This window comes from Pseudomonas sp. USHLN015 (genome assembly GCF_037153275.1).
Lineage (GTDB): Bacteria > Pseudomonadota > Gammaproteobacteria > Pseudomonadales > Pseudomonadaceae > Metapseudomonas > Metapseudomonas tohonis.
This window is the reverse complement of sequence record NZ_JBBCKP010000002.1, coordinates 437,490-548,593: the sequence shown is the minus strand read 5'-3', so window position 1 is coordinate 548,593 and position 111,104 is coordinate 437,490. Positions and strand designations below refer to the sequence as shown.

Below are 111,104 nucleotides of genomic sequence, written 5' to 3'. Positions count from 1 at the left end.
CGAGTACTGGCTGAGCCTGGAGTCGTCCCACGGTGAGCAGCAGGCCCTGGTCGAGGCCGTCGTGGTTCCCGAGACCTGGTTCTTCCGCTACCCCGAGTCTTTCGTGGCCCTGGCCCGGCTGGCCTTCGAGCGCCTGCCGCGCCTCGCCTCCGGGCGCCCGCTGCGGGTGCTGAGCCTGCCCTGCTCCAGTGGCGAGGAGCCGTACTCCATCGTCATGGCACTGCTCGATGCGGGCTTTGCCCCGGCACTGTTCCAGGTGGATGCGCTGGACGTCAGCGAGAAGGTGCTGGAGCGCGCGCGCCAGGCCGTCTACGGGCGCAACTCGTTCCGTGGCGAGGAGCTGGGCTTCCGCGATCGCCACTTCCTGCCCGTCGAGGAGGGCCACGTCCTCACCGAGCAGGTCCGGCGCAAGGTGAACTTCCGCCATGGCAATTTGCTGGGGCCGGGCCTGTTGGCGGGCGAGGCGCCCTATGACTTCGTGTTCTGCCGCAACCTGCTGATCTACTTCGACCGGCCCACCCAGAGCCAGGTGCTGGCGGTGCTCAAGCGTCTGATGTGTCCCGACGGAGCGCTGTTCGTCGGCCCCGCCGAAGCCAGCCTGCTGAGCCAGGACGGCATGCGTGCTTTGGATTTGCCACAGTCCTTCGTGTTCCTGCCGGGCGTGGCCAGGGCGCCGCGCGCCGTCGCGCCGAGTCCACGGGTCGCTTCCGCTCCGGCGCCTGCCCCAGCCCCCCGAAGGGCTGCCCCGCCAGCGGTCCGCCCGACGCCCGTTGCCCCGCGCCCGGCACCGGTCGCACGCGGCCAGGAGGCCGCTGGCGAGCTGTTGGAGATCGCCCGGCTGGCCAACGCCGGTAGCAGCGTCGAGGCCCGCGCCGCCTGCGAGCGCCACCTGGCTGCTCATGGTCCGTCGGCGGCGGTGTTCTACTGGCTTGGCCTGCTCTGCGATGTGGCCGGCCAGCAGCGCGAGGCGCAGGACTACTACCGCAAGACCCTCTACCTGGAGCCCGGTCATGCCGAGGCCCTGGCCCACTTGGCGGCGCTGCTCGCCGCGCGCGGCGACCTGGCGGGTGCCCGGCGGTTGCAAGAGCGTGCCAGCCGTGGAGTGAACGACCATGATCGATAGCCGCGTCGTAAGCCTGGACGAAAGCGCGCAGGCACCCATCGACGACTGCTGGAACCGTATCGGCGTGCACGGCGACAAGAGCTGCGAACGCCTGCAGGACCATATCCACTGCCGCAACTGCGAGGTGCATGCGGCGGCGGCCACCCGGCTGCTGGACCGCTATGCGCTGCATCGCGAGATGGAGGAGGAGCAGGCGCCCGTTGAAGAAGATCTCGGCGAGACCCGCTCGACTCTGGTCTTCCGCCTTGGCGATGCCTGGCTGGGGCTCGCCACGCGACAGCTGGTCGAAGTGGCGCCGCAGTCGCTGATCCACTCCCTGCCGCACCAGCGCTCCCTGGGCCTGCTTGGCGTGACCAACGTGCGCGGCGCCCTGGTGGCCTGCCTGTCGCTGGTGGAAGTGCTCGGCCTGGAGCCGGGGGGTGGCGTTGCACCGGAGCGCCGCGTGGTGCCGCGCATGCTGATCGTCGCCAGCGCGGATGGCCCCGTGGTGGCGCCGGTGGATGAGGTCGACGGGATCCATGCCATTCCCCTGCGCGCCGTGTTGGAGGGTGGCCGCGGCGCTGCCCAGGTAGCCCGGCCCTTCGCCGCCGGCGTGGTGCAGTGGCGAGGGCGCAGTATCACCCTGCTGGACGACGCAATGTTGCAGCAGGCCATCGCCAGGAGCCTCGGATGACACCGGACCAGATGCGCGACGCGTCGCTGCTGGAGCTGTTCAAGCTGGAGGCCGAGGCACAGACCCAGGTACTCAGCAGCGGGCTGATGGTGCTGGAGCGCAACCCGCGTCAGGCCGACCAGCTCGAAGCCTGCATGCGCGCCGCCCACTCGCTCAAGGGGGCTGCGCGTATCGTCGGCATCGAGGCTGGTGTGCGCATCGCCCACGTGATGGAGGACTGCCTGGTGGGCGCTCAGGAGGGCCGCCTGCAGCTGCAATCCGAGCATGTCGACGCGTTGCTGCAGGGGTCCGACCTGCTGCTGCGCCTGGGGTCCGCGGCTGGCGTCGATTGGGCTGGCAAGGACGGTCGTGCGGATATAGATGCCCTGGTGGAGCGCCTGCAGGGCCTCGCCAGCGGGCAGCGCATGGCCCCCCGCGAGCCGGTGGCCCGTCACGAGCCCGCTGCCGAACCCGCTGGGCCGCCCGCCGTGGTTCCGCCCGAGGAGGAGCCCGTGGCATCCGCTCCATCGGCTGGAGAGAGCCGCGACCGGGTGCTGCGGGTGAGCGCCGAGCGCCTCGATCACCTGCTGGACATCTCCAGCAAGTCATTGGTGGAGTTCCAGCGCATCAAGCCCCTGGGCGATGCGTTGCAACGCCTCAAGCGCCTGCAGGCCAATGCGGCGCGGACTCTCGACGGGGTACGCGAGGCGGTGCAGGACGATGCCATGGACGCTCCCTCCCGCGCCATGCTCGCCGAGGCCCGGCAGTTGCTCGGTGAGTGCCAGCAGATGCTCGCCCGGCACATGGCCGACCTCGATGAATTCGGCTGGCAGGGCGGCCAGCGCGCGCAGTTGATGTACGACGCCGCGCTGGCCTCGCGCATGCGCCCGTTCGCCGACGTGCTGACCGGCCAGGCGCGCATGCTGCGTGATCTCGGCCGTTCCCTCGGCAAGCAGGTGCGCCTGGATATCGAAGGCGAGAACACCCAGGTCGACCGCGACGTGCTGGAGAAGCTCGAAGCGCCGCTCACCCACCTGCTGCGCAATGCCGTGGACCATGGCATCGAAAGCCCCGCGCAGCGGATCGGCCGCGGCAAGCCCGAGGAAGGGTGCATCCTCCTGAGCGCGCGCCATCACGCCGGCATGCTGGTGCTGGAACTGCGCGACGATGGCGCTGGCGTCGACCTGGAGCGTCTGCGCGCGGCAGTCATCGAACGGGGTTTCGCCAACGCCGATACCGGCGCACTGCTCAGCGAGGAGGAACTGCTGGCGTTCCTCTTCCTGCCCGGCTTCAGCATGCGTGATCAGGTCACCGAGGTGTCCGGTCGCGGCGTCGGGCTGGATGCCGTGCAGCACATGGTTCGCCAACTGCGCGGTGGCGTGCGCATGGAGCAACGCCAGGGCGAAGGCACCCGTTTTCACCTGGAGGTGCCGCTGACCCTGTCGGTGGTGCGCAGTCTGGTGGTGGATATCGGCGGCGAGGCCTACGCCTTCCCTCTGGCACACATCGAACGCATGACCCGCGTGCCCGCCGAGGCGCTGGTGCAGCTCGAAGGCCGTCAACATTTCTGGCATGAGGAGCGGCATGTCGGCCTGGTAGCCGCCAGTCAGGTGTTGCAGCGTCCGGAGGGCACTGCCGGCGAGGACGGACTGGCGGTGGTGCTGGTGCGGGAGCGTGAGGCGCTCTACGGCATCGTCGTCGATCGCTTCATCGGCGAGCGCACCCTTGTGGTGATGCCGCTGGACCCGCGCCTGGGCAAGGTCCGGGACGTCTCCGCCGGTGCGCTGCTGGACGATGGCACGCCGGTGCTGATCCTCGATGTCGAGGACATGCTCAAGTCGGTCGGCAAGCTGCTTGGCAGCGGTCGCCTGGAGCGCGTCGGCGGCTCGACCCGGCAGGGCGCCGGCCATCGCCGCAAGCGTGTGCTGGTGGTGGATGACTCGCTCACCGTGCGCGAGCTCGAGCGCAAGCTGCTGCTCGGTCGCGGCTACGAGGTGGCGGTGGCGGTGGATGGCATGGACGGCTGGAACGCGTTGCGCGCGGAAGCCTTCGACCTGCTGATCACCGACATCGACATGCCGCGCATGGACGGGATCGAACTGGTGACCCTGGTGCGTCGTGACAGTCGGCTGCAATCGCTGCCGGTGATGGTGGTGTCCTACAAGGACCGTGAAGAAGACCGCCGCCGTGGCCTGGATGCCGGTGCCGACTATTATCTGGCCAAGGCCAGTTTCCATGACGAAGCGTTGCTGGACGCGGTGGTCGTGCTGATCGGAGAGGCACAGGGATGAGGATAGGAATCGCCAACGACATGCCCCTGGCCGTCGAGGCGCTGCGCCGTGCGCTGGCCCGGGAACCTGCTCACCAGATCGTCTGGATCGCGGGCAACGGCGTCGAGGCGGTGCGCTACTGCCAGGAGGACACCCCGGACCTGGTGCTGATGGATCTGCTGATGCCCGAGATGGACGGCACCGAGGCGACCCGGCGGATCATGGCTCAGTCGCCTTGCGCGATCCTCATCGTCACGGTCGACAAGGAGCAGAACATCCACCGTGTTTTCGAGGCGATGGGGCAGGGGGCGCTGGACGCCGTGGACACGCCCGCACTGGGTGGCGACCACGAGCGCGATGCCTCGGCACTGCTGCGCAAGATCCAGAACATAGGCTGGTTGATCGGGCAGCGCGTGGGGAACCGCAAGGTCCGCGAGCCTCCGTGTCGGCAGTTGGTGGCCATCGGTGCCTCGGCCGGCGGGCCCGCGTCCCTGGCGCAGTTGCTCAAGCAACTGCCCGCCGACTTCGCGCCGGCGGTGATGCTGGTGCAGCACGTCGACGAGACCTTCGCCGCCGGCATGGCCGAGTGGCTGGGCAGCGAGTCCAGCCTGCCCGTACGCCTGGCTCGCGAGGGCGAACAGCCGCAACCCGGCCACGTGATGCTGGCGGGCACCAATAACCACATGCGCCTGCTGCGCAATGGTGAGCTGGCCTATACCGAGGAGCCTCGCAGCCACGTCTACCGGCCTTCCATCGACGTGTTCTTCGACAGCCTGGTGGCGCATTGGCGGGGCGACGCGGTGGGCGTGTTGCTCACCGGCATGGGCCGTGATGGTGCGCAGGGGCTCAAGGCCATGCGTGATCGGGGCTTTCTCACCATTGCCCAGGACCAGGCGAGCAGCGCCGTATACGGCATGCCCAAGGCGGCGGCAGCGCTGGATGCCGCCGTGGAAATCCTGCCCTTGCAGCGGATCGCACCGAGGCTCGTGGAAGCGTTCTCGCGATGACGGCTGCCCGGGGCGCTACCCGGGGTGACATATTTTTTGACGGCGGCCTACCCGTGACACGCATTATCATGGGCCGCGCACTTCGATGTAGTGTGCGTGTCGCGCAAGGCCAGTGGGCCCGGAGAACGTTATGCATTACCCCTATCGCAATCAGGCCGAAATGCACTCGATTACCGAAAACAAGGTGATGGTGCTGCTGGTCGATGATCAGGCGATGATCGGCGAGGCGTTGCGCCGCGCCCTGGCCGATGAGGCCGGAATCGACTTCCATTTCTGTGCGGACCCGCAGACGGCCGTCGAGGTGGCCCGCCAGATACGGCCGACGGTGATCCTCCAGGACCTGGTGATGCCCGGCGTCGACGGCATCAGTCTGCTGGCCGACTATCGAGCCGCCGCCGAACTGCGCGATGTACCGATCATCGTGCTGTCCACTCGCGATGATGCGGCGGTCAAGAGCACCGCATTCGCCGCCGGTGCCAACGACTACCTGGTCAAGCTGCCCGACTCCATCGAGCTGGTGGCGCGTATCCGCTATCACTCGCGTTCCTATCTCGCCCTGCAACAGCGCGACGAGGCCTACCGTGCCCTGCGCGAGAGCCAGCAGCAGTTGCTGGAGGCCAACCTGGTGCTGCAGCGGCTGATGAACTCCGACGGCCTCACCGGCCTGTCCAACCGCCGTCACTTCGACGAGTACCTCGAAATGGAATGGCGCCGTGCCTTCCGCGAGCAGACCTCGTTGTCCCTGCTGATGATCGATGTGGACTATTTCAAGGGCTACAACGATCACTTCGGCCATGTCGCCGGGGATGACGCCCTGCGCCGCGTGGCCGAGACCCTGCGCGAGTCCTGCACGCGCTCCTCCGACATGGCCGCGCGTTATGGCGGCGAGGAGTTCGCCATGGTCCTGCCGGGCACTTCCAGCGGTGGCGCACGCCTGCTGGCTGAAAAGGTACGGCGTGCGGTGGAGGCACTCGGCATCCCTCATGACCTGCCCCAGGACGGGGCTTCGCTGAGCGTCAGCATCGGCGTTTCAACCCTCACGCCCAAGGCGGGCCAGGTTTCGCTGATGCTGGTCGACCGTGCCGACCAGGGGTTGTACTTGGCCAAGAACAACGGCCGCAACCAGGTGGGGCTGGCTGCCGATGCGCCCGGCGCATGAGTATTCCTGAGCGCGGCCGGGCAGTCGCGCTTCGCTTGTTGTAGAGGCCACGTCAGACGCCACGCGCCGCTCCGGCAGGAACGAGTTCATTCGCGAACGGCCTTCCCTCTATCCCCTTGTCTCTCAGGCCGGACGCTCGGGCTGAGCGCCTAAGGTTTCGTCCCTCGTGCCAAGCGCGCGATAAAGCGCCTGGCCGCCCAGCTCCAGGGCATCGCCCAGCAGGGCGATGCGTCTGCGCAGGCTGTGCGCGGCTTGCATGGGGCGTCTGCGGGGCGGGGCGACGACTGTCGGTCGCAAGGGTCGCCTCGCTCAGCAGCGGTGACGTATTTCCACACAATCTCCACGGGCGCTGCAAACTGCGTCCACACGGGGGCGGGAGCATGGCTGCACGAACCTTTTCCCGGAGTGCGCCGCATGTATCGCCTGCCCCTGCTTTCCCTCTCGCCCGGCCGTTGGCTGCTGGCGCTGTTCCTCACCCTGGCCGGCGTGTCGCCGTGCCTGGCCGAGGAGGCCTCGGAGCGTGGCGAAAGCCCCTATTTCGCCGTGGACAACGCCGAGCCGGGCGTCGACGGCCTGCCGCTTAAATCCACCCGCGTGGAGGTGCAGGTGCTGGGCGTGATCGCCAACGTCAAGGTCATCCAGCAGTACCGCAACGAGGGCTCGCGAGCCCTGGAGGCGCGCTATGTGTTCCCCGGCTCCACCCGTGCGGCGGTGCACGGCATGACCGTGCGCCTGGGCGACCGTGAGCTGCAGGCGCAGATCCGCGAGAAGCAGAGCGCCCAGCGCGAGTACCAGGAGGCGAAGAGCGCAGGCAAGACCGCCGCGCTGCTGGAGCAGGAGCGCGCCAATGTGTTCCAGATGAGTGTGGCCAATATCCTCCCGGGCGACGTGGTGGACGTGGAGCTGCGCTACACCGAGCTGCTGCTGCCCACCGACGGCACCTACCACTTCGTGTTCCCCACCGTGGTCGGGCCGCGCTACAACGGCGCGCCGGGGCAGGAGAGCCACAAGGCCGAGGCGTGGAGCTCCACGCCGCACCTGGCCGAGGGCGACCCTGGTCGTAGCACCTTCTCGATGCAGGTCGACCTGCAGTCGCCCACCGCCATCGGCGAGGTCGCCTCGCGCACCCATCGCATCCTCCGGCAGACGGTCGCGCCGCGGCACACCCGGGTGACCCTGGAGGACGGGCAGGAGCCGGGCAACAACCGTGACTTCATCCTCGACTACCGCCTGGGCAGCGAGGTGTTCGAGAGCGGCGTGCTGCTCGCCCGTGGCGCCGAGGAGAACTTCTTCCTGGCCATGGTGGCGCCGCCGGCCGCGGTCAAGCCCGGCAGCATCGTGCCGCGCGAGTACATCTTCGTGGTGGATATCTCCGGCTCCATGCACGGCTTCCCGCTGGATACCACCAAGGTCCTGCTGCGCCGCCTGATCGGCGGCCTGCGGCCGATGGACAGCTTCAACGTGCTGCTGTTCTCCGGCAGCAGCAGCCTGCTGGCGCCGCAATCGCAGCCGGCGACCCGGGCCAACATCGAGCAGGCGCTGGCGATGCTCGACACCCAGATGGGCAGCGGCGGCACCGAGCTGCTGCCGGCCTTGCGCCAGGCGCTGGCGATGCCGGCGGATGCCGAGCGGTCGCGTAGCTTCGTGGTGGTCACCGACGGCTACGTGGAGGTGGAGACCGAGGCCTTCGAGCAGGTGCGCAAGAACCTCAGCAAGGCCAACCTGTTCGCCTTCGGCATCGGCAGTTCGGTCAACCGCGAGCTGATCGAGGCTCTGGCGCGGGCCGGGCAGGGCGAGCCCTTCGTGGTGCTCGACGACAGCTCGGCGCAGGCCGAGGCCGACCGCCTGCGGCGGATGATCGACTCGCCCGTGCTGGTGCACCCGAAGCTGTCGTTCAGCGGCCTGGAAACCTACGACGTCGAACCGGTGGCGCTCCCGGACCTGTTCGCCCAGCGTCCGCTGGTGATGTTCGGCAAGTGGCGCGGCGAGCCCCGTGGCGTGCTGCAGGCCGAAGGCATCGCTGCCAGCGGCCCGTGGCGCACCGAGGTGCCGATCGAGGCGGACAAGGTGATCGAGGGCGACCAGGCGCTGACCCATCTCTGGGCACGGCACCGCATCGCCTCGCTGGTGGACCAGGAAAGCCTGGACGGCGGCTTCGGCTACAGCCAGCAGATCCTCGACCTCGGCCTGAAGTACAGCCTGCTGACCCCCTACACCTCGTTCATCGCGGTGGACCAGGTGGTGCGCAACCCCGACCCCGCCGGCAGCACCACGGTCAAGCAGCCGCTGCCGTTGCCCCAGGGGGTGAGCGCCCAGGCCATCGGCACCGCCAGCCCGGCCCCCGCCACCGCCGGTCTGCAGGTATCGAGCACACCGGAGCCGGGCACCTGGGCGATGCTGGCACTGGCCCTGCTGGGCATGGGCTGGGCGACGCGCCGCCAGGTGCGGGGGTGAAGGCCCGCGCGCTGCCGGGCTGGGCCTGGCTGCTGCCACCGGTGCTGGCGCTGTGGCCGGTGTGGCTGTGGAGCCTGCGGCGCATGGGCGATGGCTCGGACGACCCCTACGGGGTGGTTGCGCTGATCGCCCTGCTGCTGGGGCTGGGGCGTGAGCGCCGGGCCTTCCTGGCGGTGCCCCGGCGCGGGTGGTTGCTGGTGTCGCTGGGGCTGGCGGGGCTGGCGCTCCTCGGCAGCGCGCTGATTCCGGCGCTGGGGCGTGGCGTGCTCGCGGTGCTGGCGGTGATCGCCACCACCCTGGCGTTGCGCCGCCCGGGCCAGCCTGTGCTGGCATGGCTGGGGCTGGGCTTGCTGGCGCTGCCGATCCTCTCGTCGCTGCAGTTCTTCGCCGGCTATCCGCTGCGCCTGGTCACCGCCGAAGCCAGCCTCTGGCTGCTGCGCGGGCTGGGGCTGGAGGTGCTGCGCGAGGGCACGGCGCTGGAAGTGGGCGGGCAACTGGTGATGGTGGATGCGCCCTGCTCGGGCGTGCACATGGCCTGGGTGGCCTACTTCACGGCCTTCGCCACCGCCGCCTGGCTGCGCCTCGGCGACGGGCAACTCTTGCGACGCCTGCCGTGGATCGGGCTGCTGGTGCTGGGAGGCAACAGCCTGCGCAACACCCTGCTGGTGCTGCAGGAGACCGGTCAGGCGCTCTGGCCCGGCTGGATGCACGAGGCCACCGGGCTCGTGGTGTTCGTCGGCGTCTGCGCGCTGGTGCTGCGTACCGTGGCGGCGGGGCAGGGCGCAGGCGTGCCGCTGCCGGTGGCGAGCGTGGCCACGGCGTCGCCCTGGCGGGGCGGCGCCCTGGTGGCCGGGGCGTTCCTGTTGCTGGGGCTGGCGTCGTTGCCGGGGCGGGCTGTGGTGGAGGCATCCCCCGCGTCGGCCTTCGTCGAATGGCCGCAGCGCTTCGACGGCGAACGGCTGCGGCCCCTGGCGCTGTCGAAGGTCGAGCAACGCTTCGCCGAGCAGTTCCCCGGCGCCATCGCCCGCTTCAGCACGGGCTCGCGGGTGGTCACCCTGCGCCATGTCACGGCGCCCACGCGCAAGCTGCACCCCGCTGCCGACTGCTACCAGGGCCTGGGTTACGTGATACGCGCCATCGCCTTGCGCCAGCGACCCGGCAACGGCGGGCTGCAGCGCTGTTTCGTCGCCGAGGGGCGGGGTCCTGCGCAGCAGGTCTGCGAGTACATCGAAGACGCCGCCGGGCAGAGCTTCAGCGACAATTCCGCCTGGTACTGGGCGGCGCTCAGCGGCCGCTCCACCGGCCCCTGGCGGGCGGTGACGGTGGCCGAGGCGCTCTAGCGCGGACAGTGGTCGGGCGGGCTGCCCGGCCGGTTTCGAGTCGGGTATACTCGCCGGCTTTTCCGAAAGTTTGCCTGAGAGCGCTTCCAGCCATGGAAATCAACCCGATCCTGAACAGCATCAAGGACCTCTCCGACCGCACCCAGACCATTCGGGGGTATCTTTGACTACGATCACAAGCATGATCGTCTCGTCGAAGTAAACCGCGAACTCGAAGACCCCAACGTCTGGAACAACCCGGAGTACGCCCAGAATCTCGGCCGCGAGCGCTCGCAACTGGCGCAGATCGTCGAGACCCTGGATGAGCTGACCGGCGGCCTGGCCGACTCCCGCGACCTGCTCGACATGGCGGTCGAGGAGAACGACGAAGGCGCCGTGAACGACGTCGCCGCCGAAGTCGAACGCCTGCGCGAGATCCTCGAGAAGCTCGAGTTCCGCCGCATGTTCAGCGGCGAGATGGACCCCAACAACGCCTACCTCGACATCCAGGCCGGTTCCGGCGGCACCGAGGCCCAGGACTGGGCCAACATGCTGCTGCGCATGTACCTGCGCTGGGCCGACAAGAACGGCTTCGCCGCCGAGATCGTTGAGCTGTCCGAGGGCGAAGTCGCCGGCATCAAGGGCGCCACCGTGCACATCAAGGGCGAGTACGCCTTCGGTTGGCTGCGTACCGAGATCGGCGTGCACCGCCTGGTGCGCAAGAGCCCGTTCGACTCCGGCAACCGTCGCCACACCTCGTTCACCGCAGTGTTCGTCTCCCCCGAGATCGACGACAACATCGAGATCGAGATCAACCCGGCCGACCTGCGGATCGACACCTACCGCTCCTCCGGCGCCGGCGGCCAGCACGTGAACACCACCGACTCGGCGGTACGTATCACCCACGTACCGACCAACACCGTGGTCGCGTGCCAGAACGAACGCTCCCAGCACGCCAACAAGGACACCGCCATGAAGATGCTGCGGGCCCGGTTGTACGAGCAGGAGATGCAGAAGCGCACCGCCGCCTCCCAGGCGCTGGAAGACACCAAGTCCGATATCGGCTGGGGCCACCAGATCCGTTCCTACGTGCTCGACCAGTCGCGCATCAAGGACCTGCGGACCGGCGTCGAGCGCAGCGACTGCGACAAGGTGCTGGACGGCGATCTGAACGAGTACCTCGAAGCGAGCCTCAAGCAGGGTCTCTGAGACGGCCGGGCCTGGTCGGACTGCGTTGATAGCACCTGACCTGCGCCCGCCCTCCCTTCACAGCCCTTGCCAAGCGATAACTTTTCACCAGGCGCCAAAACGCCGAAGCAGGAACCACCAAGACCATGAGCGACCAACAACCCGACCAGCACGAACTGCAACAGGAAGAGAACAAGCTGATCGCCCAGCGCAAGGAAAAGCTTGCCGCCGTGCGCGAGGCCAAGGCCATCGCCTTCCCCAACGACTTCCGCCGCGACGCCTACTTCGCGGACCTGCAGAAACAGTACGCGGACAAGACCAAGGAAGAGCTGGAAGCCGCAGCCATCCCGGTCAAGGTCGCCGGTCGCATCATGCTCAACCGCGGTTCCTTCATCGTCCTGCAGGACAGCACCAGCCGCCTGCAGGTCTACGTGAACCGCAAGACCCTGCCGGAAGAGACCCTGGCCGAGATCAAGACCTGGGACCTGGGCGACATCATCGGCGCCGAGGGCACCGTGGCCCGTTCCGGCAAGGGCGACCTGTACGTCGACATGACCAGCGTGCGCCTGCTGACCAAGTCCCTGCGCCCGCTGCCGGACAAGCACCACGGCCTGACCGACACCGAGCAGCGCTACCGCCAGCGCTACGTCGACCTGATCGTCAACGAGGAAACCCGCCACACCTTCCGCGTGCGCTCCCAGGTCATCGCCCACATCCGCCGCTTCCTGTCCGAGCGCGGTTTCCTCGAAGTGGAAACCCCGATGCTGCAGACCATCCCCGGCGGCGCGGCGGCCAAGCCCTTCGAAACCCACCACAACGCCCTGGACATGGCCATGTTCCTGCGCATCGCGCCGGAGCTGTACCTCAAGCGCCTGGTGGTCGGTGGCTTCGAGAAGGTCTTCGAGATCAACCGCAACTTCCGTAACGAAGGCGTCTCGACCCGGCACAACCCCGAGTTCACCATGCTCGAGTTCTACCAGGCCTACGCCGACTACGAAGACAACATGGACCTGACCGAGGAGCTGTTCCGCGAGCTGGCCCAGGCCGTGCTCGGCAGCACCGACGTGCCCTACGGCGACAAGGTCTTCCACTTCGGCGAGCCCTTCGCCCGCCTGTCCGTGTTCGACGCCATCCTCAAGTACAACCCGGAGATCACCGCGGCCGACCTCAACGACGTCGAGAAGGCCCGCGCCATCGCCAAGGCCGCCGGCGCCAAGGTCCTCGGCCACGAAGGCCTGGGCAAGCTGCAGGTGATGATTTTCGAGGAGCTGGTGGAGAGCAAGCTGGAGCAGCCGCACTTCATCACCCAGTACCCCTTCGAGGTGTCCCCGCTGGCCCGCCGCAACGACCAGGACCCGAGCGTCACCGACCGCTTCGAGCTGTTCATCGGTGGCCGCGAGATCGCCAACGCCTACTCCGAGCTCAACGACGCCGAAGACCAGGCCGAGCGCTTCATGCTGCAGGTCAAGGAGAAGGACGCCGGTGACGACGAGGCGATGCACTACGACGCCGACTTCGTCAACGCGCTGGAGTACGGCATGCCGCCCACTGCGGGCGAGGGCATCGGTATCGATCGCCTGGTGATGTTGCTGACCAATTCGCCGTCTATTCGTGACGTCATCCTGTTCCCGCATATGCGGCCCCAGGCCTGACGTGTGAGAAAAGCCGCCTTCGGGCGGTTTTTTCTTGGCCGGCGATGAGTTGAATAGCCGGATAAATGGTCAAAACTGTCTTGCATCCCAGCCGAACCCGGAGGTCCATGAATCTTGCCCAAGTCGTCCCGTAGCGACAGCGCCGCCCAGGCGGCCAGCGCCCTCGCCGAAAGTGTCCAGTACCAGGGTCGCAAGGCCAGCCGGCAGGGCAGCGAGCAACGCCGCCAGGCGATCCTCGATGCCGCCATGCGCATCATCGTGCGCGACGGCGTGCGCGCGGTGCGGCACCGCGCGGTGGCGGCGGAGGCGGAAGTGCCGCTCTCGGCCACCACCTACTATTTCAAGGACATCAACGACCTGATCACCGACACCTTCGCCCAGTTCGTCGAACGCAGCGCCGAAGCCATGGCCGCGTTCTGGGGCAGCGTCGAGGGTGACCTGCAGGGCATGGCGGCGGCACTGAGCCGCGACGGCGCCTCGCGGCGGCAGATGACCGACGAGATCGTCGAGATGGCGATCCAGTACGTGCGCCGCCAGCTGATCGAGAACCGCGTGCAGCTGCTGGCCGAGCAGGCGTTCCGCCAGGAGGCGCTGATCAACCAGGGCCTGCGGCCGCTGGCCGACGCCCATCGCGGAATCCTCTCCCAGGGCGCCGAGCACTTCTTCCAGGTGCTGGGTTCGGATGAGCCGGCGGAGGACGCCAAGGTGTTGACGGCCATCATTCTGCGGATGGAATATCAGGGCCTGCTCGATGGGGTGGACAACCTCGATATCGACGAGATGCGAGCCGTGCTCAAGCGCTACCTCTATCTGGTGATGGGGCTCTAGGACACGGTACGAGACCCCGCATTCAGGCCACCTGTCTTGCGGGGTTTTTCATGGTCACAAGGAGAGCGAAATGAAACCCTGGCGCGCATTGGTCGCCCTGTCCTTCCTGCTATTGAGCGGGTGCCTGGTCACCTTGCGGGACCCGATCCCGGCCCACGAGCCGGCACCGATCCCGCTTTTGGGCGACTGGACGCGCAAGGACGAATGGGGCGAACGCCTCTACCTGGAGATCAGCCGCGCCGGTTCCAACCTCTACAAGGCCCGCACCTACGAGGGCAGCAAGGACAACCTCGACAGCCTCCAGGAATACGGCTTCACCGTCGCCCACCACGGCCGCCGCTGGTACCTCTCCGCCGGGCTGCCAAAGAAGTGGGGCGCCAACTTCGCCGTCGCCGGCTTCGAGCTGACCACCGACAACGAACTGGTGGTCTACAACCTCGATGTCGAACGCCTGCAGCAGGAGCTGGAGCACGGCACCTTCGAAGGCGCCAGCGTGGAGATGCCCGACGGTGACGGCGTGTTGCTGACCACGCCCTGGGAGAAGATCCAGGCCTGGCTGGACGACCCGGCCAACTCCGACGTCTTCGTCGAGGTGGCGCGTTACCAGCGTTCCACCGAGGAGTGAGCATGAGCCGGCGCAAACTGCCCGACGACTACCAGAACATCGTCCGCACCCTGTCCGATCGCATCGTCCACGCGCAGACGCCGATCCGCGTGCTGGATGCCATCAAGTGGGACGACAGCGTTCGCCAGGGCTTTCTCAAGCACAAGGGCAAGGCCATGCCCGAGGTGGACCGCGCCTACTACGAGAGCCGGCCGCTGGCCTTCGACTCCTCGGCGAAGAAGCTGGAATTCCAGAACATCGAGCGCGACATCACCCGCCAACTGGGGCAGTTCAACCCGGTGGGGCAGATCATGCGGCGCATGTGCAAGGAATACCGCATGGTGATCCGCATGCTCGAAGCACGCGGCACCGCCGATTTCGGGTTGATCTCCCAGGAACTCTACGGCGCCGCCACCGACGCCTTCCATGCCGGTGACCCGACCCTTTCCGACCTGGGGCTGATGCTCTCGGACTACCTGAACAAGATCGACGACCGGGGCGACCTCAAGGACGAGCCGAAGACGCTCACGGCCAAGGACGCCGTGGCCATGCTGCAGAGCCGCCTGAGCGCGGTGTTCGGCGAGGGCGACGACACCATCCGCGTGTTCGAGTCCGACGGCATCGTCGCCGACGCCGCCGCAGGTGCCGACTACATCAAGGTGCGCGCCGACGCCATGTTCAACGAGCGCGACGTGCGCGCCCTGGAAGTGCACGAGGGCCTGGTGCACGTCGGCACCACGCTCAACGGGCAGAACCAGCCGATCTGTACCTTCCTGGCCAAGGGCCCGCCGTCCTCCACCGTGACCCAGGAAGGCCTGGCCATCCTCATGGAGGTGATCGCCTTCGCCTCCTACCCCACGCGCCTGCGCAAGCTCACCAACCGCACCCGCGCCATCCACATGGCGGAGGAGGGGGCCGACTTCCTCGAGGTCTACCACTTCTACCGCGAGCAGGGCTACGGCATGGCCGAGAGCTACGGCAGCGCCAGCCGGGTGTTCCGCGGCTCCTCGCCGGACGGCCTGCCCTTCACCAAGGACCTGTCCTACCTGAAGGGCTTCATCATGATCTACAACTACATCCAGCTCGCCGTGCGCAAGGGCAAGCTGGAGCAGATCCCGCTGCTGTTCTGCGGCAAGACCACCCTGGAAGACATGCGCACCCTGCGCCAACTGGTGGACGAAGGCCTGGTGGCACCGCCCAAGTACCTGCCGCCGCAGTTCCGCGACCTCAACGCGCTGTCGGCCTGGATGTGCTTCTCCAACTTCCTCAACCACCTGAGCCTGGACCGCATCGAGGCGGATTACGCGAATATTCTCTAGAGCGGCAAGCTGCAAGCGACAAGCCGCAAGGGGCGAATCCCTGGTGCTCTTGCCGCTTGAAGCTTGCAGCTTGCAGCCAACCGAAGGTTCCCACATGCCCAGCCATCAACTCGACTACGAAATCCTCGGCGCTTCGGCGCAGACCGTGGAGATCATCCTCGACCCGCAGGAAACGGTGATCGCCGAAGCCGGGGCGATGAACTACATGACCGAAGGCATCCGCTTCGAGGCGCGCATGGGCGACGGCTCTTCCAGCGGCGTGCTGGGCAAGCTGTGGGGAGCGGGCAAGCGCCTGCTCACCGGCGAGTCGCTGTTCATGACCCATTTCACCAACGAAGGACGCGGCCAGCAGCGGGTCGGTTTCGCCGCGCCCTACCCGGGCACGGTGGTGCCCATCGACCTCGCCCAGGTCGGCGGGCGCCTGGTGTGCCAGAAGGACGCCTTCCTCTGCGCCGCCCACGGCACCCAGATCGGCATCGCCTTCAACAAGCGCATCGGTGCCGGGTTCTTCGGGGGCGAGGGCTTCATCCTGCAGAAGCTCGAAGGCGATGGGCTGGCCTTCGTGCATGCCGGCGGCACGGTGATCCGCAAGGAGCTGAACAACGAGACCCTGCGCCTGGACACCGGCTGCCTGGTGGCCTTCACCAGCGGCATCGACTACGACATCGGCCTGGCCGGCGGGCTGAAGAGCATGCTCTTCGGCGGCGAGGGCATCCTCCTGGCGACCCTCAAGGGCACCGGCACGGTGTGGATCCAGAGCCTGCCGTTCTCGCGCCTGGCCGAGCGCATCTACGAAGCCACCTTCAAGGCGCGCGAGGAAACCCGCGCCGGCGGCAAGTGATCCGTCCCGGCGTCCTGCTGCTGCTCCTGTTGCTGCAGGGCTGCAGCGGGTTGCTGTTCTACCCCGAGCGCCAGCTGCCCTTCACCCCGGAGCGCGCCGGCCTGGCCTACCGCGACGTCCAACTGCTCACCGCCGATGGCGTGCGGCTGCACGGCTGGTGGCTGCCGGCGGCGCCGGGCAAGGCGGTCAAGGGCACGGTGCTGCACCTGCACGGCAACGGCGGCAACCTCGCCTCGCACCTGGGTGGCAGCTGGTGGTTGCCCGAGCAGGGCTACCAGGTGCTGCTACTGGACTACCGGGGCTACGGCCGCTCCGAGGGCAGCGCCTCGCTGCCGGCGGTCTACCAGGACATCGACGCCGCCTTCGCCTGGCTCGACCAGGCCCCCGAGGTGAGCGGCAAGCCCCTGGTGCTGCTCGGCCAGAGCCTCGGTGGCGCCCTGGCGGTGCATTACCTGGGCGAACACCCCGAGCGCCGCGCCCAGCTGCGCGCCCTGGTGCTCGACGGCGTGCCGGCCAGTTACCGTGACGTGGCTCAATTCACCCTGGGCAATGGCTGGTTAACCTGGCCGCTCCAGGTGCCGCTGTCCTGGCTGGTGCCTGATGGCGACAGCGCGATCGGCGCGATTTCCACGCTGCAAGGCTTGCCGATGCTGATCTACCACAGCATCGACGACCCGGTGGTGCCTCTTTCCAACGGCGTGCGCTTGTATCAAGCTGCGCCGCCGCCGCGGGTGTTCCAGCCGACTCGCGGTGGCCATGTGCAGACCTTCGCCGACCCCACCTGGCGGGAGGTGATGCTGCGCTACCTCGAAGACCCGAAAGGTTTCGTCGGGCTGCGACGGCTGGCTGAAGTCCCGAATACAGAGAGTCCCCAATGAGCGAACGCAACCCCATCCCGCTGATCCTCACCGGCGTCGGCACCATCATCGGCACCGTGATGGTCCTCTGGTACTACGGCTACCTGCACTTCGCCAAACCGGAAGATGCGCTGCTGCTGTCCGACTTCACCATGCTCAAGACCATCCCGGGCGAGGACTACAAGATTTCCCTGACCCCGGCCACCCAGGTCGCCCAGTGCATCGATGGCGTCCTGGTGCTGTTCGACACCGAGCAGAAGGGCCTGACCGGCGTGCTGGTGAACAACAAGAAGCAGGCCGTGCGCTGCATGGGCCAGGAGACCCCGCAAGAGGTCAAGTGAGGACGCGATGAAGATCGAGGTCTGGCAGGGCGACATCACCCGCCTGGACGTGGACGCCATCGTCAACGCGGCCAATTCCTCCCTGCTCGGCGGCGGTGGCGTCGATGGCGCGATCCACCGCGCGGCGGGGCCGGAACTCGTCGCCCACTGCCGCATCGTCGGCGGCTGCCCCACGGGCGAGGCGCGCATCACCCCGGGCTTCCGCCTGCCGGCGCGCTTCGTGATCCACACGGTCGGGCCGGTCTGGCGCGGGGGCGACAATGGCGAGCCCGAGCTGCTCGCCGGCTGCTACCGCAACAGCCTGGCCCTGGCCGAGGCCGAAGGTCTGGCCAGCATCGCCTTCCCGGCCATCAGCTGCGGCATCTACGGCTATCCACTGCACGCCGCCGCGCAGGTCGCCATCGCCGAGCTGCGCCGCCCGCGCCCGGCCGGCAGCACCCTGCAGCGGGCGGTGCTGGTGGCCTTCTCCGAGGACATGGCGCGCCTCTACCGCGAAGCCCTGGCCTGACCCTGGCTCCGCCTCGGGCTACGCAACTGGCATGACCCCGTGCCGATCCTGACGCCGCTTGGTGGAGGTAAAAAGCGACCTCCACCCTACGCAGTGGTCATGTCCGTGCGGTGGGTCCGGCTGCTTTTGCAGGGGCGACTTTAGTCGCCAAGCGGCACGCAGCGCCGCCATTCGCTCAGCGCGCCCCGCGCAACAACCGCAACCCGTTGAACACCACCAGCAGGCTCGCGCCCATGTCGGCGAACACGGCCATCCACAGGGTGCCCATGCCGGCCAGGGTGAGGGCGAGGAACAGGGCCTTGATGCCCAGCGCGAGGACGATGTTCTGCACCAGCACCGCGTGGGTACGGCGCGAGAGGCGGATGAACAGCGGCAGCTTGCGCAGGTCGTCGTCCATCAGCGCCACGCCGGCGGTCTCGATGGCGGTGTCGGTGCCGGCGGCGCCCATGGCGAAGCCGATGTCGGCGCGGGCCAGGGCGGGCGCGTCGTTGATGCCGTCGCCGACCATGCCGATGCGCTGGCCGCCCTGCTGGCGCCGTTCCACTTCGCGCAGCTTGTCCTCGGGCAACAGGTTGCCCAGGGCTTCATCTATGCCCACCTGGGCGGCGATGGCGGCGGCGGTGTGCGGGTTGTCGCCGGTCAGCATCAGGGTGCGTACGCCCAGTTCGTGCAGCTCGGTCACCGCTTCGCGGCTGGTCTCGCGCACGCCGTCGGCCACCGCGAACAGCGCCAGCGGGCCTTCGGCGTCGAGCAGGACGATGGCGGTCTTGCCTTCGCGCTCGAGGATATCCAGGCGCATTTCCAAGGTCGTCGAGCACAGGCCCAGTTCTTCCACCAGGCGGTGGTTGCCGAGGTGGTAGGGCTGGCCATCGATCACGCCCCGGACCCCGCGCCCCGGCAGTGCGGCCAGCTCGTCGACGCCATACAGGGCGATGCCGTCGGTTTCCGCCGCGCGGGCCAGGGCCTGCGACACCGGGTGGTCCGAGCGGGCGGCGAGGCTGGCGGCGAGACGGCGCGGGTCGCGGCCGGCGCCCTCGCGCAGGGGCAGGTAGTCGGTCTGCTGCGGGCGGCCTTCGGTGAGGGTGCCGGTCTTGTCGAGGGCGACCCAGGCCAGTTGGCGGCCCATTTCCAGGAACACGCCGCCCTTGACCAGCACGCCACGGCGCGCGGCGGCGGCCAGGCCGCTGACCAGGGTCACCGGGGTGGAGATCACCAGGGCGCAGGGGCAGGCGATCACCAGCAGCACCAGGGCGCGGTACACCCAGTCGAGCCAGGCGCCCTGCATCAGCAGCGGCGGCAGCACGGCGGTGAGCAACGCCAGGGCGAACACCGTGGGGGTGTAGATGCGCGAGAAGCTGTCGACGAAGCGCTGGGTCGGCGCGCGGGTGCCCTGGGCCTCTTCCACCGCATGGATGATGCGCGCCAGGGTGCTGTCGTTGGCGGCACGGGTGACGCGGTATTCCAGCTCGCCTTCACCATTGATGGTGCCGGCGAACAGCGGGTCGCCCGGCTCCTTGTCTACCGGCAGGCTCTCGCCGGTGATGGGCGCCTGGTTGACGCCGGAGCGGCCGGCCAGCAACTCGCCGTCCAGGGCGATGCGTTCGCCGGGGCGCACCCGCACCCGGGCGTCGGGGCCTACGTCGCTGGCCGGGATTTCCCGCCACTGGCCGTCCACCAGCACGGTGGCCTGCTGCGGGGCGAGGTCGAGCAGGCCACGGATGGCGTTGCGCGCGCGGTCCAGCGACTTGGCCTCGATCAGCTCGGCGAGGGCGAACAGCACGCTGACCATGGCCGCTTCCGGCCACTGGCCGATCAGCATGGCGCCGGTCACGGCGATGCTCATCAGTGCGTTGATGTTGAGGTTGAGGTTCTTCAGGGCGATCCAGCCCTTGCGGTAGGTGGGCAGGCCGGCGGTGACGATGGCCAGCAGCGCCAGGCCGGCTTCCAGCCAGGCGGGCCCGAAGCCGAACCATTCGCAGGCCTCGGCGGCCAGTGCGGCGACGCCGGCCAGGGCCAGCGGCCACCAGGGTTTGTCGGCGGCCCTGGCAGGCGGTGCGGCGGTGTCCAGCGGTTCGGCCTGCATGCCCAGTTGGGCCACCAGTTTCTGCAACGGCGCCAGCTCGGCGAAGCGGTGCTGCACCTTCAGCACGCGTTGTATCAGGTTGAATTCCAGCGCCTCGATGGCCGCGACCTTGCCGAGTGCGTCGCGCAGCAGGCGCTCCTCGGTGGGGCAGTCCATGGCCTCGATGCGCAGGCTGCTCCAGCGCAGCTCGCCGAGCGGCGAATCGGTCGCGACCTTCACCTCGGCAGGCTGCGCGCGAGCATGGCCATGATCGTGATCGTGATCGTGATCGTGATCGTGATCGTGCCCGTGGCCATGTTCGTGCCGCGCCGGGCTGCCGGCCAGGCTCGAATGGTCGTGGTTGCAGCAGTTGTCCTTGCTCATCGCGGGACTCCATTGACGGGAATGGTGCTCATTGCACACCCTGTAGCAACTACAGAGTCAAGCAGGGGAATGGAACGATGAAGATCGGCGAGCTGGCGGGACTGACCGACTGCCCGGTGGAAACCATCCGCTACTACGAGCGCGAAGGCCTGTTGCCCGAGCCTGCCCGCAGCGAGGGCAACTACCGCCAGTACACCCAGGCGCATGTCGAGCGCCTAGCCTTCATCCGCCATTGCCGTTCGCTGGACATGACCCAGCAGGAGATCCGCGAACTGCTGCGCCTGCGCGACAGCCCCGAGGCGGACTGCACCGCCGCCAACCGGCTGATCGACGAGCATATCCACCATGTGGAGGTGCGCATCGCCGAGCTGCGTTCGCTGCAGGAGCAACTGCGCCAGCTGCGTGCCCATTGCCAGACCGCCGGCAGCAGCGAGTCCTGCGGCATCCTCCGCGAACTGGAGCAGCCGGCGCCGCCGAGCGTGATTTCCGATTCCTGCGCCGAGGCGGGGCACCTGCATGTGCCGGGGGTGCACAAGCGGCATTGAGAGCGCGGCGTTTCCTCTGCAACGGTGTGCCGCACACGATTGCGCCTGGTGGATGAAAAGAGCGTCATCCACCCTTCACAGCGGTCATGTCCATGCGATGGCTCGGCAGGCTCTTTGTAGGGGCGACTTCAGTCGCCAAGCGGTGCGCAGCACCGCCATCCTCGGGCTACCGGACTTCGAACACGAAGGGGTTCTGTGGATCGGGGAACTGCAGGCGATGGTGTTCCGCGGGTGTCTTGCTGCCGGGTTGCAGGTAGTCCACCCGCAGGCCAATCGGCTCGTTATCGACGGTTTCTTCGAGGTAGACGTTGTCCGGGTAGAGGAAGCCGCCCTGGGGGGCTTCGCGCACTGCCGCACAGGATGCGAACAGTGGTGGCAGGTCGTAGAGCGCCTGATCGTGCACCAGCAGGACCTGGGTGTAGCGGTCGGCGCGGCCGTTGCCCTTGGCGGGCAGCTCCAGGCAATAGGCTTCACCTCTACGCCAGGCCGTGATGCCGTAGAGCCCCTCCGGGTCCATCGACGCCCCGACTCGCCATTGCGCCGGGGCGAGCTCGACGGCTTCGCCCAGTAGCCAGTGGCGTTCGCCGATGTCCAGGCGCTGGCCGTCGAAGGCGATCTCGGGCATGCCGGCCGGAGCCGCGTCCGGCAGCTCGCCCGGTATGCTCCATAGCTCGGAGTCGTAGCGCTTCACCGCTGCCGCCATGGCGTTGACCCACAGGCACTGCTGCGCCTCGGTGCAGGCCAGGTGAAGCGGGCTGCCGGGGCCTTCGAAGGTGTTGTCGCCGAGGGAGCGGTAGAAGGCTTCATAGCCGTCGAAGCGTGGCGCCTGTGCCTGCGCGGCGAAGGGCAGGGCGGCGCACAGGGCGAGTGCCAGGAAGTGGCGTGGAGGTGGGGTGGGCGACATGGTCGCTGATCTCCGGAAGGCGATGGGCATGCATCCTAGCGAGGCGGCCGGTTTTGCGGGAGCGGTGATCGGCGTGGCGCCAAGTCGCGCACAAAAAAGCCCGCCTGGCGGCGGGCTTTTCCGTTGGCGACGGATCAGAGCGCGGCGCGCGGGGCGACCGGGCCGGGACCGTTGGCGATGGTCACTTCCACGCGGCGGTTCAGCGAGCGGGACGAGGCGGTGTCATTGCTGGCCACCGGGTAGTCCTTGCCGAAACCGTGGGTGGTGACCCGCGTCGGGTTGACGCCCATGGCCACCAGGGCGCGACGTACCGAGTCGGCGCGGGCCTGGGACAGGCGCAGGTTGTGGTCGACGGTGCCGGTGTTGTCGGTGAAGCCTTCCACCACCACCTGGCGATCCGGGTTCTGCAACAGGAAGTTGCCCAGTTGCTGGACGTTGTTCATGCCGTTGGGGGTCAGCTCGGCACGGTCCACTTCGAACAGCACGTCGCCCAGGGTCACCACCTGGCCACGGTCGGTCTGCTTGGCCTTGAGCTGGTTGACCAGCACGTCCACCTGCTGGTTGCGGGCATCCAGCTGGGCTTGGGTGCGCTGGGCCGGCGCGTTGGCCAGGGCCTCTTCGGCGGCCTTCTGCTTGATGGTCTGGCGGGCCAGTTCGACGCGCTGGTTGGTGAGGTAGGCGAGCTGGTCGACCTGCACCTGGTCCTGCTTGTCGGCATAGGCCTGCTCGGCACGGCTCAGCATGTCGCCGGCTTCCTTGGTTTCCAGCGCGGCCAGGGTGCTGGCTTGCGGCTCGGCCTGCAGCTCGGAATAGTTGGTGCGGGCCTGGTCAAGGTTGGGGTTGGGCTTGGAGGCGCAGGCCACCAGCGCCAGGCTGAGTACGGAGAGGGCGGAAACTGTGATCAGCTTGTTCATGACGGATCATCCTTATCGATGCGGAAAGAGGGCGGCGCGGATCACTGCAGAATGATCGGCTGGCGCGAGCCTTCCTCGCGAATCTGCTGGACGCCCTTCTGGGCGTCGTCCAGGGTTTTCTGGGCCTTGGTGGCCAGGGCCTTGCGCTCGGCGACACGGGCGTCCCACTCGGCCTGCTCGGCGATGCGGCGGGCTTCGTCGTAACGCTCTTCACGCAGCAGGTTTTCGGCCTGGGCCAGTTTGTCCTGGGCGGTCTTCATCTCGACCGGCGCGTATTGCGGGGCACCCGCGCTGACGGCGCTCTTGACCACGGTGTTGGTCACGGCGAACTGCTCGGTGGGCGGATTGCCGGCGCAACCGGCGAGCAGCACGGTGCCACCTGCTACCAGGGCGGTCATGACTGTTCTGCGAATCGTTACAGCAGGGCTTGTCTTCATGATGTTCAGCTCCATTGGAAATACCACGCCATTTCGTTTCTCATGGCAACTTGCCTACCAGGTGCATGCTTTTGACCGCTAAATCGACGATTTTCCGCCAAAAATTCGCCGATCAATGGTTGATGCGCTGGCTTGTCTTTTGTGACAGGGCGCTTTTCGAAAATGTTCAATAAAATTTACGGAGAATGGTTGGAAGCCCCGCAGCGCAAGGCCTGCGGCCGAGAGATAGAGGCGCTGGCACGGTGTTCGAGCCGTGCGAGCCTGTGCGGGAGGATGGCGAGGAAGTTGAAGCGGCCCCCGTTGCGGGGGCCGGGTTCGGGAACGTCAGTGCTCGATGCTGCCCTGCTGCTGTTCGAGCAGGCGCAGGTGCTTGCGTGAAAGGGCGAGGAAGCGTGGCGTGGGGCCGATGTCCTCGAAGAGCGGGTCGCCCTGCTCGTCGGTCGCCACCACCTGGCTGCCCTTGACGTAGGGCAGGCTGGCCTCGAGTTCTTCGAGGGCGCAGCCGAGCAGTTCGCCCAGGAGCTCCTCGATACTGCGCTTGGGGTACATCTCGTTGAGGGCGGCGAGTCGCGCCGCGGATTCCACGTCCAGGTGGATGTTGTAGCGGCTGCGGGTCAGGCGACCCTTGGCGTTGCTTTCCCAATGGCGGATCAGTTCGCGGATCTTCATGGTCACCTCGTGCCGGGCCCGCTCGTGGCGGGCATCTGCTGGAGGTCGGCGGCGTAGACCGTCGGCCGGCGGGCACTTCTGGTGCCCGCCTGCTTTGAGCCTAGCTCGCCGGGGGCCATGCAGCGGCATGGCGTCGCACCCTTGTAAGTCGATGGCGCCCTCGGCACTCTGGACGCTCGACATCTCTCTGGGGAGCCTGTCATGGCGGAAATCGACGCACGCCTGCGCGAAGACGTTCACCTGCTCGGCGAATTGCTGGGCAACACCATCCGCGCCCAGCAGGGCGAGGCCTTCCTGGACAAGATCGAGCGCATCCGCAAGGGCGCCAAGGCGGCCCGCAAGGGCTCACGGCAGGGCGAGCAGCAGCTCAACGAGGCGCTCGACGGGCTCACGGCCGACGAACTGCTGCCGGTGGCCCGTGCCTTCAACCAGTTCCTCAACCTGGCCAACATCGCCGAGCAGTACCACCGTATCCGCCGGCGTGGGCCGCAGGAACCCGAACTCTTCGAGAACCGCGTGCTGCCCGAGCTGTTGCAGCGCCTGGGCGCCGCCGGCCATTCGCCGGAGCAGCTGGCGCGGCAGGTGGCGCGGCTGGACATCGAGCTGGTGCTGACCGCGCATCCGACCGAGGTGGCGCGGCGCACGCTGATCCAGAAATACGACGCCATGGCCGCGCAGCTGGCGGCCCAGGACCACGGCGACCTCAGCGAGGGCGAGCGGGCGCGGGTGCATACCGCGCTGGAGCGGCTGATCGCCGAGGCCTGGTTCACCGACGAGATCCGCCGCAGCCGGCCGACGCCAGTGGACGAAGCCAAGTGGGGCTTCGCGGTGATCGAGCATTCCCTCTGGCAGGCGCTGCCGGAATTCCTCCGCCAGACCGACCGCGCGCTGTTCGCCGCCACCGGCCTGCACCTGCCGCTCTCCGCCGCACCGGTGCGCTTCGCCTCGTGGATGGGCGGCGATCGCGACGGCAACCCCAACGTCACCGCGGCGGTGAGCCGCGAGGTGCTGCTGCTGGCGCGCTGGATGGCCGCCGATCTCTACCTGCGCGATGTCGACCACCTGGCCGCCGAGCTTTCCATGCACCAGGCCAGTGATGAGTTGCGCGTGCGGGTGGGCGTGCATCCAGAGCCCTATCGCGCCCTGCTCAAGCAGCTGCGCGAGCGCCTGCGGGCGACCCGGGCCTGGGCCCAGGCGGCGTTGCAGGGCGAGGTGGCGCCCGGCCCCGAGGTGCTGCAGGACAACCAGCAACTGCTCGAACCCCTGGAGCTCTGCTACCACTCGTTGCACGCCTGTGGCATGGGCGTGATCGCCGACGGTGCCTTGCTCGACTGCTTGCGCCGGGCGGCGTGCTTCGGGCTGTTCCTGGTCCGCCTCGACGTGCGCCAGGACTCCGCGCGCCACCGTGCGGCCCTGGCGGAGATCACCGACTACCTCGGCCTGGGCGACTACGCGGCCTGGGACGAAGACGCGCGCCTGGCCTTCCTCCAGCGCGAGCTGGACAACCGCCGGCCGCTGCTGCCGCCGCACTTCCGGCCGTCCGCCGACACCGCCGAAGTGCTCGCCACCTGCCGCGTGGTGGCCGCGGCGCCGGCGGCGTCCCTGGGCTCCTACGTCATCTCCATGGCTGGTGCGCCGTCCGATGTGCTGGCCGTGCAACTGCTGCTGAAGGAGGCCGGGCTGCAACGGCCGATCCGCGTGGTGCCGCTGTTCGAGACCCTCGCGGACCTCGACAACGCCGCACCGGCCATCGAGCGGCTGCTCGGGCTGCCCGGCTACCGCTCACGCCTGCATGGCCCGCAGGAGGTGATGATCGGCTATTCCGACTCGGCCAAGGACGCCGGCACCACGGCCGCCGCCTGGGCCCAGTACCGCGCGCAGGAGGCGCTGGTGGAAACCTGCCGCCGGCACCAGGTCGAGTTGCTGCTGTTCCATGGCCGAGGCGGCACCGTCGGGCGTGGCGGCGGCCCGGCCCACGCGGCGATCCTGTCGCAACCGCCGGGCTCGGTGGCGGGGCGTTTCCGCACCACCGAGCAGGGCGAGATGATCCGCTTCAAGTTCGGCCTGCCGGACATCGCCGTGCAGAACCTCAACCTCTACCTGGCCGCCGTGCTGGAGGCGACCCTGCTGCCGCCGCCGCAACCCGAGCCCGCGTGGCGCGCGGCGATGGACCGCCTGGCCGGCGAAGGCGTGGCCGGCTACCGCGCGGTGGTGCGCGAGCATCCGCAATTCGTCGAGTACTTCCGCCAGGCCACGCCCGAGCAGGAGTTGGGGCGCCTGCCCCTGGGCAGCCGCCCGGCCAGGCGCCGCGCCGGCGGCGTGGAGAGCCTGCGGGCGATCCCCTGGATCTTCGCCTGGACCCAGACCCGGCTGATGCTGCCGGCCTGGCTGGGCTGGGAGCGTGCGTTGCGCAACGCGGTGGAGCGGGGCGAGATGGCGCTGCTGCAGGAGATGCGCGAGCACTGGCCGTTCTTCGCCACCCGCATCGACATGCTGGAAATGGTCCTGGCCAAGGCCGATGCCACCATCGCCGAACGCTATGACATGCGGCTGGTGGAAGAGCGGCTGTTGCCGCTGGGTGCGCATCTACGCGACCTATTGTCGCAGGCCTGTACGACCGTACTAGGCCTGACCGGTCAGTCCGAGCTGCTGGCGTCCAGTCCGGAGACCCGTGAGGCCATCAGTGTGCGCAACACCTACCTCGACCCGTTGCACCTGCTCCAGACGGAGCTTCTGGCCCGTTCGAGGCGCGCGGAAAACGCTGCCGAAGGCCCCCTGGAACAGGCGTTGCTGGTGAGTGTGGCGGGCATCGCGGCGGGGCTCAGGAACACCGGCTGAAGGGGCTTCTTATCCGACTTTCGGTGGCTTGTGCGGCATAGGGGTGCTGTGTATCTTGATCAACCTTTTGGCCGCTCAACGACGCCGAAACCCGATACTGAGATTGGCCCCAAGAGGCGAATCCGAGACTTCAAAACAATCTTGAGGAGCACATCGATGCGCGTGATTCTGCTGGGGGCGCCCGGTGCCGGAAAAGGTACCCAGGCTGGTTTCATCACCAAGAAATTCGCTATTCCGCAAATCTCCACCGGCGACATGCTGCGCGCAGCGGTCAAGGCGGGCACCGAGCTCGGCCTGAAGGCCAAGAGCGTGATGGATGCCGGCGGCCTGGTTTCCGATGACCTGATCATCAACCTGGTCAAGGAGCGCATCGCCCAACCCGACTGCGCCAACGGCTTCCTCTTCGACGGCTTCCCGCGCACCATCCCCCAGGCCGAAGCCCTGAAGGACGCCGGCGTCGCCATCGACCACGTGGTCGAGATCGCCGTGGACGACGAAGAGATCGTCGGCCGCATCGCCGGTCGCCGTGTGCACCCGGCCTCGGGTCGCGTCTACCACACCGAGCATAACCCGCCCAAGGTCGCCGGCAAGGACGACGAAACCGGCGAGGACCTGATCCAGCGCGACGACGACAAGGAAGAGACCGTGCGTCATCGCCTGTCCGTCTACCACTCGCAGACCAAGCCGCTGGTGGACTTCTACCAGAAGCTGTCGGCCGCCCAGGGCACCCCGAAGTACAGCGCCATCGCTGGCGTGGGCAGCGTGGAAGAGATCACCGCCAAGGTGTTCGCCGCGCTTTCCTGATCGAACGACGATCGATTCGACCAACGGCCCGCTTGCGGGCCGTTGGCGTTTATAATGCGCGCCTTTTTCGACCCACCTGGATGCACCGATGACCACCTTGCTGGCCCTGGATACCGCCACCGAAGCCTGTTCCGTCGCCCTGTTGCATGACGGCCGCGTGCTCAGTCACTACGAGGTGATCCCGCGCCAGCATGCCCAGCGCCTGCTGCCGATGATCCAGGACCTGCTGGCCGAGGCCGGTGTCGGCCTGTCCGCCCTCGATGCCATCGCCTTCGGCCGTGGCCCTGGTGCCTTCACCGGCGTGCGTATCGCCGTCGGCGTGGTCCAGGGCCTGGCCTTCGCCCTCGATCGCCCGGTGCTGCCGGTTTCCAACCTCGCCGTGCTGGCCCAGCGTGCCCATCGCGAGCAGGGCGTCGACCAGGTGGCCGCCGCCATCGACGCGCGCATGGATGAGGTCTACTGGGGCTGCTACCGCCTGGACGCCGGCGAGATGCGCCTGGCCGGCAGCGAGGCGGTGCTGCCGCCCGAGCGCGCGGCGCTGCCCCGCGACGCCCAGGGCGAGTGGTTCGGTGCCGGCACCGGCTGGGGCACCTTCGCCGCCCGCCTCCCGGTGGCGGTCAGCGGCCAGGCGCCCGACCTGCTGCCCCACGCCCAGGACCTGCTGGCCCTGGCCGCCTTCGCCTGGGCCCGCGGCGAAGCGGTGGTGGCCGACGAAGCGCAGCCGGTTTACCTGCGCGACAACGTCGCCACGCCCAAGGCGCCCCGCTGAGCGGGCTGACCACCGGCAGTGCCGGGCGTCAGGGACGATTGAAAATCCCTGGATGTCCGGCTAGATTCCACCCCATTCGCCGATCCCTTTTCCTGCCTGACTTCCCTTGATGCGCATCGACGGCTTCACCTCATCCATCTCGCTGGATCGCAGCCCCCGCCAGGGCAGCGCGAACACGGCTTTCCGCGAGGTGCAGCGTGAGGTCGAGAGCCGACGCGACGTGCCGGCCACCCCGGCCAGCACCCAGGGCTTCGAGCAGACCGCCCAGCCGCGCAAGGTCGAGGCCAGCAACGCCAGCAGCAACAGCCTGCCGGCCCGCCCCCAGGACATCGCGCAGCAGCGCAACCTGAGCAACCGTGCCTACCAGGCCATCGCCAGCTACGCCTCCACCGCCAGCTTCGCGTCGGAGACCGACGCGCCGGAAGTGCTCGGGCTCGATCTCTACGCCTGATGCTGCCGTACTTCCTCGGCTGCCCGTCCTGGAACGAGCCCGCCTGGCGCGGCAGCTTCTATCCCGCCGACGTGCGCCCCGCCGATACCCTCGAACACTACGCCCGCGTGTTCAATGCGGTGGAAGGCAACACCACCTTCTACGCCAGGCCCTCCGTTGCCACGCTGCAGCTGTGGGCCGAACGCATGCCCGGGCATTTCCGCTTCTGCGCCAAGCTCCCGCGTGACATCAGCCACGAGGGCGACCTGCGCGACCGCATCGGCGCCACCGGTGAGTTCCTGCGCCTGCTCGAGCCCCTGGGTACGCGCGTGGCACCGCTCTGGCTGCAACTGCCGGCGAGCTTCGGGCCGCAGCGCCTGGGCGAGCTGGCGGACTGGCTGGACACCTTTTCCCACCGCGCCATCGCCGTGGAGGTGCGCAACGCCGCATTCTTCGCCCGGGGCGAGGAGGAGAAGGCCCTCAACCGCCTGCTCCACGCGCGTGGGGTGGAACGCATCTGCCTGGACTCGCGGGCCCTGTTCGCCTGCGAATCCGACGACCCGGCGGTGCTCCACGCACAATCGAAGAAGCCCCGCGTGCCGGTGCGCCCGACCGCTTTCAGCGCGTCCCCCCAGGTGCGCTTCATCGGTGGTCCGGACCTCGACGCCAACCAGCGCTACCTCGACCCCTGGCTGGACAAGGTGGCCGACTGGATAGGCGAGGGCCTGGTGCCCCATGTCTTCCTGCACACCCCCGACAACCACCTCGCCGCCGCCCAGGCGCAGCGCTTCCATGCCGGGCTGATGAGCCGCCTGCCGGGCCTGCCGGCCTTGGCCGAGAGCGCCTTCGAGGCGGAATCGACGCAACTCGACCTGCTCTGACGCTGTCACTTTCCCCAAGGCGCGGGTTAAGGTCGGGCCTTTGCAACGAGGGAGTGATGCCATGCCGAACCAGGCCCAACGTGCCGAAACCTTCCGCGCCCTGCACCAGGGCGATGGACTTCTCGTATTGCCGAACCCCTGGGATGCCGGGTCGGCGAAAATGCTCGCCGCCCTGGGCTGCCGAGCCCTGGCCACCACCAGTGCCGGGCTGGCCTTCTCCCTGGGCCGGCGTGACGCCGAAGGCGCGGTGAGCCGCGACGAGGCGCTGGCCAACGCCCGCGCCATCGTCGAAGCCACGTCGCTGCCGGTGGCCGCGGACCTGGAGAACGGCTACGGCGACAGCCCCGAGGCCTGCGCCGAGACCCTCCGCCTCGCCGCCGAGGTCGGCCTGGTAGGCGGCTCGATCGAAGACGCCAGCGGCCGCGCCGATGCGCCCATCTACCCCTTCGAACTGGCCGTCGAGCGCGTGCGCGCCTCGGTGGAGGCGGCGCGCCGCCTGCCGTTCCCCTTCACCTTCGCCGCCCGTGCGGAGAACTTCCTCCACGGGCGCCCCGACCTGGACGACACCATCCGCCGCCTGGTGGCCTATGCCGAGGCCGGTGCCGATGTGCTCTACGCGCCGGGGCTGACCACCCGCGAGCAGATCGTCGAAGTGGTGCGCGCGGTGGCGCCCAAGCCGGTCAACCTGCTGGTGGGGTCGCCCGCCTTGAAGGTGGGCCTGGCGGAGCTGGCCGAGCTCGGCGTCAAGCGCGTCAGCCTGGGCTCCAACCTGGCGCGGGTCGCCTACGGCGCATTCTTCCGCGCGGCTGAGGACCTGCTCTGCGGTGATCTCACGGCCACCCAGCGGGCCATGCCCTTCGACCGCATCAACGACCTGTTCAGGGGCTGAACGGGTGCGCGTGCGCCGGCTGGTCCCCTGGCTGGTCCTGCTGCTGGTGCTCGGTGCACCGCTGGCGGTGTACCAGAAGTGGGTGACGCCGCCGCCGCGCTGGGACCCCTGGGCGCCGCTGGATGTGCGCGAGGCGCCCAACCTGCTGACGCCCTTCAAGCTGATGCGCCTGCAGGCCGACCCGGCGCTGTGCCACCAGGCATTGCAGACCTCCAGCCTGAAGTACGCGGCGCTGCCGGACAGCTCGCCGGCAGCCGGTTGCCCCATCGAGAACAGCGTGCGCCTCAGCGGCTCGGACCTGGCCTTCAGCAGCAGCTTCATCGCCACCTGCGAGGTGGCCGTGGCCTTCGCCCTGTTCGAACGCCACGGGCTGCAACCCGTCGCCCGCGAGCTCTACGGCCAGCCGGTGGCGCGCATCGATCACCTGGGCAGCTTCGCCTGCCGCAACATCGGCGGCACCCAGCGTCGCAGCCAGCACGCCTCGGCCAATGCCCTGGATATCGCCGGTTTCCGCCTGGCCGATGGCCGTCGCATCAGCGTGGCCCGCGACTGGACCGGCGACGACACCGAGGCGCGCTTTCTGCGCCGGGTGCGCGATGCCGCCTGCGAGCACTTCAACACCACCCTGGGGCCGGACTACAACGCTGCGCACCGGGATCACTTCCATGTCGACATGGGCCTGCTGCGCATGTGCCGCTGAGTGCCGTGCACGGGCGCCTGGCGCTGCGCTCTGGCAAAATGCCGCCCATCTTGGAACAACGGATTCGATCGATGAGCGATGAGCGGGAACAGGCCCGGGTACGTGTCGACGCGTTGGCGCCGCAGCACCAGGCGCGCGCGGCCGAGTGGGCGGCGCGGCTCGGGTTGCCCCAGGACGGCGAGGCGGATTTCGCCCTGCAGCTGGGTGACGAGGGCCTGCAGCTGGTGGACCTGTCGCCCCAGGCGCCGGGCCCGGTGCGGGTCGACTTCGTCGAAGGCGCGGCGGCCCATCGTCGCCAGTTCGGCGGTGGCGCCGGGCAGATGATCGCCAAGGCGGTGGGCGTGCAGCCGGGCATCCGCCCGCAGGTGCTGGATGCCACCGCCGGGCTCGGCCGTGACGCCTTCGTGCTCGCCAGCCTGGGCTGCGAGATGGACCTGATCGAGCGCCAGCCGCTGGTCGCGGCGCTGCTGGAAGATGGCCTGGCCCGCGCCTGCGACGATGCCGAGGTGGCGCTCATCGCCGCCCGCATGCGCCTGCACACCGGCAACGCCATCGAACTGATGCAGGGCTGGCAGGGCGAGGCCCCCCAGGTGATCTACCTCGACCCGATGTTCCCGCACCGCGACAAGAGTGCGCTGGTGAAGAAGGAAATGCGCCTGTTCCGCCCGCTGGTGGGCGACGACCTGGACGCCCCGGCGCTGCTCGCCGCCGCCCTGGCACTGGCGACCCACCGGGTGGTGGTGAAGCGCCCGCGCAAGGCGCCGATCATCGAGGGGACCAAGCCCAGCTACGCACTGGAGGGCAAGTCCAGCCGCTACGACATCTATCCGAAGAAGGCCCTGAGCAAGGGCTGATCGCAAGGGAAGGGACTCCATGGACGACGCCATCCGCTGCCCCATCCGCCGCACCCTGGCGCAACTGCCCTGGGTCGGTGATGACCGCGCCGGCGCCCGCCACTGGCTGGCGATGCAACGCGACCCGCTGGCCTGGCTGCAGAACGTGCACGCCGAGCAGCCGGACATGGCGGTCACGCGCATGGGGCTGAGCCGGCTCTGGTGCCTGTTCCACCCCCGGGCGGTGCAGGAGCTGATGGTCGATCACCGCGAGCACCTGAAACGCTGGGAGCCCAGCCTGTGCATGATGCGCCAGTGGAACGGGCGCAGTTTCATGATGCGCGAGGGCGAGCCGGCCCGTGAACGGCGCAAGGAGGTGCGGCCGCATATCGCCGCGCCCGCGCCGGGCGAGATCCTGCGCCTGGCGGAGCGCTGGGGCGAAGGCATCGAGGATGGCGCCGAGCGTGATCTCGACCTGGAAATGGCCGCCTACAGCGTCACCCTCACCGGGCGTGCGCTCTTCGATATCGACCTGGAGAACGACGCCTTCCGCGTGGCCCGCGCGGTGCGCCTGCTGTCGCGGGTGGCGCTGCTGGAAACCAGCACCGGCATCCCCCTGGGGCACTGGTTTCCCAGCAAGCTGTGCCCGCGCAAGCGCTGGGCGCTGGCGCAGCTGCAGGAGGTGGTGGGGCGGTGCGCCGAGCAGTCGACGCGCCCCCTGGCGATGCAGCGCGACGAGCTGGCCACCTTGCTGATGGCGGGGCACCAGTCCACCGGCGCCACCCTGACCTGGGCACAGCTGTTGCTGGCGCAGAACCCGGCGGTGCGCGAGGCGCTGCGGGGCGAACTCAGGGGCCTGGACTGGAACCAGGTGCAGGGCATGGCCGACCTGCGCCAATGCCCGCTGCTGCGGGCGGTGATCCAGGAGAGCCTGCGCATCTACCCGCCAGCCTACGGGCTGGTGCCCCGGCAACTCACGGCGGATGTGGAGGTGTTCGGCCAGGCGCTGAAGAAGGGCGACATCGTCATGCTGTCGAGCTGGATCACCCATCGCGACCCGCGCTGGTTCGAGGCGCCGCTGGAATTCCGCCCGCAGCGCTTCATCGAGCCTTCGACCTGGCCGAAGGGCGCCTACTTCCCCTTCGGGCTGGGGGACCGCGCCTGCCCGGGCACGGCGATGGCGATGATGGACCTGGCGGTGTCGCTGGCCTGGTGGGTCGAGCACTGGGACGTCGAGCCGCTCGGCCCGGTGGAGCCGCAGGGCTGGTTCTCCCTGCGGCCCAGGCGTGCACGGGTCAGGTTCGTGCGGCGGGGGTGATCTCCGTGCCGTAGGCGCGGAGGAACAGCTCCACCACTTCCTGCACGTGCTGCTCGGCCTCTTCACCCTCCAGCGGCGCGCCGCAGCCGATCAGCAGGCGGAAGTTCTGCCCGCCCTTGATCAGGCAGAAGAAGTGCTCGGCGGCGTTGATCGGCTTGTCGATGCGCAGCTTGCCGGTCTTGTCCGCCTGGATCAGCAAGCGTTCCATCTCGTTGAGGATCTGCTGCGGGCCGGCATCGAAGAACAGTTTCGAGAGCTTCGGGTCCTGGTTGCCCAGGGTCACCATCAGGCGGTGCAGCTCGATGGATTCGCTGCTGTTGATCAGCGCCTGGAAACCCATGCCGATGTTGCGTAGCACAGTCTCGATGGTCCCACCCAGGGGCAGTTCGAACAGCAGCTCCGGCAGCTGCTCCATGCACTTGGCCTTCACCGCCGCGGAGAACAGCGTCTCCTTGTCGGTGAAATGGCTGTACACGGTGAGCTTGGAGACCCCGGCCTCGGCGGCGATGGCGTCCATGCTGCTGCCGTCGTAGCCCTTGCTGAGGAACAGCGACTTGGCCGCCTCGAGGATCGCCGCGCGCTTGGCGGGGTCCTTCGGGCGACCGGGGCCGCTGGCTTGTAAAGATTTGTCTGACATTCGCGTTTAAATACTGGACTGGTGAGTTTGCTATTTTTACTATACCCGGCAGTATAAATATTCCAACAGCACTTCGCGAAAGGTCATACACCATGTTCCGCCATGTCCTGCCCCTCGCTCTGCCTCTGACACTCTCTTTGCTCGTCGGTGCCTGCGGCAATGACGAGACCGTCCAGCAATCGATACGCCCGGCCATGGTGGTGCAACCGCAGCCCGCCGGCGACGCGATGGTGACCTACCCGGGCGAAGTGCGCGCCAGGCTGGAGCCGGAACTGGCCTTCCGCATCGGCGGCAAGATCACCCGCCGCCTGGTGGAGGTGGGCGACCGGGTCAAGGCCGAGCAGCCCCTGGCCGAGCTCGACCCTCAGGACGTGCGCCTGCAACTGGAAGCCTCCCGCGCCCAGGTCGCCGCCGCCGAGGCCAACCTCAAGCTGGTGCGTGCCGAGCGCGACCGCTACAAGACGCTGCTGGACCGCAAGCTGATCAGCCAGTCGCAGTTCGACAACGTCGAGAACCAGTACCGCTCAGGCGAAGCGCGGGTGAAACAGATCCAGGCCGAATACAACGTCGCCAGCAACCAGGCGGGCTACGCCGTGTTGCGTGCTTCGCAGAACGGCGTGATCGCCACCCGTCGCGCCGAGGTGGGCCAGGTGGTGGCGGCCGGTCAGACCGTCTTCACCCTGGCCGCCGACGGCGAGCGCGAAGTGCTGATCAGCCTGCCGGAGCATGCCATCGACCGCATCAAGGTCGGCCAGCAGGTCGCCGTCGAACTCTGGTCGCAACCCGACAAGCGCTTCCCCGGGCGCATCCGCGAACTGTCGCCGGCTGCCGACCAGCAGTCGCGCACCTTCGCCGCGCGCATCGCCTTCACCGCCGGCGAGGTGCCCGCCGAACTGGGCCAGAGCGCCCGCGTGTACATCCAGGCCAACGGCGAGGTGCCGCTCTCGGTGCCGCTCTCGGCGCTCACCGCCGAGGCCGGTGCGCCCTACGTCTGGGTGGTGAACCCGGACAGCTCGAAGATCGAACGCCGCCCCGTGCGCGTCGGCCCCTACGGCGAGGACCGGGTGCCGGTGCTCGAAGGCCTGAAGCCCGAGGACTGGGTCGTCGCCGCTGGTGTCCAGGTGCTGCGCGAAGGCCAGGAAGTCCGCCCCGTGGACCGCGCCAACCGCGCGGTGAAGCTGATCGCCAAGGAGTAGGGCCGAGTGAACTTCAACCTTTCCGCCTGGGCGCTGAAGAACCGTCAGATCGTCCTCTACGTCATGCTGTTGCTGGGCATAGTCGGCGCCATCTCCTACACCAAGCTGGGTCAGAGCGAAGACCCGCCCTTCACCTTCAAGGCCATGGTGATCCGCACCAACTGGCCCGGCGCCAGTGCCGAGGAGGTCTCCCGCCAGGTCACCGAGCGCATCGAAAAGAAGCTCATGGAGACCGGCGAGTACGACAAGATCATCTCCTTCTCCCGTCCGGGCGAATCCCAGGTGACGTTCCTCGCCCGTGACTCCATGCACTCGGCACAGATCCCCGAGCTCTGGTACCAGGTGCGCAAGAAGGTCAGCGACATCCGCCACACCTTGCCCCAGGGTATCCAGGGGCCGTTCTTCAACGACGAGTTCGGCACCACCTTCGGCAACATCTATGCGCTGACCGGCGAGGGCTTCGACTACGCCGTGCTCAAGGACTACGCCGACCGCATCCAGCTGCAGCTGCAGCGGGTCAAGGACGTGGGCAAGGTCGAGCTGCTCGGGCTGCAGGACGAGAAGATCTGGATCGAACTCTCCAATACCAAGGCCGCCACCCTCGGCCTGCCGCTGGCCGCCGTGCAGCAGGCGCTGGAGGAGCAGAACGCGGTGGCCGCCGCCGGCTTCTTCGAGACGGCCAGCGACCGCGTGCAGCTTCGCGTCAGCGGGCGCTTCGATTCGGTGAAGGAGATCCGCGACTTCCCCATCCGCGTGGGTGACCGCACTTTCCGTATCGGCGACGTCGCCGACGTGCATCGCGGCTTCAACGACCCGCCGGCGCCGCGCATGCGCTTCATGGGCGAGAACGCCATCGGCCTCGCGGTCTCGATGAAGGCGGGTGGCGACATCCTGATCCTCGGCCAGGCCCTGGAGGGCGAGTTCGCCCGCCTGCAGGAAACCCTCCCGGCCGGCATGCAGCTGCGCAAGGTCTCCGACCAGCCGGCGGCGGTTAAGACCGGCGTGGGCGAGTTCGTCCGCGTGCTCACCGAGGCGCTGATCATCGTGCTGCTGGTGAGCTTCTTCTCCCTGGGCCTGCGCACCGGCCTGGTGGTGGCGTTGTCGATCCCGCTGGTGCTGGCGATGACCTTCGCCGCCATGTACTACCTGGGCATCGGCCTGCACAAGATTTCCCTCGGCGCGCTGGTGCTGGCGCTGGGCCTCTTGGTGGACGACGCGATCATCGCGGTGGAGATGATGGCCATCAAGATGGAGCAGGGCTATGACCGGCTCAAGGCGGCCAGCTACGCCTGGACCAGCACGGCCTTCCCCATGCTCACCGGCACCCTGATCACCGCTGCCGGCTTCCTGCCCATCGCCACCGCGCAATCGGGCACCGGCGAGTACACCCGTTCGATCTTCCAGGTGGTGACCATCGCCCTGCTGGTGTCCTGGGTCGCCGCCGTGGTGTTCGTGCCCTACCTGGGTGACCGGCTGCTGCCCGACCTGGCCAAGCGCCACGCCGAGAAACACGGCGGCAGCGGTGCCCACGATCCCTACGCGACGCCGTTCTACCAGCGCGTACGCCGCGTGGTCGAGTGGTGCGTGCGCCGGCGCAAGACGGTGATCGTCCTCACCCTGGTGGCCTTCGTGGCCTCCATCGCCCTGTTCCGTTTCGTGCCCCAGCAGTTCTTCCCGGCCTCCGGGCGCCTGGAGCTGATGGTCGACCTCAAGCTGGGCGAGGGCTCTTCGCTGAGCAACACCGAGGCCGAGGTGACGCGCCTGGAGAAGCTGATCAAGGAGCACCCGGGTGTGGACAACTACGTGGCCTATGTGGGCACCGGTTCGCCGCGCTTCTACCTGCCGCTGGACCAGCAACTGCCGGCGGCGAGCTTCGCCCAGTTCGTGGTGCTGGCCAAGACCATCGAGGACCGCGAGGCCCTGCGCAGCTGGCTGATCCAGACCCTCAACGACGAGTTCCCCAGCCTGCGCACCCGCGTCTCGCGCCTGGAGAACGGCCCGCCGGTGGGGTACCCGGTGCAGTTCCGCGTTTCCGGCGAGCACATCGACGAGGTCCGCGCCTACGCGCGCAAGGTGGCCGACAAGGTGCGCGAGAACCCCCACGTGGTGAACGTGCACCTGGACTGGGAGGAGCCGAGCAAGGTGGTGCGCCTGAACATCGACCAGGACCGCGCCCGTGCCCTGGGCGTGAGCACCGCCGACCTGTCGCGCTTCCTGCAGAGCTCCCTCACCGGCTCCACGGTCAGCCAGTTCCGCGAGGACAACGAGCTGATCGACATCCTCCTGCGCGGCACCCCGCGCGAGCGCCAGGAGCTGGCCCTGCTGCCGAGCCTGGCGGTGCCCACCGACAGCGGCAAGAGCGTGCCCCTGTCGCAGATCGCCACCCTGGAATACGGCTTCGAGGAAGGCATCATCTGGCACCGCAACCGCCTGCCGACGGTGACCGTGCGCGCCGACATCTACGACAAGTCGCTGCCGGCCAGCCTGGTGACGCAGATCCTGCCGACCCTGGAGCCGATCCGCGCCGAACTGCCCGATGGCTACCTGCTGGACGTGGGCGGCACGGTGGAGGACTCGGCCCGTGGCCAGAAATCGGTGAATGCCGGTGTGCCGCTGTTCATCGTCGTGGTGCTGACGCTGCTGATGCTGCAGCTCAAGAGCTTCTCGCGCTCGGCGATGGTCTTCCTCACCGCGCCCCTGGGGCTGATCGGGGTGACCCTGTTCCTCCTGGTGTTCCGCCAGCCGTTCGGCTTCGTCGCCATGCTCGGCACCATCGCCCTGGCGGGGATGATCATGCGCAACTCGGTGATCCTGGTGGACCAGATCGAGCAGGATATCGCCGCCGGCCTGGACAAGTGGCACGCGATCATCGAAGCCACGGTGCGCCGCTTCCGGCCCATCGTGCTCACCGCCCTGGCGGCGGTACTGGCGATGATCCCGCTGTCGCGCAGCGTGTTCTTCGGCCCGATGGCGGTGGCCATCATGGGCGGCCTGATCGTCGCCACCGCGCTGACCCTGCTGTTCCTGCCGGCGCTCTACGCGGCCTGGTTCCGGGTCAAGGAAGTGCCCAGGGCCTGACGGAAAGGCCATCCGCCTGGGCTCGCTGCGCTCTACCCATCCTACGGTTCCGACGGGCCGTGGGTTGGGCTGAAGTACGAAGCCCAACGTTGCGATGCCAGCCCCGGCACCGCTCGTTGGGCTTCAATCCATCCGTTCATGTCGCCGTCATCCCCGCGAAGGCGGGGACCCACTGGACAGCGCCCCGTAGGGGCTCTCCTCATACATGCCATCCAGCAGCGATGCGAAGTTGCGCTCCACCACCGGGCGCTTGAGCTTCTGCGTGGGCGTCAGTTCGTCCTGTTCCTGGCTGAGCAGGCGCGGCAGCAGCGCCCAGGCCTTGATCCGCTCCACCTGCGACAGCTCGGCGTTGATCGTATCGACGTGCCCCTGCAGCTCCGCCAGCAGCGCCGGTGCCTGCAGCCAGGCCTCGGCGTCGCCCGCCAGTCCCTGGCGTTTCGCCCAGAGGGCCAGGCTTTGCGGCTCCAGGGCGAGGAGGGCGCTGAGGTGCTTGCGGCGGTCGCCGTGCACCAGGGCCTGCTCCACCAGGGGATGCTGCCTGAGGCGCGCCTCGATGGGCGTCGGCGCGATGTTCTTGCCGCCGGCGGTGATGATCAGCTCCTTCTTGCGCCCGGTCAGCCAGAGGTGGCCGGCGGCGTCCAGCCGGCCCAGGTCGCCGGTGCGTAGCCAGCCGTCGAGGGTGAAGGCCTCGGCGGTCTTCTCCGGTTGCTGGAAATAGCCCTGGAACACCTGCGGCCCACGCACCAGCACCTCGCCGTCATCGGCGATGCGCACCTCGACGCCTGGCAGGGGGCGGCCCACCGAGCCGGCCTTGGCCAACCCGGCTTCGTTGCTGGTGAGGAAGGCGGTGGACTCGGACATGCCCCAGCCTTCGCAGAGCGGCACGCCGAGGGCGGTGAAGAAGGCCACCAGTTCGGCATCGAGTGGGGCGCCACCGCTGACCAGGGCGCGGATGCGCGCGCCGAACAGGCGCTGGCGCAGGCCATCCAGTACCAGGCGCCGGGCCAGCAGCAGGCGCAGGCCACCGCGCTGGCGGGCACCGGTGCGCAACGCCCAGTCGAGTAAGCGGCGTTTGCCGGGCGAGAGGGCTTCACGCTGGGCCATGACCGCCCCGTGCAGCTTCTCGAAGAGCCGAGGCACGCTGCCGAAGAAGTCCGGCTGTACCTCGGCGATGGCCCGGGGCACGTCGTTGATGTCCGGCACGTAGGCGGCCTGGGCGCCGCACCAGAGGCGCTGGTACTGGCCGATCACCCGTTCGCCGACATGGGCCATGGGCAGGAAGGCGAGCCCGGTGTAGCGCTGCGGTGGCAACTGGTAGGCGGCGATGGCGGCGAGGAGGTTGCCGTGGCCGAGCATGGCCGCCTTGGGCTCGCCCGTGGTACCGGAGGTGAACACCAGGTTGGCCAGGGACGTGCGGTCCAGTGCCTGCCAGCGTCGACGAATCTGATCGGCCGGTACGTCGTCGCCTGCGGCGATGAAGGCGTCCAGGCCCGCGGGCCCATCGCCGTCGATGGCGACGACGCGCAGGCCCGGCAAGGCCAGGCCCTGTGCCTGTGCCGGTCGCTCGACGAACAGCAGCCGGCAGCTGGCACGCTGCAACTGCTGGGTCGCCTGGGCCGGGGTGAGGCTCGGGTAGAGGCCGACGCTGGTGGCGCCGGCCATGAGTACGGCGAAATCCAGCAGGCTCCACTCCAGGCGGGTGCGGCTCCAGATCGCCACGCGGTCACCAGGGTCGACACCGGCGGCGACCAGGGCCCTGGCCAGGGCCTCGCTGCGGTGGGCCACTTCGCCCCAGTCGAGGCTGCGCCAGGCATCGGCGTGGCGAACCTGGGCGGCGGGCCAGTCTGGCGTGCGCTCGGCGCGCCAGGCGAGGAGGGCGGGGATGCTGGGAAGATCGGCCGGCGGTTGTTGCGTCGTCATCGAACACCTCCTGTACTCGTGGGACGGCGGGGGGCTCAGGGAATGGGCTGGCCCGAGTCGCGCTCCTTCACCGCCTGGGCGAACCCGACTTCCTCGCAACGCGCCTTGAAGCGCACGCCCTCCGGGCTGTGGCGGGTGATGCCGTCGAAGAGTGTGGCGAACATCTGCGTGGTTTCCAGGCCCATGTTGTGGAAGGCCTGGTTGATCATCAGCTTCTGCATCATCAGCTGGTTGCGGGGGATGCCCTGCATGCGCGCGGTCAGTGCTTGCACTGCCGCGTCCAGTTCGGGCAGCGGCACGCTCTGGTAGACCAGGCCCAGGCGCTGGGCTTCGCGGCCGTCGATGAGGTCGCCTGTCAGCAGCATGCGCTTGGCCTTCTCCGGGCCCAGTCGGTAGACCCACATCGCCGTGGTCGGGCAGCCCCAGACCCGCGCCGGCGGGTAGCCGATCACCGCCTCGTCGGCCATCAGGATCAGGTCGCAGCACAGGGCGATGTCGCTGCCGCCAGCCACCGCCGGGCCTTGCACCTTGGCGATCACCGGCTTGTAGCTGCGGAACAGGCTCATGAAGTGCTCGGTGTTCTTCTTCATCAGCGCGTAGTCGACCATCGGGTCCCAGGGCATTTCCTGGCTGCCGTAGATGCCGCGCGGGTTCTCGGCGAAGAACTTCAGGTCGTAGCCGCTGCAGAAGCCCCGCCCGGCCCCGGTGAGGACGATGACGTGCACGGCGTCGTCGGCGTTGGCGCGCAGCACGGCGGCTTCCAGGTCGGCGGGCAGGCGGTCGTCGATGGCGTTGAGACGCTCCGGCCTGTTCAGGGTGAGGGTGGCGATGCGGCCGTCGACCGCGTAGTGGACGGTGGAGTCGGTCATGGGAATGCTCCGTTGGTTTTTATTGGATCGGGGCTTGGCGTGTCGGGAGAAATAAGTAAACTGAATTCACTTTTTCTGTCCAGCGCTTTATCGAGAACCCCATGACCGATCTTTCCCCCAAGGCCCAGAGAACCCGCACCAGCCTGCTGGACGCCGCCCGTGACGAGTTGCTCGAACTCGGTGGCGGCCTTGAGGTGGGGCGCGTGGCGGAGCGGGCCGGCGTCTCGGTCGGCCTGATCTACCGTTACTTCGCCTCCCGCGCCGGGCTGCTGGCGGCGGTGGCGGAGGACTTCCACGACCGCTACCAGGCCGAGGTGATGGCGGCCGATCCGCTGCCGGGCGCCGAGGACTGGTGCAGCCGCGAGGAGCAACGGGTGCGCCGCGCGGTGCAGTTCTTCTATGCCGAGCCCCTGGCACCGCTGCTTTTGGTGAGCCTGGCGCGGGAGCCGGAGGTGGCCGCGCTGGAGGCCCGGCGCATCACCGAGAACGTTCGCCAGGGTGCCGACAACATCCGTCGTGGCCAGGCCGCCGGGCAGCTGAATGCGGGCCTCGACCCGGAGCTGGTCTCGGCGATGATCCTCGGCGGCATGCACCAGGCGTTGCTGGAGGCGCTTGGCCGCTCGCCGCGTCCGCCGGCGGAGCAGCTGTCACGGCAGCTCTGGCATTTCATCCGTGGCGCCCTGGCGCCACTCCAGCCGACATGACGACAAGAAGAAGAGGCAGGCATGCAGCACGCGACCCAGGTTGAATTGCTGAGGAAGGCATTGGCGCTGGCCGAACAGGGCGTTTCCGATTGCCTGGAGATGCCCTCGTCCCTGGCGGTGGACAGCTACCTCGACGAGGCGCGCCATCGGCGTGAGCGGGACGAGGTTTTGCGCCGTGAGCCACTGCTGGTGGCGCGCTCCAGCGAGGTGGCGGCGGGGCGCTTCATCACCCGCGACCTGTTGGCGCCGCTGCTGCTGGTGCGTGACGAGGCCGGGCGGCTGCGCGGCTTTCTCAACGTCTGCAAGCACCGTGGCACGCAACTGGTGGCCGAGCCCGATGGGGCCAACCGGGTCTTCGTCTGCCCCTACCACGCCTGGGCCTACAACCCGGACGGGCAGTTGCGCGGCATCCCCCACGGCTACGGGTTCGAGGGCGTCGAGCGCGGCTGCCTGAACCTCACCGAGGTGCCGGTGGCCGAGTGTTTCGGTGCCATCTGGGCGCGGCACTCGCCGGGCCCGGCATTGGACATGCCGGCGTTCTTCGGCCCCGAGCTGATGGCCGATTTCGTAAGCTTCGGCCTGGACGACCACGTGGTCTTCGACCCGCGCGACATCCGCCGGCCGGTGAACTGGAAGCTGACCATCGACACCTTCCTGGAGAACTACCATGTGGCCAAGGCGCACCAGGCCACGATCGACCACCTGTTCTGGCCAAACCTGGGGCTGTTCGAGCGTTTCGGCCGGCACATCCGCAACTACTACGTGAAGCGCAACCTGCGCGAGGTGCAGGCGCGGCCCGAATCCGAGTGGGACCTGCGCCGCCACGGCAACCTGCTGTATTTCCTCTGGCCCAACACCCTGGTGTTGGTGGAGCCGGACCACATCGACTTCTCCAGCGTGTTCCCCGATGGCCCGCTGGCGACACGGGTGCTTGGCCACACGCTGCTGGCCGAGGAACCGGTGACGGAGAAGGCCCAGCGCTATTTCGAGAAGAACAACGAGATCCTCTATGCGGCCCTGGAGGAAGACTTCGCCATGGCCGCGCGGGTGCAGGAAGGCATCCGCGCCGGCGCCAGCGACCGCCTCTGGCATGGGCGCTACGAACAGGCGTTGCGCTGGTTCCACCAGGGCCTGGACGAGGCGCTGGGGGATGTGCGGGTGGCCGTGGTGGGGCGGGTTTGATCGCGTGCGCGGTGGAGTCCAGGCATGAACCTGTGCCGCGTTCGACTCCGCCTGGTGGAGGTAAAGAGCGACCTCCACCCTGCACAGCGGTGATGAGCCTGCCTTTGTGGGAGCGAATTCATTCGCGATCAGGCCACTAGGCAGTCTCGGATGTTTGTCCGTTGGGCCTCGCTGCGCTCGGCGCCAACCTACGGATGCATGAAAAAGCCCGGCGCATGGCCGGGCTTTTTCGTTTCGGGCCGAGGCTCAGAGCACGCCGAAGACCTTCTTCGCCAGGCCGGTGGCTGCGGCAGCGGGGTTCTTGCGGATGCTGGCCTCCTGCTCGGCGATCATCTTGAACAGGCCGTCGAGGGCTTCCTCGGTCACGTAGCTCTCGATGTTGGCGCTCTTGGCGTCGACCACGCCGAAGCTCGCGGCCTGGCCGGCGAAGCTGTTGTACTGCTTGGCCAGGCCGACCTGGTCGGTCGCCTTCTTGACGATGGGCAGGAACCTGGCGCGCAGTTGTTCGCGGCTGGTCTTGTTCAGGTACTGGGTCGCGGAATCCTCGGGGCCGGAGAGGATGCCCTTGGCGTCCTGCACGGTCATCTTCTTCACCGCGTCCACCAGCAGCGCCTGGGCTTCCGGCACCGCCGCTTCGGCGGCCTTGTTCATGCTGGCTTCCAGTTGGTCGACCTGGGCACCCATGCCCATCATCTTCATGGTCTTGGCGGCCTTGCCGAGCTTGCCCGGCAGCTCGATGCGCACCTCGGGGTTCTCGCTGAAGCCGCCCGGCTTGCCGAGCTGCTGCACGGCGACCTTGGCGCCCTGGGTGAGGGCGTCCTTGAGGCCGCCACTGGCGTCCTGCTGGCTGAGGTCGCTGAGGGAGAGGGCGAAGGCGCTGGCGGAGAGGGCGAGGCCGGCGACCAGGGTGGTGAGTCGGAACATGGCGGCATCCTTGTGGCGGGAAAGCGGTTGTCAGGGAACGGCGTCGACCTTGATGCGCAGGGGCTGCGGGTCGCTGCCGTCGAGTTTAACCGAGTGGCGCCCGGTGCTGATGAACAGCAGCTTGCCGTCGCGCTCGATGCGGGCGCTCACCGCGTAGCTGTGGCCGGGCTGCAGGTTGGCCGGGTCGTAGCTGAGCTGGAAGGGCAGGGGCGCCTGCCCCTCGACGCGGCCCTGCTGGTAGGCCAGTTCACGGGCGGGGGCGTCGGCCAGCGAGACATCCTGCAGCGAGACACGCAAGGTGGCGTCCGGCGGCAGGGCGCTGCGTTGCAGGTAGTAGACCTCGCCGTTCAGGTGCTCCTGGGACGGTGGCTGGACGGTGGTGCAGGCGACGAGCAAGGCGCTGGCGAGCAGCAGGCTGGGCGATTTCATGGGGCCTCGTGGTCCGTTGGCGGCGATAGACACACTATAGAAGCGAGGGCGCGGGGGTACAGCACCCGTGCGCCCGGTTCGGATCATCCACCGTCGGTGTAGGCCTTCGAGACCGGCGCTCGCTCCTGCAGCGCGCGGCTGAGTTCCCGGAGGCGCCGCTGGGCGCTGACCAGTTGCTCCAGTCGCTGCGCCATGCTCCGGCCACGCTGGCGCTGCGCCGCCTCGCGCTCGGCCAGGCTGGATTCCCGGCGCTCCAGTTCCGCTTCGCGCCTGGCCAGTTCGCGGGCCTGTTGCTGGAGCCGCTCCATGCGCTGGACGAGCTCGCTTTCCAGGCGCTGCAGGTGCGCCGCGCGGCCGCTTGCCGCGGGCGGCGCGGCCTTGCCTGGCGCCGCGGCGATGTTCCAGGTGCCGTGCTCCTGCTCGCGATGGGCCTTGCCGGTGACTGCCATGAGCCGCTCCAGCGCGTCGCGGTCGAGCAGCACCGTGCGGTGCTCCTCCACGCGGCTCGGTTCCAGGGGCTGGATCAGCGGCAGCGCCTTGAGGTTCAGCAGGTGGAATTCCAGCGCGTGCTGGCGCGGGCTCATGAGGAGCGCTCCCGGGTCAGCGCCTTGAGCACCCGTTTCACCTGGCTCCAGTGGTGGTCCTCGATGGCGTTCAGGCTGTAGCCCTCGGGGTGGAGGGTGAGTTCGGCGATGTAGGCCTTGCAGCGGCGGCCGGGCTGGGGTTCATCGAGGGTATAGAGAAGGAAGTCGCGCTCCAGGGCGGCGATCCCGAAACAGCATAGGATGGCGGCGTTGAGCGCCTGGCCGTCGGCGTTCTGGATGGGGATTGATCTGAGCAGCATGGTCGGCATCGTCCTCGTGGAAGGAGTCCTGCTGGGCGCAGGCCGGCCATGGTACTGAGCGGGCACGAGGAGGCCGTTCGGCACGCTCCCCAGCGGCGTGTAGGCGAGTTCCCTAAATGTTCGGAGGAGGAGGGGGTCGGCCCCGGGCGGGGCCGGCCAGGGGATCAACCCGCGTCGACCGGCGCTTCGGTCTCGGCTTCGCCCTGGCGTTCCAGCGCGACCTGGCGGATCGACAGGCGGATCTCCGCCGGCAGCACGCGCTTGGCGGCGCCCTCGGCAAGATCCCCCAGGGCGGGGTGGTAGCTGAGCTTGCCGGCTTCGTCCTGGCGCAGTACGCGCTGGTCGAGCAGGGTCTGGATGAAGTGGCGGAACAGGCTCTTGTCGAAGAACTCCGGGGCGTTGAGGCCGTGGAGGATGGACAGGCGCTGGGCCATCACGGTGCACAGGTCCTCGAGCTCTTCGGCCGTCAGTTGGTTCTGCCCGGCGTTGAGCAGCAGGGCGATGGCCATGTAGAAGCGCTGCAGGGTCTGGGCGATGGCACGCGAGAGCAGGGTCAGCAGCACGAACTGGCGCGAGCTGGGTGCGGGACGCACGTAGGTGTCGTTCTCGAACTTCAGCAACCCCTGGTCGACGAAGGCGGCCAGCCACTGGTCGACCACGGTGTCCAGCTCGTCCAGGTTCCAGCGGATGAACAGCTCGGCCTGCAGGTAGGGGTAAAGGGCGCGGGTGTAGCGCAGGATCTGCTCGCGGCTGCTGCGTCCGCTGCTCTGGAAGAAGCTCGCGAGCAGCGCCGGCAGGGCGAAGATGTGCAGCACGTTGTTGCGGTAGTAGGTCATCAGGACGGCGTTCTGCTCGTCCAGGTAGAGGATCTTGCCCAGGGCGTCCTTCTGCTCGGCGAGCAGGTTCATGCTCTGCACGTACTGGATCAGCGCCTGGCCATCGCCTTCCGGCAGGGTGGCGTGGGGCGAGTAGGGCACTGCGCGCAGCAGGGCCAGGTAGAGGTCGAGCACGCGGGTGAGGGCACGTTCGTCCAGCGCCAGGCGGCTGGTGGAAAGCAGCGCCAGGGCGACCAGGTTGACCGGGTTGATCGCCGCCGCGTCGTTGAGGTGGCGGGCGACGCGGGTGGCCAGGCGGTTGGTGGTCTCGTTGAGCCATTGCGGCCGGAACTGCGGGCCCAGCTCCTGCTCACGCCAGTTGGGCTGCTCCTGGTCGAGGAACTCGGCCAGTTTGATGGGCTCGCCGAAGTTCACCGCAACGCTGCCGAAGCGCAGCTTCAGGGCGCCGATGACTTTGAAGATGTCGAAGATCGATTCCTTCTTCTTGCTCGCGCCACGCAGCTCGCCCAGGTAGGTGCGGCCTTCCAGCACGCGTTCGTAGCCGATGTAGACCGGGACGAATACCACGGGCAGGCGTGAGGAGCGCAAGAAGCTGCGCAGGGTGATGGCCAGCATGCCGGTCTTGGGGTGGAGCATGCGTCCGGTGCGCGAACGCCCGCCCTCGACGAAGTACTCCACCGGGAAGCCACGGCTGAACAGGGTGTGCAGGTATTCGTTGAACACCGCGGTGTAGAGCGGGTTGCCCTTGAAGGTGCGGCGCATGAAGAAGGCGCCGCCCCGGCGCAGCAGGCCGCCGATCACCGGCATGTTGAGATTGATGCCGGCGGCGATGTGCGGCGGGGTCAGGCCGTTGCGGAACAGCAGGTAGGAGAGCAGCAGGTAGTCGATGTGGCTGCGGTGGCAGGGCACGTAGATGACCTCGTGGCCCTGGGCGATGTCCTGCACGCCTTCGATGTGGTTGACCTTGATGCCCTCGTAGAGCTTGTTCCAGAACCAGGACAGCACCACTTCGAGGAAGCGGATGGCGGTATAGGCGAAGTCCGAGGCGATCTCGTTGCCGTACTTCAGCGCCTGGGCCTCGGCCTTGGCCGGGCTGATCTTCTCGCGCTCGGCTTCCTCGGCGATGGCCTGGCGCACCAGGTCCGAGTGCACCAGCCCCTTCACCAGGTTGCGGCGATGGGAGAGGTCCGGGCCGATTACCGCGGTCTTCTGGTTGCGGAAGTGCACCCGCAGGATGCGTTGCACCATGCGCTGGGTGCGTTCCGGGCCCTTGTCCTGGGCGATCAGCTCGCGCAGGTGGATCGGGGCGGAGAACTGCACGCGGGTCTTGCGCCCGAGGATGAGGATGCTGACCAGTTTGCGCAGGCGTCCGGTGACGGCCCAGCTGTCGGCGAACAGCAGCTTCCAGGGGCTGGTTTCGCGGTCCGGGGACTGGCCCCAGAACACGGTGACCGGAATGATCTGCGCGTCATCCACGGCGTGCTGCTGGATGGCGTCGAGCACCCGCACCAGGGTGGGCGAGGTGCCGCGCTTGTCCTGGCCGCCGAACCAGCCGGGCTCGGGGGTCAGGTAGAAGAAGGCCGCGGGTTCCAGGGTGTCCCCCACCGCCACCGGCAGCACCGGGCGGGGCAGTCCGGCCTTGGTGCATTCCCGGTCCACCACCGCCAGGTCGCTGGCCGAGGGTTGCTGGAGCACATAGAGCACCGGCTTGCTGCGGTCGAGCTTGAGGGTGAAGGCGGACTGGTTGATGGTCTCCGAGCGCACCCACAGGTAGAGGAGGCGGCGCAGGGTACCGAAGGCCAGGCGGCGGAAGGGCGAGCGGGTCATACGAAGTCTGTAGTCGAACGAGCGAATGCTCGGGGCGGCTAGTTTGCCGTATTCGCCACCGGGTCGCAAAAAGCCTCTGACTGTCCGAAATCGAGGGGCTGATCGCGAAACTTGCGGAATCTTCTGCTGTCTTGCATTGCCGCTGGGGGACTCCTTATATTCCGCCGGCGTTTGCAAGGCCCCCGCGGCCCGCATGGCCGGGGGCTTTTCCCTTTGGGGTAGAGGCCATGATCGAAATAAAACAACTGACCAAGCGTTTCGCACAGCACACCGTCGTCGACGGCCTGTCCTTCGGCGTCGAGCCGGGGGAAGTGCTCGGCTTCCTCGGCCCGAACGGCGCCGGCAAGTCCACCACCATGAAGATGCTCACCGGGTTCCTCGCGCCGACCTCCGGCACCGCGACCGTCCTCGGCTTCGACGTCCAGACCCAGACCCTCAAGGCCCAGCGGCAGATCGGCTACCTGCCCGAGGGTGCGCCCTGCTATGGCGACATGACGGTGCGCGGCTTCCTCGAATTCATCGCCGAGGTGCGCGGCTTCCGCGGTGCCGAGAAGCGGGAGCGGGTGTCCCGCGCCGCCGGCCTGGTGGAGCTGGACAAGGTCCTGGGGCAGTCCATCGAGACTCTGTCCAAGGGCTTCAAGCGCCGCGTGGGGCTGGCCCAGGCCATCCTCCACGATCCGCGCGTGCTGATCCTCGACGAGCCCACCGATGGCCTCGATCCCAACCAGAAGCACCAGGTGCGGCAACTGATCCAGAGCCTGGCGCAGGACAAGATCGTGATCATTTCCACCCACATCCTCGAAGAGGTGGCGGCGGTGTGCACCCGCGCGGTGGTGATCGCCGCCGGCAAGCTGGTGGCCGATGGCACGCCGTATGAGCTGGAGAGCCGTTCGCGCTACCACCAGGCGGTGACCCTGGTGGCCGACGAGCCCCTGGATGCGCTGGCCCTGGCGGTACTGCCGGGCGTCGCCGGTGTCGAGGAGAACCCCCTGGGCGGCGGCCTGACGGTGCTGGCCAAGCCCGGCGAGGTGATCTTCCCGCAGGTCAACCAACTGATCCACCAGCGTGGCTGGAAGGTCAAGGAGCTGGATGTCGAGCGGGGCCGCCTGGATGAAGTGTTCCGCAGCCTGACCCGGGGAGAAGCGGCATGAAGCAGTTGCCGGTCATATTCAAGCGCGAGCTGGCGAGCTACTTCGCCACGCCGCTGGCCTATGTGTTCATCGTGATCTTCCTGGTGCTGTCCGGGGTCTTCACCTTCTACCTGGGCGGTTTCTTCGAGAGCGGCCAGGCGAGCCTGGCGCCCTTCTTCAACTTCCACCCCTGGCTCTACCTGTTCCTGGTGCCGGCCATCGCCATGCGCCTGTGGGCGGAGGAGCGCAAGTCCGGCTCCATTGAGCTGCTGATGACCCTGCCGATCACCCGCTTCGAGGCGGTCACCGGCAAGTTCCTCGCTGCCTGGGTCTTTGCCGGCCTGGCGCTGCTGCTGACCTTCCCCATGGTGCTCACCGTCAACTACCTGGGCGAGCCGGACAACGGCGCCATCGTCACCGGCTACATCGGCAGCTGGCTGCTGGCGGGGGCGTACCTGGCCATCGGCTCGTGCATGTCGGCCCTGGCCAAGAACCAGGTGATCGCCTTCATCCTCGCCGTGGTCATGTGTTTCCTGTTCATCGTCAGCGGCTTCCCGCTGGTGCTCGACGCCTTCAGCGCCTGGGCCCCGCAATGGCTGCTGGACGCGGTCGCCTCGCTGAGCTTCCTGACCCGCTTCGAGGCCATCAGCAAGGGCGTGATCGATGCGCGCGACCTGCTGTATTTCGTCACCCTGATCGCCGCGTGGCTGGCCGCCACCGCCGTGGTGGTCGATCTGAAGAAGGCCGACTGACATGAAGAAACTGATGTATTCCAGCGCCGGCCTGCTGCTCATCGCCCTGGCCTTCCTGGCGTTCAACATGGTTTCCGGGCTGGCGCTGACCAACGCCCGGCTCGACCTCACCGAGCAGAAGCTCTACACCATCTCCGACGGCACCCGGCAGATCCTCGGGGAGCTGGACGAGCCCATCAACCTGTACTTCTTCTACTCCGACAAGTCCGCCAAGGACCTGGTCGTGCTGCGCAACTACGCCAAGCGCGTGGAGGAGATGCTCAAGGCCTACGCCCAGGCGGCGGACGGCAAGATCAAGCTGCACATCGTGGATCCCGAGCCCTTCTCCGAGGACGAGGACAAGGCAGCCGAATTCGGCCTGCAGGCGATCCCGCTGCAGCAGGGCGGCGACTCGATCTACTTCGGCCTGGCCGGCACCAACGCGGTCGATGACCGGCAGATCATCCCGTTCTTCCCGCTCGACCAGGAGGAGTTCCTCGAATACGAGATCAGCCGCCTGGTGCAGAGCCTGGCCAAGCCGCAGCGGCCCGTGGTCGGGGTCATGTCGGGGCTGCCCATCAACGGTGGCTTCGACATGCAGACCCGCCAGCCAAGCCAGCCCTGGATGGTGATGGAGGAGATCCGCCAGCTGTTCCAGATCGAGAGCGTCAAGCCCAGCGTCGACCAGATTCCCGACAAGGTCTCGGTGCTGTTGCTGGTGCACCCGAAGAACCTGCCGCAGCAGACCCGGTACGCCATCGACCAGTTCGTCCTGCGCGGCGGCAAGCTGCTGGTCTTCGTCGACCCCTACAGCGAAGCCGACCACGGCATGCAGATGCCCGGCGAAATGGGGGGCGAGGACAAGGCCTCCGACCTTCCCGAGCTGTTCAAGGCCTGGGGCCTGGAGATGGTGCCCGGCAAGGTGGTGGGTGATGGTGCCTACGCCATGTCGGTGAGCATGGGCGAGGGCCAGCGTCCGGCGCGTCACGTCGGTTGGCTGAGCCTGCCGAAGAAAGCCCTGGACGCCAGCGACATCGCCACCGCGAACCTGGAGACGGTCACCGTCGCCACGGCCGGCATCCTGCGCCCGCTGGAGGGGGCGAAGACCCACTTCGCGCCGCTGATCCAGAGCTCGGAGTACGCCATGCCCTTCGACGCCGAGCGTTTCGCCATGCTGCGCAACCCCGACGTGCTGATGCGCGAGCTCAAGCCCAGTGGTGATCGCTACGCCATCGCCGCGCGGATCGGCGGGCCGGCGCAAAGCGCTTTCCCCGATGGCATCGAGGGTCGCAAGGACGGGCTCAAGTCGGCGGACAACATCAACGTCATCGTGGTCGCCGACACCGACATGCTCAGCGACCGCATGTGGGTGCAGGTGCAGGACTTCTTCGGCCAGCGCGTGCCGCAACCCTGGGCCGACAACTCCGGCTTCGCCATCAACGCCCTGGACAACCTCGCCGGTTCAGAGGCGCTGATCAGCGTGCGCTCCCGTGGCCGCTTCACCCGGCCCTTCACCGTGGTCGAGTCGCTGCAGCGCGAGGCGGAAACACGCTTCCGCGAGCAGGAGCAGGTGCTGCAGCAGCGCCTGGCCGACACCGAGGAGAAGCTGGCCAGCCTGCAGAAGAACCAGGACCCGACCAAGGCCCTGGAGCTGACCCCCGAACAGCAGGCCACCCTGCAGCAGTTCATGCAGGAGAAGGTGCGTATCCGCAAGGAGCTGCGCGAGGTCAACTACCAGCTCAACGCCGATATCGAGAAGCTCGGCCGTACCCTCAAGTTCATCAACATCGCCCTGGTGCCGCTGGTACTGACCTTGGGCGTACTGCTGCTGTGGTTCTGGCGTCGTCGCCGGGCCTGAGGAGAGAAGCCTGATGGGACGCAAGGCCCTGTTGTTCCTGGCCCTCGTGGCCATTGCCCTGGTGCTGGCCTATGTCGGCCTGCACCGGACCCCCGAGCCGCTGGCGGCCAAGGGGCCGTCGCCGCTGCTGCCGGCACTGCAGGGCCGGCTCGCCGAGGTGGAGCGCATCGAGGTGCAGCGCCCCGGCCAGCCGGTGCTGCGTCTGGCACGCCAGGACGGCGTCTGGACGTTGCCCGACAAGGCTGGCTACCCGGCGGCCGCCAAGCCAGTCGCCGACCTGCTGAGGGCGCTGGGCGAGGCCCGTGAGGTGGAGGCGCGCACCGCCAGGGGCGAGCTGCACGGCCAGCTCGGTCTGGCGGACAAGGGCGAGGGCCAGGGCATCCGCGTGACGCTCCAGGGCGAACGCCTGCCCGAGCAGGCGTTGCTGGTGGGCAAGCCCGGCCAGCAGGGCAAGGGGCAGCTGGTACGCCTGGCCGGCCAGGCACAGAGCTGGCTGGTCGACCGGCGCATCGTGATGCCGGAGACCGAGCTCGGCTGGCTGGAACGGCGTATCACCCGCATCCCGTTCGACAGCGTGCGCCAGGTGGAGGTGACCCTCCGCCAGGGCAAGGCGCTGACGGTCTATCGCGACGCCGAGGGCGAGCCGAACCTCAAGGTCCGCCAATTGCCGGCCGGTCGCAAGCTGGCCTACGAGGCAGCGGCCAACGGCATGGCGACGCTGTTCGCCAGCCTGGAGTTCGCCGATGCCGCACCGCTGGATCAGGTGCAGTTCAAGGACAGGCCGCTGCTGCAGTTCAGCCTGCAGAACTTCGCCGGTGGCCAGCTCGAGGGCGTGGTCCAGGCGCAGGGCGAGCAGTACTGGATGCAGTTGAAACGCAAGGAAAAGTTCGACGGCGAACAAGTAGCGGGGCGTCTCGACTGGGCTTATCGCATCGAGGCGTTCCAATACCAGGCGTTGGCGAAGACGCTCGAAGACCTCATTTCAGCGAAGTGACGAAGGCAACTACCGGGGCGGGCGACAGGCGTTTGCAAGTTGCTTTTCGTCGGCTCCGGGAGTGCCCCATTATGTGACCCGAAAGACCCATAAAAGGGCGTGGAAGCCCTGCCAGCCGGCCCTTTCACGGTGCCGGAAAAAAGTGCTTTTCTGTAGCATTTCCTGTCGTATACTCCGGTCGCGGTGGTTAAAAGAACGCCATTCGTAATACCCGCCCACGCCTCTCTGGACTGCGGTCGGATATAAGAAGAAGAACGTCCTTGCCTAACCGTCCAAGCCTCTTGAATAAGAGGCAAACAACAAAAATTGCGAGTTTGGAGAGAGTAGTAATGGCTGATCGTGAGGTCGGAACCGTCAAGTGGTTCAATGACGCTAAAGGCTATGGATTCATTCAGCGCGAAAGCGGTCCGGATGTATTCGTTCACTACCGTGCTATCCGCGGCGAGGGGCACCGTTCCCTGGTCGAAGGCCAGAAAGTGGAATTCGCGGTGATCCAGGGGCAGAAAGGCCTGCAGGCGGAAGACGTCTCCAGAGTCTGACGACTCCAGACAAAAGGCCCGTCGATGACGGGCCTTTTGTTTTCTGCGATACCGCGCCGGGCGCTGCGCCTATTCGGTGCGCCAGATGAACTCGTTGGCGCCTGCGGCGTTGACCTTGATCCAGCGATCTGCATCTTCCTCGCCTTCCTCTTCCTGCCAGCCGCCCGGTGCGCAGCGGATTTCCACACCCAGTGCGGCGAAGGCCGCCAGCGCGCAGCCGAGGTCGTCCTCCCAGGGCGTCGTGTCGCTTTCCAGCAGTAGGCTGTGCCACTTGCCCACGGCGCGCGGCAGCCAGGTCACGGGAACGCCACCGGCGTCGCATTTGAAGGTCTGTCCCTTCTGCTGCCAGGGCGAGCAGGGGCCCAGGGCCTGCGCCAGCCAGGTGGCGACGGCATCCTGGTCGGCGTCCTTCAGGTAGATCTCGATATCGGGTTGGCGCATGGCGGGGTCCTAGTTTCTGACGATCCAATCGTAGCGTATGGAGACCGTCACTTCGAAGGCATCCTTGATCACGGCGGCACGGCGTTCGGAGCTGGCGCGCCAGCCGTGGGGCGTCATGGCGAGGAGGTCGGCACGGGCCTCGCTGCTGGCCAGGTGCAGGTCGAACTCGAGGGTTTCGCTGTGGGCCAGCGTCATGCCCTCTGGGATCAGCGACAGGTGCTTCTCGTCGTCGTAGTCGCGCACCTCGTCATAGAGGCGTTCGCGCAGCTGCATCAGGTGGCCGCGGGTCGGGCCCATGCGCAGCAGGCCACCGCCGGGGGCGAGCAGGCGGCGGGCTTCCTGCCAGTCCAGCGGGCTGAAGACGCTGGCCAGCAGCTGGCAGCTGGCGTCGGCCAGGGGCACGCGGGCCATGCTCGCCACCAGCCAGGTCAGGCCGGGGGCGCGGCGACAGGCGCGCTTCACCGCCTCGCGGGATATGTCCAGGCCATAGCCATCGGCGGTGGGCAGGGCGTCGGCGATCTGCGCGGTGTAGTAGCCCTCGCCGCAGCCGATATCCAGCCAGCGCGCCGGGCTGCGTCCTGCAGCCAGCTGGGCCAGGCGCGCGGCCAGCGGCGCGTAGTGGCCGCCTTCGAGGAAGCGCCGGCGGGCCTCGACCATGGCGGCGTTGTCACCCGGGTCACGGCTGTTCTTGTGCTGCACCGGCAGCAGGTTCAGGTAACCCTGGCGGGCGCGGTCGAAGCGGTGGTTGGCCGGGCAGGCGACGCCGTTGTCCAGGGTGGACAGCGGCGCCTGGCAGATGGGGCAGGTGAGCATGATCAGGCCAGCAGTCGCACGAGGGTCTGTTCGTAGATGTCGCTCAGCAGGTCGAGGTCGCTGGCCAGCACGCGCTCGTTGACCTGGTGGATGGTGGCGTTGACCGGGCCGAGTTCCACCACCTGGGTGCCCATGGTGGCGATAAAGCGTCCGTCGGAGGTGCCGCCGCTGGTGGAGGGCGTGGTCTCGCGACCAGTCACCGCCTTGATGCTGGCGGCCACCGCGTCGAGCAGTTCGCCCGGTTCGGTGAGGAACGGCAGGCCGGACAGGGCCCACTCCACGTGATAGTCCAGGCCGTGCTTGTCGAGGATGGCGTTGACCCGCTGCTGCAGGCCTTCGACCGTGGACTCGGTGGAGAAGCGGAAGTTGAACACCGCCACCAGCTCGCCGGGGATCACGTTGGTGGCGCCGGTGCCGGCATTGAGGTTGGAGACCTGGAAGCTGGTCGGCGGGAAGAAGGCATTGCCGTCGTCCCAGTGTTCGGCGGCGAGTTCCGCCAGGGCCGGGGCGGCCAGGTGGATCGGGTTCTTCGCCAGGTGCGGGTAGGCCACGTGCCCTTGCACGCCGCGCACGGTGAGGGTGGCGCCAAGGGAGCCACGGCGACCGTTCTTCACCACGTCGCCCACCAGGGTGGTGCTGGAGGGCTCGCCGACGATGCACCAGTCCAGGCGCTCGCCACGGGCGGCCAGGCGCTCGACCACGGCCTTGGTGCCATGGTGCGCAGGGCCTTCCTCGTCGCTGGTGATGAGGAAGGCGATGGCGCCCTTGTGGCCCGGGTGCGCGGCGACGAAGCGCTCGACGGCGATGATCATCGACGCGAGGCTGCCCTTCATGTCCGCGGCGCCGCGGCCGCACAGCATGCCGTGTTCGTCGATCTTGGCGTCGAAGGGCTGGTGCTGCCAGGCCTGCAGCGGGCCGGTCGGGACCACGTCGGTATGGCCGGCGAAGCACAGCACGGGGCCTTCGCCGCCACGGATGGCCCAGAAGTTCTCCACGTCCTCGATGCGCATGCGCTCGATGCGGAAGCCGACGGCATCCAGGCGGCGCATCATCAGCTCCTGGCAGCCTTCGTCGACCGGTGTGACCGAGGGGCGGCGGATGAGGTCGCAGGCGAGCTCGAGGGTGGGGGACAGGGCGGTCATGCGGGGCTCCGGAAAGGCGGCAAGGCGTGAAAAGGACGACATCTTAAAACATAAACGGCGGCCATTGGCCGCCGTTTAGGTCACCCGCTGCGGGTCAGGCCGCAGCTTCCTGTTGGGGGTGCTCCAGCGGCTTGGGCGCCGAGGAGAGCAGCGCCATGATCAGCGCGGCGAGGTAGGGCAGCGACTGCACCAGCAGCATGGCCACCCAGAACTTCACGTCGGCGCTGGGCAGGCCCTGGACGATGCCGATGCCGATGGCCGCGCCCCACAGCAGGAGCATCACGAAGACCTCTTCGCGGGCTTCGGCCAGGGCCATCATCAGGCCGTGGTTGCTGCGCATCTTCGGCGTGCGGAAGAACGGGATGCTGGTGGTGAAGAAGCCGTACAGCACCGCCTTGGCGATGGTGTGCGACAGGGCCAGGCCCGCCACCGCGGCACAGAACGCGTCCTTCAGGTTGACGCCGACGGCGCGCTGGTAGAGGAACACGATCTTCGCCACCTTGAAGAAGAATAGCGCCAGCGGCGGGATGGCGAAGATCAGCAGCGGCGGGTCGACCCGCTGCGGCACGATGATCATCGCGGCCGACCAGAGCAGCGCACCGATGGTGAAGAAGATGTTCAGGCCGTCTGCGATCCACGGCAGCCAGCCGGCGATGAAGTGGTAGCGCTGGCCACGCTTGAGCTCGGAGTCCTTGCCCAGGAACAGGCTGCGCGCGTGCCCCTTCATGATCTGGATGGCGCCGTAGGCCCAGCGGAAACGCTGCTTCTTGTAGTCGATGAAGGTGTCCGGCATCAGGCCCTGGCCGAAGCTGTCATGGGCGTAGGCGGCGGCGTAGCCCTTCTCGAACACGCGCAGGCCGAGCTCGGCGTCCTCGCAGATGGTCCAGTCGGCCCATTGCAGTTCGTCCATCACGGTGCGGCGGATCATGGTCATGGTGCCGTGCTGGATGATCGCGTTGCGGTCGTTGCGGGTCACCATGCCGATGTGGAAGAAGCCCTTGTACTCGGCGTAGCAGAGCTTCTTGAAGGTGTTTTCCTTGCCGTCGCGGTAGTCCTGCGGCGACTGCACCACGGCGATCGACGGATCGGCGAAGTGCGGGACCATGTGCTTGAGCCAGTTGGGGTTCACGCAGTAGTCGGAGTCGATAACCGCCACGACTTCGGCGTCGGGGGCGGTGTGCGGCAGGATGTAGTTCAGCGCGCCGCCCTTGAAGCCGGCGAGCGGGGCCACGTGGAAGAAGCGGAAGCGCGGGCCGAGCTGTTCGCAATAGGCCTGCACCGGCTCCCAGACCGCCGGGTCCTTGGTGTTGTTGTCGATGATCAGGACTTCGTAGTCCGGATAGTCGAGTGCGGCGAGGGCGTCGAGGGTCTGTTTGACCATCTCCGGCGGCTCGTTGTAGCAGGGCACGTGGATCGACACCTTGGGCCGGTAGGCCGAGTCGCCGATCACCGGCAGGAAAGGCCGGCGGCGCGAGCGCACCCAGACCGCCTCGGCCAGTTCGTGGGCCTCGGTCAGCAGCACGATGAACACGCCCAGGGCACCGATGCCCAGGAGCACCCCGACCGTGAGGCTGAACCAGGTGCTGTACTGCTGGCTGTAGTCGTAGGCGATCCACACCAGCACCGAGCCGCCGGCGAAGGCGACGAAGGTGAGGAAGGTGCGGCCGCGCTGGCGCAGGGCGCTGCCGTCGATGAGCATCAGGGCCAGGGCCAGCAGGGCCATGACCACCGAGGCGACGGCCAGCATGCGCCATTGCGGGATGGCGATCACCGGGCCTTCGAAGTTGAACTTGGGCTGGCGCTCGAGGTTCCAGACCCCCCAGTAGGCGCCCACCGAGCCTTCGTCACTGGCCTTCCACGGCTGGTCGAAGGCTTCGATCACGAAGTAGTTGTAGCCCTGGGCGTTGAGGGCGTTGACCAGGGTGCGCAGGTAGATGGCCTGGTCGGCCTGGGAGGCATCGGCACCGCCGCGCATGCGGCCGTTGCTCGGCCAGCCCACTTCGGACAGCAGCAGCGGCTTCTTCGGGAAGGCCTTCTTCAGGTCCTTGGCGCGGTCGAGCACGAATTGGGTGGAGTCCTCCATGGGGATGAATTCCCAGTAGGGCAGGACGTGGGAGGCGATCAGGTCGACGTGGTTGGCCAGCTCCGGGTACTTCAGCCAGATGTGCCACTGCTCGGAGGTGGTCACCGGCACTTTCACCGCGGCGCGTACGCGGTCGAGGTAGACGGAAAGGTCCTTGCGGCTGATCTCGCGGCGGAACAGCGCTTCGTTGCCCACCACCACGCGGACGACGCTGCGCGAGGTGTTGGCGATCTCGATGGCCTTGGTGATCTCGCGCTCGTTGCGCGCCTCGTCCGGGCTGATCCAGATGCCGAGGGTCACGCGCAGGCCGAACTCCTCGGCGATGCGCGGGATGTCGGCCAGGGTGCCGTCCACCGAGTAGGTGCGGATGTTGTCGGTCTGCTTGCTCAGCAGTTCCAGGTCTTCACGGATCTGCTCGTCGGTGGGGTAGCGGTTCTGCTGCGGGTTCTGGTCCACGCGGAACGGCGAGTAGGAGTAGCCGGAGATCTGCTCCGGCCAGTCCGGAGCGCTGACGGGACGGTTGTAGAGCGCCCAGATTCCGGTGAACAACGCGGCGACCGCCACGAAGACCACCAGGTTGAGTCCAAATTTACGCGATGGCATAGGGATTTCAGGTTCCGAAGCGTGGAACGGGGAGATAGCGCCAGCGAGCGCTGGTCGGCGCGCATGCTACTCCGGCGTCCGGCGACTGTATAGATTGTGTACGAACGATAGCCGTGCCCGCCGGCCATTGCACACAGGCTTTGTCCCTGGGGGGGCGGAGAAGTTCGCGGGGATTTGCCGGGCCCGCCGGGGGCTTAGTGTCGGGCCCGATATGACGCGGACTACAGCGCACGCAGCAGGATGCGCTCGCTGGCGTCCAGGTCGAGGTCGCGGCGTTCGCTGAGGGCGGTCATGCCGTGGCGCTGCAGCTGCGCCAGCACCTGGGGGATGGCCTCGGCGTCCAGCCCGTGGTCGGCGAGGCGGGTGGGCACGCCCAGGGCCTGGAAGAAGTCGCGGGTGGCGGCGATGGCGCCGTCGATCTTCGCCTCCTCGTCGCCCTCGATGCCCCAGACGCGCTCGGCGTACTGGATCAGCTTGGCGCGCTTGGGCTCGCGCCGTTCCGCCAGCATGGCCGGCAGCACCACGGCCAGGGTCTGGGCGTGGTCGAGGTGATACAGCGCGGTGAGTTCGTGGCCGATCATGTGGGTCGCCCAGTCCTGCGGGACGCCGCAGCCGAGCAGGCCGTTGAGCGCCTGGGTGGCGCACCACATGAGGTTGGCGCGCACCGCGTAGTCCTCGGGGTTGGCCAGGGCCTTGGGGCCTTCCTCTATCAGGGTGATGAGCAGGCCTTCGGCCTGGCGGTCCTGCAGGGGCGCATCGGCGGGGTAGGTGAGGTACTGCTCCAGGGTGTGGACGAAGGCGTCGACCACGCCGTTGCCGATCTGCCGGGCCGGCAGGCTGAAGGTGGTGCGCGGGTCGAGGATGGCGAAGCGCGGATACAGCAGCGGGCTGGAGAAGGGCAGCTTCTCCTGGCGCGCCACGTGGGTGACCACGCCGTGGGGGTTGCTCTCCGAACCGGTGGCGGCGAGGGTCAGCACGCAGCCCAGGGGCAGGGCCGCCTTGGCCCGGGTGCCGGTGAGCAGGTCGAGCGGGTCGCCTGCGTGGCACAGCGCGGCGGCGATGAACTTGCTGCCGTCGATCACCGAGCCGCCGCCGACGGCCAGGATGAAGTCGCAGCCTTCGCGACGGCCCAGCTCCACCGCCTTCACCAGGGTGTCGAACTGCGGGTTGGCCTCTATGCCGGCGAAGCGGGTGAGGGTGTAGCCGGCCAGCGCCTGCTCCACCTGCTGCCAGACGCCGTTCTGGAAGATGCTGCCGCCGCCGTGGGTGACCAGCACCCGGCTGCCGGCGGGGATCTCCCGGGCTAGCTTGTCGATCTGGCCTTCGCCGAAGTGGATGCGGGTAGGGTTGTAGAAGCTGAAGTTGCGCATGCTGGGCTCCCTTTTTGTTATCGGCCGACTATAGCGCTGGAGGGCTGCGGGGCGATCTATGGCCCGCCATTCAGCGGCGTCGGGCTTGGGATGGCGGTCGACGCTTCCTATAATGCGCGCCCGGCCAGGTGGCTGGCGAGTTGGGAGCGAGGCATGAGTACAGACGAACGTTTCGGTGGCATCGCCCGCCTCTATGGGCTGGAGGGCGCGGCGCGCCTGCAGGCGGCGCACGTGGCGGTGGTCGGCATCGGCGGGGTCGGTTCCTGGGCGGCCGAGGCGCTGGCGCGGTCCGGCGTGGGCGAGATCTCGCTGTTCGACCTGGACGATGTCTGCATCACCAACACCAACCGCCAGGTGCATGCCATCGAGGGCGCCGTGGGGCGGGCCAAGGTGGAGGTGATGGCCGAACGCATCCGCGCCATCAACCCGGCCTGCGTGGTGCACGCGGTGGCGGACTTCGTCACCCGCGAGACCATGGCCGAGTACATCACCCCGGAGCTGGATGCGGTGATCGACTGCATCGACAGCGTGGCGGCCAAGGCGGCGCTGATCGCCTGGTGCAAGCGGCGCAAGATCCAGATCGTCACCACCGGCGGCGCCGGAGGCCAGGTGGACCCGACGCAGATCCAGGTCACCGACCTGAACAAGACCTTCAACGATCCGCTGGCGGCCAAGGTGCGCTCCATGCTGCGCCGTGACTACAACTTCTCCCGCACGCCGGGGCGCACCTACAGCGTGCCCTGCGTGTTCTCCACCGAACAGCTGCGCTACCCCAAGCCCGACGGTTCGGTGTGCCAGCAGAAGAGCTTCGTCGGCGAGGGTGTGAAGCTGGACTGCGCCGGTGGCTTCGGCGCGGTGATGATGGTCACCGCCAGCTTCGGCATGGCCGCTGCGGCGAAGACGGTGGACAAGCTGGTGGCCGGTGCGCGGCGGCCGTCGGAGCGGGTGGCGGGTTAAGGCGCTATTTCGAGGGCTTCATCGCGAATGAATTCGCTCCCACGCGGAGGGCCGTCGCTGCGTAGGGTGGATGGCGCTCTTCCATCCACCAACGGGGTTGCCGGCGGCTTCGATGGTGGGGTGAGCCCGGGCAACCGGGCAAAGGCTTCGCGAGCAGAGCTCGCTCCTACGGGCGCGAGCGGATTCATTGACCCGCCCTTCACGGCGCGGTCTTGCGCATCCGTTCGAGCACGGCCTTGAGGCCGTTGCTGCGGGACGGTGAAAGCTGGCGGGCGAGGCCGAGCTGGGTGAACCAGTCGGCAAGATCGAGGGTGGCCAGCTCTTGCGCCGGCAGGCCCTGGACGCGCACCAGCAGCACGGCCAGCAGGCCGCGGATCAGCCGCGCATCGCTGGCGGCGCGGAAGTGGCGGCGCCCTTCCTTTATCTCCTCCACCAGCCAGACCTGGCTCTCGCAACCGTGCACGCGGTTGGCTTCGCTGCGCTCGGCGTCGCTCAGGGGCTCCAGGCGTTCGCCCCACTGCATCAGCAGGCGGGCGCGCTGTTCCCAGCTGCCGGCATCGGTGAAGGCGGCGAGGGCTTCGGCGGCTGCGTGTGGCAGGCTCATCGCAGCAGCTCCAGGGCTTTGTCCAGGGCAACGAAGAGGCGCTCTAGGTCGGCGCTGTCGTTGTAGAGGCCGAGCGACACGCGGATCGCCCCGCCGAGGCCGAGCCCCTTGTAGAGCGGCATGGCGCAGTGGTGCCCGGCGCGCACGGCGATGCCCTGTTCGGTGAGCAGGTGGGCGAGGTCGGCGTTGTGCACGCCATCGACGCCGAAGCAGGCGAGCGCCACCTGGGGATCGCCCACCAGGCGCACGCCGTCGCGGGCGGCGAGGCCGGCCATGAGCTTGGCGTGGAGCACGGTCTCGTGGGCGATGACGGCGGCGGCGTCGAGGCTGCCGAGGTAGTCGAGCGCGGCGCCGAGCCCGATCACCGGGGCGATGGCCGGGGTGCCGGCTTCGAAGCCGAGCGGGGCGCCATGGAAGTCGGCGTCGTGGTAGTCGGCGCGATGGACCATCTCGCCGCCGAACTGCCAGTGATCGAGGCGGGCGAGGGCGTCCGCCTTGCCGTAGAGCACGCCGACGCCTTCCGGCCCGTAGAGCTTGTGACCGGAGAATACATAGAAGTCGCAGCCCAGGGCCTGCACGTCATGGCGGCCATGCACCACGCCCTGCGCGCCATCCACCACGGTCAGCGCGCCTTGCTGGCGGGCCATGGCCAGCAGTTCGCCGAGGGGTTGCCAGCGACCGAGCACGTTGGACAGCTGGCTGACGGCCAGCAGGCAGGTGCGGGAGTCGATCAGCCGGCGTGCCTGGTCGAGGTCGATGTCACCGCGTGCATCCAGGGGCAGCACCACCAGCTCGAGCTGGCGGCGGCGCGCCAGTTGCTGCCAGGGCAACAGGTTGGCGTGGTGTTCCAGGGCGCTGATGACGATGCGCTCGCCAGGTGCGAACTGCCGCTCCAGCCCATAGGCCAGCAGGTTGAACGCCTCGGTGGCGCCCCGGGTGAAGACGATCTGCGCCGGATGGGCGGCGTTCAGCCAGTGGGCGACGCGCGTACGGCTGCCTTCGAAGGCCCGCGTGGCGCGCTCGCCCGGCAGGTGCTGGGCGCGGTGCACATTGGCCGCCCCGCTGGCGTAGTAGCCGAGCAGGGCGTCGAGCACGACCTGGGGCTTCTGCGAGGTGGCGGCGCTGTCGAGGTAGGTCTGCCCCTCGGCGTCGAGGGCCGAGAGGGCGGGGAAGTCGGAGCGCCAGGGAGAGGTAAGAGCCATAAGCCACAAGCTTCAAGCTGCAAGCGGAACCGCAAGGGGGCACCGCTTGCGGCTTGCAGCTTGGCGCTGCTCCTGTCAGTTATGCGCGTGCAGCGCTTCGTTCAGCTCGATGGCGGTCTTGTTGGTCTTGCACTCGACGGCGCCGTTCTGCGAGTTGCGGCGGAACAGCAGGTCGGGCTGGCCGGCCAGGTCGCGGGCCTTGACCACTTTCACCAGGGCGTTCTGGTCGTCCAGCAGGGCGACCTTGGTGCCGGCGGTGATGTACAGGCCGGCTTCGACGATGTTGCGGTCGCCCAGCGGGATGCCGATGCCGGCGTTGGCGCCGATCAGGCAGCCTTCGCCTACGGCGATGACGATGTTGCCGCCACCGGACAGGGTGCCCATGGTGGAGCAGCCGCCGCCCAGGTCCGAACCCTTGCCGACGAAGACGCCTGCGGAGACGCGGCCTTCGATCATGCCCGGGCCTTCGGTGCCGGCGTTGAAGTTGATGAAGCCCTCGTGCATCACGGTGGTGCCTTCACCCACGTACGCCCCCAGGCGCACGCGGGCGCTGTCGGCGATGCGCACGCCGGCGGGGACCACGTAGTCGGTCATCTTCGGGAACTTGTCCACGGAGAAGACTTCCAGCAGCTCGCCCTTCAGGCGCGCTTCCAGCTGGCGCTCGGCCAGTTCGGCGAGGTCGACGGCGCCGTGGCTGGTCCAGGCGACGTTGGGCAGCAGCGGGAAGATGCCGGTCAGGTTCAGGCCGTGGGGTTTGGCCAGGCGGTGGGACAGCAGGTGCAGCTTGAGGTAGGCCTCGGGGGTGGAGGTCAGGGCGGCGTCTTCGGCCAGCAGGGTGGCGACCAGCGGCTTCTGGCTCTCGGCCAGGCGGGTCAGCAGGGCGGACTGGGCCGGGTCGATTTCCTTCAGGGCGGTGGCCAGGTCGGCGGCCTGGGTATTGGTGAAGGCGATGGCCTGGTTGCCGGCGCTGTAGCCGAGGATCGGGGTGATGGCCTCGACCAGTTGCGCGGCGGGCTTGAGCAGGGGCTGGGCGTAGAAGACTTCCAGCCAGTTGCCCTGGCGGTTCTGGGTGCCGACGCCGAAAGCGACGCTGAAGAGTTGGGTGGACATGGGAATTCCTCTTGCTGAATAGGTTGGATCAGGCGGTCCGGTCGATGGCTTGCCGGGCTGTGCCGCGTCCGGGGTCGCTCAATTGAACGCGGCGGCGTAGAGATCGGGCTTGAAGCCGACCAGGGTGCGGTTGCCCAGGTCGAGCACCGGGCGCTTGATCATCGACGGCTGGGCGAGCATCAGTTCGATGGCCTTGTCCTGGTCGAGATCGGCCTTCTGCGCGTCATCGAGCTTGCGGAAGGTGGTGCCGGCACGGTTGAGGACGGTTTCCCAACCGTGTTCGGCACACCATTTCTGCAGATTGGCGCGGTCGATGGCGGCGGTCTTGTAATCGTGGAAGTCGTAGCTCACGCCCTGCTCGTCGAGCCAGGTACGGGCTTTCTTCATGGTGTCGCAGGCCTTGATGCCGTAGAGGGTGATGGTCATGGGGCAGCTCGGATTCACGTGAGGCAAGGGCCGCGCAGCCAGTGGCCGCGCGACGTCGGTCGGCGATTATGCCACGCGGGATTGCCCGATGGGGCGCCGGAGCGGCGCCCCGTGTCGTCAGGGCCGAAAGGCCCGCCTGGCGGGCCCTGGGCTCAGAGGCTGCGGACGAAGTCGCGGATGCGCTCGGCGGCTTCGATGCACTCGGCGAGCGGTGCGACCAGGGCCATGCGCACGCGACCGGCGCCGGGGTTGAAGCCGTTCACTTCGCGGGAGAGGTAGGAGCCCGGCACCACGGTGACGTGCTCGCGGGCGAAGAGGTCGCGGGTGAAGGTCTGGTCGTCCACCGGGGTCTTGGCCCACAGGTAGAAGCCGCCGTCCGGGCGTTGCACGTCGAGCACGCCGCCGAGGATGTCGAGCACGGCGTCGTATTTCTCGCGGTACAGGTCGCGGTTGGCGCGCACGTGGGCTTCGTCGTTCCAGGCGGCGATGCTGGCCAGTTGGGTCTGCACGGGCATGGCGCAGCCGTGGTAGGTGCGGTACAGCAGGAAGGCCTTGAGGATGGCGGCGTCACCGGCGACGAAGCCGGAGCGCAGGCCCGGCAGGTTGGAGCGCTTGGACAGGCTGTGGAACACCACGCAGCGGGCGAAGTCGCTGCGGCCCAGCTCGGCGCAGGCGGTGAGCAGGCCGGCCGGCGGGTTGGCTTCGTCGAAGTACAGTTCGCTGTAGCACTCGTCGGCGGCGATGACGAAGTCATGCTCGTCGGCCAGGGCGATCAGCTTCTTCAGTTGCTCGACCGGGACCAGGGCGCCGGTGGGGTTGCCCGGGGAGCAGAGGAAGAGGATCTGGCAGCGCTGCCAGACCTCGGCCGGCACGGCGTCGAAGTCGGGATTGAAGCCGTTCTCGGCGAGGCACGGCAGGTAGTGCGGCTCGGCGCCGGCCAGCAGGGCCGCGCCTTCATAGATCTGGTAGAAGGGGTTCGGGCTGACGACCAGGCCCTGGTCGGCGCGGTTGACCACGGTCTGGGTGAAGGCGAACAGCGCCTCGCGGGTGCCGTTGACCGGCAGCACGTGGCGGGCGGCGTCGAGCCAGCCGGCGGGCACCTTGAAGCGCCGCTCGCACCAGGCGGCGATGGCTTCGCGCAGGGCGGGGACGCCCAGGGTGGTGGGGTACACGGCCATCTGGTCGAGGCTGTCGGCCAGGGCCTTGGCGACGAAGTCCGGCGAGCGGTGCTTGGGTTCGCCGATGGACAGGGCGATGGCCTTCTTGTCGGCCGGTTGCACGCCGCCGAGCAGGGCGCGGAGCTTCTCGAAGGGGTAGGGCTGCAGGTGGTTCAGAGCGTCGTTCATGCGTCGTTCCTGGCTACTGCGAGCGGCTGCACGGGCGCGCTCAGATACTGATTCGGGTGGGGTCAATGCCCTGGGCGTTGGCTTCGGACAGCTGCGAGACGATGGCCGCCTGCAGGCGCTGGCAGAGCTCGGGGTCGGCCAGGGGCTGGTTGTCGGCGTCGGTGACGAAGAACACGTCTTCCACCCGCTCGCCGAGGGTGGCGATCTTGGCGTTCTGCAGCGACAGGTCGAAGTCGAGGAAGATGCGCCCGATGCGCGCCAGCAGGCCGGGGCGGTCGGGTGCGATCACTTCGAGCACGGTGACCGGGCGCTGGGCATCGTTGGAGATGGTCACCTGGGGCGGGAAGGCGAAGTGCTTGAGCTGGCGCGGCACGCGGCGCTGGATGATGGCCGGGTACTCGTCGGGGTTCTTCAGCGCTCCGATCAGGCCCTCGCGGATTTCCTTCACCCGGGCCGGGTTGTCGCCGATGGAGCCGCCGGCGGTGTCGAGCACGATGTAGGTGTCGAGGGTGAACTGGCTGGTGGAGGTGATGATCCGCGCGTCGTGAATGTTGAGGTTGAGCTGGCTCATCGCGGCCACGGTCACGGCGAAGAAGTCGTGCTGGTCGGGGGCGTAGATGAAGATCTGGGTGGCACCCTCGAACTCGCGCTGGGTGGTTTCCTTGATCAGCACCAGCGGGTCGTTGCCGGCCGGGTGCTGGAGGATGGCTTCGGTGTGCCAGGCGACGTCGTTGGCGGTATGGCGCAGGAAGTAGTCGTCGCCGAGCTGGGACCAGAGCTGCTCGGCATCGTCCTGGTCGATGCCGTTGCGCACGAGGATGTCGATGGCGGCGGTCTGGGTCTGGCGGATCTGCTCTTCGCGGTCCAGCGGGTTCTCCAGGCCGCGGCGCAGGGCGCGCTTGGTCTCGGTGTAGAGCTGGCGCAGCAGGCTGGCGCGCCAGGAGTTCCACAGGCTCGGGTTGGTGGCGTTGATGTCGGCCACGGTGAGCACGTAGAGGTAGTCGAGGTGAGTCTGGTCGCCCACCAGCTGGGCGAAGTCGAAGATCACCTGCGGGTCGGAGAGGTCCTTGCGCTGGGCGGTGGTGGACATCACCAGGTGGTTCTGCACCAGCCAGGTGACCAGGCGCGAGTCCCAGGCCGGCAGCTGGTGGCGGGCGCAGAAGGCTTCGGCGTCGACGGCGCCGAGCTCGGAATGGTCGCCGCCGCGGCCCTTGCCAATGTCGTGGTAGAGGCCGGCGATGTAGATCAGCTCGGGCTTGGGCAGCTTGTCGATGACCTTGCTGGCGAGGGGGAATTTCTCCGCCAGCTCCGGCCACTTCAGCTTGCGCAGGTGTTTGATCAGGTTGAGCGTGTGGGCGTCGACCGTATAGATGTGGAACAGGTCGTGCTGCATCTGCCCGATGATGTGGCCGAACTCTGGCAGGTAGCGGCCGAGGATGCCGTAGCGGTTCATCCGCCGCAGGTTGCGGTGGATGCCCTGGGACGACTTGAACAGCTCGATGAACAGGCTGGTGTTGCGGATGTCGCTGCGGAAGTCGTCGTCGATGAGGTGGCGGCTGTCGCGCAGCAGGCGGATGGTGTCGGCGCGCACGCCCTTGATATCCGGGTGCTGGGCCATCAGCACGAAGATCTCCAGCAGGGCGAAGGGGGTGCGCTTGAAGACGTTGGGATGGGTGACTTCGATGTAGCCGTCGCGCAGCTGGAAGCGGCTGTTCAGCGGTTGCGCGGGCGAGGAGCCGGCGCTGCGCAGGATGACTTCCTCGAAGTGCTGGTTGATCAGGTCGCTGAGCTCGGCGACGCCCATCACCACGCGGTAGTACTTCTGCATGAAGTGCTCGATGGCCTGCTTGGCGTCGTCGCCCTGGAAGCCCAGCAGGCCAGCCAGCTTGCGCTGGTGGTCGAACAGCAGGCGGTCCTCGGCGCGGCCGGCGAGCATGTGCAGGGCGTAGCGCACCTTCCAGAGGAACTCCTGGCTGGAGGCGAGCACGCTGCATTCGCTCTCCACGAGGAAGCCTTCCTTGACCAGGGCGTGCAGGTTGAGGCTGCCGAACTGGCGGCGGGCGACCCAGAGGATGGTCTGGATGTCGCGCAGGCCGCCGGGGGAACCCTTCACGTTGGGTTCCAGGTTGTATTCGGTGTCGTTGTACTTGGCGTGGCGGGCCTTGCGCTCCTGGCGCTTGGCGAGGAAGAAGTCCTTGCTCGGCCACATGCGCTCGGGGCTGGTGACGTCCTGCATGCGCCTGCGCAGGCTTTCCGGGCCGGCTATGGTGCGGCTTTCCATCAGGTTGGTGATCACCGTCAGGTCGGCGCGGGCCTCCTCGGCGCATTCGTCCACCGAGCGCACGCTCTGCCCGACTTCCAGGCCGATGTCCCAGAGCAGGGTGAGGAAGCCTTCGATGGATTCGCGGAAGGTCTCATGGTCGGCGCTGTCCAGGAGGATCAGCAGGTCGATGTCCGAGTAGGGGTGCAGCTCGCCACGGCCGTAGCCGCCGACCGCCAGCAGGGCGATGTCGGCGTCCTCGCTCCAGTCGAAGCGCTCCCAGGCGGCGCGCAGGATCTGGTCGACGAACCAGGCGCGGTCCTCGACCAGGCGGCGGATGTCGCGGCCATTGGCGAAGCGGGTGTCGAGGACTTCCTTGGCCTGGCGGATGGCTTTCTTGAAGGCGGCGATGGGGCTGGATTTCAGCGCCAGTTCGGCCTGGAACTGGCCGCGGTCGAACAGTTCGGGATCCACCTGCGGCATCGGTCGCCTTCCTTATATCTGTGGGGCGTTGTCGGGACTCAGGCGGAAACCCGGGGAATGGTGTCGTCGCTGCGCAGGGTGAAGATCTCGTAGCCGGTCTCGGTCACCATCAGCGTGTGTTCCCACTGCGCGGAGAGCTTGCGGTCCTTGGTGATGGCGGTCCAGCCGTCGCCCAGTACCTTGGTCTCGGCACGGCCCTGGTTGATCATCGGCTCGATGGTGAAGGTCATCCCGGCCTTGAGTTCCATCCCGGTGCCGGCGCGACCGTAGTGGAGGATCTGCGGCTCTTCATGGAACACCGCACCGATGCCGTGGCCGCAGAATTCGCGCACCACCGAGAAACCGTTCTTCTCGGCGTGCTTCTGGATCACTTCGCCGATATCGCCCAGGCGGCAGCCCGGCCTGACCAGCTGGATGGCCTTGTACATGCACTCCTGGGTCACCTGGGACAGGCGCTCGGCCCAGACCGGGACCTTGCCGACATGGAACATGCGGCTGGTGTCGCCGTGGTAGCCGTCCTTGATGACGGTCACGTCGATGTTCAGCGTGTCGCCATCCTTCAGCGGCTTCTCGTTGGGGATGCCGTGGCAGACCACGTGGTTGATCGAGGTGCAGATGGACTTGGGGAAGCCCTTGTAGTTGAGCGGGGCGGGAATCGCCTTCTGCACGTTGACGATGTAGTCGTGGCAGATACGGTCGAGCTCTTCGGTGGTGACACCGGGTTTGACGTGCTCGCCGATCATCTCCAGGACTTCGGCGGCCAGGCGGCCTGCCACGCGCATTTTTTCGATTTCTGCGGGCGTCTTGATGGTCACGGTCATGGCGGTTCTCGAGCGTTTCTATATAAAGAGCGCAATCTTAACAGCTGGAAGCCCGAAGCTTGAAGCCGGAAGAGCGCCCGGAGAGTCTCGCTTCGGGTTTTGAGCTTATAGCTTCGAGTAGTTTTTTGTGCTATAAAACGCGCCGCTTTACGGGCACTCTGCCCGCAAGGCTCGAACCCACACACGTATCGACACGATTTCCTGGGTGCCCGCAAGGGTTGGAGATTGGGATGCGTGGAGGCCTAACCCGACTTATCAAGGAACTATCATGTCCCAAGTCAACATGCGCGATATGCTGAAGGCCGGTGTGCACTTCGGCCACCAGACCCGTTACTGGAACCCGAAAATGGGCAAGTTCATTTTCGGCGCGCGTAACAAGATCCACATCATCAACCTGGAAAAAACCCTGCCGATGTTCAACGAGGCCCTGTCCTTCGTTGAAAAACTGGCTGCAGGCAAGAACAAGGTTCTGTTCGTCGGCACCAAGCGTTCCGCTGGCAAGATCGTCCGCGAAGAAGCTGCTCGTTGCGGCTCCCCGTACGTCGATCACCGCTGGCTCGGCGGCATGCTGACCAACTACAAGACCATCCGTCAGTCGATCAAGCGCCTGCGCGACCTGGAAACCCAGGCTCAGGACGGCACTTTCACCAAGCTGACCAAGAAAGAAGCGCTGATGCGCACCCGCGATCTGGAAAAACTGGAACGCAGCCTGGGTGGCATCAAGGACATGGGCGGCCTGCCGGACGCTCTGTTCGTGATCGACGTCGACCACGAGCGCATCGCTATCACCGAAGCCAACAAGCTGGGCATCCCGGTCATCGGCGTTGTCGATACCAACAGCAGCCCGGAAGGCGTTGACTACATCATCCCGGGTAACGACGACGCCATCCGCGCCGTTCAGCTGTACCTGGGTGCCATGGCCGACGCCGTGCTGCGTGGCCGTCAGAACGCCAACGGCGGTGCTGACGAGTTCGTCGAAGAAGCTGCCGCTTCCGAGGCTGCCGAAGGCTGAGGCCAGCGCGCTTAGCGTTACCCGGTGCGCAAGAAGGGGGCTAGGCCCCCTTTTTGCCACCTCCGATATTGTCTGCCCGGAATGCCGGGCTGAATGGTTGAAAACCTATTCAAGAGGATTGCGAACATGGCAGAGATTACTGCAGCCCTGGTTAAAGAACTGCGCGAGCGTACCGGCCTGGGCATGATGGATTGCAAGAAGGCCCTGACCGCCGCCGATGGCGACATCGAGAAGGCCATCGACGACATGCGCGCCGCTGGTGCCATCAAGGCCGCCAAGAAGTCCGGCAACATCGCCGCCGAAGGCGCCATCGCCGTCAAGGTCGCTGCCGACAACAAGGCCGCCGTGATCATCGAAGTCAACTCCCAGACCGACTTCCTGGCTCTGCAGGACGACTTCAAGAACTTCGTCGCCGCCACCATCGAGCAGGCTTTCGAAGAGAAGCTGACCGACGCCGCTCCGCTGGTTGCCTCCCGCGAAGAAGCTCGCCTGGCCCTGGTTTCCAAGACCGGCGAAAACGTCAACATCCGTCGCCTGACCCGCGTCGAGGGTGATGTCGTGGGTGCCTACCTGCACGGCCACCGCATCGGCGTCCTGGTTAGCCTCAAGGGCGGCAGCGTCGAGCTGGCTCGCGACATCGCCATGCACGTGGCTGCCAGCAACCCGCAGTTCCTCAACGCTTCCCAGGTTTCCGAAGAAGCCGTTGCCAAGGAAAAGGAAATCTTCCTGGCACTGAACGCCGACAAGATCGCCGGCAAGCCGGAAAACATCGTCGAGAACATGGTCAAGGGCCGTATCGCCAAGTTCCTCGCCGAAGCCAGCCTGGTCGAGCAGCCGTTCGTCAAGGATCCGGAAGTCAAGGTCGGTGACCTGGCCAAGAAAGCCGGTGCCGAAATCGTTTCCTTCGTTCGCTACGAAGTAGGCGAAGGCATCGAGAAGGTCGAAGTGGACTTCGCTGCCGAAGTTGCTGCACAAGTCGCTGCAACCAAGCAGTAAGACGGCCTAGGCTGTCGCCCCGCAAGAGGCTGCCCGCTAACGCGCGCGGCCTCTTCGTCAAACTGGGGAACCCTTTCGGGGCGGTTTCCGTGGCCATGTCCGCCAGGCGGGCACCAAGTGCCGCGTGCGTAGTCGAAGCTACGCTCCAGGACAGCGGAGCCCCGTGCTCCATGAATTCAATGCGCCGCAGGAGAACTCGTAATGGCTCAGCAGGTGAGTGGTCGCCAACCTCGCTATAAACGCATTCTGCTCAAACTCAGCGGCGAAGCCCTGATGGGGTCCGAGGAGTTCGGGATCGACCCGAAGGTCCTGGACCGCATGGCTCTGGAAATCGGTCAACTGGTCGGCATCGGCGTCCAGGTCGGCCTGGTCATCGGCGGCGGCAACCTGTTCCGTGGCGCGGCCCTCAGCGCGGCCGGCATGGATCGGGTCACCGGCGACCACATGGGCATGCTGGCCACCGTGATGAACGGCCTGGCCATGCGCGACGCGCTTGAGCGTTCCAATATCCCCGCGCTGGTGATGTCGGCCATTTCCATGGTCGGCGTGACCGACCACTACGATCGCCGCAAGGCCATGCGCCACCTCAAGAGCGGCGAAGTGGTGATCTTCTCCGCCGGTACCGGCAACCCGTTCTTCACCACCGACTCGGCCGCCTGCCTGCGTGCGATCGAGATCGACGCCGACGTGGTATTGAAAGCCACCAAGGTGGATGGCGTGTACACTGCCGACCCCTTCAAGGACCCGAACGCCGAGAAGTTCGAGCACCTCACCTATGACGAGGTGCTGGATCGCAAGCTGGGCGTGATGGACTTGACGGCGATTTGCCTGTGCCGTGACCAGAAGATGCCGCTGCGGGTCTTCAACATGAACAAACCCGGTGCCCTGCTGAACATCGTTGTGGGTGGCGCCGAAGGAACCCTGATCGAGGAGGGCGAGCAATGATCAACGAGATCAAGAAGGACGCGCAGGAGCGCATGACCAAGACCCTGGAGTCCCTGGGCCATGCCTTCGCCAAGATCCGTACCGGCCGTGCACATCCGAGCATCCTGGACAGCGTGATGGTGTCCTACTACGGCGTCGATACCCCGCTGCGCCAGGTGGCCAACGTGACGGCCGAGGACTCCCGTACCCTGGCCCTGACCGTGTTCGACAAGAGCATGATCCAGGCGGTCGAGAAGGCCATCATGACCTCCGACCTCGGCCTCAACCCGGCCACCGCCGGCACCACCATCCGCGTCCCGATGCCGGCCCTGACCGAGGAAACCCGCAAGGGCTACACCAAGCAGGCCCGCGCTGAAGCCGAGAACGCCCGTATCGCCGTGCGCAACATCCGCCGCGATGCCCTGGCGCAGCTGAAGGACCTGGTGAAGGAAAAGGAAATCAGCGAGGACGACGAGCGTCGCGCTGCCGATGATGTGCAGAAGCTGACCGACAAGTTCGTCGCTGAGGTCGACAAGGGCCTGGAAGCCAAAGAAAACGACCTGATGGCTGTCTGACGGCACCCCATATGGACAAGAAAGGCGTTTCTCCAGCGATCCCGCGTCATGTGGCGATCATCATGGATGGCAACAATCGCTGGGCCAAGAAGCGCCTGCTGCCGGGCGTCGCCGGTCACAAGGCCGGTGTCGATGCCGTCCGTGCGGTGATCGAGGTGTGCGCCGAGGCGGGTGTCGAGGTGCTCACGCTCTTCGCTTTCTCCAGTGAGAACTGGCAGCGTCCGGCCGAGGAGGTCGGCGCGCTGATGGAGCTGTTCCTCTCGGCCCTGCGCCGGGAGGCGCGGCGCCTGAACGACAACCAGATCCGCCTGCGCATCATCGGTGACCGTTCGCGGTTCCATCCCGAGTTGCAGGCCGCCATGCGCGAAGCCGAGTTGCTGACCGCTGGCGAGCACCGCTTCACCCTGCAGATCGCCGCCAACTACGGTGGCCAATGGGACATCACCCAGGCCGCCCAGCGCCTGGCCCGTGAAGTCCAGGCCGGGCACCTGCAGGTGGACGAGATCACGCCCGGGCTGCTGCAGAACTGCCTGGCCACCGGCGACCTGCCGCTGCCCGATCTGTGCATCCGCACCGGGGGCGAGCATCGCATCAGCAACTTCCTGCTCTGGCAGCTGGCCTATGCCGAGCTGTATTTCTCCGATCTGTTCTGGCCCGACTTCAAGCACGAAGCCATGCGCAAGGCCCTGGGCGACTACGCCACGCGCCAGCGCCGCTTCGGCAAGACCAGCGAACAGATAGAAGCCGAGGCCCGTTAACGATGCTCAAACAACGAATCATCACCGCGCTGGTGCTCCTGCCCATCGCGCTGGGAGGTTTCTTCCTGCTCGATGGCGGCGCCTTCGCGCTGTTCATCGGCCTGGTGGTCAGCCTCGGAGGCTGGGAATGGGCGCGCCTCGCCGGCTTCGACGCCCAGCCCGCCCGTGTCGGCTACGCCGCGCTGGTCGCGGCCCTGCTGTTCGGCCTCTACCAGGCGCCGGCCCTGGCGCCCTGGGTCCTGGCCGTCGGCATCCTCTGGTGGCTGGCCGCGACCTTGCTGGTGCTCGGCTATCCGGGCTCCAGCCGCTACTGGGGTGGCTCCGCCGGCAAGCTGGTGATCGGCCTGCTGATCCTCCTGCCGGCCTGGCAGGGGCTGGTGCTGTTCAAGCAGTGGCCGCTGGCGAACTGGCTGATCCTCGCCGTGATGGTGCTGGTCTGGGCCGCTGATATCGGCGCCTATTTTTCCGGCAAGGCCTTCGGCAAGCGCAAGCTGGCCCCTGCGGTCAGCCCCGGCAAGAGCTGGGAAGGCCTCATTGGCGGCCTGTGCACCAGCCTGCTGATCACCCTGGGCGTGGGCATCTTCCGCGGCTGGGACGGCGGCGTGCTGCTCGCCGGGTTGCTCGGCGCCGCGCTGGTGGTGCTGATCTCGGTGGTGGGCGACCTCACCGAAAGCATGTTCAAGCGCCAGTCCGGCATCAAGGACAGCAGCAACCTGCTGCCTGGCCATGGTGGCGTGCTCGACCGTATCGACAGCCTCACCGCCGCCATCCCGATGTTCGCTGCGCTGCTGTGGGTCGCCGGCTGGGGCAGTCTGTGAGCCGTCCGCAACGCATCACCGTGCTGGGAGCCACCGGTTCCATCGGCCTCAGCACCCTGGATGTCATCGCGCGCCATCCTCTGCGCTATGAAGCTTTCGCCCTGAGCGGTTTCTCCCGCCTGTCCGAGTTGCAGGCCCTGTGCCTGCGGCACCGTCCGCGCTATGCCGTGGTGCCTGACCAGGAGTCCGCCCGCCACCTGCAGGCCGGGCTCCAGGGTGCCGGCCTGACCACGGAGGTGTTGGTGGGGGAGGGCGGGCTTTGCGAGGTCGCGTCCCATCCCGAGGTCGATGCGGTCATGGCCGCCATCGTCGGCGCGGCCGGCCTCAAGCCGACCCTGGCAGCCGTCGAGGCCGGCAAGCGCGTGCTGCTGGCCAACAAGGAAGCCCTGGTGATGTCCGGGGCGCTGTTCATCCAGGCGGTGCGGCATAGTGGGGCGGTGCTGCTACCCATCGACAGCGAGCACAACGCGATCTTCCAGTGCCTGCCGGGGGACTATTCCCGTGGCCTCGCGCAGGTCGGCGTACGGCGCATCCTCCTCACCGCATCCGGCGGCCCGTTCCGCGAAACCTCGCTGGATGTGCTGCATGAGGTGAGCCCCGAACAGGCCTGCGCCCATCCCAACTGGTCCATGGGGCGGAAAATCTCCGTGGATTCGGCGAGCATGATGAACAAGGGGCTCGAGCTGATCGAAGCCTGCTGGCTGTTCGATGCGAGCCCGTCCCAGGTCGAGGTGGTGATCCACCCCCAGAGCGTCATTCATTCCCTGGTCGATTACGTCGATGGCTCGGTGCTCGCCCAATTGGGCAACCCCGACATGCGCACGCCTATCGCCCATGCCCTGGCCTGGCCGGAGCGCATCGATTCGGGGGTCTCTGCGCTGGACCTTTTCCGTATCGGTCGGCTGGATTTCCAGGAGCCCGACGAGACGCGATTCCCCTGCCTGCGCCTGGCGCGACAGGCGGCGGAGACAGGTGGCAGTGCCCCGGCGATGCTCAATGCCGCCAACGAGGTGGCTGTCGCGGCCTTCCTCGAGCGGCGCATTCGCTTCACGGAGATCGCGAGTATCATCGACGAGGTGCTGAACCGCGAATCGGTGCTGGCGGTCGAAACGCTGGACGCCGTGCTGCTCGCGGACGCCCGCGCACGCGCTGCGGCGCAGGATTGGTTGGCCCGTCACGGGCGTTGAGCCCGGAGGTTCTCGATGAGCGCGCTATACATGGTCTTGGGCACCCTGGTGGCATTGGGGGTGCTGGTCACCTTCCACGAGTTCGGCCACTTCTGGGTCGCTCGTCGCTGCGGCGTCAAGGTGCTGCGGTTCTCCGTCGGTTTCGGTACCCCGCTGGTCCGCTGGCATGACCGCCATGGCACCGAGTTCGTGATCGCCGCCATCCCCCTGGGCGGCTACGTGAAGATGCTCGACGAACGCGAGGCCGAAGTGCCCGCTGCGGAGCTCGACCGTTCGTTCAATCGCAAGCCCGTGGGGCAGCGCATCGCCATCGTCGCCGCCGGGCCCATCGCCAACTTCCTCCTCGCGCTGCTGTTCTTCTGGATCCTGGCCATGCTGGGCACGCAGCAGGTGCGTCCGGTAGTGGGCTCCGTTGCCGCCGACAGCATCGCCGCGCAGGCCGGCCTGCAGGTCGGGCAGGAAATCCTTTCCGTCGATGGCAAGGCCGTCACCGGCTGGGTCGGCGTCAACCTGCAGCTGGTGCGTCGTCTCGGCGAGAGCGGCGATCTGAACCTGGTGGTGCGCAGCCAGGGCTCGACTGCCGAGACCCCGCTGCGCCTGCAGCTCAACGACTGGCTGAAAGGCGCTGACGAACCAGATCCCATCGGTTCGCTGGGCATCCGGCCGTGGCGTCCAGCCATGCCGCCGCTGCTGGACGAGGTGCCGGAGGGTCCGGCCCAGGCCGCCGGGCTGCGCCCGGGCGATCGCATCCGGGCCCTCGATGGGCAGGCGATGGACGACTGGCAGCAGTTGGTGGATTTCGTCCGCAGCCGCCCGGGCCAGCGCATCACGGTGAGCTACGAGCGTGAGGGGCAGGTCGCCGAAATTCCCGTCACCCTGGGGGCGCGTGGCGAGGGTGACGCCCGCAGCGGCTTCCTCGGTGCCGGCGTCAAGGCGGGTGAGTGGCCGGCCGAGATGCTGCGCGAGGTGAGCTTCGGCCCGCTCGATGCGGTCGGCGAGGCAGCGGCGCGGACCTGGTCCATGAGCCTGCTAACTCTGGATTCCCTAAAGAAAATGTTGCTCGGCGAGCTCTCGGTAAAAAACTTGAGCGGGCCGATAACCATTGCTAAAGTGGCGGGCGCTTCAGCCCAGTCCGGCGTGGGGGATTTCCTGAATTTCCTGGCCTACCTGAGCATAAGCCTGGGGGTTCTCAATCTGTTGCCAATTCCCGTCCTGGACGGGGGGCACCTGCTGTTCTACCTGATCGAATGGGCGCGTGGACGACCACTGTCAGAGCGGGTGCAAGCTTGGGGGGTACAGATCGGCATCAGTCTTGTCGTCGGGGTCATGCTCTTGGCCTTGGTGAACGATCTGGGCCGTCTGTAACGCGTCGCTGAATTCCGGATCTGCCGCCCTTCGCGGCAGATTCCTTATTATCAGTTGGAATAAAAAAGGACTTCATGAAACGCCTGTTGCTAACTGCGGTGCTCGCCGCACTCATGATCGGCGAAGTTCACGCCGAGTCCTTCACCATCTCCGACATCCGCGTAAACGGCCTGCAGCGGGTATCCGCCGGCAGCGTGTTCGGTGCTCTGCCGCTCAACGTCGGCGATCAGGCGGATGACCGCCGCTTGGTTGAAGCCACTCGCGCCCTGTTCAAGACCGGTTTCTTCCAGGACATCCAGCTCGGCCGCGATGGTGGTGTCCTGGTGATCAGTGTGGTCGAGCGCCCGTCGATTTCCAGCATCGAGATCGAAGGCAACAAGGCCATCACCAGCGAAGACCTGCTCAAGGGCCTGAAGCAGTCCGGCCTCTCCGAAGGCGAGATCTTCCAGCGCGCGACCCTCGAAGGCGTGCGCAACGAGCTGCAGCGCCAGTACGTGGCCCAGGGCCGCTACTCCGCCGAGATCGAAGCCGAGGTGATCCCGCAACCGCGCAACCGCGTCGCGCTGAAGATCAACATCAACGAAGGCACGGTCGCCGCCATCCAGCACATCAACGTGGTGGGCAACACCGTATTCCCCGATGAGGACCTCATCGGCCTCTTCGAGCTGAAGACCACCAACTGGCTGTCGTTCTTCAAGAACGATGACAAGTATGCCCGCGAGAAGCTTTCCGGTGACCTTGAGCGCCTGCGCTCCTACTACCTGGACCGCGGCTACATCAACATGGATATCTCCTCCACCCAGGTATCCATCACCCCGGACAAGAAGCACGTCTACGTCACCGTCAACGTCGACGAAGGCGAGAAATACACCATCCGCGACGTGAAGCTCTCCGGCGACCTGAAGGTGCCGGAAGAAGAGGTCAAGTCGCTGCTGCTGGTGAAGGAAGGCCAGGTCTTCTCCCGCAAGATCATGACCACCACCTCCGAGCTGATCACCCGCCGCCTGGGTAACGAAGGCTACACCTTCGCCAACGTCAACGGCGTGCCCCAGGCCCACGACGAGGATCACACCGTCTCCGTGACCTTCGCCGTCGATCCGGGCAAGCGCGCCTACGTCAACCGCATCAACTTCCGTGGCAACACCAAGTCCGAGGACGAAGTGCTGCGCCGCGAAATGCGCCAGATGGAAGGTGGTTGGGCCTCGACCTACCTGATCGACCAGTCCAAGACCCGCCTGGAACGTCTGGGCTTCTTCAAGGAAGTCAACGTCGAGACCCCGCAGGTGCCGGGCACCGACGACCAGGTCGACGTCAACTACAGCGTCGAAGAGCAGCCTTCCGGCTCCATCACCGCCAGTGTCGGCTTCGCCCAGAGCGCGGGCCTGATCCTCGGCGGCTCGATCAGCCAGAACAACTTCCTCGGTACCGGCAACAAGGTCAGCATCGGCCTGACCCGTTCCGAGTACCAGACCCGCTACAACTTCGGCTTCGTCGACCCCTACTGGACCGTCGACGGCGTGAGCCTGGGCTACAACGCCTTCTACCGCACCACCGACTACGACGATCTTGATGTCGACGTATCCAGCTACTCGGTGGACAGCCTCGGTGGCGGCGTGAGCGTCGGCTATCCGATCAACGAGACCTCGCGCCTGACCTTCGGCCTGACCGTGCAGCAGGACGAGATCGGCACCGGCCGCTACACCGTCGACGAGATCTTCGACTTCATCCGTCAGGAAGGCGACAAGTACCTGAACTTCAAGGGCTCCATCGGCTGGTCCGAATCGACCCTGAACCGTGGCGTGCTGGCCAACCGTGGCCATTCCCAGAGCCTGGTGCTGGAAAGCACGCTGCCGGGCAGCGACCTGTCGTTCTTCAAGCTCGACTACCGTGCCCAGCTCTTCACCCCGCTGAGCCAGAGCACCGCGCTGCGCTGGCACACCGAACTGGGCTACGGCGACAGCTACGGCTCCACCTCCGAGCTGCCGTTCTACGAGCACTACTTCGCCGGCGGCTTCAACTCGGTGCGTGGCTTCGAGGACAGCAGCCTCGGCCCGCGCAGCACCCCGAGTACCGGCCGCAACCCCGGCACCATCGCCGACCCGGACCAGGACCCGTTGCCCTTCGGTGGCAACGTTCTGGTGCAGGGCGGTGTTGAGCTGCTGTTCCCGCTGCCCTTCGTCAAGGACCAGCGTCAGCTGCGTACCGTGCTGTTCTGGGATGTGGGTAACGTGTTCGACACCAGTTGCTCGTCCACCGCGACCAACTGCAGCAGCATCAACGCAGGCGATCTCGCCAGCTCCGTAGGTGTGGGGCTGACCTGGATCACCGCGCTGGGGCCGTTGAGCTTCAGCCTGGGCATGCCGGTGAAGAAGCCGGACAATGCCGACACCCAGGTATTCCAGTTCTCCCTGGGCCAGACTTTCTAATTGCTGATCAAGAAGACAACAGTGTTTGTTGCAGGAGTGCATCGTGCGTAAGTTGACTCAAATCGTTCTGGTTGCCGCGGCCCTGATGGCCTCTCCGGCTTTTGCCGAGATGAAAGTTGCGGTACTGAACTATCAGATGGCGCTCCTCGAATCGGACTCGGCGAAGAAGTACGCCGTGGATGCCGAGAAGAAGTTCGGCCCCCAGCTGACCAAGCTCAAGACCCTGGAAAGCGATGCCAAGCGCATCCAGGATCGTCTGGTCAAGGAAGGCGAGAAGATGCAGCAGGCCGAGCGTGAGCGCCTGGAGCTCGAGTTCAAGCAGAAAGCCCGTGACTTCCAGTTCCAGTCCAAGGAACTGAACGAAGCCAAGGCCGTTGCCGACCGCGAAATGCTCAAGCAACTGAAGCCGAAGCTGGACCAGGCCGTCGAAGAAGTCCTGAAGAAGGGCAGCTACGACCTGGTGCTGGAGCGCGGTGCGGTGATCGATGTCAAGCCTCAGTACGACATCACTCGCCAGGTCATCGAGCGCATGAACCAACTGCGCTGATATGACCGTCGCGACCTTCACCCTCGGCCAGTTGGCCGAGCGTCTCGACGCCACCCTGCGTGGCGACGAGACCAGGGTTGTCTCCGGGTTGGCTACGCTGCAGGACGCTGGTCCCGACCAGTTGACCTTCCTGGCCAACCCGCAGTACCGCAAGTTCCTCGCCGATACCCGTGCCGCCGCCGTACTGCTGACTCCGGCCGATGCCGAAGGCTTCGCCGGTGATGCGCTGCTGGTGCCCAATCCCTACCTGGCCTATGCCCGGCTCTCCCACCTGTTCGATCCCAGGCCCGTCGCCGCGCCTGGCATCCATCCGAGTGCAGTGGTCGCCCCCGATGCCAAGGTCGATCCGTCGGCAAGCATCGGGCCTGGCGTGGTGATCGAGTCCGGTGCGCAGGTCGGCGCCGGTGTCACCATCGGCGCGTACAGCGTCGTGGGCGCACGCAGCGTGATAGGCGAGGGCGGCTGGCTGGCGCCCCGCGTGACGCTCTACCACGATGTGCGTATCGGCAAGCGCGTGGTGATCCAGTCGGGTGCCGTGATCGGCGGCGAGGGCTTTGGCTTCGCCAACGAGAAGGGGGTCTGGCAGAAGATCGCGCAGATCGGCGGTGTCACCCTGGGCGACGATGTCGAGGTCGGTGCCAACACCACCATCGACCGTGGCGCCCTGGCCGACACCCTGATCGGCAACGGCGTGAAGCTGGACAACCAGATCATGATCGCCCACAACGTCCAGGTCGGTGACAACACCGCCATGGCCGGCTGCGTGGGTATTTCCGGCAGTACCAAGATCGGCCGCAACTGCATGATTGCAGGCGGCGTCGGCATGGTCGGGCATATCGAGGTCTGCGATGGCGTGTTCGTCACCGGCATGACCATGGTGACCCGTTCCATTACCGAGCCTGGTGCCTATTCCTCCGGTACCGCCATGCAACCTGCGGCGGAATGGAAGAAGAGCGCAGCCAGGATTCGCCAGCTGGATGACATGGCGCGTCGTCTGCAGCAGCTGGAAAAGCGCCTGGCGTCAGTGACCCCGGGCGGGGATGCTTCATCTGATGCGTGACCCGCGCAGCGCCGCGCATCCCCAATCCCCTTTTAAGGCTCCAGGAAAATGATGGACATCAACGAGATTCGCGAATACCTGCCGCACCGCTACCCTTTCCTTCTTGTGGATCGGGTCGTGGATCTGGATATCGAGGGCAAGCGCATTCGCGCCTATAAGAATGTCAGCATCAACGAGCCATTCTTCAACGGCCACTTCCCCGAACACCCGATCATGCCGGGTGTGCTGATCATCGAGGCGATGGCCCAGGCCGCCGGCATACTCGGCTTCAAGATGCTCGACGTGAAGCCTGCCGACGGCACCCTGTACTACTTCGTCGGCTCGGACAAGCTGCGCTTCCGCCAGCCTGTGCTGCCGGGTGACCAGTTGATCCTCGAAGCCAGCTTCCGCAGCGTCAAGCGCAGCATCTGGAAGTTCGAGTGCCAGGCCAGCGTCGATGGCAAGGAAGTCTGCTCGGCTGAAATCATCTGTGCGGAACGCAAATTATGAGTTTGATCGACCCTCGCGCCATCATCGATCCGTCAGCCCGGCTGGCGGATGACGTCCAGGTCGGCCCCTGGTCGATCATCGGACCCGATGTGGAAATCGGCGAGGGTAGCGTGGTCGGTCCCCATGTGGTCATCAAGGGCCCCACGCGCATCGGCAGGCACAACCGTATCTACCAGTTCTCCTCGGTAGGTGAGGACACGCCTGACCTGAAGTACAAGGGTGAACCCACCCGCCTGGTCATCGGTGACCACAATGTGATCCGCGAAGGTGTGACCATCCACCGTGGCACCGTCCAGGATCGCTCCGAGACCACCATCGGCGACCACAACCTGCTGATGGCCTACGTGCATATCGGTCATGACAGCGTCATCGCCAACCACTGCATCCTGGTCAACAACACGGCGCTGGCGGGCCATGTCCACGTGGACGACTGGGCGATCCTCTCCGGCTTCACCCTGGTGCACCAGTTCTGCCGCATCGGCGCCCACAGCTTCTCCGGCATGGGTACCGCCATCGGCAAGGACGTACCTGCCTACGTGACCGTCTTCGGCAACCCGGCCGAGGCGCGCAGCATGAACTTCGAAGGCATGCGCCGCCGTGGTTTTTCCGCCGAGGCGATCCAGGCCCTGCGTCGGGCCTACAAGGTCGTCTACCGTCAGGGCCTGACCGTCGAGCAGGCGCTGGCCGAACTCGCCGAATCCTCCGCGCAATTCCCCGAGGTCGCGGTGTTCCGCGACTCGATCCAGTCCTCGACCCGCGGCATCACGCGCTGATCTCATGACCCGTCCATTGCGCATCGCGCTGGTCGCCGGCGAGGCGTCCGGCGACATCCTAGGCTCCGGCCTCATGCAAGCCCTCAAGGCCCGTCATCCCGATGCCGAGTTCATTGGCGTGGGTGGTCCGCTGATGGAAGCGGAGGGCCTGGCTTCCTATTTCCCCATGGAGCGTCTCGCGGTGATGGGGCTGGTCGAAGTGCTCGGCCGCTTGCCCGAACTGCTGAGTCGCCGCAAGCGCCTGATCGCCACCCTGATCGACGCCCGCCCGGACGTCTTCATCGGCATCGATGCCCCGGATTTCAACCTGGGCGTCGAACTCAAGCTACGCCGCGCCGGCATCCGCACCGTGCATTACGTCAGCCCCTCCGTCTGGGCCTGGCGGCAGAAGCGCGTGCTGAAGATCCGCGAAGGCTGCGACCTGATGCTCACCCTGTTCCCCTTCGAGGCGCAGTTCTATGAGGCCCACCAGGTGCCGGTGCGCTTCGTCGGCCATCCGCTGGCGGACACCATTCCGCTGGAAGCCGACCGCGCTGCGGCTCGCACCGCCATCGGGGTGCCGGACGGCGCCGCCCTGGTGGCGCTGATGCCCGGCAGCCGTGGTGGCGAGGTCGGTCGCCTCGGCAGCCTGTTCCTCGACGCCGCCGAGCGCATGCGCTCGATGCGCCCGGGCCTGCATTTCGTGCTGCCCTGTGCCAGCCCAGCGCGGCGCCAGCAGCTGGAGCAGATGCTCGCCGGCCGCAACCTGCCGCTGACCCTGCTGGACGGCCGCTCGCACCAGGCCCTTGCTGCCTGCGACGCGGTGCTGATCGCCTCGGGCACGGCGACCCTGGAAGCGCTGCTGTACAAGCGCCCCATGGTGGTGGCCTACAAGGTCGCGCCCATGACATATCGGATTCTCAAGCGCTTGGTGCAGAGCCCCTACGTGTCCTTGCCCAACCTGCTGGCCCAGCGCCTGCTGGTGCCCGAATTGCTGCAGGACGCCGCGACGCCCGAGGCGCTGGCCCAGACCCTTGTGCCGCTGCTCGACGGCGGGGACGTGCAGACCGAAGGCTTTGATCGCATCCACCGTACCTTGCGTCTCGATGCTTCCAAGGAAGCCGCGGGCGCGGTGCTCGACCTGATAGGGAATCGCTGATGCAGCTCGGACTGGATTTCACCCTGGTGGAGGAACTGGTGGCCGGCGTCGACGAGGTCGGTCGCGGCCCGCTCTGTGGTCCGGTGGTCACCGCTGCGGTGATCCTCGATCCGGCCCGCCCCATCCTCGGCCTCAACGATTCCAAGAAGCTCAGCGAAGCGCGTCGCGAGGCGCTGTTCGACGAGATCCGCGAGAAGGCCCTCGCCTGGTGCATCGCTCGCGCCGAGGTGGAAGAGATCGACCGCCTCAACATCCTCCACGCGACCATGCTGGCCATGCAGCGCGCGGTCGAAGGCCTCGCTGTCACCCCGAAGCTGGCGCTGATCGACGGCAACCGCTGCCCGAAACTGGCGGTGCCCAGCGCGCCGGTGATCCAGGGTGACGCCAAGGTGCCGGCCATCGCCGCTGCGTCGATCCTGGCCAAGGTCAGCCGCGACCGCGAGATGCAGGCGCTCGACGCGCTCTACCCGGGCTACGGCATGGGCGGGCACAAGGGCTACCCGACGCCGGTGCACCTGGAAGCCTTGCGACGCCTGGGCGCGACGCCCATCCACAGGCGCTCCTTCGCCCCGGTCCGGGCGGTGATCGAAGGCGTCGACTGATTCCTTCCGGCCCTCCCGGGCACCGTTTCATCGGCCTGCCGGCGTTCGTGCCGGCGACCGGCCGTTCCCGACTTGAAGCCAGCTGCCGCTTCCGCTGTACAATCCCGGCCTTGCCGTTTTTGCGTTTTCTATAGGACCGCCATGACTGTCGCCTTCGTCCATCTCCGTCTGCATTCCGAATATTCACTCGTCGACGGCCTGGTGCGGGTCAAGCCGCTGGTCAAGGCCGTGGCGAGCGCCGGGATGCCCGCCGTGGCGATCACCGACCAGAGCAACATGTGCTCGCTGGTGAAGTTCTACAAGGCCGCCATGGGCGGGGGCGTCAAGCCCATCTGCGGTGCCGACATCTGGCTTGCCAGCCCCTATGAGGATGGCCCACTGACGCGCATGACCCTGCTGGTGATGAATGCCAAGGGCTACCGCAACCTCACCGAGCTGGTGTCCCGGGGCTGGTCCGAAGGCCAGAGCAATGACCTGGTGATCATCCAGCGCGAATGGGTGAAGGAGGCCGCCGAAGGCCTGATCGCCCTGTCGGGCTCCAAGGAAGGCGAGATCGGCATGGCCTTGCTCAGCGGCGACCAGGCCGGCGCCGAGGCGCTGCTGGCCGAGTGGCAGGCCGTCTTCCCCGATCGCTTCTACCTGGAGTTGCAGCGCACCGCCCGGGTCAACGACGAGGAGCACGTGCATGCCGCCGTCGCCCTGGCCGATCGTTGCGGCGCGGCGCTGGTGGCCACCAACGACGTGCGCTTCATCAAGCCGGGCGATTTCGAGGCCCACGAGACCCGCGTATGCATCGGCGAGGGCCGTGTCCTCGACGACCCGCGCCGCCCGCGCAACTTCTCCGACCAGCAGTACCTGAAGACCCCCGAGGAGATGGCCGAGCTGTTCGCCGACATCCCCGAGGCGCTGCAGAACACCGTCGAGATCGCCAAGCGCTGCAACATCGAAGTCCAGCTGGGCAAGCACTTCCTGCCCGACTTCCCGACGCCCAACGGCATGGGTATCGATGACTACCTGCGTCACGCTTCCTATGAAGGCCTGGAGGAGCGCCTGGCGGTGCTCTGGCCGAAGGAGACGACCCCGGACTACGAGGAGAAGCGCCAGCTCTACATCGACCGCCTGGAGTTCGAGCTGGGCACCATCATCCAGATGGGCTTCCCCGGCTACTTCCTGATCGTTGCCGACTTCATCCAGTGGGCGAAGAACAACGGCGTGCCGGTGGGCCCGGGGCGGGGCTCGGGCGCCGGTTCGCTGGTCGCCTACGTGCTGAAGATCACCGACCTCGACCCGCTGGCCTACGACCTGCTGTTCGAACGCTTCCTCAACCCCGAACGGGTCTCCATGCCCGACTTCGACGTCGACTTCTGCATGGACGGCCGTGACCGCGTGATCGACTACGTGGCCGACAAGTACGGGCGCAATGCGGTGAGCCAGATCATCACCTTCGGCTCCATGGCGGCGAAGGCGGTGGTGCGCGACGTGGCGCGAGTGCAGGGCAAGTCCTACGGCCTGGCCGATCGCCTGTCGAAGATGATCCCGTTCGAAGTGGGCATGACCCTGGAGGCGGCCTACAACCAGGAGGAGGCGCTGCGCGACTTCCTCAAGGCCGACGAGGAAGCCCAGGAAATCTGGGACATGGCCCTGAAGCTCGAAGGCATCACCCGCGGTACCGGCAAGCACGCCGGCGGCGTGGTGATCGCCCCGACCAAGCTCACCGACTTCTCGCCCATCGCGTGCGACGAGGAGGGCGGTGGCCTGGTGACCCAGTTCGACAAGGATGACGTGGAGGCGGCCGGCCTGGTGAAGTTCGACTTCCTCGGCCTGCGGACGCTGACGATCATCAAGTGGGCCATGGAGATGATCAACCGCGAGCAGGAGAAGAAAGGCCTGCCGCTGGTGGACATCGACCGCATCCCGCTGGATGACAAGAAAACCTACGACATGCTGCAGAAGGCGGAGACCACCGCGGTCTTCCAGCTCGAATCCCGCGGCATGAAGGAGCTGATCAAGAAGCTCAAGCCCGACTGCCTGGAAGACATGATCGCCCTCGTGGCGCTGTTCCGTCCGGGGCCGCTGCAATCGGGCATGGTGGACGACTTCATCAACCGCAAGCACGGCCGTGCCGAGCTCTCCTACCCGCACCCGGACTACCAGTACGCCGGCCTCGAGCCGGTGCTCAAGCCCACCTACGGCATCATCCTGTACCAGGAGCAGGTGATGCAGATCGCCCAGGTGATGGCGGGCTACACCCTTGGCGGCGCAGACATGCTGCGCCGCGCGATGGGCAAGAAGAAGCCCGAGGAGATGGCCAAGCAGCGTGGCGGCTTCATCGAGGGCTGCTCCAGCAACGGCATCGACCCGAACCTGTCGGGCAACATCTTCGACCTGGTGGAGAAGTTCGCCGGCTACGGCTTCAACAAGTCCCACTCCGCCGCCTACGGCTGGGTCTCCTACCAGACCGCCTGGCTCAAGGCGCACTTCCCGTCGCCCTTCATGGCCGCGGTACTCACGGCGGACATGCACAACACCGACAAGGTGGTGACGCTGATCGAAGAGTGCCGGAACATGAAGCTGCGGATCGTGGCACCGGATGTGAACAACTCCGAATACCGCTTCACCGTCGACGACGCCGGACAGATCATCTACGGCCTCGGCGCGATCAAGGGCGTGGGCGAGGGCCCGGTGGAGGCGATCACCGAATGCCGCGCCGAAGGTGGCCCGTTCAAGGATCTCTTCGATTTCTGCAACCGCATCGACCTCAAGCGCGTCAACAAGCGCACCCTGGACGCCCTGATCCGCGGTGGTGCACTGGATCGCCTGGGCCCGTTCTTCAGCGAAGAGCCCAAGGCCTACCAGGCCGGCATCGACCGCAACCGGGCGGTGCTGCTGGCGTCCATGGAGGAGGCCATCCAGGCCGCGGAGCAGACCGCGCGCAGCCACGACAGCGGGCACATGGACCTGTTCGGCGGCCTGTTCGCCGAACCCGAGGCGGACATGTACGCCAACCACCGCAACGCCAAGGAGCTGTCCCTGAAGGAGCGGCTCAAGGGCGAGAAGGATGCCCTGGGGATCTACCTCACCGGGCACCCGATCGACGAGTACGAGGGCGAGGTGCGTCGCTTCGCCCGCCAGCGCATCGTCGAGCTGAAGCCCGCGCGTGATACCCAGACCATCGCCGGCCTGATCGTCAACCTGCGGGTGATGAAGAACAAGAAGGGCGACAAGATGGGCTTCATCACCCTCGACGACCGCTCCGGGCGCATCGAGGCGTCGCTGTTCGCCGATGCCTTCAACTCCGCCAGCGCGCTGCTGCAGACCGATGCGCTGGTGGTGGTCGAGGGCGAGGTCAGCCACGACGACTTCTCCGGCGGCCTGCGCCTGCGCGCCAAGCGCGTGATGAGCCTGGAAGAGGCCCGCACCGGCCTGGCCGAGAGCCTGCGCATGAAGGTCGACCACAGCGCTCTCCAGGGTGACCGCCTGCGCTGGCTGGCGGAGCTGTGCAATCGCCATCGCGGCTCCTGCCCGATCACGCTGGACTACAGTGGAGCGAGTGCCAAGGCGTTGCTGCAGTTCGGCGAGCAGTGGCGGATCGATCCCGCTGACGCTTTGATTCAGGCATTGCGTGACCAGTTCGGGCGCGACAACGTCTTCCTGCACTACCGCTGAAGCGAGGAGCGCATCGCCGCTCCCGTTTCTCGACCCACACGCGCCCTTCCTTTAAGGTAGGGCGCCAAATGGAACCAGCCGCCTGGCCCCACGCGCACGACGGAAGCCTATGAACCCGAATTTTCTGGATTTCGAACAGCCGATCGCTGACCTGCAAGCCAAGATCGAGGAGCTGCGCCTGGTCGGCAACGACAACGCGCTGAACATCACCGACGAGATCTCCCGCCTGCAGGAGAAGAGCAGCGCGCTCACCGAAAGCATCTTCGGCAACCTGACCAGCTGGCAGATCGCCCAGCTGGCACGCCATCCGCGCCGCCCCTACACCCTCGACTACATCGAGCACATCTTCACCGAGTTCGACGAGCTGCATGGCGACCGCCACTTCTCCGACGACGCGGCGCTGGTCGGTGGCGTTGCCCGCCTGGACGACCAGCCGGTGATGGTCATCGGCCACCAGAAAGGCCGTGAAGTGCGCGAGAAGGTCCGCCGCAACTTCGGCATGCCGCGCCCCGAGGGCTATCGCAAGGCCTGCCGCCTGATGGAGATGGCCGAGCGCTTCAAGATGCCGATCCTCACCTTCATCGACACCCCCGGCGCCTACCCGGGCATCGATGCCGAGGAGCGTGGCCAGAGCGAGGCGATCGCCTGGAACCTGCGCGTCATGGCGCGCCTGAAGACCCCGATCATCGCCACCGTCATCGGCGAGGGTGGTTCCGGTGGTGCGCTGGCCATCGGCGTCTGCGACCGTCTGAACATGCTGCAGTACTCCACCTATTCGGTGATCTCGCCGGAAGGCTGCGCCTCCATCCTGTGGAAGACCGCCGAGAAGGCGCCGGATGCCGCCGAGGCCATGGGCATCACCGCCGAGCGCCTGAAAGGCCTGGGCATCGTCGACAAGGTGATTGCCGAGCCGCTGGGCGGTGCCCATCGCGATCCCGCCGTCGCCGCTGCGTCCATCCGTGCCGAGCTGACCTCGCAGCTGCAGGCCCTCGGCAAGCTCGATACCGACGACCTGCTGGCTCGCCGCTATGAGCGCCTGATGAGCTATGGCGTGGCCTGACGGCCACGAGGGCGGGCGCGTGGCCGAACCGGCTCGCGCGCTCGTCCTGAAGCTCGAATCCGCCTTGCTGGCCGCCGTCGCTCCTTGGCGTACGGCACCCGCCTGGCGGGTGGCCTTCTCCGGAGGCCTGGATTCCACCGTCCTGCTGCACCTCCTGGTACGTCTCGCCCGGCGCGAGAGCCTGCCTCCCTTGTCCGCCATCCATGTCCACCACGGCCTGCAGCCTGCTGCTGAGGCCTGGCCCGCGCATTGCCAGCGGACCTGCGACGGCCTCGGCGTGCCCTTGCAGGTGGCGCGGGTGCAGGTGTCCCAGGGCAACAGCCTGGAGCGCGCCGCCCGCGATGCCCGCTACGCGGCCTTCGTCGCACGGCTTGGGGCGGACGAGGTGCTGATGAGCGCCCAGCACCGTGACGACCAGGCAGAGACCCTGCTGTTCCGCCTGTTGCGGGGAGCCGGGGTGCGTGGCCTGGCCGGCATGCCCGCCAGTCGGGCGCTGGGCGAGGGCGTCCTGCTGCGCCCGCTGTTGCGGATGTCTCGCTCGGAACTCGAGGCCTGCGCCCGCGAGCTGGGTGTGGAGTGGGTCGAGGACCCGTCCAACGGCGACACCGATTTCTCCCGCAACTACCTGCGTCGCCGGATCATGCCGGCACTCACCCAGCGATGGCCCCGGGCCGTGGAAAGCATCACCCGCAGCGCCGAGCACCTGGCCGAGGGCGAGGCGTTGCTCGGCGAATTGGCGCAACTGGACTTGCAGGCCGCGCGGACCGACAGCGCCTTTCCCTGGCTGCGGCTGCCATCCCTGGAGCTGGCCCCGTTGATGGGCCTGTCGCCGGCCCGCCAGCGCAATGCCCTGCGCCACTGGATGGCCGGCTTCACCGCGATGCCGGACAGCGATCACTGGGCTGGCTGGGACGACCTGCGCGATGCCGGCGCCAGCGCGAGCCCCGTATGGAGGCTGGCGGGGGGCGACCTGCGGCGCGCCGACGGACGGCTGTGGTGGCTGCCCGGCCACTGGTCGAGCCCCGGGGCGGGCAGCGTGCGCTGGGCCGAGCCCGGGCAGGCACTCGAACTGCCCGGCAATGGCCGTTTGCAGATCGCCGGCGCGCCGCCGGAAGGTCCTCTGGAGGTGCGCTACCGCCAGGGTGGAGAGGTGCTGGACGTGCCGGGGCGTGGGCGTCGCGAGCTCAAGCGGCTGCTCAACGAGAGTGGCCTTCCGGCCTTCGTGCGCGGGCGTCTGCCGCTGCTCTATCGCGGCCCTGAACTGCTCGCCGTGGCCAACCTTCCAGGCCTTGCCGGGCCTGTGGATGCGCGCTGGCGACTGCGCTGGACACCGCCGACGAATGACCAAGGTTTGAGCTGAAAGGGTCTTTCCGGTAGACTACGCTCCCGTCTTACAGAGCTCTTGCCGATTCCTTCGGAGTCGGCGGGAGTTTGCCGTTTTGGCACTGTTCCAGATTGCAGGCTTCGGCCTTACTTCGCTCTCCCCGGCGGCCTTCCGCCTAAACGCAGACTTCTAGGGTTTTTCATGACGCGCTACATCTTCGTCACGGGTGGTGTTGTTTCTTCATTGGGGAAAGGCATCGCCTCGGCATCCTTGGCCGCCATTCTGGAAGCGCGGGGGCTGAAGGTCACCATGCTCAAGCTGGATCCGTACATCAACGTCGATCCCGGCACCATGAGTCCCTTCCAGCACGGTGAAGTGTTCGTCACCGAGGACGGTGCCGAAACCGACCTTGACCTGGGCCACTACGAGCGCTTCGTGCGCACCACCATGACCCAGAACAACAACTTCACCACCGGCCGCGTCTACGAGGACGTGCTGCGCAAGGAGCGCCGTGGTGACTACCTGGGTGCCACGATCCAGGTCATCCCGCACATCACCGACGAGATCAAGCGCCGCATCATCAAGGGTGCTGGCGACGCCGACGTGGCGATGGTCGAGATCGGCGGTACCGTGGGCGACATCGAGTCCCAGCCCTTCCTCGAGGCCATTCGCCAACTGCGCGTGGAAGTGGGCGCCAAGCGCGCCATGCTGATGCACCTGACCCTGGTCCCCTACATCGCCACCGCTGGCGAGACCAAGACCAAGCCGACCCAGCACTCGGTGAAGGAGCTGCGCTCCATCGGCCTGCAGCCCGACGTGCTGATCTGCCGTTCCGACCATGAAGTCGACCTGTCCTCGCGTCGCAAGATCGCGCTGTTCACCAACGTGGAAGAGCGTGCGGTCATCGCCCTGCAGGACGTCGACACCATCTACCGCATTCCTTCCGTGCTGCACGCCCAGGGCCTGGACGACTTCGTCGTCGAGCGCTTCGGCCTGCAGTGTGGCGGTGCCGACCTCTCCGAGTGGGATCGCGTCGTCGATGCCAAGCTGAACCCGGAGAAGGAAGTCACCATCGCCATGGTCGGCAAGTACATGGAGCTGCTGGACGCGTACAAGTCGCTGATCGAGGCGATGAGCCACGCCGGCATCCAGAACCGCACCAAGGTGAACCTGCGCTACATCGACTCCGAAGACATCGAGAACCAGGGCACCAGCCTGCTGGAAGGCGTCGACGCCATCCTGGTTCCGGGCGGCTTCGGCCTGCGCGGCGTGGAAGGCAAGATCACCACCGTCAAGTACGCTCGCGAGAACAAGATCCCCTACCTCGGCATCTGCCTCGGCATGCAGGTGGCGGTCATCGAGTTCGCCCGCAACGTGCTGGGCTGGACCGACGCCAACTCCACCGAGTTCGACAAGGCCAGCGGCCATCCGGTCGTGGGCCTGATCACCGAGTGGGAAGACGCCACCGGCGCCACCGAGATCCGCACCGAAGCCTCCGACCTCGGTGGCACCATGCGCCTGGGCGCCCAGGCCTGCCAGCTGGAGCCGGGCTCCCTGGTACACGCCTGCTACGGCAAGGACGAGATCGTCGAGCGCCACCGCCATCGCTATGAGGTGAACAACAACCTGCTGCCGCAGCTGCAGGAAGCCGGCCTGAAGATCACCGGTCGCTCCGGCGACGGCGCGCTGGTCGAGGTGGTCGAGTCCCCGGACCATCCGTGGTTCGTCGCCTGCCAGTTCCACCCGGAGTTCACCTCCACGCCGCGTTACGGCCATCCGCTGTTCAGCGGCTTCGTCAACGCCGCCCTGGCGCAGAAAGCGAAGAAGGCCTGACCCATGGCAAAGATCATCCGCGTTGGCGACATCGAGATCGCCAACGACAAGCCCTTCGTGCTGTTCGGCGGCATGAACGTGCTGGAGTCCCGTGACCTGGCGATGAAGGTGTGCGAGGAGTACGTCAAGGTCACCGACAAGCTCGGCATCCCCTACGTGTTCAAGGCCAGCTTCGACAAGGCCAACCGCTCCTCCATCAACTCCTTCCGCGGCCCGGGCCTGGAAGAGGGCATGAAGATCTTCGAGGACGTGAAGAAGGCCTTCGGCGTGCCGGTCATCACCGACGTGCACGAGCCGCACCAGGCTGCCCCGGTAGCCGAGGTCTGCGACATCATTCAGCTGCCGGCTTTCCTCTCCCGCCAGACCGATCTGGTCGTGGCGATGGCGAAGACCGGTGCGGTGATCAACATCAAGAAAGCCCAGTTCCTTGCGCCCCAGGAGATGAAACACATCCTGACCAAGTGCGAGGAAGCCGGAAATGACCAGCTGATCCTTTGCGAGCGCGGCTCCTCCTTCGGGTACAACAACCTGGTGGTGGACATGCTCGGCTTCGGCATCATGAAACAGTTCCAGTACCCGGTGTTCTTCGACGTCACCCATGCCCTGCAAATGCCGGGTGGGCGCGCCGATTCCGCCGGTGGCCGCCGCGCCCAGGTCACCGACCTGGCCAAGGCCGGCATGAGCCAGGGCCTCGCCGGCCTGTTCCTGGAGGCGCACCCGGACCCGGACAACGCCAAGTGCGACGGCCCTTGTGCCCTGCGCCTGGACAAGCTGGAGCCGTTCCTCAGCCAGCTCAAGCAGCTGGACGACCTGGTCAAGAGTTTTCCGCCGATCGAGACTGCCTGAACGGGCAAATCTCCGGTAAAGTGCCGGGCGCGCGTAATCTGACCGAGCAGTCAGGCTTGTGGTGAGACCTGCCGAATCGAACGTCTGCCCGCGCCGCCCCTCTAATTCCGCTGCAGCGTCATCGTCAACTTTGGAGTGCTAACAACAATGGCAAAGATCGTCGACATCAAGGGCCGTGAAGTCCTGGATTCCCGCGGTAACCCCACCGTCGAGGCGGATGTGATCCTGGACAACGGTATCGTTGGCAGCGCATGCGCGCCGTCCGGTGCCTCCACCGGTTCCCGCGAGGCCCTCGAGCTGCGCGATGGCGACAAGAGCCGCTACATGGGCAAGGGCGTGCTGAAGGCCGTCGCCAACATCAACGGCCCGATCCGCGACCTGCTGCTGGGCAAGGACCCGGTTGACCAGAAGGCGCTCGACCACGCGATGATCGCCCTCGACGGCACCGACAACAAAGCCAAGCTGGGTGCCAACGCCATCCTCGCCGTGTCCCTCGCCGCCGCCAAGGCCGCTGCCCAGGACCAGGACCTGCCGCTGTACGCGCACATCGCCAACCTCAATGGCACTCCCGGCCAGTACTCCATGCCGGTTCCGATGATGAACATCATCAACGGCGGCGAGCATGCCGATAACAACGTCGACATCCAGGAGTTCATGGTCCAGCCGGTTGGCGCCAAGACCTTCTCCGACGGCCTGCGCATGGGCACCGAGATCTTCCATCACCTCAAGGCCGTGCTGAAGGCCCGTGGCCTGAGCACCGCCGTGGGTGACGAAGGCGGCTTCGCACCGAACCTGACCTCCAACGAAGACGCCCTGGCCGCCATCGCTGAAGCCGTCGCCAATGCCGGCTACAAGCTGGGCACCGACGTGACCCTGGCCCTGGACTGCGCTGCCAGCGAGTTCTTCGAAGACGGCAAGTACAACCTGTCCGGCGAAGGCAAGTCGTTCGATGCCGAAGGCTTCGCCGACTACCTGAAAGGCCTGACCGAGCGCTTCCCGATCATCTCGATCGAAGACGGCCTGGACGAGTCCGATTGGGCCGGCTGGAAAATCCTCACCGACAAGATCGGCGAGAAGATCCAGCTGGTGGGTGACGACCTGTTCGTGACCAACACCAAGATCCTCAAGGAAGGCATCGAGAAAGGCATCGGCAACTCGATCCTGATCAAGTTCAACCAGATCGGCTCGCTGACCGAGACCCTGGAAGCCATCCAGATGGCCAAGGCCGCCGGCTTCACCGCGGTGATTTCCCACCGCTCCGGCGAGACCGAGGACAGCACCATCGCCGACCTGGCCGTTGGTACCGCCGCCGGCCAGATCAAGACCGGCTCCCTGTGCCGTTCCGACCGCGTGTCCAAGTACAACCAGCTGCTGCGTATCGAAGAGCAACTGGGCGGAAAGGCGCCTTACCGTGGTCGTGCCGAGTTCCGCGGCTAAGCCGGGGATGATAAAAAGGGCAGCGAAAGCTGCCCTTTTCGTATGGAAACTTCTCTTTCGATGGCCAAATCCCCTTACTGGTTGTTCGTCGTACTGATCCTGGCCCTGGCCGGGTTGCAGTATCGCCTGTGGGTGGGTGACGGCAGCCTTGCGCAGGTGACGGATCTCGAGCGGCAGATCGCCGACCAGAAGGGCGAGAACGAACGCCTGCTGGAACGCAACCGCATCCTCGAGGCCGAGGTTTCCGAGCTGAAGAAGGGCATGGAGACCGTGGAAGAGCGTGCGCGCCACGAACTGGGCATGGTCAAAGAGGGCGAGACCCTCTATCAGTTGGCCGAATGACTCCCGAGCTCCCCGCCTTCTGGGCCGTGATCCCTGCCGCCGGTGTCGGTGCCCGCATGCGTGCCGACCGCCCCAAGCAATACCTGGAGCTGGCCGGGCGGACCATCCTCGAACACAGCCTCGCCTGCTTTCTCGATCATCCCAGCCTCAGGCGCGTGGTGGTCGGCCTCTCAGTCGACGATCCGTACTGGCCTGCGCTGGATTGCGCCGGGGACCCGCGTATCGAGCGCGTGGACGGCGGCAAGGAGCGTGCTGACACGGTGCTCAAGGCCCTGCTGCGCCTGGATGAACTCGGCGCGCGCCCGAACGACTGGGTGCTGGTGCACGACGCGGCGCGGCCCAACCTGGCCCGCACCGACCTCGACCTGCTCCTGGCCGAACTGGCCGATGACGCCGTCGGTGGCCTGCTGGCGGTGCCCGCACGCGACACGCTGAAGCGCGCCGGGCCCGATGGGCGTGTGGCCGAGACCGTGGACCGCAGTGTCATCTGGCAGGCCTACACGCCACAGATGTTCCGCTTCGGCACCTTGCATCGCTCCCTGGCCGATGCCCTGGTCTCGGGCGTCGCCATCACCGACGAGGCTTCGGCCATCGAGTGGTCGGGGCAGGCGCCACGCCTGGTCGAAGGGCGCGCCGACAACCTCAAGGTCACCCGCCCGGAAGACCTCGACTGGCTACGTCAGCGCTGGGCCGGCAGGCACTGATCGCGATAGGCCGGGTGCTTCGCCAGGCCTTCCTTCAGCAGATCCACCAACTGGCGCACCTTGGGTGACAGGTGGCGCTGCTGTGGATAGATCGCCCAGACCGCGGTATTCGGCGGCTGGTGCTGTTCCAGCAGGGAGACCAGCCTGCCGGCCCGCAGGTGCTCCAGCACGTAGTAGTCCGGCAGCTGGCACAGGCCGAAGCCGCGCAGCGCCGCATCCAGCACCGCCTCGCCGCTGTTGCACCGCCAGTTGCCCTGCACCCGCACCGTCTGTTCCCGTCCCTCCGCGAGGAAGCCCCATTGGTCCGAACTGCCGATCAGGCAGTTGTGCCGGCCTAGCTCGGAGAGGCTGTGGGGGCGACCATAACGCTCGAGATAGGAGGGGGCGGCGCACAGGTACATGACCCGTGGAGCCAGCCGGGTGGCGACCAGTCGAGAGTCCTGCAGGCGACCGAGGCGGATCGCCAGGTCCAGCCCCTCGTGGACCAGGTCGAGTGGCCGGTTGCTCAGCTCGATCTCCACCCGCAACTGCGGATGGCGGGCCATGAACTGGTTCACCAGCGGCACGATGAAACGCTCTCCATAGGCGACGGCGCAGGTCATGCGCAGCAGCCCCTTGGGCTCGCCGGTGAGGTCGTTGACCGCGCGCAGGGCTTCGTCGCGCGCGTCCACCAGCCGTTGGCAGTGCTGCAGGAAGGTCTGCCCGGCCTCGGTCAGTGCCACCCTGCGCGTGCTGCGGTAGAAGAGGCGCGTCTGCAGCCGCTCCTCCAGTCGCGCCACCTGGCGGCTCACGTGGGACGACGACAGCCCCAGGCGTTCGGCGGCAGCGGTGAAGCGGCCGGTTTCGGCCACGGCGACGAATTCGTCCAACCCTTCCCAACGGCTCATGGATTATCCCTGTGCAGCAATAAAGTTTTGCTTTGTGGCTGATTATTTACCATTGGCGGCTCATCTACACTCTCGGCCATCGTCAAATCCGCTGGAGAGTCACCATGATCAAGTCGCGCGCCGCCGTTGCCTTCGAGGCCGGCAAACCCCTGCAGATCGTCGAAGTGGACGTCGCGCCGCCGAAAGCCGGCGAGGTGCTGGTACGTATCGTCGCCACCGGTGTCTGCCATACCGACGCCTACACCCTCTCCGGCGCGGATTCCGAGGGCGTGTTCCCTTGCATCCTCGGCCATGAGGGCGGTGGCATCGTCGAGGCGGTGGGCGAGGGCGTGACCTCCCTTGCCGTGGGCGACCACGTGATCCCGCTCTATACGGCCGAGTGCCGCGAGTGCAAGTTCTGCAAGTCCGGCAAGACCAACCTGTGCCAGAAGGTGCGCGCCACCCAGGGCAAGGGCCTGATGCCCGACGGCACCAGCCGCTTCTCCTACAACGGCCAGCCGATCTACCACTACATGGGAACCTCGACCTTCTCCGAGTACACCGTGGTGCCGGAAATCTCCCTGGCGAAGATTCCCAAGGAAGCGCCGCTGGAGAAGGTCTGCCTGCTGGGCTGCGGCGTCACCACCGGTATCGGTGCCGTACTCAACACGGCCAAGGTGGAGGAGGGCGCCACCGTGGCTATCTTCGGCCTCGGCGGCATCGGCCTGGCGGCGATCATCGGCGCCAAGATGGCCAAGGCCTCGCGCATCATCGCCATCGACATCAACCCGGCCAAGTTCGACGTGGCCCGTGAGCTGGGCGCGACCGACTTCATCAATCCGAAGGATCACGACAAGCCGATTCAGGACGTGGTGATCGAGCTGACCGATGGCGGCGTCGACTACTCCTTCGAATGCGTCGGCAACGTGCAACTGATGCGCGCGGCCCTCGAATGTGCGCACAAGGGCTGGGGCGAGTCGGTCATCATCGGCGTCGCCGGTGCCGGCCAGGAGATCAGCACCCGTCCCTTCCAGCTGGTGACCGGCCGTGTATGGCGCGGTTCGGCCTTCGGCGGCGTAAAAGGCCGTACCGAGCTGCCGAGCTATGTGGAGAAGGCCGAGAAGGGCGAGATCCCGCTGGACACCTTCATCACCCACACCATGGGGCTGGACCGCATCAACGAAGCCTTCGACCTGATGCACGAAGGCAAGAGCATCCGCACCGTCATTCATTACTGAGCTAGCTAGAAGCCTGAAGCTTGAAGCTGGAGGTAGCGATGCTTTTTGCTTCGGGCTTCCAGCTTCTGGCTTACCGCTCGGACGGAGTCCGTTCAATGACCCTTGAAATCGTTTCCAGCAACAAGAGCTTCGGCGGTTGGCACAAGCGCTATCGCCATCGTTCGAACGCACTCAACTGCGACATGGTCTTCGCCGTCTACCTGCCGCCCCAGGCGGAGCAGGGCGCGAAGCTGCCGGTGCTCTACTGGCTGTCGGGGCTGACCTGCACCGATGAGAACTTCATGCAGAAGGCCAGTGCCCATCGGCTGGCCGCCGAGCTCGGGCTGATCATCGTCGCCCCGGATACCAGCCCGCGCGGCGCCGATGTGCCGGGCGATCCGGACGGTGGCTGGGACTTCGGGCTGGGTGCCGGCTTCTACGTCAACGCCACCCAGGAGCCCTGGGCGCGCAACTACCGCATGCACGACTACGTGGTGCAGGAGCTGCCGGCGCTGATCGAGGCCAATTTCCCGGTCTCGGACAAGCGCGGCATCAGCGGGCACTCCATGGGCGGCCACGGGGCGCTGGTCTGTGCGCTGCGCAACCCGGGGCGCTACCAGTCGCTGTCGGCCTTCGCGCCCATCGTCAACCCGATGGCCTGCCCCTGGGGCGAGAAGGCGCTGTCCCGCTATCTGGGCGAGGACCGTTCGCGCTGGCGCGAGTGGGATGCCTGTGCGCTTATCGCCGATGCCGGCGAGCGCCTGCCGATCCTGGTGGACCAGGGTGATCGTGACGATTTCCTGGTCAACCAGCTCAAGCCCGAGGCCTTGCAGGCTGCCGCCAAGGCCGCCGGCCACCCGCTGACACTGCGCATGCAGCCGGGCTACGACCACAGCTACTACTTCATCGCCAGCTTCATCGACGACCACCTGCGGCACCACGCTGCTGCACTTGAAGGCTGATGAATCAGGGGGTGAGGCCTGAGCTCTGGAAGCCGGCGTGATTGCCTGCTGGCTTCCAGCTTCCAGCTTTCGCTTTCAGTTAGAATCGCGCCCTGACTTTTCAGGGCGTTTTTCTGACTATGCGAATTGGCCACGGTTACGACGTGCATCGTTTCGGCGAGGGGGACTTCATCACCCTGGGCGGCGTGTGCATCCCTCACAAGTTCGGGCTCATCGCCCACTCCGACGGTGACGTGCTGCTGCACGCGCTCTCCGACGCGCTGCTGGGTGCCGCTGCGCTGGGCGACATCGGCAAGCACTTCCCGGATACCGATCCGCAGTTCAAGGGCGCCGACAGCCGCGCGCTGCTGCGCCATGTGCTGGTGCAGGTGCGCAACAAGGGCTGGAAGGTCGGCAACGTGGACGCCACCATCGTCGCCCAGGCGCCGAAGATGGCCCCGCACATCGAGACCATGCGTGCATTGATCGCCGAGGATCTCGGTGTCGAACTGGACCAGGTCAACGTCAAGGCCACCACCACCGAGAAGCTCGGCTTCACCGGTCGCGAGGAGGGCATCGCCGTGCATGCGGTCGCCCTGTTGCTGAGCGCATGAACGAGTTCGAACTGCTGGGACCACGTGCCTACGGGGAGGCACTCGGCCAGGCCGTGCTCAAGGCGATCGCCGATGACTTCCAGGTCGACGAAGTGCTGGACATCCCTCTCGCCGGCGAAGGCGAGCACCTCTGGCTCTGGGTGGAGAAGCGCGAGCTGAACACCGAGGAAGCCGCCCGGCGCCTGGCCCGTGCAGCCGGCGTGCCGGTCCGGACCATCAGCTATGCCGGCCTGAAGGACCGCCAGGCGCTGACCCGCCAGTGGTTCAGCCTGCACCTGCCGGGCAAGGCCGATCCGGACCTCTCCGCCGCCGAGAACCCCAGCCTGCGCATCCTCAAGAGCGTGCGCCACAAGCGCAAGCTGCAACGGGGCGCGCATTCGGCCAATGGCTTCACCCTGCGCCTCACGCGTCTGGTCGCCGACCACGAGGCGCTCGATGTCCGGCTCAAGGCGATGGCGGCCGGCGGTGTGCCCAACTACTTCGGCTCGCAGCGCTTCGGCCATGACGGCGGCAATGTCGTCGATGCCCGCGCTTTCGCGAGCCGTCGTGAATTGCCGGAACAGCGCAACGTCCGCTCTCGGCTGCTGTCGGCCGGGCGCAGCTACCTGTTCAACCGGGTGCTCGCCGAGCGGGTGGCCAAGGGCAACTGGAACCGTGCCGAGGTGGGCGACCTGCTGGCCTTCACCGACAAGCGCAGCTTCTTCATGGCGGGCGAGGAGGAGTGCCGCGACCCCCGCCTGGAGATTCTCGACCTGCATCCGACCGGCGCGCTGTGGGGTTCCGGGCCGTCCCCTGCCGGCGGCGCAACGGGTGCCCTGGAGCAGGCGCTGGCCGATGCCGAGCCGGCGCTGCGCGACTGGCTCGCGGATGCGGGCATGGCGCACGAACGGCGCATCCTCCGCCTCCCCATCGGCGGCCTTACGTGGCATTATCCCGAGCCTGACGTTCTGCAACTGGAATTCGTCCTGCCGGCTGGATGCTTCGCTACCGCAGTGGTTCGCGAGCTTGTCGATCTGGTGCCGGCGGGGCAGACGGACAACCCATGCGTATTCTGATTTCCAACGACGACGGGGTGAATGCACCCGGCATCGCCGCCCTGCATGCTGCGCTCGAGGATTATGCCGAGTGCGTGGTCATCGCCCCCGACCAGGACAAGAGCGGCGCGAGCAGCTCGCTGACCCTGGATCGTCCGCTATGCCCGCATCGCCTGGATAACGGCTATATCAGTATCAACGGCACGCCCACCGATTGCGTCCACCTGGGGCTCAACGGCCTGCTGGAGCAGACGCCCGACATGGTGGTGTCCGGGATCAACCTGGGCGCCAATCTCGGCGACGACGTGTTGTATTCGGGGACGGTCGCGGCTGCGCTGGAAGGGCGCTTCCTCGATCTGCCGGCATTCGCCTTCTCGCTGCTTTCGCGCCAGTCGGACAACCTCGCCACCGCTGCGCATTTCGCTCGCAAGCTGGTCGAAGGCCATGCGCAGCTCGACCTGCCGCCGCGCACCGTGCTCAACGTGAACATCCCCAACCTTCCGCTGGACCATATCCGTGGCGTGCAGGTGACCCGCCTGGGCCATCGCGCCAGGGCTGCGGCGCCGGTCAAGGTGGTCAACCCGCGTGGCAAGGAGGGCTACTGGATCGCCGTGGCCGGCGATGCCGAGGATGGCGGCCCGGGTACCGATTTCCATGCCGTGATGCAGGGCTATGTCTCGATCACGCCGTTGCAGCTGGACCGCACCTTCACCCAGGGGCTCGACAGCCTCGAGGGCTGGCTGGGGAGGCTGTTCTGATGGCTCGCGAACAGGACGACCTGCTGCGCCGGGGCATCGGCATGACCTCCCAGCGCACCCGTGAGCGCCTGATCCAGCGCCTCTATGAAGAGGGGCTGTCCAACGCCCATGTGCTGGAAACCATCCGTCGTACGCCGCGGCACCTGTTCGTCGACGAGGCGCTGGCGCATCGCGCCTATGAAGACACGGCACTGCCCATCGGCCACAACCAGACCATTTCCCAGCCCTACATGGTGGCGCGGATGAGCGAGCTGCTGCTCGCTGCCGGGCCGCTGGACAAGGTGCTGGAGATCGGCACGGGCTCCGGCTACCAGACCGCCATCCTGGCGCAGCTGGTGGAGCGGGTGTTCTCCGTCGAGCGCATCCAGAGCCTGCAGGACCGCGCCAAGGAGCGCCTGGTCGAACTCAACCTGCGCAACGTCGTGTTCCGCTGGGGAGACGGCTGGGAGGGCTGGTCGGCGCTGGCACCCTACAACGGCATCATCGTCACTGCCGGCGCCGCCGAAGTGCCGCAGGCGTTGCTGGATCAACTGGCCCCTGGCGGGCGTCTGGTGATCCCGGTCGGCGCGGGCGATGTCCAGCAACTGATGCTGATCATCCGCGAGGAGCATGGCTTCTCGCGCCATGTGCTGGACGCCGTCCGTTTCGTTCCGCTGCTCAACGGGCCGCTGGCCTGAGCGGACGGACGCGTCGGCGCACCATCCACCTGGCCGCGGGGAACCTGTACGCCGATCGACTTTCTGATTGGCAGGCACGGCGATACGTTGCTATGGCCTCGTGCCCTGGCGGCCAACCCGAGATGAGCAATGGGTAACTGGTCCTGAACGATATAATCGGCACAATACGCACGACCTTGGGGCATTGGGAAAGGGGACAGGAATGAGCCTGGCCATTCGGCAGAGGATCAGCATGGGAAGCGCGCATGGACTGCTGTCCGTCGTGGCCGTTGGCTTGTTGCTGGCGGGCTGCGCGAGCTCACCGCCCGGTGGTGTCCAGGTGGTCGATCGCAACGGCCGCGCCGTGAGCACCCAGCAACGTCAACCGGTGACCACTGGCCAGTACCGCGTACAGCGCGGTGACACTCTTTACTCCATCGCCTTCCGCTTCGGCTGGGACTGGAAAGCCCTGGCTGCGCGAAACAATATTCCCGCGCCCTATGTGATCCGTCCGGGGCAGACCATCCGTTTCGATGGCCAGTCCAATTCCGCACCGGTGCGTACCGTCGCTACCGCTCCGGTCGTCACCGCGCCGCCGAGCAGGCAACCGGCCACCAGCCAGCCGGTGCAGGGCCAGCCGACCAAGCCTGTCACTCCGGCCCAACCCCCTGTCGCGACCACGCCGGCAACGACGCCGACCCTGCCTGTAACCCGCTCTGCGACTGGCTGGGCGTGGCCTGCGAACGGCGCGATGATCGGTCGTTTTTCCTCAAACGGTAGTTTGAATAAAGGGATTGATATAGCAGGTGAATTAGGCCAGCCTGTTTTAGCTGCGTCAGATGGTTCGGTTGTATACGCCGGAAGTGGATTACGGGGCTACGGCGAATTGGTAATCATCAAACACAGCGATACCTACGTAAGCGCCTACGGCCACAACCGCAGGTTGCTGGTACGGGAAGGACAGCAGGTCAAGGTCGGACAGACCATTGCAGAGATGGGCTCAACGGGTACTGACCGGGTGAAGCTTCACTTTGAAATTCGCCGCCAAGGTAAGCCTGTAGATCCCCTGCAATATCTGCCCCGTCGTTGATCCGACGTCAGCCCGTCACCCTCGTGGGATGGACGGGCTCAGGCGTAGCCAGGGAAATGGCGTCGTCAGAGCTTGTTGTCGAACTCAGCAAGGGACAACAACAATGGCACTCAATAAAGAAGCGCCGGAGTTTGACGTCGACGACGAATTGCTCCTTTTGGAGCCGGGCGTCGGCATGGACGATTCGCTGTCCGAGGAGCAGGACGCACCTGCCCCGAGCAGCAGGGCCAAGCAGTCAAGCTCACTCAAACAGCACAAGTACATCGACTACACCCGCGCCCTCGACGCGACCCAGCTATACCTCAACGAAATCGGCTTTTCCCCCCTCCTGACTCCGGAAGAAGAAGTACATTTCGCGCGCCTGGCGCAGCGAGGTGATCCTGCCGGGCGCAAACGCATGATCGAGAGCAACCTGCGACTGGTGGTCAAGATCGCCCGTCGTTACGTTAACCGGGGGCTCTCCCTGCTGGACCTGATCGAAGAGGGCAACCTCGGGTTGATCAGGGCGGTCGAGAAGTTCGACCCGGAGCGGGGCTTCCGCTTCTCCACCTACGCTACCTGGTGGATTCGCCAGACCATCGAACGCGCGATCATGAATCAGACCCGGACAATCCGGCTGCCGATCCACGTCGTCAAGGAACTCAACGTCTACCTGCGCGCTGCGCGGGAGCTGACCCACAAGCTTGATCACGAGCCCTCTGCGGAAGAAATCGCCAACCTGCTCGAAAAGCCGGTGGACGAGGTGAAGCGGATGCTCGGCTTGAACGAACGGGTCACTTCAGTGGACGTTTCCCTGGGGCCGGATTCGGACAAGACGCTGCTCGACACGCTTACCGACGACCGTCCGACCGATCCCTGTGAGTTGCTGCAGGACGACGATCTGTCGCAGAGCATCGATCAGTGGTTGTCGGAGCTGACGGACAAGCAGCGTGAAGTAGTGGTGCGTCGCTTCGGCCTGCGTGGCCATGAAAGCTGCACGCTCGAGGAAGTCGGCCAGGAAATAGGCCTGACCCGGGAGCGGGTGCGGCAGATCCAGGTGGAGGCCTTGAAACGGCTTCGGGAAATCCTGGAGAAGAACGGCTTGTCGAGCGACGCGCTGTTTCAGTAAGGGAGGTCGCTAAGGGAAACCCGGCTAAGGCCGGGTTTCTTCGTTTTGGGATTTGTTCAGCCGGAAAGCGAAGCGCTACATCTTTGTTCAAAAAAAGGGTCATGTAAGTATTTGCTTACATTTGCTGTAAGCGTTAAAGGTCAAAAGTGAGTGGAAATCAGGGCTAAAGTGCGTGAGCTAATTTTTTATATTGTTGATTTTTAAGGATTTTATTTTAGTTGCTGATTGAGTTCTTCGAGGCCCGTTCCGGTAGGTGCCCTTGTTGGCAGGCCGGGAATCGCTATCATCAGCCCCATGCAACACGGAATGTTGCGGGCCGATACGGAAATCGGTCAGGAGCGTCACTGGATGTGGCTCATCAGGATGATGAAAGGGAATTGAAGGGATAGGGACGAAAGAGTGGGCGGGCAACCGCCCCTTTTTTTTGCCCGCAAAAACAAAGGCCCGCGATTGCGGGCCTTTTGCTTGATGCGCGATCAGCGCTCCAGTTGGGGGAGCTTGCCTTTCACGCCATCCCACTCTTCGGCATCTGCCAGAGCTTCTTTCTTTTCGGTGATGTTCGGCCAGACTTCCGCCAGATCGCGGTTGAGTTCGATGAACTCCTGCATGTCTTCCGGCACTTCATCTTCGGAGAAGATGGCTTGGGCCGGGCACTCGGGTTCGCAGAGTGCGCAGTCGATGCACTCGTCCGGGTGAATGACCAGGAAGTTCGGGCCTTCGTAGAAGCAGTCCACCGGACAGACTTCCACACAGTCGGTGTATTTGCATTTGATGCAGTTGTCGGTGACGACGAAGGTCATTTCTAGTTCTCTCCTCAGCGGCGGCTCGGAAACCCTGGCTATAGAGGTTTCCCGGCTCTGGATGGCGTCCCCGACTCAGGCTGGCGGCCGGAGCTCGTCCAGAGCGCGCGGGATTCTAACAGCTTGTGCGCGATGGCGTTAGATTCGTGCCTTGAATGTATATAACAACTCCAGCGCGCGGCGTGGGGTCAGGTCGTCCGGTTGCAACTTCGCCAGCTCGTCGAGCACCGGGTGCGGCAGGCTTGCGAACATGTCGCTCTGCATGGGCGGTGCCGGCTGGCCGGGTGCGGCTTTCGGTACTTCATGGGGCAGGCTGGTGGTTTCCAATCGCGCCAGATGCTCGCGTGCACGGAGGATCACGTCTGCCGGGACGCCGGCCAGTTGTGCCACCGCGAGGCCGTAGCTCTGGCTCGCCGGGCCGGGCAGGACGTGATGCAGGAAGACGATGCGCTCGTTGTGCTCGGTGGCATTGAGATGCACGTTGGCCACCACCGGCTCGCTTTCCGGCAGCACGGTGAGCTCGAAGTAGTGAGTGGCGAACAGCGTATAGGCGCGCAGGCGTGCCAGGTGTTCAGCTGCAGCCCACGCCAGCGAAAGGCCGTCGAAGGTACTGGTGCCACGGCCCACTTCGTCCATCAGCACCAGGCTGCTGTCGGTCGCGTTGTGCAGGATGTTGGCGGTTTCGCTCATTTCCACCATGAAGGTGGAGCGGCCGCCGGCCAGATCGTCGCTGGAGCCGATACGGGTGAAGATGCGGTCCACGGGCGACAGTTCGCAACTGGCCGCTGGCACGAAGCTGCCGATGTGCGCCAGCAGGACGATCAGGGCTATCTGGCGCATGTAGGTCGATTTACCGCCCATGTTCGGGCCGGTGATGATCAACATGCGGGTGGCATCGTCCAGAGACAGGTCGTTGGCCACGAACGGGGTTTCCAGCACCTGCTCCACCACCGGGTGGCGACCTTGCACGATGCGCATGCAGGGCTCTTCGACGAAGCGGGGGCGGTTCAGGTCCAGGTTCAGGGCACGCTCGGCGAGGTTGCTCAGTACGTCCAGTTCGGCCAGGGCGGCCGCAGTGTCCTGCAGGGGCGCCAGTTGCTCGATCAGTTGTTCCAGCAGGTCCTCATAGAGCATCTTCTCGCGGGCCAGGGCGCGGCTCTTCGCGGAGAGGGCCTTGTCCTCGAATGCCTTGAGCTCGGGGGTGATGAAGCGCTCCGCGCCCTTGAGGGTCTGGCGGCGGATGTAGTCGGCGGGCGCCTGCTCGGCTTGCACCCGGGGCAGTTCGATGTAGTAGCCGTGGATACGGTTGTAGCCGACCTTGAGGTTGGGCAGGCCGGTGCGTGCCTTCTCGCGTGTCTCGAGGTCCATCAGGTACTGGCCGGCGTTCTCGCTGAGCGCCTGCAGCTCGTCCAGTTCGGCGTCGTAGCCGGTCTTGATCACACCACCGTCACGGATCACCGCAGGCGGTGTCTCGATGATGGCGCGGGCCAGCAGGTCCGCCAGCTCCGGATAGGTGCGGATGCTGGTGGCCAGGGTTCCCAGATGCGGTGCCTCCAGGTCGGTCATGGCGCTCTGCAGCTCGGGCAGTGCCGCCAGGGCGTCGCGCAGACGGGCCAGGTCGCGGGGGCGGGCGTTGCGCAGGCCGATGCGGGCGAGAATGCGCTCCACGTCGCCGATTTCCTTCAACTGTGGCTGCAGGCCTTCGAAGCGGTAGCGTTCCAGCAGGCAGCTGATGGAGTCCTGGCGTGCTTCCAGTACGGCGCGGTCACGCAGCGGGCGGTTCAGCCAGCGGCTCAGCAGGCGGCTGCCCATGGCGGTCTGGCAGCGGTCGACTACCGATTGCAGCGTGTTGTCGCGTCCGCCTGCGAGGTTGATGTCCAGCTCCAGGTTACGGCGGCTGGCACCGTCCAGGATCACCGTGTCGTCGAGGCGATCATGGCGCAGGCTGCGCAGGTGCGGCAGGGCGGTGCGTTGGGTTTCCTTGGCGTAGCCGAGCAGGCAGCCGGCGGCTCCGATCGCCAGCGTCAGGTTCTCGCAACCGAAGCCCTTCAGATCCTGTACGCCGAACTGCTGGCACAGGCTCTTGTGGGCCGAGTCACGGTCGAAGTCCCAGGGCGCGCGGCGACGTACGCCACGGCGCTTCTCGGCCGGCAGGCCCTGGGGCCAGTCGTCGGGGATCAGCAGCTCGGCGGGGTTCATGCGCTCGAGTTCGGCCAGCAGGTTCTCCCAGCCCTTGATCTCCTGCACGCTGAAGCGGCCGCTGGTGATGTCCAGCACCGCCAGCCCGAACAGGCGCTCATCACCGAGTACCGCTCCGATCAGGTTGTCGCGCCGCTCATCCAGCAGCGCCTCATCGCTGATCGTACCGGGGGTGATGATGCGCACCACCTGGCGCTCCACGGGGCCCTTGCTGGTGGCCGGATCGCCGATCTGCTCGCAGATGACCACCGACTCGCCGAGCTTCACCAGCTTGGCCAGGTAGCCCTCCACCGAATGGAAGGGAATGCCTGCCATGGGGATCGCCTTGCCAGCCGATTGGCCGCGGGCGGTGAGGGTGATGTCGAGGAGCTTGGCGGCCTTCTTGGCGTCTTCGTAGAAGATCTCGTAGAAGTCACCCATGCGATAGAACATCAGTTGATCCGGGTGCTGGTTCTTCAGCCGCCAGTACTGCTGCATCATCGGCGTGTGGTCGGAGAGCTCGTTGTTATGGGCTTCGGCGGGGGCCTGTCTTTTTGACATAGGGGTGTTTGTCTAATACTCAGCGCACTTTGACATGCATTGTCGGGGCCTGAGCGATCTTCGGCAACCGCCCGCGCAGATATCGTGCGGTCATTCTCGGGTCGCTATGGCCTCCCAGCGCCTGGGCGTTTTTGCCCTCGGCATCGGCATCAGTCAGGGACTTCGCGCGGATGTCGTGGATGGTCACATCAGGCACGCCAGCCTTCTCCCTCGCGAGCGCAAACGCTTCCTTGATCGTGTGGTAGGAGACCGGCCTGCCAGCGCGTGCGCAGAACAGAGTGAGCGTGCGAACCTTCCTCGGCAGAGCTTTGGCGCGAGCAATCACCTCCTCGAGATCTGGAGTCATTGCTACGACCAACTTCGCCCCCGTCTTCTGCTGTACGAACGACACACCCTCCGGCGAGATGTCCGCCAGGTGGATACTGATCACGTCGCTGATGCGCTGCCCCGTGAGGTAGGCCATCTCCAATATGTTGCGCACGTACGGGCTGCAGGCGGCCAGGATGGCCGAGAACTCGGCGTCGGTGATGTACCGGTCGCGCCGCGCCTCATGGTGTCGCCGGACCCCGACGCAAGGGTTGGCATCGACCTCTCCCCACTCCAGGGCATAACTGAACACGATGCGGGCCACGGACAGGATGCGGTTGCACATGTTCGGGGTGCTGGAGAGGGACACCTTCACGGCGGCGATGTGCTTCGGCATGACCTGCCTGGGCTCGAACTCCGCGAATATGTCCTTCAGCCGCTCTGCTGCCGCTTCATACTGGGCCACCGTGTTGGCGGCCAGGCGCTTGACCTTGAAGTGGTGTGCAAGAGCCCTGTCGATGAGCTCCGGCATACCGCCCAGGGCCGCCTGTGAGGTTTTCCGGGCGTACTCAAGTAATGACGCCTGGTAGTCCTCGCCCAGCCGCAGCCACTTCCCTCCCTTCACCAGGTAGTACGCCCCGTGCTTGTGGTACATGCACGCCGGCAGGTGCCGATCCTTCTTCCTTGGACGCATGTCCCCCTCCTCACGACCCCGTCAGACGCAGCCGGGGCTCCTTCTTCTGCTGCTGGGAAGCCCCCAGCCTGGCTAGCACTACGTCTCGAAGAACCTTCGGGCGCCCGTCAGCACCTATCACATATCCGAAACGATGATCATCGAGCCAGCGTATTTGCGCGCTGGCGCGGGACCGCCCCGTCAGGTCGGCCACTTCTTCAGGTGTCATGAACATGACGATACCTCCCCGCCGGTATCCGGCAGGCTGTGGTGGGGTAGGGGAGTTGTAAGGTGGGGGTTTACAGCTGGGGCTTGCCGCGTGGTTCGCACTGGAGCGTGATGACACCGTTACCGGTCATGATCTGAGGCCTTGCCATGAGGCGCGCCTCGTCTCGCTGATTCGCTATCAGGTTGAGCATGACGAAGGTGAAGGCGAACATGATCCCGAACAGCCAGGCGAAGAAGCGGTACATTCTGGAGTCCATCACTCCCCCTCCTCAGCCTGGCAGGTGGAGATGCGCAGACTCTCGATTGATGCCCTGTCCGGGTGGCGGTAGTTGTTGATCCAGGACGGCCACTTGGTGATCTTGCCGTCGACGCGAGCCTGTACGTAGGGCGTGGGGAGCTTGCTGCCGCCCGGGAACGCCTCGCTGTACTCGTGCAGCAGGATCGCCGCACGGCGCTGCCACTCCTCGGGCATGGCCTCCATCAGCACGCGCGGGATGGTGCACCAGCTGGCGCGGTCCAGGCCGAACCAGCATTGCAGGTCCTGGCGGTAGTCGTGGGGCTGCGGATCCCTCGGCACGCTTACCGCGTCGGGCTGCTGGGGTGGGAGGGCGTCCAACGCCTGCCGCGCCTTCTCACCGTTCTCTACCAGCCAGTCCACCCATTCCTTGCGCTGCCAGTAGCGCGGTTGGTCGTCATCGTGCCCGCGCACTTCATGCATCCTGCTACGGTTCACCGTATTTGCCGCGCCGATCAGTTCACGCACCGCCTCAATCAGCTCGGCGGATGGTCGCCCCCTGATCGCGGCGAGCTCGGCGCGGAGCTGGTCGCGCTCGGCCTGCAGGGAGTCGCTCTCGTCGAGGAGGGACAGCACCAATTCGCCGCTTGTCTCGTCTTGCCAGATATCGTCGATCGCATTGAATGCAAGGAAATCGTCGTCGTCATCGGTCTCGATGTACTTGTCCGATGCGGCAATCCATTGCAGTGCCAGGTTCCGCAGTTCTACCTTGTTCACATCGCTCATCGGTCGTTCTCCTGGGGCGGGGTGGCTCCGGCCACGATTGCTATGGCACGCAGAAGCTCCAGCTTCGCAGTGGTGACTTCCTGCTTTCGTGCGGCCTTGGTGTCCTTCCTGGCATGGCAGTGCATGCGCACCGCCCGCTCCAGTTTGTCTACCAGGCCACGAATCCTCGGCGGGGTTGCCATCACGAATCCCTCTTGCTGCAATCACACGGCCCGAGCAGTTCAGGGCAGCTGTGGTTGTTGGTTGAGCAGTCGGAGTCGTGACCCCCTTGGCTCGGCGCTGCCGGCTGCAGGTGCGGGGTGATGCCAAGCAGGTAGGTGCCGAACTCAGTCAGGCGGTGCTTGCCGAAGCCAACCGATTCGACCGCCCCGATCTCTGCGAGCCTCCTCATGCCTTCCTTGCTCACTCGATGGCCTGCGTCACAGCACACGGCTTCATAGAATTCGTCGAGGTCTTCCCGTTCTTGCTCGGTCAGTTCCGGCATCACGACAGCCTGCTGCTGTTCGGATGCAGGCGGGGTGGGGGCGGCGGCGAGCAGACCACGCCAGAACCTCCGCATTGCCTGCTCGCCGTTGTAGTCGATGCAGTTGCTCGTCATGGCCACCCCGATTGGGCCTCCAGCCTCGGCAACTAGGCGTTTCCCGTAGTGACCTTCCAGACCGGAGAGAATCATTGCCGGCGTCAACCTGATAGGCACCAGCTTCCATCCCTCCGGCACCCCAGCAGCAGGCGGGGCGTCGTCCAGGGCCAGCAGAGCGGCCTTCTCCTCGTCCGGCATCTTCGTGATGGTGGCCGTGATTTCGATGGCCTGAGCCCACGGGACCGGATGGCCCAGTACCGCCGCTCGCTCGCTGATCAGTCGGGCCGCCAGAGCTTCCGCAGGCTCGGAGCCGTCAGCAGCAGGCGGGGCGGAGAGCGCGGCGCGGGCCTGCCAGGCTTCCCACTCGCCCGGATCGTCAGGGCGCTTGAATCCGCCGCTGCGCTGCCAGGCCTCAAACCCCTCCCGCTCCCCCTGCACCTGCGCGGCGGGAGGGGGAACGGGCATCAGGGCCAGGCAGCAGTGATCGGTTCTCGCCGCGAGGGCGGCAATCTGCCGAGGCATGCCATTCAGCAGCTCGTTGTGCTCGTCCATGTAGATGGGCTTGGTCTGGCAGAGCTCGAACTCTTCGGGGTTGACCCAGATGACAAGGGGATCTTCGCTCACGATTTCTTCTCCTGCCGCTCATAGTCGGCGATGAATTCGGTAATCAGGACGCTCAGCTCCATGGCGCCGATGGACGAGTGCGTGCCTACGTAGCGGTTGGCGCGCTTCAGCAGGGCGATGGAGTGGGCGAGGGGATGCGTGCAGGCCTGGGCATTAATGCGCCGCTGCACGGCGGATTCGGAGAGGCCGGTCATGGCTACACCGCCTTCAGCGCATCAAGGCCTCTGGCGGAGCGCCACGAGCGCACCGAGCCATCACCATCCAGGACAACCCGGCAGCACATGACGGCTGTCTGAACCGCCTCCTTGCGAACGTTCTCTGCCGACTCATCGAGGACGGCCTTGCAGAGCTCGCCGAACTCCTCAGCCAAGGCGAGCGTCATGAGTCGGTCGCCAGGGAACTTGCTCCTGGCTCGCTTGAGCTCCGCGCGCACCTCATCCAAGAACGCCTCTACCGGGTTTGGCTCGAAGGGCTCGGCGCCATGGGCGAAGCTGATTTGAAGTCCGAGGTCTTTGGCCAGGCGATACTCGATGCTGGCGCCGCGGCTTTTCGACCACCCCGGCAGCAAGTGGATGGTGTTACAGGCGGCCAGCATCTGGATGTCCAGCTTCATGTAATCCACCCATTCGTAGCCGTCGATAATCCCGTGCTCGGCTGGGTTCGTTACTGCGTCTCCGGCAGCCCTTAAGCGAGCGGCCTCGGCGTTGAAAGCGGGGAAGTTGAACTCGGGAAGCCCAGTCATAGGGCCTGCCAGGTAGATTCGGCGCATGGTGTATCCCTCCAGCGCAGTGCGCAGAGTAGGTGGGGATGGGGTGGGTTAGGCTGTGGCCTGGAAGTCTTTGAAAATATCGAGCTGGGCAGCGCCATCGATCCATGCGGTGTCAATGCGTGCTTGCGCGATAGCGGCGTAGCCGGGATTGAGTTCGCAGAGGATCGAGCGCCGCCCCTCCTGCATGGCCACCAAAGCTGTGGTACCTGCGCCACCGAAGGGATCAAGCACGAGGCCTCCTCGGGGCGCACCGGCCAGGATGCAGGGGCGGATCAGTTCGGGTGGGAAGGTGGCGAAGTGGGCGCCTTTGAAGCCGACGGTGGGAACCGACCAGACGCTG

The 111,104-nt window shown here is 66.7% G+C and carries 104 protein-coding genes (2 of these 104 cut by a window edge); 67 read left to right on the top strand and 37 right to left on the bottom strand.

All coding sequences use genetic code 11. The features are described from left to right. The 5 genes from WFQ67_RS05800 to WFQ67_RS05780 form a co-directional block, all read left to right on the top strand. Window positions 1-1,123, top strand: partial view of a CheR family methyltransferase gene (locus WFQ67_RS05800; RefSeq protein ID WP_337056372.1) — the 3' portion only. It extends 125 nt beyond the left edge of the window; the window shows 1,123 of its 1,248 coding nt (coding positions 126-1,248); the start codon falls outside the window, past its left edge; its stop codon occupies window positions 1,121-1,123. After that, window positions 1,113-1,796: a chemotaxis protein CheW gene (locus tag WFQ67_RS05795; RefSeq protein WP_213625964.1), complete on the top strand. Its 684-nt coding sequence runs from the start codon at window positions 1,113-1,115 to the stop codon at window positions 1,794-1,796. The genes WFQ67_RS05800 and WFQ67_RS05795 overlap by 11 nt, the downstream gene beginning before the upstream one ends. After that, the gene (locus WFQ67_RS05790; protein ID WP_213625963.1) at window positions 1,793-4,066 is read left to right on the top strand and encodes a hybrid sensor histidine kinase/response regulator; all 2,274 of its coding nucleotides are present in this window, start codon (window positions 1,793-1,795) and stop codon (window positions 4,064-4,066) included. The genes WFQ67_RS05795 and WFQ67_RS05790 overlap by 4 nt, the downstream gene beginning before the upstream one ends. After that, window positions 4,063-5,052: a chemotaxis response regulator protein-glutamate methylesterase gene (locus WFQ67_RS05785; protein ID WP_213625962.1), complete on the top strand. Its 990-nt coding sequence runs from the start codon at window positions 4,063-4,065 to the stop codon at window positions 5,050-5,052. The genes WFQ67_RS05790 and WFQ67_RS05785 overlap by 4 nt, the downstream gene beginning before the upstream one ends. Before the next feature lie 130 nt (window positions 5,053-5,182). Next, complete coding sequence (locus tag WFQ67_RS05780; RefSeq protein WP_213625961.1) at window positions 5,183-6,211, top strand: diguanylate cyclase; 1,029 nt, start codon at window positions 5,183-5,185, stop codon at window positions 6,209-6,211. A 123-nt stretch (window positions 6,212-6,334) separates the two neighbouring features. On the opposite strand, the gene WFQ67_RS05775 is transcribed toward WFQ67_RS05780, so the two are convergent. Next, window positions 6,335-6,469: a hypothetical protein gene (locus tag WFQ67_RS05775; RefSeq protein WP_280527439.1), complete on the bottom strand. Its 135-nt coding sequence runs from the start codon at window positions 6,467-6,469 to the stop codon at window positions 6,335-6,337. Window positions 6,470-6,625: 156 nt separating this feature from the next. Here WFQ67_RS05775 and WFQ67_RS05770 point away from each other — a divergent pair, with 156 nt between their 5' ends. From WFQ67_RS05770 to WFQ67_RS05720, 11 genes are all read left to right on the top strand, one after another. Continuing rightward, complete coding sequence (locus tag WFQ67_RS05770; RefSeq protein WP_337056371.1) at window positions 6,626-8,665, top strand: VIT domain-containing protein; 2,040 nt, start codon at window positions 6,626-6,628, stop codon at window positions 8,663-8,665. Continuing rightward, window positions 8,662-10,005, top strand: a complete 1,344-nt coding sequence (xrtQ, locus tag WFQ67_RS05765; RefSeq protein ID WP_213625959.1) for an exosortase Q — start codon at window positions 8,662-8,664, stop codon at window positions 10,003-10,005. Before WFQ67_RS05770 ends, xrtQ begins: the two co-directional genes overlap by 4 nt. Before the next feature lie 92 nt (window positions 10,006-10,097). Next, a protein-coding gene (prfB, locus tag WFQ67_RS05760; protein WP_173176085.1) for a peptide chain release factor 2 occupies window positions 10,098-11,193 on the top strand; the annotation gives its coding sequence in 2 pieces (ribosomal slippage) (window positions 10,098-10,169 and window positions 10,171-11,193; 1,095 coding nt in all). 125 nt (window positions 11,194-11,318) lie between these two features. Beyond that, window positions 11,319-12,824 (top strand): lysine--tRNA ligase, encoded by a 1,506-nt coding sequence (gene lysS / locus WFQ67_RS05755; RefSeq protein WP_173176087.1) that lies wholly within the window; start codon window positions 11,319-11,321, stop codon window positions 12,822-12,824. 114 nt (window positions 12,825-12,938) lie between these two features. Next, window positions 12,939-13,652: a TetR/AcrR family transcriptional regulator gene (locus WFQ67_RS05750; RefSeq protein WP_173176089.1), complete on the top strand. Its 714-nt coding sequence runs from the start codon at window positions 12,939-12,941 to the stop codon at window positions 13,650-13,652. A gap of 70 nt (window positions 13,653-13,722) precedes the next feature. Then, window positions 13,723-14,277 (top strand): hypothetical protein, encoded by a 555-nt coding sequence (locus WFQ67_RS05745; RefSeq protein ID WP_173176091.1) that lies wholly within the window; start codon window positions 13,723-13,725, stop codon window positions 14,275-14,277. 2 nt (window positions 14,278-14,279) lie between these two features. Further along, complete coding sequence (locus WFQ67_RS05740) at window positions 14,280-15,575, top strand: flavohemoglobin expression-modulating QEGLA motif protein (RefSeq protein WP_213625957.1); 1,296 nt, start codon at window positions 14,280-14,282, stop codon at window positions 15,573-15,575. 94 nt (window positions 15,576-15,669) lie between these two features. Further along, on the top strand, window positions 15,670-16,416 hold the full coding sequence (locus tag WFQ67_RS05735) for a TIGR00266 family protein (RefSeq protein ID WP_213625956.1): 747 nt from the start codon (window positions 15,670-15,672) through the stop codon (window positions 16,414-16,416). Then, entirely contained in the window at window positions 16,413-17,294 is an 882-nt protein-coding gene (locus WFQ67_RS05730; protein WP_337056369.1) for an alpha/beta hydrolase, read from the top strand. The genes WFQ67_RS05735 and WFQ67_RS05730 overlap by 4 nt, the downstream gene beginning before the upstream one ends. Further along, complete coding sequence (locus WFQ67_RS05725; protein ID WP_111262298.1) at window positions 17,291-17,614, top strand: hypothetical protein; 324 nt, start codon at window positions 17,291-17,293, stop codon at window positions 17,612-17,614. The genes WFQ67_RS05730 and WFQ67_RS05725 overlap by 4 nt, the downstream gene beginning before the upstream one ends. 7 nt (window positions 17,615-17,621) lie before the next feature. Then, the gene (locus WFQ67_RS05720) at window positions 17,622-18,122 is read left to right on the top strand and encodes an O-acetyl-ADP-ribose deacetylase (RefSeq protein WP_337056368.1); all 501 of its coding nucleotides are present in this window, start codon (window positions 17,622-17,624) and stop codon (window positions 18,120-18,122) included. A gap of 175 nt (window positions 18,123-18,297) precedes the next feature. Here the strand turns inward: WFQ67_RS05720 and WFQ67_RS05715 are convergent, their stop codons facing one another. Then, the gene (locus tag WFQ67_RS05715; protein WP_337056367.1) at window positions 18,298-20,568 is read right to left on the bottom strand and encodes a heavy metal translocating P-type ATPase; all 2,271 of its coding nucleotides are present in this window, start codon (window positions 20,566-20,568) and stop codon (window positions 18,298-18,300) included. A 77-nt stretch (window positions 20,569-20,645) separates the two neighbouring features. Here WFQ67_RS05715 and cadR point away from each other — a divergent pair, with 77 nt between their 5' ends. After that, window positions 20,646-21,113 (top strand): Cd(II)/Pb(II)-responsive transcriptional regulator, encoded by a 468-nt coding sequence (gene cadR / locus WFQ67_RS05710; protein ID WP_213625952.1) that lies wholly within the window; start codon window positions 20,646-20,648, stop codon window positions 21,111-21,113. Window positions 21,114-21,279: 166 nt separating this feature from the next. Here cadR and WFQ67_RS05705 read toward each other — a convergent pair whose 3' ends face one another. The 4 genes from WFQ67_RS05705 to WFQ67_RS05690 form a co-directional block, all read right to left on the bottom strand. Beyond that, a complete protein-coding gene (locus tag WFQ67_RS05705; RefSeq protein WP_337056366.1) occupies window positions 21,280-22,017 on the bottom strand; it encodes a hypothetical protein in 738 nt (245 codons plus the stop codon). A 134-nt stretch (window positions 22,018-22,151) separates the two neighbouring features. After that, window positions 22,152-22,931 (bottom strand): OmpA family protein, encoded by a 780-nt coding sequence (locus tag WFQ67_RS05700; protein WP_337056365.1) that lies wholly within the window; start codon window positions 22,929-22,931, stop codon window positions 22,152-22,154. A gap of 41 nt (window positions 22,932-22,972) precedes the next feature. Then, window positions 22,973-23,383: a DUF4398 domain-containing protein gene (locus WFQ67_RS05695; protein WP_213625949.1), complete on the bottom strand. Its 411-nt coding sequence runs from the start codon at window positions 23,381-23,383 to the stop codon at window positions 22,973-22,975. 309 nt (window positions 23,384-23,692) lie between these two features. Further along, complete coding sequence (locus WFQ67_RS05690; protein ID WP_213625948.1) at window positions 23,693-24,037, bottom strand: pilin assembly protein; 345 nt, start codon at window positions 24,035-24,037, stop codon at window positions 23,693-23,695. A 201-nt stretch (window positions 24,038-24,238) separates the two neighbouring features. Between WFQ67_RS05690 and ppc the strand changes: the two genes are divergently transcribed. The 9 genes from ppc (at window position 24,239) to WFQ67_RS05645 (ending at window position 33,499) form a co-directional block, all read left to right on the top strand. Beyond that, the gene (ppc, locus tag WFQ67_RS05685) at window positions 24,239-26,875 is read left to right on the top strand and encodes a phosphoenolpyruvate carboxylase (RefSeq protein ID WP_337056364.1); all 2,637 of its coding nucleotides are present in this window, start codon (window positions 24,239-24,241) and stop codon (window positions 26,873-26,875) included. A gap of 156 nt (window positions 26,876-27,031) precedes the next feature. Beyond that, on the top strand, window positions 27,032-27,679 hold the full coding sequence (gene adk, locus WFQ67_RS05680; protein ID WP_111262289.1) for an adenylate kinase: 648 nt from the start codon (window positions 27,032-27,034) through the stop codon (window positions 27,677-27,679). Window positions 27,680-27,767: 88 nt separating this feature from the next. Continuing rightward, the gene (gene tsaB / locus WFQ67_RS05675; RefSeq protein ID WP_213625946.1) at window positions 27,768-28,448 is read left to right on the top strand and encodes a tRNA (adenosine(37)-N6)-threonylcarbamoyltransferase complex dimerization subunit type 1 TsaB; all 681 of its coding nucleotides are present in this window, start codon (window positions 27,768-27,770) and stop codon (window positions 28,446-28,448) included. A 109-nt stretch (window positions 28,449-28,557) separates the two neighbouring features. After that, complete coding sequence (locus WFQ67_RS05670) at window positions 28,558-28,899, top strand: hypothetical protein (protein WP_337056363.1); 342 nt, start codon at window positions 28,558-28,560, stop codon at window positions 28,897-28,899. Then, entirely contained in the window at window positions 28,899-29,759 is an 861-nt protein-coding gene (locus tag WFQ67_RS05665) for a DUF72 domain-containing protein (RefSeq protein WP_213625944.1), read from the top strand. Before WFQ67_RS05670 ends, WFQ67_RS05665 begins: the two co-directional genes overlap by 1 nt. A 61-nt stretch (window positions 29,760-29,820) precedes the next feature. Then, complete coding sequence (locus WFQ67_RS05660) at window positions 29,821-30,648, top strand: isocitrate lyase/PEP mutase family protein (RefSeq protein ID WP_337056362.1); 828 nt, start codon at window positions 29,821-29,823, stop codon at window positions 30,646-30,648. A 4-nt stretch (window positions 30,649-30,652) separates the two neighbouring features. Further along, on the top strand, window positions 30,653-31,348 hold the full coding sequence (locus WFQ67_RS05655; RefSeq protein WP_442969571.1) for an extensin-like domain-containing protein: 696 nt from the start codon (window positions 30,653-30,655) through the stop codon (window positions 31,346-31,348). A 71-nt stretch (window positions 31,349-31,419) separates the two neighbouring features. Beyond that, complete coding sequence (locus WFQ67_RS05650) at window positions 31,420-32,202, top strand: class I SAM-dependent methyltransferase (RefSeq protein ID WP_213625941.1); 783 nt, start codon at window positions 31,420-31,422, stop codon at window positions 32,200-32,202. 19 nt (window positions 32,203-32,221) lie between these two features. Further along, window positions 32,222-33,499, top strand: coding sequence for a cytochrome P450 (locus tag WFQ67_RS05645; RefSeq protein WP_337056361.1), 1,278 nt, complete (start codon window positions 32,222-32,224; stop codon window positions 33,497-33,499). On the opposite strand, the gene WFQ67_RS05640 is transcribed toward WFQ67_RS05645, so the two are convergent. After that, window positions 33,477-34,136: a TetR/AcrR family transcriptional regulator gene (locus WFQ67_RS05640; RefSeq protein WP_337056360.1), complete on the bottom strand. Its 660-nt coding sequence runs from the start codon at window positions 34,134-34,136 to the stop codon at window positions 33,477-33,479. The genes WFQ67_RS05645 and WFQ67_RS05640 overlap by 23 nt on opposite strands. A 92-nt stretch (window positions 34,137-34,228) precedes the next feature. On the opposite strand from WFQ67_RS05640, the gene WFQ67_RS05635 reads away from it, so the two are divergent. Continuing rightward, the gene (locus WFQ67_RS05635) at window positions 34,229-35,332 is read left to right on the top strand and encodes an efflux RND transporter periplasmic adaptor subunit (RefSeq protein WP_213625938.1); all 1,104 of its coding nucleotides are present in this window, start codon (window positions 34,229-34,231) and stop codon (window positions 35,330-35,332) included. Between the two features lie 6 nt (window positions 35,333-35,338). Then, window positions 35,339-38,410 carry an efflux RND transporter permease subunit gene (locus tag WFQ67_RS05630; RefSeq protein WP_213625937.1) on the top strand — a complete coding sequence of 1,024 codons (3,072 nt, stop codon included), beginning with the start codon at window positions 35,339-35,341 and terminating at the stop codon, window positions 38,408-38,410. 147 nt (window positions 38,411-38,557) lie between these two features. Here WFQ67_RS05630 and WFQ67_RS05625 read toward each other — a convergent pair whose 3' ends face one another. Then, window positions 38,558-40,330, bottom strand: a complete 1,773-nt coding sequence (locus tag WFQ67_RS05625; protein ID WP_337056359.1) for an AMP-dependent synthetase/ligase — start codon at window positions 40,328-40,330, stop codon at window positions 38,558-38,560. 35 nt (window positions 40,331-40,365) lie between these two features. Further along, window positions 40,366-41,199, bottom strand: coding sequence for a crotonase/enoyl-CoA hydratase family protein (locus WFQ67_RS05620; RefSeq protein WP_337056358.1), 834 nt, complete (start codon window positions 41,197-41,199; stop codon window positions 40,366-40,368). 101 nt (window positions 41,200-41,300) lie between these two features. Between WFQ67_RS05620 and WFQ67_RS05615 the strand changes: the two genes are divergently transcribed. Further along, entirely contained in the window at window positions 41,301-41,903 is a 603-nt protein-coding gene (locus WFQ67_RS05615; RefSeq protein WP_213625935.1) for a TetR/AcrR family transcriptional regulator, read from the top strand. Window positions 41,904-41,924: 21 nt separating this feature from the next. Next, complete coding sequence (locus tag WFQ67_RS05610) at window positions 41,925-43,085, top strand: aromatic ring-hydroxylating oxygenase subunit alpha (protein WP_213625934.1); 1,161 nt, start codon at window positions 41,925-41,927, stop codon at window positions 43,083-43,085. A gap of 246 nt (window positions 43,086-43,331) precedes the next feature. Here the strand turns inward: WFQ67_RS05610 and WFQ67_RS05605 are convergent, their stop codons facing one another. The 5 genes from WFQ67_RS05605 to plsB all read right to left on the bottom strand — a co-directional run bounded on the left by WFQ67_RS05605 (window position 43,332) and on the right by plsB (window position 47,945). Next, window positions 43,332-44,009, bottom strand: a complete 678-nt coding sequence (locus WFQ67_RS05605; RefSeq protein ID WP_111261695.1) for a DUF4197 domain-containing protein — start codon at window positions 44,007-44,009, stop codon at window positions 43,332-43,334. A 30-nt stretch (window positions 44,010-44,039) separates the two neighbouring features. Further along, window positions 44,040-44,438, bottom strand: coding sequence for a YbaY family lipoprotein (locus WFQ67_RS05600; protein ID WP_213625932.1), 399 nt, complete (start codon window positions 44,436-44,438; stop codon window positions 44,040-44,042). A gap of 83 nt (window positions 44,439-44,521) precedes the next feature. After that, window positions 44,522-45,022, bottom strand: coding sequence for a hypothetical protein (locus tag WFQ67_RS05595; RefSeq protein ID WP_337056357.1), 501 nt, complete (start codon window positions 45,020-45,022; stop codon window positions 44,522-44,524). Continuing rightward, window positions 45,019-45,282 (bottom strand): hypothetical protein, encoded by a 264-nt coding sequence (locus tag WFQ67_RS05590; RefSeq protein WP_213625930.1) that lies wholly within the window; start codon window positions 45,280-45,282, stop codon window positions 45,019-45,021. Before WFQ67_RS05590 ends, WFQ67_RS05595 begins: the two co-directional genes overlap by 4 nt. A 164-nt stretch (window positions 45,283-45,446) precedes the next feature. Further along, on the bottom strand, window positions 45,447-47,945 hold the full coding sequence (gene plsB, locus WFQ67_RS05585; protein ID WP_213625929.1) for a glycerol-3-phosphate 1-O-acyltransferase PlsB: 2,499 nt from the start codon (window positions 47,943-47,945) through the stop codon (window positions 45,447-45,449). Between the two features lie 227 nt (window positions 47,946-48,172). On the opposite strand from plsB, the gene WFQ67_RS05580 reads away from it, so the two are divergent. From WFQ67_RS05580 to WFQ67_RS05560, 5 genes are all read left to right on the top strand, one after another. Next, entirely contained in the window at window positions 48,173-49,096 is a 924-nt protein-coding gene (locus WFQ67_RS05580) for an ABC transporter ATP-binding protein (protein ID WP_213625928.1), read from the top strand. Next, on the top strand, window positions 49,093-49,827 hold the full coding sequence (locus tag WFQ67_RS05575; protein ID WP_337056356.1) for an ABC transporter permease subunit: 735 nt from the start codon (window positions 49,093-49,095) through the stop codon (window positions 49,825-49,827). Before WFQ67_RS05580 ends, WFQ67_RS05575 begins: the two co-directional genes overlap by 4 nt. Before the next feature lies 1 nt (window position 49,828). Continuing rightward, complete coding sequence (locus WFQ67_RS05570) at window positions 49,829-51,664, top strand: GldG family protein (protein WP_173176169.1); 1,836 nt, start codon at window positions 49,829-49,831, stop codon at window positions 51,662-51,664. A gap of 13 nt (window positions 51,665-51,677) precedes the next feature. Beyond that, window positions 51,678-52,658, top strand: a complete 981-nt coding sequence (locus tag WFQ67_RS05565) for a DUF4340 domain-containing protein (RefSeq protein WP_337056355.1) — start codon at window positions 51,678-51,680, stop codon at window positions 52,656-52,658. Between the two features lie 329 nt (window positions 52,659-52,987). Beyond that, window positions 52,988-53,197, top strand: a complete 210-nt coding sequence (locus WFQ67_RS05560; protein ID WP_111261686.1) for a cold-shock protein — start codon at window positions 52,988-52,990, stop codon at window positions 53,195-53,197. A 69-nt stretch (window positions 53,198-53,266) separates the two neighbouring features. On the opposite strand, the gene WFQ67_RS05555 is transcribed toward WFQ67_RS05560, so the two are convergent. The 5 genes from WFQ67_RS05555 to WFQ67_RS05535 all read right to left on the bottom strand — a co-directional run bounded on the left by WFQ67_RS05555 (window position 53,267) and on the right by WFQ67_RS05535 (window position 59,649). Next, a complete protein-coding gene (locus tag WFQ67_RS05555; RefSeq protein WP_111261685.1) occupies window positions 53,267-53,638 on the bottom strand; it encodes a hypothetical protein in 372 nt (123 codons plus the stop codon). Window positions 53,639-53,647: 9 nt separating this feature from the next. Further along, window positions 53,648-54,451 carry a putative RNA methyltransferase gene (locus WFQ67_RS05550; RefSeq protein ID WP_337056354.1) on the bottom strand — a complete coding sequence of 268 codons (804 nt, stop codon included), beginning with the start codon at window positions 54,449-54,451 and terminating at the stop codon, window positions 53,648-53,650. 2 nt (window positions 54,452-54,453) lie between these two features. Further along, a complete protein-coding gene (dapE, locus tag WFQ67_RS05545) occupies window positions 54,454-55,593 on the bottom strand; it encodes a succinyl-diaminopimelate desuccinylase (RefSeq protein WP_337056353.1) in 1,140 nt (379 codons plus the stop codon). A 94-nt stretch (window positions 55,594-55,687) separates the two neighbouring features. Next, entirely contained in the window at window positions 55,688-58,279 is a 2,592-nt protein-coding gene (locus tag WFQ67_RS05540) for a glycosyltransferase (RefSeq protein ID WP_173176188.1), read from the bottom strand. A gap of 221 nt (window positions 58,280-58,500) precedes the next feature. Then, the gene (locus WFQ67_RS05535; protein ID WP_337056352.1) at window positions 58,501-59,649 is read right to left on the bottom strand and encodes an iron-containing alcohol dehydrogenase; all 1,149 of its coding nucleotides are present in this window, start codon (window positions 59,647-59,649) and stop codon (window positions 58,501-58,503) included. A 153-nt stretch (window positions 59,650-59,802) separates the two neighbouring features. Here WFQ67_RS05535 and tcdA point away from each other — a divergent pair, with 153 nt between their 5' ends. Then, a complete protein-coding gene (gene tcdA / locus WFQ67_RS05530; protein WP_213625921.1) occupies window positions 59,803-60,606 on the top strand; it encodes a tRNA cyclic N6-threonylcarbamoyladenosine(37) synthase TcdA in 804 nt (267 codons plus the stop codon). A 199-nt stretch (window positions 60,607-60,805) separates the two neighbouring features. On the opposite strand, the gene WFQ67_RS05525 is transcribed toward tcdA, so the two are convergent. From WFQ67_RS05525 to map, 7 genes are all read right to left on the bottom strand, one after another. Continuing rightward, the gene (locus tag WFQ67_RS05525; protein ID WP_337056351.1) at window positions 60,806-61,210 is read right to left on the bottom strand and encodes a SufE family protein; all 405 of its coding nucleotides are present in this window, start codon (window positions 61,208-61,210) and stop codon (window positions 60,806-60,808) included. Further along, window positions 61,207-62,412, bottom strand: a complete 1,206-nt coding sequence (locus WFQ67_RS05520; protein WP_337056350.1) for an aminotransferase class V-fold PLP-dependent enzyme — start codon at window positions 62,410-62,412, stop codon at window positions 61,207-61,209. Before WFQ67_RS05520 ends, WFQ67_RS05525 begins: the two co-directional genes overlap by 4 nt. Window positions 62,413-62,487: 75 nt before the next feature. Continuing rightward, on the bottom strand, window positions 62,488-63,522 hold the full coding sequence (gene dapD / locus WFQ67_RS05515; protein ID WP_213625918.1) for a 2,3,4,5-tetrahydropyridine-2,6-dicarboxylate N-succinyltransferase: 1,035 nt from the start codon (window positions 63,520-63,522) through the stop codon (window positions 62,488-62,490). 78 nt (window positions 63,523-63,600) lie between these two features. Next, window positions 63,601-63,948: an ArsC family reductase gene (locus tag WFQ67_RS05510; protein WP_213625917.1), complete on the bottom strand. Its 348-nt coding sequence runs from the start codon at window positions 63,946-63,948 to the stop codon at window positions 63,601-63,603. Window positions 63,949-64,100: 152 nt separating this feature from the next. Then, window positions 64,101-65,294: a succinyldiaminopimelate transaminase gene (gene dapC, locus WFQ67_RS05505; protein WP_213625916.1), complete on the bottom strand. Its 1,194-nt coding sequence runs from the start codon at window positions 65,292-65,294 to the stop codon at window positions 64,101-64,103. A gap of 40 nt (window positions 65,295-65,334) precedes the next feature. Continuing rightward, window positions 65,335-68,037, bottom strand: a complete 2,703-nt coding sequence (locus WFQ67_RS05500) for a [protein-PII] uridylyltransferase (RefSeq protein ID WP_337056349.1) — start codon at window positions 68,035-68,037, stop codon at window positions 65,335-65,337. Window positions 68,038-68,075: 38 nt separating this feature from the next. Next, window positions 68,076-68,858 (bottom strand): type I methionyl aminopeptidase, encoded by a 783-nt coding sequence (gene map / locus WFQ67_RS05495; protein WP_111261673.1) that lies wholly within the window; start codon window positions 68,856-68,858, stop codon window positions 68,076-68,078. Between the two features lie 268 nt (window positions 68,859-69,126). Here map and rpsB point away from each other — a divergent pair, with 268 nt between their 5' ends. From rpsB to ispD, 23 genes are all read left to right on the top strand, one after another. Further along, window positions 69,127-69,870 (top strand): 30S ribosomal protein S2, encoded by a 744-nt coding sequence (gene rpsB / locus WFQ67_RS05490; RefSeq protein WP_111261672.1) that lies wholly within the window; start codon window positions 69,127-69,129, stop codon window positions 69,868-69,870. A 126-nt stretch (window positions 69,871-69,996) separates the two neighbouring features. After that, window positions 69,997-70,866 (top strand): translation elongation factor Ts, encoded by an 870-nt coding sequence (gene tsf / locus WFQ67_RS05485; protein WP_173171730.1) that lies wholly within the window; start codon window positions 69,997-69,999, stop codon window positions 70,864-70,866. Between the two features lie 201 nt (window positions 70,867-71,067). Then, window positions 71,068-71,811, top strand: a complete 744-nt coding sequence (pyrH, locus tag WFQ67_RS05480) for a UMP kinase (RefSeq protein WP_111261670.1) — start codon at window positions 71,068-71,070, stop codon at window positions 71,809-71,811. Further along, the gene (gene frr, locus WFQ67_RS05475) at window positions 71,808-72,365 is read left to right on the top strand and encodes a ribosome recycling factor (RefSeq protein WP_111261669.1); all 558 of its coding nucleotides are present in this window, start codon (window positions 71,808-71,810) and stop codon (window positions 72,363-72,365) included. The genes pyrH and frr overlap by 4 nt, the downstream gene beginning before the upstream one ends. Before the next feature lie 11 nt (window positions 72,366-72,376). Then, window positions 72,377-73,123 (top strand): polyprenyl diphosphate synthase, encoded by a 747-nt coding sequence (uppS, locus tag WFQ67_RS05470; protein WP_111261668.1) that lies wholly within the window; start codon window positions 72,377-72,379, stop codon window positions 73,121-73,123. Between the two features lie 2 nt (window positions 73,124-73,125). Further along, complete coding sequence (locus WFQ67_RS05465; RefSeq protein ID WP_337056348.1) at window positions 73,126-73,941, top strand: phosphatidate cytidylyltransferase; 816 nt, start codon at window positions 73,126-73,128, stop codon at window positions 73,939-73,941. Further along, the gene (gene ispC / locus WFQ67_RS05460) at window positions 73,938-75,128 is read left to right on the top strand and encodes a 1-deoxy-D-xylulose-5-phosphate reductoisomerase (protein WP_337056347.1); all 1,191 of its coding nucleotides are present in this window, start codon (window positions 73,938-73,940) and stop codon (window positions 75,126-75,128) included. The genes WFQ67_RS05465 and ispC overlap by 4 nt, the downstream gene beginning before the upstream one ends. A gap of 15 nt (window positions 75,129-75,143) precedes the next feature. Further along, complete coding sequence (gene rseP / locus WFQ67_RS05455; protein ID WP_337056346.1) at window positions 75,144-76,493, top strand: RIP metalloprotease RseP; 1,350 nt, start codon at window positions 75,144-75,146, stop codon at window positions 76,491-76,493. Between the two features lie 74 nt (window positions 76,494-76,567). Continuing rightward, window positions 76,568-78,919 (top strand): outer membrane protein assembly factor BamA, encoded by a 2,352-nt coding sequence (bamA, locus tag WFQ67_RS05450; RefSeq protein ID WP_111261664.1) that lies wholly within the window; start codon window positions 76,568-76,570, stop codon window positions 78,917-78,919. Between the two features lie 43 nt (window positions 78,920-78,962). Next, window positions 78,963-79,466, top strand: a complete 504-nt coding sequence (locus WFQ67_RS05445; RefSeq protein WP_031287668.1) for an OmpH family outer membrane protein — start codon at window positions 78,963-78,965, stop codon at window positions 79,464-79,466. Between the two features lies 1 nt (window position 79,467). After that, the gene (lpxD, locus tag WFQ67_RS05440) at window positions 79,468-80,526 is read left to right on the top strand and encodes a UDP-3-O-(3-hydroxymyristoyl)glucosamine N-acyltransferase (protein ID WP_337056345.1); all 1,059 of its coding nucleotides are present in this window, start codon (window positions 79,468-79,470) and stop codon (window positions 80,524-80,526) included. 48 nt (window positions 80,527-80,574) lie between these two features. Next, entirely contained in the window at window positions 80,575-81,015 is a 441-nt protein-coding gene (fabZ, locus tag WFQ67_RS05435; protein WP_031287666.1) for a 3-hydroxyacyl-ACP dehydratase FabZ, read from the top strand. Beyond that, a complete protein-coding gene (lpxA, locus tag WFQ67_RS05430) occupies window positions 81,012-81,788 on the top strand; it encodes an acyl-ACP--UDP-N-acetylglucosamine O-acyltransferase (RefSeq protein ID WP_111261662.1) in 777 nt (258 codons plus the stop codon). Before fabZ ends, lpxA begins: the two co-directional genes overlap by 4 nt. Before the next feature lie 4 nt (window positions 81,789-81,792). Next, a complete protein-coding gene (gene lpxB / locus WFQ67_RS05425; protein WP_337056344.1) occupies window positions 81,793-82,926 on the top strand; it encodes a lipid-A-disaccharide synthase in 1,134 nt (377 codons plus the stop codon). Next, window positions 82,926-83,528, top strand: a complete 603-nt coding sequence (rnhB, locus tag WFQ67_RS05420; RefSeq protein WP_213625909.1) for a ribonuclease HII — start codon at window positions 82,926-82,928, stop codon at window positions 83,526-83,528. The genes lpxB and rnhB overlap by 1 nt, the downstream gene beginning before the upstream one ends. A 141-nt stretch (window positions 83,529-83,669) precedes the next feature. Further along, window positions 83,670-87,194 carry a DNA polymerase III subunit alpha gene (dnaE, locus tag WFQ67_RS05415; protein ID WP_213625908.1) on the top strand — a complete coding sequence of 1,175 codons (3,525 nt, stop codon included), beginning with the start codon at window positions 83,670-83,672 and terminating at the stop codon, window positions 87,192-87,194. 109 nt (window positions 87,195-87,303) lie between these two features. Beyond that, the gene (accA, locus tag WFQ67_RS05410; RefSeq protein ID WP_111261658.1) at window positions 87,304-88,254 is read left to right on the top strand and encodes an acetyl-CoA carboxylase carboxyl transferase subunit alpha; all 951 of its coding nucleotides are present in this window, start codon (window positions 87,304-87,306) and stop codon (window positions 88,252-88,254) included. 46 nt (window positions 88,255-88,300) lie between these two features. Continuing rightward, on the top strand, window positions 88,301-89,614 hold the full coding sequence (gene tilS, locus WFQ67_RS05405) for a tRNA lysidine(34) synthetase TilS (protein WP_337056404.1): 1,314 nt from the start codon (window positions 88,301-88,303) through the stop codon (window positions 89,612-89,614). A 165-nt stretch (window positions 89,615-89,779) separates the two neighbouring features. Next, window positions 89,780-91,411 (top strand): CTP synthase, encoded by a 1,632-nt coding sequence (locus WFQ67_RS05400; protein ID WP_213625906.1) that lies wholly within the window; start codon window positions 89,780-89,782, stop codon window positions 91,409-91,411. Window positions 91,412-91,414: 3 nt separating this feature from the next. Beyond that, a complete protein-coding gene (gene kdsA, locus WFQ67_RS05395; protein ID WP_213625905.1) occupies window positions 91,415-92,257 on the top strand; it encodes a 3-deoxy-8-phosphooctulonate synthase in 843 nt (280 codons plus the stop codon). Between the two features lie 147 nt (window positions 92,258-92,404). Next, window positions 92,405-93,694: a phosphopyruvate hydratase gene (gene eno / locus WFQ67_RS05390; protein ID WP_213625904.1), complete on the top strand. Its 1,290-nt coding sequence runs from the start codon at window positions 92,405-92,407 to the stop codon at window positions 93,692-93,694. A gap of 60 nt (window positions 93,695-93,754) precedes the next feature. Next, complete coding sequence (ftsB, locus tag WFQ67_RS05385; RefSeq protein ID WP_111261654.1) at window positions 93,755-94,036, top strand: cell division protein FtsB; 282 nt, start codon at window positions 93,755-93,757, stop codon at window positions 94,034-94,036. Then, complete coding sequence (gene ispD / locus WFQ67_RS05380) at window positions 94,033-94,740, top strand: 2-C-methyl-D-erythritol 4-phosphate cytidylyltransferase (protein ID WP_337056343.1); 708 nt, start codon at window positions 94,033-94,035, stop codon at window positions 94,738-94,740. Before ftsB ends, ispD begins: the two co-directional genes overlap by 4 nt. On the opposite strand, the gene WFQ67_RS05375 is transcribed toward ispD, so the two are convergent. Continuing rightward, the gene (locus WFQ67_RS05375) at window positions 94,716-95,627 is read right to left on the bottom strand and encodes a LysR substrate-binding domain-containing protein (RefSeq protein ID WP_173171755.1); all 912 of its coding nucleotides are present in this window, start codon (window positions 95,625-95,627) and stop codon (window positions 94,716-94,718) included. The two genes, ispD and WFQ67_RS05375, sit on opposite strands and share 25 nt — an antisense overlap. 104 nt (window positions 95,628-95,731) lie before the next feature. Here WFQ67_RS05375 and WFQ67_RS05370 point away from each other — a divergent pair, with 104 nt between their 5' ends. The 8 genes from WFQ67_RS05370 (at window position 95,732) to rpoS (ending at window position 103,024) form a co-directional block, all read left to right on the top strand. Further along, on the top strand, window positions 95,732-96,844 hold the full coding sequence (locus tag WFQ67_RS05370; RefSeq protein WP_111261651.1) for an S-(hydroxymethyl)glutathione dehydrogenase/class III alcohol dehydrogenase: 1,113 nt from the start codon (window positions 95,732-95,734) through the stop codon (window positions 96,842-96,844). Window positions 96,845-96,939: 95 nt separating this feature from the next. Beyond that, window positions 96,940-97,785: an S-formylglutathione hydrolase gene (gene fghA / locus WFQ67_RS05365; protein WP_337056342.1), complete on the top strand. Its 846-nt coding sequence runs from the start codon at window positions 96,940-96,942 to the stop codon at window positions 97,783-97,785. A gap of 119 nt (window positions 97,786-97,904) precedes the next feature. Next, window positions 97,905-98,378, top strand: coding sequence for a 2-C-methyl-D-erythritol 2,4-cyclodiphosphate synthase (gene ispF / locus WFQ67_RS05360; RefSeq protein WP_337056341.1), 474 nt, complete (start codon window positions 97,905-97,907; stop codon window positions 98,376-98,378). After that, window positions 98,375-99,433, top strand: coding sequence for a tRNA pseudouridine(13) synthase TruD (truD, locus tag WFQ67_RS05355; protein WP_337056340.1), 1,059 nt, complete (start codon window positions 98,375-98,377; stop codon window positions 99,431-99,433). The genes ispF and truD overlap by 4 nt, the downstream gene beginning before the upstream one ends. Continuing rightward, window positions 99,421-100,170 (top strand): 5'/3'-nucleotidase SurE, encoded by a 750-nt coding sequence (gene surE / locus WFQ67_RS05350; RefSeq protein WP_111261647.1) that lies wholly within the window; start codon window positions 99,421-99,423, stop codon window positions 100,168-100,170. The genes truD and surE overlap by 13 nt, the downstream gene beginning before the upstream one ends. Window positions 100,171-100,211: 41 nt before the next feature. After that, complete coding sequence (locus WFQ67_RS05345) at window positions 100,212-100,847, top strand: protein-L-isoaspartate(D-aspartate) O-methyltransferase (protein WP_173172433.1); 636 nt, start codon at window positions 100,212-100,214, stop codon at window positions 100,845-100,847. A 202-nt stretch (window positions 100,848-101,049) separates the two neighbouring features. Next, window positions 101,050-101,916, top strand: a complete 867-nt coding sequence (locus WFQ67_RS05340) for a peptidoglycan DD-metalloendopeptidase family protein (RefSeq protein WP_213625900.1) — start codon at window positions 101,050-101,052, stop codon at window positions 101,914-101,916. A 103-nt stretch (window positions 101,917-102,019) separates the two neighbouring features. After that, a complete protein-coding gene (rpoS, locus tag WFQ67_RS05335) occupies window positions 102,020-103,024 on the top strand; it encodes an RNA polymerase sigma factor RpoS (protein ID WP_213625899.1) in 1,005 nt (334 codons plus the stop codon). Window positions 103,025-103,500: 476 nt separating this feature from the next. Here rpoS and fdxA read toward each other — a convergent pair whose 3' ends face one another. The 10 genes from fdxA to WFQ67_RS05285 all read right to left on the bottom strand — a co-directional run. Continuing rightward, entirely contained in the window at window positions 103,501-103,824 is a 324-nt protein-coding gene (gene fdxA, locus WFQ67_RS05330) for a ferredoxin FdxA (RefSeq protein ID WP_111261643.1), read from the bottom strand. Window positions 103,825-103,962: 138 nt separating this feature from the next. Next, window positions 103,963-106,563 carry a DNA mismatch repair protein MutS gene (mutS, locus tag WFQ67_RS05325; protein WP_337056339.1) on the bottom strand — a complete coding sequence of 867 codons (2,601 nt, stop codon included), beginning with the start codon at window positions 106,561-106,563 and terminating at the stop codon, window positions 103,963-103,965. A gap of 19 nt (window positions 106,564-106,582) precedes the next feature. Further along, window positions 106,583-107,563: a tyrosine-type recombinase/integrase gene (locus tag WFQ67_RS05320; RefSeq protein WP_337056338.1), complete on the bottom strand. Its 981-nt coding sequence runs from the start codon at window positions 107,561-107,563 to the stop codon at window positions 106,583-106,585. Between the two features lie 10 nt (window positions 107,564-107,573). Continuing rightward, the gene (locus WFQ67_RS05315; RefSeq protein WP_236247043.1) at window positions 107,574-107,777 is read right to left on the bottom strand and encodes a DUF4224 domain-containing protein; all 204 of its coding nucleotides are present in this window, start codon (window positions 107,775-107,777) and stop codon (window positions 107,574-107,576) included. A 64-nt stretch (window positions 107,778-107,841) separates the two neighbouring features. Beyond that, window positions 107,842-108,015 (bottom strand): hypothetical protein, encoded by a 174-nt coding sequence (locus WFQ67_RS05310; protein ID WP_337056337.1) that lies wholly within the window; start codon window positions 108,013-108,015, stop codon window positions 107,842-107,844. An 11-nt stretch (window positions 108,016-108,026) separates the two neighbouring features. After that, the gene (locus WFQ67_RS05305; protein ID WP_337056336.1) at window positions 108,027-108,791 is read right to left on the bottom strand and encodes a hypothetical protein; all 765 of its coding nucleotides are present in this window, start codon (window positions 108,789-108,791) and stop codon (window positions 108,027-108,029) included. Between the two features lie 181 nt (window positions 108,792-108,972). After that, window positions 108,973-109,995: a hypothetical protein gene (locus WFQ67_RS05300; protein WP_337056335.1), complete on the bottom strand. Its 1,023-nt coding sequence runs from the start codon at window positions 109,993-109,995 to the stop codon at window positions 108,973-108,975. Continuing rightward, the gene (locus WFQ67_RS05295; RefSeq protein WP_337056334.1) at window positions 109,992-110,189 is read right to left on the bottom strand and encodes a hypothetical protein; all 198 of its coding nucleotides are present in this window, start codon (window positions 110,187-110,189) and stop codon (window positions 109,992-109,994) included. Before WFQ67_RS05295 ends, WFQ67_RS05300 begins: the two co-directional genes overlap by 4 nt. 2 nt (window positions 110,190-110,191) lie before the next feature. After that, window positions 110,192-110,764 carry a DUF4406 domain-containing protein gene (locus tag WFQ67_RS05290; RefSeq protein ID WP_337056333.1) on the bottom strand — a complete coding sequence of 191 codons (573 nt, stop codon included), beginning with the start codon at window positions 110,762-110,764 and terminating at the stop codon, window positions 110,192-110,194. 48 nt (window positions 110,765-110,812) lie between these two features. After that, window positions 110,813-111,104, bottom strand: partial view of a DNA-methyltransferase gene (locus WFQ67_RS05285; protein WP_337056332.1) — the 3' end only. The gene runs 803 nt beyond the window's last position; 292 of the gene's 1,095 nt are visible here — the last part of the coding sequence; its start codon lies beyond the right edge, outside the window; it ends in the stop codon at window positions 110,813-110,815.

What these genes read in the sequence shown, in the direction of transcription:
- rseP (WP_337056346.1), top strand. Translation starts at nt 75,144, where the DNA reads ATGAGCGCGCTATACATGGTCTTGGGCACCCTGGTGGCATTGGGGGTG.
- eno (WP_213625904.1), top strand. Translation starts at nt 92,405, where the DNA reads ATGGCAAAGATCGTCGACATCAAGGGCCGTGAAGTCCTGGATTCCCGC.
- WFQ67_RS05720 (WP_337056368.1), top strand. Translation starts at nt 17,622, where the DNA reads ATGAAGATCGAGGTCTGGCAGGGCGACATCACCCGCCTGGACGTGGAC.
- WFQ67_RS05290 (WP_337056333.1), bottom strand. Translation starts at nt 110,764, where the DNA reads ATGCGCCGAATCTACCTGGCAGGCCCTATGACTGGGCTTCCCGAGTTC.
- WFQ67_RS05660 (WP_337056362.1), top strand. Translation starts at nt 29,821, where the DNA reads ATGCCGAACCAGGCCCAACGTGCCGAAACCTTCCGCGCCCTGCACCAG.
- WFQ67_RS05605 (WP_111261695.1), bottom strand. Translation starts at nt 44,009, where the DNA reads ATGTTCCGACTCACCACCCTGGTCGCCGGCCTCGCCCTCTCCGCCAGC.
- WFQ67_RS05595 (WP_337056357.1), bottom strand. Translation starts at nt 45,022, where the DNA reads ATGAGCCCGCGCCAGCACGCGCTGGAATTCCACCTGCTGAACCTCAAG.
- WFQ67_RS05640 (WP_337056360.1), bottom strand. Translation starts at nt 34,136, where the DNA reads ATGTCAGACAAATCTTTACAAGCCAGCGGCCCCGGTCGCCCGAAGGAC.
- WFQ67_RS05565 (WP_337056355.1), top strand. Translation starts at nt 51,678, where the DNA reads ATGGGACGCAAGGCCCTGTTGTTCCTGGCCCTCGTGGCCATTGCCCTG.
- WFQ67_RS05620 (WP_337056358.1), bottom strand. Translation starts at nt 41,199, where the DNA reads ATGACCGACTCCACCGTCCACTACGCGGTCGACGGCCGCATCGCCACC.
- WFQ67_RS05465 (WP_337056348.1), top strand. Translation starts at nt 73,126, where the DNA reads ATGCTCAAACAACGAATCATCACCGCGCTGGTGCTCCTGCCCATCGCG.
- rnhB (WP_213625909.1), top strand. Translation starts at nt 82,926, where the DNA reads ATGCAGCTCGGACTGGATTTCACCCTGGTGGAGGAACTGGTGGCCGGC.
- tsaB (WP_213625946.1), top strand. Translation starts at nt 27,768, where the DNA reads ATGACCACCTTGCTGGCCCTGGATACCGCCACCGAAGCCTGTTCCGTC.
- WFQ67_RS05645 (WP_337056361.1), top strand. Translation starts at nt 32,222, where the DNA reads ATGGACGACGCCATCCGCTGCCCCATCCGCCGCACCCTGGCGCAACTG.
- WFQ67_RS05525 (WP_337056351.1), bottom strand. Translation starts at nt 61,210, where the DNA reads ATGAGCCTGCCACACGCAGCCGCCGAAGCCCTCGCCGCCTTCACCGAT.
- dapD (WP_213625918.1), bottom strand. Translation starts at nt 63,522, where the DNA reads ATGTCCACCCAACTCTTCAGCGTCGCTTTCGGCGTCGGCACCCAGAAC.
- WFQ67_RS05775 (WP_280527439.1), bottom strand. Translation starts at nt 6,469, where the DNA reads ATGCAAGCCGCGCACAGCCTGCGCAGACGCATCGCCCTGCTGGGCGAT.
- ftsB (WP_111261654.1), top strand. Translation starts at nt 93,755, where the DNA reads ATGGCCAAATCCCCTTACTGGTTGTTCGTCGTACTGATCCTGGCCCTG.
- ispF (WP_337056341.1), top strand. Translation starts at nt 97,905, where the DNA reads ATGCGAATTGGCCACGGTTACGACGTGCATCGTTTCGGCGAGGGGGAC.
- tcdA (WP_213625921.1), top strand. Translation starts at nt 59,803, where the DNA reads ATGAGTACAGACGAACGTTTCGGTGGCATCGCCCGCCTCTATGGGCTG.
- WFQ67_RS05580 (WP_213625928.1), top strand. Translation starts at nt 48,173, where the DNA reads ATGATCGAAATAAAACAACTGACCAAGCGTTTCGCACAGCACACCGTC.
- WFQ67_RS05665 (WP_213625944.1), top strand. Translation starts at nt 28,899, where the DNA reads ATGCTGCCGTACTTCCTCGGCTGCCCGTCCTGGAACGAGCCCGCCTGG.
- WFQ67_RS05740 (WP_213625957.1), top strand. Translation starts at nt 14,280, where the DNA reads ATGAGCCGGCGCAAACTGCCCGACGACTACCAGAACATCGTCCGCACC.
- WFQ67_RS05560 (WP_111261686.1), top strand. Translation starts at nt 52,988, where the DNA reads ATGGCTGATCGTGAGGTCGGAACCGTCAAGTGGTTCAATGACGCTAAA.
- lpxA (WP_111261662.1), top strand. Translation starts at nt 81,012, where the DNA reads ATGAGTTTGATCGACCCTCGCGCCATCATCGATCCGTCAGCCCGGCTG.
- WFQ67_RS05345 (WP_173172433.1), top strand. Translation starts at nt 100,212, where the DNA reads ATGACCTCCCAGCGCACCCGTGAGCGCCTGATCCAGCGCCTCTATGAA.
- WFQ67_RS05785 (WP_213625962.1), top strand. Translation starts at nt 4,063, where the DNA reads ATGAGGATAGGAATCGCCAACGACATGCCCCTGGCCGTCGAGGCGCTG.
- WFQ67_RS05670 (WP_337056363.1), top strand. Translation starts at nt 28,558, where the DNA reads ATGCGCATCGACGGCTTCACCTCATCCATCTCGCTGGATCGCAGCCCC.
- surE (WP_111261647.1), top strand. Translation starts at nt 99,421, where the DNA reads ATGCGTATTCTGATTTCCAACGACGACGGGGTGAATGCACCCGGCATC.
- WFQ67_RS05615 (WP_213625935.1), top strand. Translation starts at nt 41,301, where the DNA reads ATGACCGATCTTTCCCCCAAGGCCCAGAGAACCCGCACCAGCCTGCTG.
- dnaE (WP_213625908.1), top strand. Translation starts at nt 83,670, where the DNA reads ATGACTGTCGCCTTCGTCCATCTCCGTCTGCATTCCGAATATTCACTC.
- WFQ67_RS05510 (WP_213625917.1), bottom strand. Translation starts at nt 63,948, where the DNA reads ATGACCATCACCCTCTACGGCATCAAGGCCTGCGACACCATGAAGAAA.
- uppS (WP_111261668.1), top strand. Translation starts at nt 72,377, where the DNA reads ATGGACAAGAAAGGCGTTTCTCCAGCGATCCCGCGTCATGTGGCGATC.
- tsf (WP_173171730.1), top strand. Translation starts at nt 69,997, where the DNA reads ATGGCAGAGATTACTGCAGCCCTGGTTAAAGAACTGCGCGAGCGTACC.
- WFQ67_RS05555 (WP_111261685.1), bottom strand. Translation starts at nt 53,638, where the DNA reads ATGCGCCAACCCGATATCGAGATCTACCTGAAGGACGCCGACCAGGAT.
- WFQ67_RS05500 (WP_337056349.1), bottom strand. Translation starts at nt 68,037, where the DNA reads ATGCCGCAGGTGGATCCCGAACTGTTCGACCGCGGCCAGTTCCAGGCC.
- WFQ67_RS05610 (WP_213625934.1), top strand. Translation starts at nt 41,925, where the DNA reads ATGCAGCACGCGACCCAGGTTGAATTGCTGAGGAAGGCATTGGCGCTG.
- mutS (WP_337056339.1), bottom strand. Translation starts at nt 106,563, where the DNA reads ATGTCAAAAAGACAGGCCCCCGCCGAAGCCCATAACAACGAGCTCTCC.
- WFQ67_RS05735 (WP_213625956.1), top strand. Translation starts at nt 15,670, where the DNA reads ATGCCCAGCCATCAACTCGACTACGAAATCCTCGGCGCTTCGGCGCAG.
- WFQ67_RS05600 (WP_213625932.1), bottom strand. Translation starts at nt 44,438, where the DNA reads ATGAAATCGCCCAGCCTGCTGCTCGCCAGCGCCTTGCTCGTCGCCTGC.
- kdsA (WP_213625905.1), top strand. Translation starts at nt 91,415, where the DNA reads ATGGCAAAGATCATCCGCGTTGGCGACATCGAGATCGCCAACGACAAG.
- WFQ67_RS05550 (WP_337056354.1), bottom strand. Translation starts at nt 54,451, where the DNA reads ATGCTCACCTGCCCCATCTGCCAGGCGCCGCTGTCCACCCTGGACAAC.
- WFQ67_RS05690 (WP_213625948.1), bottom strand. Translation starts at nt 24,037, where the DNA reads ATGAAGATCCGCGAACTGATCCGCCATTGGGAAAGCAACGCCAAGGGT.
- WFQ67_RS05635 (WP_213625938.1), top strand. Translation starts at nt 34,229, where the DNA reads ATGTTCCGCCATGTCCTGCCCCTCGCTCTGCCTCTGACACTCTCTTTG.
- WFQ67_RS05745 (WP_173176091.1), top strand. Translation starts at nt 13,723, where the DNA reads ATGAAACCCTGGCGCGCATTGGTCGCCCTGTCCTTCCTGCTATTGAGC.
- WFQ67_RS05540 (WP_173176188.1), bottom strand. Translation starts at nt 58,279, where the DNA reads ATGCCATCGCGTAAATTTGGACTCAACCTGGTGGTCTTCGTGGCGGTC.
- WFQ67_RS05320 (WP_337056338.1), bottom strand. Translation starts at nt 107,563, where the DNA reads ATGCGTCCAAGGAAGAAGGATCGGCACCTGCCGGCGTGCATGTACCAC.
- WFQ67_RS05340 (WP_213625900.1), top strand. Translation starts at nt 101,050, where the DNA reads ATGAGCCTGGCCATTCGGCAGAGGATCAGCATGGGAAGCGCGCATGGA.
- WFQ67_RS05295 (WP_337056334.1), bottom strand. Translation starts at nt 110,189, where the DNA reads ATGACCGGCCTCTCCGAATCCGCCGTGCAGCGGCGCATTAATGCCCAG.
- WFQ67_RS05590 (WP_213625930.1), bottom strand. Translation starts at nt 45,282, where the DNA reads ATGCTGCTCAGATCAATCCCCATCCAGAACGCCGACGGCCAGGCGCTC.
- WFQ67_RS05725 (WP_111262298.1), top strand. Translation starts at nt 17,291, where the DNA reads ATGAGCGAACGCAACCCCATCCCGCTGATCCTCACCGGCGTCGGCACC.
- frr (WP_111261669.1), top strand. Translation starts at nt 71,808, where the DNA reads ATGATCAACGAGATCAAGAAGGACGCGCAGGAGCGCATGACCAAGACC.
- WFQ67_RS05520 (WP_337056350.1), bottom strand. Translation starts at nt 62,412, where the DNA reads ATGGCTCTTACCTCTCCCTGGCGCTCCGACTTCCCCGCCCTCTCGGCC.
- WFQ67_RS05715 (WP_337056367.1), bottom strand. Translation starts at nt 20,568, where the DNA reads ATGAGCAAGGACAACTGCTGCAACCACGACCATTCGAGCCTGGCCGGC.
- WFQ67_RS05700 (WP_337056365.1), bottom strand. Translation starts at nt 22,931, where the DNA reads ATGAACAAGCTGATCACAGTTTCCGCCCTCTCCGTACTCAGCCTGGCG.
- truD (WP_337056340.1), top strand. Translation starts at nt 98,375, where the DNA reads ATGAACGAGTTCGAACTGCTGGGACCACGTGCCTACGGGGAGGCACTC.
- WFQ67_RS05780 (WP_213625961.1), top strand. Translation starts at nt 5,183, where the DNA reads ATGCATTACCCCTATCGCAATCAGGCCGAAATGCACTCGATTACCGAA.
- ispD (WP_337056343.1), top strand. Translation starts at nt 94,033, where the DNA reads ATGACTCCCGAGCTCCCCGCCTTCTGGGCCGTGATCCCTGCCGCCGGT.
- WFQ67_RS05375 (WP_173171755.1), bottom strand. Translation starts at nt 95,627, where the DNA reads ATGAGCCGTTGGGAAGGGTTGGACGAATTCGTCGCCGTGGCCGAAACC.
- WFQ67_RS05705 (WP_337056366.1), bottom strand. Translation starts at nt 22,017, where the DNA reads ATGTCGCCCACCCCACCTCCACGCCACTTCCTGGCACTCGCCCTGTGC.
- dapC (WP_213625916.1), bottom strand. Translation starts at nt 65,294, where the DNA reads ATGAACGACGCTCTGAACCACCTGCAGCCCTACCCCTTCGAGAAGCTC.
- WFQ67_RS05770 (WP_337056371.1), top strand. Translation starts at nt 6,626, where the DNA reads ATGTATCGCCTGCCCCTGCTTTCCCTCTCGCCCGGCCGTTGGCTGCTG.
- pyrH (WP_111261670.1), top strand. Translation starts at nt 71,068, where the DNA reads ATGGCTCAGCAGGTGAGTGGTCGCCAACCTCGCTATAAACGCATTCTG.
- fdxA (WP_111261643.1), bottom strand. Translation starts at nt 103,824, where the DNA reads ATGACCTTCGTCGTCACCGACAACTGCATCAAATGCAAATACACCGAC.
- WFQ67_RS05625 (WP_337056359.1), bottom strand. Translation starts at nt 40,330, where the DNA reads ATGACGACGCAACAACCGCCGGCCGATCTTCCCAGCATCCCCGCCCTC.
- rpoS (WP_213625899.1), top strand. Translation starts at nt 102,020, where the DNA reads ATGGCACTCAATAAAGAAGCGCCGGAGTTTGACGTCGACGACGAATTG.
- dapE (WP_337056353.1), bottom strand. Translation starts at nt 55,593, where the DNA reads ATGACCGCCCTGTCCCCCACCCTCGAGCTCGCCTGCGACCTCATCCGC.
- lysS (WP_173176087.1), top strand. Translation starts at nt 11,319, where the DNA reads ATGAGCGACCAACAACCCGACCAGCACGAACTGCAACAGGAAGAGAAC.
- WFQ67_RS05790 (WP_213625963.1), top strand. Translation starts at nt 1,793, where the DNA reads ATGACACCGGACCAGATGCGCGACGCGTCGCTGCTGGAGCTGTTCAAG.
- bamA (WP_111261664.1), top strand. Translation starts at nt 76,568, where the DNA reads ATGAAACGCCTGTTGCTAACTGCGGTGCTCGCCGCACTCATGATCGGC.
- WFQ67_RS05575 (WP_337056356.1), top strand. Translation starts at nt 49,093, where the DNA reads ATGAAGCAGTTGCCGGTCATATTCAAGCGCGAGCTGGCGAGCTACTTC.
- rpsB (WP_111261672.1), top strand. Translation starts at nt 69,127, where the DNA reads ATGTCCCAAGTCAACATGCGCGATATGCTGAAGGCCGGTGTGCACTTC.
- WFQ67_RS05535 (WP_337056352.1), bottom strand. Translation starts at nt 59,649, where the DNA reads ATGCGCAACTTCAGCTTCTACAACCCTACCCGCATCCACTTCGGCGAA.
- WFQ67_RS05650 (WP_213625941.1), top strand. Translation starts at nt 31,420, where the DNA reads ATGAGCGATGAGCGGGAACAGGCCCGGGTACGTGTCGACGCGTTGGCG.
- WFQ67_RS05315 (WP_236247043.1), bottom strand. Translation starts at nt 107,777, where the DNA reads ATGTTCATGACACCTGAAGAAGTGGCCGACCTGACGGGGCGGTCCCGC.
- WFQ67_RS05310 (WP_337056337.1), bottom strand. Translation starts at nt 108,015, where the DNA reads ATGTACCGCTTCTTCGCCTGGCTGTTCGGGATCATGTTCGCCTTCACC.
- WFQ67_RS05570 (WP_173176169.1), top strand. Translation starts at nt 49,829, where the DNA reads ATGAAGAAACTGATGTATTCCAGCGCCGGCCTGCTGCTCATCGCCCTG.
- WFQ67_RS05400 (WP_213625906.1), top strand. Translation starts at nt 89,780, where the DNA reads ATGACGCGCTACATCTTCGTCACGGGTGGTGTTGTTTCTTCATTGGGG.
- accA (WP_111261658.1), top strand. Translation starts at nt 87,304, where the DNA reads ATGAACCCGAATTTTCTGGATTTCGAACAGCCGATCGCTGACCTGCAA.
- fabZ (WP_031287666.1), top strand. Translation starts at nt 80,575, where the DNA reads ATGATGGACATCAACGAGATTCGCGAATACCTGCCGCACCGCTACCCT.
- ppc (WP_337056364.1), top strand. Translation starts at nt 24,239, where the DNA reads ATGGCGGAAATCGACGCACGCCTGCGCGAAGACGTTCACCTGCTCGGC.
- lpxB (WP_337056344.1), top strand. Translation starts at nt 81,793, where the DNA reads ATGACCCGTCCATTGCGCATCGCGCTGGTCGCCGGCGAGGCGTCCGGC.
- map (WP_111261673.1), bottom strand. Translation starts at nt 68,858, where the DNA reads ATGACCGTGACCATCAAGACGCCCGCAGAAATCGAAAAAATGCGCGTG.
- adk (WP_111262289.1), top strand. Translation starts at nt 27,032, where the DNA reads ATGCGCGTGATTCTGCTGGGGGCGCCCGGTGCCGGAAAAGGTACCCAG.
- plsB (WP_213625929.1), bottom strand. Translation starts at nt 47,945, where the DNA reads ATGACCCGCTCGCCCTTCCGCCGCCTGGCCTTCGGTACCCTGCGCCGC.
- WFQ67_RS05795 (WP_213625964.1), top strand. Translation starts at nt 1,113, where the DNA reads ATGATCGATAGCCGCGTCGTAAGCCTGGACGAAAGCGCGCAGGCACCC.
- cadR (WP_213625952.1), top strand. Translation starts at nt 20,646, where the DNA reads ATGAAGATCGGCGAGCTGGCGGGACTGACCGACTGCCCGGTGGAAACC.
- WFQ67_RS05695 (WP_213625949.1), bottom strand. Translation starts at nt 23,383, where the DNA reads ATGGAGCTGAACATCATGAAGACAAGCCCTGCTGTAACGATTCGCAGA.
- WFQ67_RS05370 (WP_111261651.1), top strand. Translation starts at nt 95,732, where the DNA reads ATGATCAAGTCGCGCGCCGCCGTTGCCTTCGAGGCCGGCAAACCCCTG.
- WFQ67_RS05305 (WP_337056336.1), bottom strand. Translation starts at nt 108,791, where the DNA reads ATGAGCGATGTGAACAAGGTAGAACTGCGGAACCTGGCACTGCAATGG.
- lpxD (WP_337056345.1), top strand. Translation starts at nt 79,468, where the DNA reads ATGACCGTCGCGACCTTCACCCTCGGCCAGTTGGCCGAGCGTCTCGAC.
- fghA (WP_337056342.1), top strand. Translation starts at nt 96,940, where the DNA reads ATGACCCTTGAAATCGTTTCCAGCAACAAGAGCTTCGGCGGTTGGCAC.